Annotated in this window: 106 protein-coding genes and 1 pseudogene (1 of these 107 running past the window's edge); 49 read left to right on the top strand and 58 right to left on the bottom strand. The window is 72.2% G+C overall.

The window, feature by feature from the left end; genetic code table 11:
- Both BLW78_RS15080 and BLW78_RS15075 read left to right on the top strand, forming a co-directional pair.
- A protein-coding gene (locus BLW78_RS15080; RefSeq protein WP_091680538.1) for a 5-oxoprolinase subunit C family protein crosses the window boundary here: on the top strand, positions 1-901 show its 3' portion. The gene continues 116 nt to the left of window position 1, outside the view; the window shows 901 of its 1,017 coding nt (coding positions 117-1,017); its start codon lies beyond the left edge, outside the window; it ends in the stop codon at positions 899-901.
- A gap of 86 nt (positions 902-987) precedes the next feature.
- Complete coding sequence (locus tag BLW78_RS15075; protein WP_091680536.1) at positions 988-1,776, top strand: aldolase; 789 nt, start codon at positions 988-990, stop codon at positions 1,774-1,776.
- A 7-nt stretch (positions 1,777-1,783) separates the two neighbouring features.
- Here the strand turns inward: BLW78_RS15075 and BLW78_RS15070 are convergent, their stop codons facing one another.
- Positions 1,784-3,076: a lytic murein transglycosylase gene (locus tag BLW78_RS15070; protein ID WP_091680535.1), complete on the bottom strand. Its 1,293-nt coding sequence runs from the start codon at positions 3,074-3,076 to the stop codon at positions 1,784-1,786.
- Between the two features lie 154 nt (positions 3,077-3,230).
- On the opposite strand from BLW78_RS15070, the gene BLW78_RS15065 reads away from it, so the two are divergent.
- The 3 genes from BLW78_RS15065 to BLW78_RS15055 all read left to right on the top strand — a co-directional run bounded on the left by BLW78_RS15065 (position 3,231) and on the right by BLW78_RS15055 (position 5,513).
- Positions 3,231-3,725 carry an SRPBCC family protein gene (locus tag BLW78_RS15065; protein WP_091680533.1) on the top strand — a complete coding sequence of 165 codons (495 nt, stop codon included), beginning with the start codon at positions 3,231-3,233 and terminating at the stop codon, positions 3,723-3,725.
- Positions 3,726-3,876: 151 nt separating this feature from the next.
- Entirely contained in the window at positions 3,877-5,289 is a 1,413-nt protein-coding gene (gene pyk / locus BLW78_RS15060; protein WP_020093061.1) for a pyruvate kinase, read from the top strand.
- Positions 5,290-5,384: 95 nt separating this feature from the next.
- Complete coding sequence (locus BLW78_RS15055; RefSeq protein WP_012320301.1) at positions 5,385-5,513, top strand: hypothetical protein; 129 nt, start codon at positions 5,385-5,387, stop codon at positions 5,511-5,513.
- A 65-nt stretch (positions 5,514-5,578) separates the two neighbouring features.
- Here the strand turns inward: BLW78_RS15055 and BLW78_RS15050 are convergent, their stop codons facing one another.
- A complete protein-coding gene (locus tag BLW78_RS15050) occupies positions 5,579-6,766 on the bottom strand; it encodes a patatin-like phospholipase family protein (protein WP_170855161.1) in 1,188 nt (395 codons plus the stop codon).
- Positions 6,767-7,300: 534 nt separating this feature from the next.
- On the opposite strand from BLW78_RS15050, the gene BLW78_RS15045 reads away from it, so the two are divergent.
- Positions 7,301-7,834, top strand: coding sequence for a GcrA family cell cycle regulator (locus BLW78_RS15045; RefSeq protein WP_091680530.1), 534 nt, complete (start codon positions 7,301-7,303; stop codon positions 7,832-7,834).
- 12 nt (positions 7,835-7,846) lie between these two features.
- Here BLW78_RS15045 and BLW78_RS15040 read toward each other — a convergent pair whose 3' ends face one another.
- Positions 7,847-8,845: a TAXI family TRAP transporter solute-binding subunit gene (locus BLW78_RS15040; RefSeq protein WP_091680529.1), complete on the bottom strand. Its 999-nt coding sequence runs from the start codon at positions 8,843-8,845 to the stop codon at positions 7,847-7,849.
- A 230-nt stretch (positions 8,846-9,075) separates the two neighbouring features.
- On the opposite strand from BLW78_RS15040, the gene cysK reads away from it, so the two are divergent.
- From cysK to BLW78_RS31380, 5 genes are all read left to right on the top strand, one after another.
- Positions 9,076-10,050: a cysteine synthase A gene (cysK, locus tag BLW78_RS15035; protein WP_070999936.1), complete on the top strand. Its 975-nt coding sequence runs from the start codon at positions 9,076-9,078 to the stop codon at positions 10,048-10,050.
- Positions 10,051-10,371: 321 nt separating this feature from the next.
- Positions 10,372-10,875: a hypothetical protein gene (locus tag BLW78_RS15030; RefSeq protein ID WP_091680527.1), complete on the top strand. Its 504-nt coding sequence runs from the start codon at positions 10,372-10,374 to the stop codon at positions 10,873-10,875.
- Positions 10,876-10,956: 81 nt separating this feature from the next.
- Entirely contained in the window at positions 10,957-11,133 is a 177-nt protein-coding gene (locus tag BLW78_RS31385; protein ID WP_170855160.1) for a hypothetical protein, read from the top strand.
- Positions 11,133-11,447 (top strand): hypothetical protein, encoded by a 315-nt coding sequence (locus BLW78_RS15025; protein WP_091680525.1) that lies wholly within the window; start codon positions 11,133-11,135, stop codon positions 11,445-11,447. Before BLW78_RS31385 ends, BLW78_RS15025 begins: the two co-directional genes overlap by 1 nt.
- Complete coding sequence (locus BLW78_RS31380) at positions 11,444-11,602, top strand: hypothetical protein (RefSeq protein WP_170855159.1); 159 nt, start codon at positions 11,444-11,446, stop codon at positions 11,600-11,602. The genes BLW78_RS15025 and BLW78_RS31380 overlap by 4 nt, the downstream gene beginning before the upstream one ends.
- 33 nt (positions 11,603-11,635) lie before the next feature.
- Here BLW78_RS31380 and BLW78_RS15020 read toward each other — a convergent pair whose 3' ends face one another.
- Together BLW78_RS15020 and typA are read right to left on the bottom strand one after the other, a co-directional pair.
- Positions 11,636-11,869: an RAG2 PHD domain containing protein gene (locus BLW78_RS15020; RefSeq protein ID WP_082558088.1), complete on the bottom strand. Its 234-nt coding sequence runs from the start codon at positions 11,867-11,869 to the stop codon at positions 11,636-11,638.
- Positions 11,870-12,035: 166 nt separating this feature from the next.
- Positions 12,036-13,859, bottom strand: a complete 1,824-nt coding sequence (gene typA, locus BLW78_RS15015) for a translational GTPase TypA (RefSeq protein ID WP_020093051.1) — start codon at positions 13,857-13,859, stop codon at positions 12,036-12,038.
- 415 nt (positions 13,860-14,274) lie between these two features.
- On the opposite strand from typA, the gene BLW78_RS15010 reads away from it, so the two are divergent.
- Positions 14,275-16,935, top strand: a complete 2,661-nt coding sequence (locus tag BLW78_RS15010; protein WP_091680524.1) for an ABC transporter ATP-binding protein/permease — start codon at positions 14,275-14,277, stop codon at positions 16,933-16,935.
- Between the two features lie 77 nt (positions 16,936-17,012).
- The gene (locus BLW78_RS15005; RefSeq protein WP_091680522.1) at positions 17,013-18,449 is read left to right on the top strand and encodes a cytochrome P450; all 1,437 of its coding nucleotides are present in this window, start codon (positions 17,013-17,015) and stop codon (positions 18,447-18,449) included.
- On the opposite strand, the gene BLW78_RS15000 is transcribed toward BLW78_RS15005, so the two are convergent.
- The 5 genes from BLW78_RS15000 to minC (BLW78_RS14980) form a co-directional block, all read right to left on the bottom strand.
- The gene (locus tag BLW78_RS15000) at positions 18,439-19,323 is read right to left on the bottom strand and encodes an alpha/beta fold hydrolase (protein ID WP_091680520.1); all 885 of its coding nucleotides are present in this window, start codon (positions 19,321-19,323) and stop codon (positions 18,439-18,441) included. The two genes, BLW78_RS15005 and BLW78_RS15000, sit on opposite strands and share 11 nt — an antisense overlap.
- A gap of 163 nt (positions 19,324-19,486) precedes the next feature.
- A complete protein-coding gene (gene minE / locus BLW78_RS14995; protein ID WP_042672278.1) occupies positions 19,487-19,828 on the bottom strand; it encodes a cell division topological specificity factor MinE in 342 nt (113 codons plus the stop codon).
- Positions 19,825-20,640, bottom strand: a complete 816-nt coding sequence (minD, locus tag BLW78_RS14990) for a septum site-determining protein MinD (RefSeq protein ID WP_020093046.1) — start codon at positions 20,638-20,640, stop codon at positions 19,825-19,827. Before minD ends, minE begins: the two co-directional genes overlap by 4 nt.
- A 13-nt stretch (positions 20,641-20,653) precedes the next feature.
- Positions 20,654-21,382 (bottom strand): septum site-determining protein MinC, encoded by a 729-nt coding sequence (minC, locus tag BLW78_RS14985; protein ID WP_020093045.1) that lies wholly within the window; start codon positions 21,380-21,382, stop codon positions 20,654-20,656.
- 231 nt (positions 21,383-21,613) lie between these two features.
- A complete protein-coding gene (gene minC / locus BLW78_RS14980; RefSeq protein WP_056533382.1) occupies positions 21,614-22,282 on the bottom strand; it encodes a septum site-determining protein MinC in 669 nt (222 codons plus the stop codon).
- Between the two features lie 212 nt (positions 22,283-22,494).
- On the opposite strand from minC (BLW78_RS14980), the gene addA reads away from it, so the two are divergent.
- Together addA and trxA are read left to right on the top strand one after the other, a co-directional pair.
- Complete coding sequence (gene addA, locus BLW78_RS14975) at positions 22,495-25,986, top strand: double-strand break repair helicase AddA (RefSeq protein WP_091680518.1); 3,492 nt, start codon at positions 22,495-22,497, stop codon at positions 25,984-25,986.
- A gap of 222 nt (positions 25,987-26,208) precedes the next feature.
- Positions 26,209-26,532: a thioredoxin gene (gene trxA / locus BLW78_RS14970; protein ID WP_010682902.1), complete on the top strand. Its 324-nt coding sequence runs from the start codon at positions 26,209-26,211 to the stop codon at positions 26,530-26,532.
- Between the two features lie 123 nt (positions 26,533-26,655).
- Here the strand turns inward: trxA and BLW78_RS14965 are convergent, their stop codons facing one another.
- From BLW78_RS14965 to trpA, 4 genes are all read right to left on the bottom strand, one after another.
- Positions 26,656-27,555, bottom strand: coding sequence for an outer membrane protein (locus BLW78_RS14965; protein ID WP_091680517.1), 900 nt, complete (start codon positions 27,553-27,555; stop codon positions 26,656-26,658).
- 232 nt (positions 27,556-27,787) lie between these two features.
- A complete protein-coding gene (locus BLW78_RS14960; RefSeq protein WP_091680515.1) occupies positions 27,788-29,113 on the bottom strand; it encodes a bifunctional folylpolyglutamate synthase/dihydrofolate synthase in 1,326 nt (441 codons plus the stop codon).
- Positions 29,114-29,121: 8 nt separating this feature from the next.
- Entirely contained in the window at positions 29,122-30,018 is an 897-nt protein-coding gene (accD, locus tag BLW78_RS14955; protein WP_091680513.1) for an acetyl-CoA carboxylase, carboxyltransferase subunit beta, read from the bottom strand.
- Between the two features lie 80 nt (positions 30,019-30,098).
- Positions 30,099-30,938, bottom strand: a complete 840-nt coding sequence (trpA, locus tag BLW78_RS14950) for a tryptophan synthase subunit alpha (RefSeq protein WP_091680511.1) — start codon at positions 30,936-30,938, stop codon at positions 30,099-30,101.
- Positions 30,939-31,136: 198 nt separating this feature from the next.
- Here trpA and BLW78_RS14945 point away from each other — a divergent pair, with 198 nt between their 5' ends.
- The 3 genes from BLW78_RS14945 (at position 31,137) to BLW78_RS14935 (ending at position 35,466) form a co-directional block, all read left to right on the top strand.
- The gene (locus BLW78_RS14945; protein WP_091680510.1) at positions 31,137-31,802 is read left to right on the top strand and encodes an HAD-IA family hydrolase; all 666 of its coding nucleotides are present in this window, start codon (positions 31,137-31,139) and stop codon (positions 31,800-31,802) included.
- Between the two features lie 95 nt (positions 31,803-31,897).
- Entirely contained in the window at positions 31,898-32,680 is a 783-nt protein-coding gene (locus BLW78_RS14940) for a fumarylacetoacetate hydrolase family protein (RefSeq protein WP_091680508.1), read from the top strand.
- 113 nt (positions 32,681-32,793) lie between these two features.
- A complete protein-coding gene (locus BLW78_RS14935) occupies positions 32,794-35,466 on the top strand; it encodes an MGH1-like glycoside hydrolase domain-containing protein (RefSeq protein WP_091680507.1) in 2,673 nt (890 codons plus the stop codon).
- 41 nt (positions 35,467-35,507) lie between these two features.
- Here the strand turns inward: BLW78_RS14935 and BLW78_RS14930 are convergent, their stop codons facing one another.
- Positions 35,508-35,915, bottom strand: a complete 408-nt coding sequence (locus tag BLW78_RS14930; RefSeq protein ID WP_026604910.1) for a Ros/MucR family transcriptional regulator — start codon at positions 35,913-35,915, stop codon at positions 35,508-35,510.
- Positions 35,916-36,218: 303 nt separating this feature from the next.
- Here BLW78_RS14930 and BLW78_RS14925 point away from each other — a divergent pair, with 303 nt between their 5' ends.
- Positions 36,219-37,316, top strand: a complete 1,098-nt coding sequence (locus BLW78_RS14925) for an NAD(P)/FAD-dependent oxidoreductase (protein ID WP_091680505.1) — start codon at positions 36,219-36,221, stop codon at positions 37,314-37,316.
- Positions 37,317-37,336: 20 nt separating this feature from the next.
- Here BLW78_RS14925 and BLW78_RS14920 read toward each other — a convergent pair whose 3' ends face one another.
- From BLW78_RS14920 to BLW78_RS14890, 7 genes are all read right to left on the bottom strand, one after another.
- Positions 37,337-38,053 (bottom strand): LrgB family protein, encoded by a 717-nt coding sequence (locus BLW78_RS14920; protein WP_020093033.1) that lies wholly within the window; start codon positions 38,051-38,053, stop codon positions 37,337-37,339.
- Positions 38,054-38,056: 3 nt separating this feature from the next.
- Positions 38,057-38,461 carry a CidA/LrgA family protein gene (locus BLW78_RS14915; RefSeq protein ID WP_020093032.1) on the bottom strand — a complete coding sequence of 135 codons (405 nt, stop codon included), beginning with the start codon at positions 38,459-38,461 and terminating at the stop codon, positions 38,057-38,059.
- Positions 38,462-38,476: 15 nt separating this feature from the next.
- The gene (locus BLW78_RS14910; protein WP_020093031.1) at positions 38,477-38,938 is read right to left on the bottom strand and encodes a tellurite resistance TerB family protein; all 462 of its coding nucleotides are present in this window, start codon (positions 38,936-38,938) and stop codon (positions 38,477-38,479) included.
- 113 nt (positions 38,939-39,051) lie between these two features.
- Positions 39,052-39,843: a DJ-1/PfpI family protein gene (locus tag BLW78_RS14905; protein WP_170855158.1), complete on the bottom strand. Its 792-nt coding sequence runs from the start codon at positions 39,841-39,843 to the stop codon at positions 39,052-39,054.
- 16 nt (positions 39,844-39,859) lie between these two features.
- Positions 39,860-40,543, bottom strand: a complete 684-nt coding sequence (gene tenA / locus BLW78_RS14900; RefSeq protein ID WP_091680503.1) for a thiaminase II — start codon at positions 40,541-40,543, stop codon at positions 39,860-39,862.
- 3 nt (positions 40,544-40,546) lie between these two features.
- Positions 40,547-41,221 carry a response regulator gene (locus tag BLW78_RS14895; RefSeq protein ID WP_012320334.1) on the bottom strand — a complete coding sequence of 225 codons (675 nt, stop codon included), beginning with the start codon at positions 41,219-41,221 and terminating at the stop codon, positions 40,547-40,549.
- Positions 41,218-42,699, bottom strand: a complete 1,482-nt coding sequence (locus BLW78_RS14890; protein ID WP_091680502.1) for an ATP-binding protein — start codon at positions 42,697-42,699, stop codon at positions 41,218-41,220. The genes BLW78_RS14895 and BLW78_RS14890 overlap by 4 nt, the downstream gene beginning before the upstream one ends.
- Positions 42,700-42,987: 288 nt before the next feature.
- Between BLW78_RS14890 and BLW78_RS14885 the strand changes: the two genes are divergently transcribed.
- The gene (locus tag BLW78_RS14885) at positions 42,988-43,908 is read left to right on the top strand and encodes a hypothetical protein (protein WP_091680500.1); all 921 of its coding nucleotides are present in this window, start codon (positions 42,988-42,990) and stop codon (positions 43,906-43,908) included.
- 51 nt (positions 43,909-43,959) lie between these two features.
- On the opposite strand, the gene BLW78_RS14880 is transcribed toward BLW78_RS14885, so the two are convergent.
- Positions 43,960-45,711 carry a DEAD/DEAH box helicase gene (locus BLW78_RS14880; RefSeq protein ID WP_091680498.1) on the bottom strand — a complete coding sequence of 584 codons (1,752 nt, stop codon included), beginning with the start codon at positions 45,709-45,711 and terminating at the stop codon, positions 43,960-43,962.
- A gap of 303 nt (positions 45,712-46,014) precedes the next feature.
- Here BLW78_RS14880 and BLW78_RS14875 point away from each other — a divergent pair, with 303 nt between their 5' ends.
- Positions 46,015-47,112 carry a calcium:cation antiporter gene (locus BLW78_RS14875; protein ID WP_091680496.1) on the top strand — a complete coding sequence of 366 codons (1,098 nt, stop codon included), beginning with the start codon at positions 46,015-46,017 and terminating at the stop codon, positions 47,110-47,112.
- A gap of 172 nt (positions 47,113-47,284) precedes the next feature.
- Here the strand turns inward: BLW78_RS14875 and BLW78_RS14870 are convergent, their stop codons facing one another.
- Positions 47,285-48,016: an FAD-binding oxidoreductase gene (locus tag BLW78_RS14870; protein WP_170855157.1), complete on the bottom strand. Its 732-nt coding sequence runs from the start codon at positions 48,014-48,016 to the stop codon at positions 47,285-47,287.
- Positions 48,017-48,056: 40 nt separating this feature from the next.
- The gene (locus BLW78_RS14865; RefSeq protein ID WP_091680494.1) at positions 48,057-48,662 is read right to left on the bottom strand and encodes a sulfite oxidase-like oxidoreductase; all 606 of its coding nucleotides are present in this window, start codon (positions 48,660-48,662) and stop codon (positions 48,057-48,059) included.
- A 170-nt stretch (positions 48,663-48,832) separates the two neighbouring features.
- On the opposite strand from BLW78_RS14865, the gene BLW78_RS14860 reads away from it, so the two are divergent.
- Positions 48,833-49,135, top strand: coding sequence for a hypothetical protein (locus BLW78_RS14860; protein ID WP_012320341.1), 303 nt, complete (start codon positions 48,833-48,835; stop codon positions 49,133-49,135).
- Here BLW78_RS14860 and BLW78_RS14855 read toward each other — a convergent pair.
- From BLW78_RS14855 to BLW78_RS14845, 3 genes are all read right to left on the bottom strand, one after another.
- The gene (locus tag BLW78_RS14855; protein WP_020093022.1) at positions 49,105-50,073 is read right to left on the bottom strand and encodes a DMT family transporter; all 969 of its coding nucleotides are present in this window, start codon (positions 50,071-50,073) and stop codon (positions 49,105-49,107) included. The genes BLW78_RS14860 and BLW78_RS14855 overlap by 31 nt on opposite strands.
- Positions 50,070-50,345: a translation initiation factor IF-1 gene (gene infA, locus BLW78_RS14850; protein WP_012320343.1), complete on the bottom strand. Its 276-nt coding sequence runs from the start codon at positions 50,343-50,345 to the stop codon at positions 50,070-50,072. Before infA ends, BLW78_RS14855 begins: the two co-directional genes overlap by 4 nt.
- Positions 50,346-50,556: 211 nt before the next feature.
- Entirely contained in the window at positions 50,557-51,690 is a 1,134-nt protein-coding gene (locus BLW78_RS14845) for a branched-chain amino acid ABC transporter substrate-binding protein (RefSeq protein ID WP_091680493.1), read from the bottom strand.
- Between the two features lie 238 nt (positions 51,691-51,928).
- Here BLW78_RS14845 and BLW78_RS14840 point away from each other — a divergent pair, with 238 nt between their 5' ends.
- From BLW78_RS14840 to BLW78_RS14830, 3 genes are all read left to right on the top strand, one after another.
- The gene (locus BLW78_RS14840) at positions 51,929-53,134 is read left to right on the top strand and encodes an amino acid aminotransferase (RefSeq protein ID WP_020093019.1); all 1,206 of its coding nucleotides are present in this window, start codon (positions 51,929-51,931) and stop codon (positions 53,132-53,134) included.
- A gap of 5 nt (positions 53,135-53,139) precedes the next feature.
- A complete protein-coding gene (locus BLW78_RS14835) occupies positions 53,140-54,177 on the top strand; it encodes an NAD(P)-dependent oxidoreductase (protein WP_091680491.1) in 1,038 nt (345 codons plus the stop codon).
- Positions 54,178-54,662: 485 nt separating this feature from the next.
- On the top strand, positions 54,663-56,666 hold the full coding sequence (locus BLW78_RS14830) for a TonB-dependent siderophore receptor (protein WP_091680490.1): 2,004 nt from the start codon (positions 54,663-54,665) through the stop codon (positions 56,664-56,666).
- A 10-nt stretch (positions 56,667-56,676) separates the two neighbouring features.
- On the opposite strand, the gene BLW78_RS14825 is transcribed toward BLW78_RS14830, so the two are convergent.
- The 3 genes from BLW78_RS14825 to BLW78_RS14815 form a co-directional block, all read right to left on the bottom strand.
- A complete protein-coding gene (locus BLW78_RS14825) occupies positions 56,677-57,474 on the bottom strand; it encodes a hydroxypyruvate isomerase family protein (protein WP_091680488.1) in 798 nt (265 codons plus the stop codon).
- Between the two features lie 2 nt (positions 57,475-57,476).
- Positions 57,477-58,148, bottom strand: a complete 672-nt coding sequence (locus BLW78_RS14820) for an aspartate/glutamate racemase family protein (RefSeq protein ID WP_091680486.1) — start codon at positions 58,146-58,148, stop codon at positions 57,477-57,479.
- A 99-nt stretch (positions 58,149-58,247) separates the two neighbouring features.
- The gene (locus BLW78_RS14815; RefSeq protein WP_091680485.1) at positions 58,248-59,297 is read right to left on the bottom strand and encodes a LacI family DNA-binding transcriptional regulator; all 1,050 of its coding nucleotides are present in this window, start codon (positions 59,295-59,297) and stop codon (positions 58,248-58,250) included.
- A gap of 185 nt (positions 59,298-59,482) precedes the next feature.
- Here BLW78_RS14815 and BLW78_RS14810 point away from each other — a divergent pair, with 185 nt between their 5' ends.
- The 9 genes from BLW78_RS14810 (at position 59,483) to BLW78_RS14770 (ending at position 69,042) form a co-directional block, all read left to right on the top strand.
- Positions 59,483-60,790 (top strand): alpha-hydroxy acid oxidase, encoded by a 1,308-nt coding sequence (locus BLW78_RS14810; RefSeq protein WP_091680483.1) that lies wholly within the window; start codon positions 59,483-59,485, stop codon positions 60,788-60,790.
- Positions 60,791-60,967: 177 nt separating this feature from the next.
- Positions 60,968-62,023 carry a lactonase family protein gene (locus BLW78_RS14805; RefSeq protein WP_244526947.1) on the top strand — a complete coding sequence of 352 codons (1,056 nt, stop codon included), beginning with the start codon at positions 60,968-60,970 and terminating at the stop codon, positions 62,021-62,023.
- A gap of 161 nt (positions 62,024-62,184) precedes the next feature.
- Positions 62,185-63,480 carry an MFS transporter gene (locus tag BLW78_RS14800; protein WP_091680479.1) on the top strand — a complete coding sequence of 432 codons (1,296 nt, stop codon included), beginning with the start codon at positions 62,185-62,187 and terminating at the stop codon, positions 63,478-63,480.
- Positions 63,481-63,525: 45 nt separating this feature from the next.
- Positions 63,526-64,356 carry an NAD-dependent epimerase/dehydratase family protein gene (locus tag BLW78_RS14795; RefSeq protein WP_091680477.1) on the top strand — a complete coding sequence of 277 codons (831 nt, stop codon included), beginning with the start codon at positions 63,526-63,528 and terminating at the stop codon, positions 64,354-64,356.
- A gap of 62 nt (positions 64,357-64,418) precedes the next feature.
- The gene (locus BLW78_RS14790; RefSeq protein ID WP_091680475.1) at positions 64,419-65,120 is read left to right on the top strand and encodes a molybdate ABC transporter substrate-binding protein; all 702 of its coding nucleotides are present in this window, start codon (positions 64,419-64,421) and stop codon (positions 65,118-65,120) included.
- Between the two features lie 98 nt (positions 65,121-65,218).
- A complete protein-coding gene (locus BLW78_RS14785) occupies positions 65,219-65,470 on the top strand; it encodes a type II toxin-antitoxin system ParD family antitoxin (protein WP_210186886.1) in 252 nt (83 codons plus the stop codon).
- Positions 65,467-65,757: a type II toxin-antitoxin system RelE/ParE family toxin gene (locus BLW78_RS14780; protein ID WP_091680472.1), complete on the top strand. Its 291-nt coding sequence runs from the start codon at positions 65,467-65,469 to the stop codon at positions 65,755-65,757. The genes BLW78_RS14785 and BLW78_RS14780 overlap by 4 nt, the downstream gene beginning before the upstream one ends.
- Positions 65,758-65,908: 151 nt before the next feature.
- Positions 65,909-67,540, top strand: coding sequence for an ABC1 kinase family protein (locus BLW78_RS14775; protein WP_020093008.1), 1,632 nt, complete (start codon positions 65,909-65,911; stop codon positions 67,538-67,540).
- Positions 67,541-67,800: 260 nt separating this feature from the next.
- Entirely contained in the window at positions 67,801-69,042 is a 1,242-nt protein-coding gene (locus BLW78_RS14770) for a sensor histidine kinase (protein WP_091680470.1), read from the top strand.
- Positions 69,043-69,063: 21 nt separating this feature from the next.
- On the opposite strand, the gene BLW78_RS14765 is transcribed toward BLW78_RS14770, so the two are convergent.
- Positions 69,064-69,405, bottom strand: coding sequence for an Hpt domain-containing protein (locus BLW78_RS14765; protein WP_091680468.1), 342 nt, complete (start codon positions 69,403-69,405; stop codon positions 69,064-69,066).
- Positions 69,406-69,872: 467 nt separating this feature from the next.
- Here BLW78_RS14765 and BLW78_RS14760 point away from each other — a divergent pair, with 467 nt between their 5' ends.
- From BLW78_RS14760 to BLW78_RS14725, 8 genes are all read left to right on the top strand, one after another.
- Positions 69,873-71,660 carry an ABC transporter ATP-binding protein gene (locus BLW78_RS14760; RefSeq protein WP_091680467.1) on the top strand — a complete coding sequence of 596 codons (1,788 nt, stop codon included), beginning with the start codon at positions 69,873-69,875 and terminating at the stop codon, positions 71,658-71,660.
- A complete protein-coding gene (locus BLW78_RS14755) occupies positions 71,657-71,980 on the top strand; it encodes a low molecular weight protein tyrosine phosphatase family protein (protein ID WP_020093004.1) in 324 nt (107 codons plus the stop codon). The genes BLW78_RS14760 and BLW78_RS14755 overlap by 4 nt, the downstream gene beginning before the upstream one ends.
- A gap of 160 nt (positions 71,981-72,140) precedes the next feature.
- Complete coding sequence (locus tag BLW78_RS14750) at positions 72,141-72,926, top strand: YfdX family protein (protein ID WP_091680465.1); 786 nt, start codon at positions 72,141-72,143, stop codon at positions 72,924-72,926.
- Positions 72,927-72,998: 72 nt separating this feature from the next.
- Positions 72,999-73,352 (top strand): hypothetical protein, encoded by a 354-nt coding sequence (locus BLW78_RS14745; protein ID WP_056533079.1) that lies wholly within the window; start codon positions 72,999-73,001, stop codon positions 73,350-73,352.
- Positions 73,353-73,456: 104 nt separating this feature from the next.
- Complete coding sequence (locus BLW78_RS14740; RefSeq protein ID WP_020093001.1) at positions 73,457-73,660, top strand: hypothetical protein; 204 nt, start codon at positions 73,457-73,459, stop codon at positions 73,658-73,660.
- Positions 73,661-73,888: 228 nt separating this feature from the next.
- A complete protein-coding gene (locus tag BLW78_RS14735) occupies positions 73,889-75,352 on the top strand; it encodes a sensor histidine kinase (protein ID WP_091680464.1) in 1,464 nt (487 codons plus the stop codon).
- Entirely contained in the window at positions 75,337-76,737 is a 1,401-nt protein-coding gene (locus BLW78_RS14730) for a sigma-54-dependent transcriptional regulator (RefSeq protein ID WP_091680462.1), read from the top strand. The genes BLW78_RS14735 and BLW78_RS14730 overlap by 16 nt, the downstream gene beginning before the upstream one ends.
- A 148-nt stretch (positions 76,738-76,885) precedes the next feature.
- Complete coding sequence (locus BLW78_RS14725; protein ID WP_091680460.1) at positions 76,886-78,205, top strand: MFS transporter; 1,320 nt, start codon at positions 76,886-76,888, stop codon at positions 78,203-78,205.
- 28 nt (positions 78,206-78,233) lie between these two features.
- Here the strand turns inward: BLW78_RS14725 and BLW78_RS14720 are convergent, their stop codons facing one another.
- Positions 78,234-78,476 carry a hypothetical protein gene (locus tag BLW78_RS14720; protein ID WP_091680459.1) on the bottom strand — a complete coding sequence of 81 codons (243 nt, stop codon included), beginning with the start codon at positions 78,474-78,476 and terminating at the stop codon, positions 78,234-78,236.
- Positions 78,477-78,646: 170 nt separating this feature from the next.
- Between BLW78_RS14720 and BLW78_RS14715 the strand changes: the two genes are divergently transcribed.
- The 3 genes from BLW78_RS14715 to eda all read left to right on the top strand — a co-directional run bounded on the left by BLW78_RS14715 (position 78,647) and on the right by eda (position 82,615).
- Positions 78,647-79,768, top strand: a complete 1,122-nt coding sequence (locus tag BLW78_RS14715) for an asparaginase (protein WP_091680457.1) — start codon at positions 78,647-78,649, stop codon at positions 79,766-79,768.
- Positions 79,769-80,139: 371 nt separating this feature from the next.
- Positions 80,140-81,966 (top strand): phosphogluconate dehydratase, encoded by a 1,827-nt coding sequence (edd, locus tag BLW78_RS14710; protein WP_091680456.1) that lies wholly within the window; start codon positions 80,140-80,142, stop codon positions 81,964-81,966.
- A 31-nt stretch (positions 81,967-81,997) separates the two neighbouring features.
- Positions 81,998-82,615: a bifunctional 4-hydroxy-2-oxoglutarate aldolase/2-dehydro-3-deoxy-phosphogluconate aldolase gene (gene eda / locus BLW78_RS14705; protein ID WP_026604904.1), complete on the top strand. Its 618-nt coding sequence runs from the start codon at positions 81,998-82,000 to the stop codon at positions 82,613-82,615.
- Positions 82,616-82,770: 155 nt separating this feature from the next.
- Here the strand turns inward: eda and BLW78_RS14700 are convergent, their stop codons facing one another.
- Positions 82,771-84,882: an ABC transporter ATP-binding protein/permease gene (locus BLW78_RS14700; protein ID WP_091680454.1), complete on the bottom strand. Its 2,112-nt coding sequence runs from the start codon at positions 84,880-84,882 to the stop codon at positions 82,771-82,773.
- A gap of 148 nt (positions 84,883-85,030) precedes the next feature.
- On the bottom strand, positions 85,031-85,348 hold the full coding sequence (locus BLW78_RS14695) for a hypothetical protein (protein WP_026604902.1): 318 nt from the start codon (positions 85,346-85,348) through the stop codon (positions 85,031-85,033).
- 291 nt (positions 85,349-85,639) lie between these two features.
- Between BLW78_RS14695 and BLW78_RS14690 the strand changes: the two genes are divergently transcribed.
- Both BLW78_RS14690 and BLW78_RS14685 read left to right on the top strand, forming a co-directional pair.
- Entirely contained in the window at positions 85,640-86,272 is a 633-nt protein-coding gene (locus BLW78_RS14690) for a 2OG-Fe(II) oxygenase (protein WP_056533055.1), read from the top strand.
- A gap of 21 nt (positions 86,273-86,293) precedes the next feature.
- Complete coding sequence (locus tag BLW78_RS14685) at positions 86,294-86,971, top strand: peptidase inhibitor family I36 protein (RefSeq protein WP_091680453.1); 678 nt, start codon at positions 86,294-86,296, stop codon at positions 86,969-86,971.
- 9 nt (positions 86,972-86,980) lie between these two features.
- Here BLW78_RS14685 and lpxB read toward each other — a convergent pair whose 3' ends face one another.
- The 9 genes from lpxB to BLW78_RS14640 form a co-directional block, all read right to left on the bottom strand.
- Positions 86,981-88,159: a lipid-A-disaccharide synthase gene (gene lpxB, locus BLW78_RS14680; RefSeq protein WP_091680451.1), complete on the bottom strand. Its 1,179-nt coding sequence runs from the start codon at positions 88,157-88,159 to the stop codon at positions 86,981-86,983.
- Entirely contained in the window at positions 88,156-89,031 is an 876-nt protein-coding gene (lpxI, locus tag BLW78_RS14675) for an LpxI family protein (protein ID WP_091680449.1), read from the bottom strand. The genes lpxB and lpxI overlap by 4 nt, the downstream gene beginning before the upstream one ends.
- Before the next feature lie 11 nt (positions 89,032-89,042).
- Positions 89,043-89,861, bottom strand: coding sequence for an acyl-ACP--UDP-N-acetylglucosamine O-acyltransferase (gene lpxA, locus BLW78_RS14670; protein ID WP_056533043.1), 819 nt, complete (start codon positions 89,859-89,861; stop codon positions 89,043-89,045).
- A complete protein-coding gene (gene fabZ / locus BLW78_RS14665; RefSeq protein ID WP_020092987.1) occupies positions 89,858-90,334 on the bottom strand; it encodes a 3-hydroxyacyl-ACP dehydratase FabZ in 477 nt (158 codons plus the stop codon). Before fabZ ends, lpxA begins: the two co-directional genes overlap by 4 nt.
- Before the next feature lie 109 nt (positions 90,335-90,443).
- A complete protein-coding gene (lpxD, locus tag BLW78_RS14660) occupies positions 90,444-91,502 on the bottom strand; it encodes a UDP-3-O-(3-hydroxymyristoyl)glucosamine N-acyltransferase (RefSeq protein WP_020092986.1) in 1,059 nt (352 codons plus the stop codon).
- Positions 91,503-91,552: 50 nt separating this feature from the next.
- Positions 91,553-94,123 carry an outer membrane protein assembly factor BamA gene (gene bamA, locus BLW78_RS14655; protein WP_026604899.1) on the bottom strand — a complete coding sequence of 857 codons (2,571 nt, stop codon included), beginning with the start codon at positions 94,121-94,123 and terminating at the stop codon, positions 91,553-91,555.
- A 433-nt stretch (positions 94,124-94,556) separates the two neighbouring features.
- A complete protein-coding gene (locus BLW78_RS14650; protein ID WP_020092984.1) occupies positions 94,557-95,711 on the bottom strand; it encodes a M50 family metallopeptidase in 1,155 nt (384 codons plus the stop codon).
- Between the two features lie 180 nt (positions 95,712-95,891).
- Positions 95,892-97,478 carry a DHA2 family efflux MFS transporter permease subunit gene (locus BLW78_RS14645; RefSeq protein WP_091680447.1) on the bottom strand — a complete coding sequence of 529 codons (1,587 nt, stop codon included), beginning with the start codon at positions 97,476-97,478 and terminating at the stop codon, positions 95,892-95,894.
- Between the two features lie 8 nt (positions 97,479-97,486).
- A complete protein-coding gene (locus BLW78_RS14640; RefSeq protein ID WP_091680446.1) occupies positions 97,487-98,749 on the bottom strand; it encodes an HlyD family secretion protein in 1,263 nt (420 codons plus the stop codon).
- Positions 98,750-98,886: 137 nt separating this feature from the next.
- On the opposite strand from BLW78_RS14640, the gene BLW78_RS14635 reads away from it, so the two are divergent.
- A complete protein-coding gene (locus BLW78_RS14635; RefSeq protein ID WP_026604898.1) occupies positions 98,887-99,525 on the top strand; it encodes a TetR/AcrR family transcriptional regulator in 639 nt (212 codons plus the stop codon).
- A 113-nt stretch (positions 99,526-99,638) separates the two neighbouring features.
- Here the strand turns inward: BLW78_RS14635 and dxr are convergent, their stop codons facing one another.
- The 6 genes from dxr to BLW78_RS14605 form a co-directional block, all read right to left on the bottom strand.
- Positions 99,639-100,817 (bottom strand): 1-deoxy-D-xylulose-5-phosphate reductoisomerase, encoded by a 1,179-nt coding sequence (dxr, locus tag BLW78_RS14630; RefSeq protein ID WP_091680444.1) that lies wholly within the window; start codon positions 100,815-100,817, stop codon positions 99,639-99,641.
- 19 nt (positions 100,818-100,836) lie between these two features.
- Positions 100,837-101,694, bottom strand: a complete 858-nt coding sequence (locus BLW78_RS14625) for a phosphatidate cytidylyltransferase (protein ID WP_091680442.1) — start codon at positions 101,692-101,694, stop codon at positions 100,837-100,839.
- 19 nt (positions 101,695-101,713) lie between these two features.
- Positions 101,714-102,277 (bottom strand): ribosome recycling factor, encoded by a 564-nt coding sequence (frr, locus tag BLW78_RS14620; protein ID WP_020092978.1) that lies wholly within the window; start codon positions 102,275-102,277, stop codon positions 101,714-101,716.
- Between the two features lie 113 nt (positions 102,278-102,390).
- Positions 102,391-103,113: a UMP kinase gene (pyrH, locus tag BLW78_RS14615; RefSeq protein ID WP_026604897.1), complete on the bottom strand. Its 723-nt coding sequence runs from the start codon at positions 103,111-103,113 to the stop codon at positions 102,391-102,393.
- A 464-nt stretch (positions 103,114-103,577) separates the two neighbouring features.
- Complete coding sequence (gene tsf, locus BLW78_RS14610; RefSeq protein ID WP_042676079.1) at positions 103,578-104,504, bottom strand: translation elongation factor Ts; 927 nt, start codon at positions 104,502-104,504, stop codon at positions 103,578-103,580.
- A 118-nt stretch (positions 104,505-104,622) separates the two neighbouring features.
- Complete coding sequence (locus tag BLW78_RS14605; RefSeq protein WP_020092974.1) at positions 104,623-105,690, bottom strand: 30S ribosomal protein S2; 1,068 nt, start codon at positions 105,688-105,690, stop codon at positions 104,623-104,625.
- Between the two features lie 239 nt (positions 105,691-105,929).
- On the opposite strand from BLW78_RS14605, the pseudogene BLW78_RS14600 reads away from it, so the two are divergent.
- Positions 105,930-106,188, top strand: a pseudogene (locus BLW78_RS14600) (hypothetical protein).
- Between the two features lie 17 nt (positions 106,189-106,205).
- Here the strand turns inward: BLW78_RS14600 and BLW78_RS14595 are convergent.
- The 8 genes from BLW78_RS14595 to BLW78_RS14560 form a co-directional block, all read right to left on the bottom strand.
- Complete coding sequence (locus tag BLW78_RS14595) at positions 106,206-106,946, bottom strand: pseudouridine synthase (RefSeq protein ID WP_091680441.1); 741 nt, start codon at positions 106,944-106,946, stop codon at positions 106,206-106,208.
- Between the two features lie 13 nt (positions 106,947-106,959).
- A complete protein-coding gene (locus BLW78_RS14590) occupies positions 106,960-107,865 on the bottom strand; it encodes a class I SAM-dependent methyltransferase (protein WP_091680439.1) in 906 nt (301 codons plus the stop codon).
- A 148-nt stretch (positions 107,866-108,013) separates the two neighbouring features.
- Complete coding sequence (era, locus tag BLW78_RS14585; RefSeq protein WP_020092970.1) at positions 108,014-109,012, bottom strand: GTPase Era; 999 nt, start codon at positions 109,010-109,012, stop codon at positions 108,014-108,016.
- On the bottom strand, positions 109,009-109,773 hold the full coding sequence (gene rnc / locus BLW78_RS14580; RefSeq protein WP_020092969.1) for a ribonuclease III: 765 nt from the start codon (positions 109,771-109,773) through the stop codon (positions 109,009-109,011). The genes era and rnc overlap by 4 nt, the downstream gene beginning before the upstream one ends.
- 11 nt (positions 109,774-109,784) lie before the next feature.
- Positions 109,785-110,570 (bottom strand): signal peptidase I, encoded by a 786-nt coding sequence (gene lepB / locus BLW78_RS14575; RefSeq protein WP_020092968.1) that lies wholly within the window; start codon positions 110,568-110,570, stop codon positions 109,785-109,787.
- 188 nt (positions 110,571-110,758) lie between these two features.
- Positions 110,759-111,169 (bottom strand): holo-ACP synthase, encoded by a 411-nt coding sequence (gene acpS / locus BLW78_RS14570; protein ID WP_020092967.1) that lies wholly within the window; start codon positions 111,167-111,169, stop codon positions 110,759-110,761.
- Positions 111,166-111,915, bottom strand: a complete 750-nt coding sequence (locus tag BLW78_RS14565) for a pyridoxine 5'-phosphate synthase (RefSeq protein WP_091680639.1) — start codon at positions 111,913-111,915, stop codon at positions 111,166-111,168. The genes acpS and BLW78_RS14565 overlap by 4 nt, the downstream gene beginning before the upstream one ends.
- A gap of 158 nt (positions 111,916-112,073) precedes the next feature.
- On the bottom strand, positions 112,074-112,676 hold a 603-nt coding region (locus BLW78_RS14560), incomplete at its 5' end, for a transketolase C-terminal domain-containing protein (RefSeq protein WP_280142465.1).

Here is a 112,676-nt window from a genome sequence, read left to right as displayed (position 1 = left end):
CGCCGCCGCCAACCGCGCAGCGTCGAACCCCCTCGACGCCACCGCCATCGAGATCTCCACCGGCGGCGTCACCGTCTCGGCGGAGGACGGCGCCTCCGGGCTCGCCCTGCTGGCGCCGGGCTTCCGCGTCGCGCTGGACGGCGTGCCCCTGCCCGACACGGTCGCGCTCACCCTGGAGCCCGGCCAGACCCTCGTCGTGCGGGCCGGCGATGCCGGCGCCTGGGGCTACCTCGCGGTCGCCGGGCGGCTCGACGTGGCGCCGGTCCTCGGCTCGGCGGCGACCCACACCCGCTCGGGGCTCGGCGGCCTCGACGGGCGCGGCCTCGCCGCGGGCGACCGCCTCCCCGTCGCCGAGGGCGGGACGGCGGACGGGCCGCCGCAGCGGCTCGTCGCGCCCTGGCTCGCCCGCGACGGCCGGGAGATCCGGGTCGTGCTGGGCCCGCAGGACGACTACTTCGCGCCCGACCAGATCGAGGCGTTCCTGGCCGGTCCCTGGACGGTCTCGCCGCGGGGCGACCGGATGGCCTGCTTCGTCGACGGCACGCCGCTGAGGCACGCCAAGGGGCACGACATCGTCTCCGACGGCGTCGCCATGGGGGCGATCCAGGTCCCCGGCAACGGCCTGCCGATCATCCTGATGGCCGACCGGCAATCCACCGGCGGCTACCCGAAGATCGCCACGGTCATCGGGCCGGATCTCGGGCGGCTGGCGCAGGTCCGGGGCGGGGCGAGCCTGTCGTTCCGGCACGTCTCGGTGGCGGTGGCGGTCGCGGCGCGCCGCGCCGAGCGCGATCTCCTGCGCGAGGCGGTCCCGCGCGAGCCGGTCATCCGCACGGATTTCGCGTCGGACTTCCTGCTGGGCCTCAATCTCGTCGGCGGCGTCACGGACGGCCGCGCCTGAGCGCTTGGCGGCCGCGCGCGAGCGTCTAGAGTGCGGCCCCGGCCGGTCTGCCCGGCCCGAACCCCGACACAGGAAAGCCCGCACGCATGGCGCACGCCGTGACCGCCCCGGAGACCCCGCCGGCCCGCAGCAACGAGCCCCTGAACGCCGACAGCGTGCGCCGCGCCCGGGTCGACCTCGCCGCCTGCCTGCGCTGGGCCGCCCGCAACGGCCTCGAAGAGGGGATCTGCAACCACTTCTCGGCGGTGCTGCCGGAGCGGCCCGACCTGTTCCTGGTCAATCCCTACGGTCTCGCCTTCGCGGAGGTCACCGCGTCGAGCCTGCTGCTCTGCGACTTCCACGGCAACGTCCTCGAGGGCGACGGCCAACCGGAGGCGACCGCCTTCCACATCCACGCCGAGCTGCACCGGCTGAAGCCCCGCGCCCGGGCCGCGTTCCACACCCACATGCCCTATTCGACGGCTCTGGCCATGCTGGAGGGCGAGCCCCTGATATGGGCGGGCCAGACGGCGCTGCGCTTCTACGGCCGGATCGCGGTGGACGAGGCCTATAACGGTCTCGCGCTCGATTCGTCCGAGGGCCGGCGGATCGCCGAGAGCGCCGGCGAGGCGGACGTCGTGTTCCTGAAGAACCACGGCGTGATGGTGCTGGGCGAGACGATCGCGGAGGCCTGGGACGACCTCTACTACCTGGAGCGCGCCGCGCAGGCGCAGGTCCTGGCCATGAGCACGGGGCGCGCGCTCAAGCCCGTGCCCGAGGCGATCGTGCGGCGCGTGGCGGCCCAGGAGGCGGCCGGCCGCGCCGAGAGCGCCCGCCTCCACCTGGAGAGCGTCAAGCGGGTGCTCGCCCGGGACGAGCCCGCCTTCCTGGCGTGAGCGCCCGTCAGGGCGCGGCCCGGACCCGGTCCAGCAGCGCGGCGTCGGCGTAGCCGTCCGGCGGCAGGCCGACCGATCCCTGGAAGGCGCGCAGCGCCGCCCGCGTCTTCGGGCCGATCTTGCCGTCGATCCCGCCGGTGGCGAAGCCGCGCTCGGTCAGGCGGGTCTGCAGGTCGCGCCGCTCGTCGGCGGTGAGCGGTCGGTCGCCCCGTGGCCAGTCGTGCACCAGGCCCGGGTCGCCGCGCAGGCGGTCCGACAGGAGCGCGACGGTCAGCGCGTAGGCGAGCGCCGTGTTGTAGCGGAGGATCACCGCGAAGTTCGGCTGCAGCAGGAAGGCGGGGCCGCGGATCCCGGCGGGCAGGATCAGAGTCGCCTCGGCCGTGTCCGGCAGGGCGCGGTCGCGGGCGGGCCTCACGCCGAGCGCCCGCCACGCCGCGACGGTGCGGACCGTCGTCTCGTCGGCGAGCGCCGCGTCGAAGGTCTCGGGCAGAACCGCCTCGCTGCCCCATCCCGCGCCGGGCTTCCAGCCGTGGCTGCGCAGGTAGTTCGCCGTCGACGCGAGGGCGTCCGGCACCGAGGTCCAGATGTCGCGCCGGCCGTCGCCGTCGAAATCGACCGCCTCGCGCTGGTAGACGCTGGGCATGAACTGCGTGTGCCCCATGGCGCCGGCCCAGGACCCGGTCAGCCCCGCTTGCATCCGGTCCAGGGGCGCCTGGTTCCAGGCCAGGATCTGGAGCGCCGCCGCCAGCTCGTCGCGCCAGTAGGTCGCCCGGGCGGGATCGCTGCAGCCGAGCGTCGCGAGCGAGCGGACGACCGGCTTCACCACCGCCGCGTTGTCGAGCACCGCGCCGTAACTCGATTCGACGCCCCAGAACGCCACCAGGATGTGGCGGTCGACCCCGTACTTGGCCTCGATGGCCGCGAGCGTGTCGGCGTGCTCGGCGAGCTTGCGCAGACCGGCCTCGACGCGGGCCGGCGTGACGCTGGCCTCGATGTAGTCCCAGATCGGCCGGACGAACTCGCCCTGGCTCTGGGTCGCGGCGATCACGTCCGGGTCGGGGGCGAGCGCGGCGAGCTGCGCCTCGGCGAGGCCCTGCGGCACCGCGCGGGCCGTGACCCAGGCGATCAGGTCGGCCCGGCAGGCCTCGAAGGCCTGCTGCGCGGCCGGCGGCGACGGGTCCGGCCCCGCGGCGAGCGCCGGCACGGCCGCGCCCACGAGGAGTGCGGTGCCGGTCGCCAGGACCGCGCGCGCGGCGCCGTTCCGAGTCGCGGGCCGCTTCCGCGCAGCGCGATCGTCCATGGGTATCTCCGGTGATCCAGATCGGGACGGCGTAGCATAGCGGGCCGGCAGCGACACCTTCGAGACGCGGCCCGTCGCGGCCCGGGGCTCGCCGCAGCCCGGCGGCGCCCCAAGTCGCGTCACACCAGATCGACGGCCCGGAGACCGACCCGTGATGCATCCCGCTTCCCTGACGGCGATCGGCGCGGCCGTCCTGGCCGCCGGACCGGCCAGCGCCCTGGAGGTCACCCGCAGCCGCGACATCCCGGCCCCGCCCGCGGCGGTCTGGGCGCTGGTGGGCGATTTCTGCGCGATCCAGAACTGGCACCCGCAGGTCCAGCGCTGCATCCTGTCGGGCGAGGACGACGATGACGGCATCCGCGCGCAGATCCGCGGCCTCGTGGTGAAGGGCGGCCAGGGCACGATCGCGGAAGTCGAGACCGCGCGCGACGAGACCGGCATGAGCTACAGCTACAGCTTCATCCAGGGTCCCCTGCCGGTGCGCGCCTACAACGCGACGCTGGCGGTCCGTCCCAACGGCGCAGGGTCCACGGTGATCTGGAGCGCGACCTTCGACGCCGAGGGCATGAGCGACACCGACGCCGTCGCCGACATCACCGGCGTGTTCGACGCCGGGCTTGCGGGGATCGCCCGGGAAGCGGCCAGATAGCCGTCCGCCGGATCGGCCAGCCTGGCGAAAAATCGCCCGCCGGCCGCCGCGGGGCCTCGCCGCGGCGCCGTCGCGACCGATGTGAGCGCCGTCGGCGCGACCGAGCGCCCGGCTCGATTCCCAGAGGCAGCCTCAGGAGGCCGAGACCCGCATGCGCCGTCACCGCCACGCCAAGATCGTCGCCACCGTCGGTCCCGCCAGCTCCGCCCCGGACCAGCTCCGCGCCCTGTTCCTCGCCGGCGTCGACACGTTCCGGCTGAATTTCAGCCACGGCCTCCAAGCGGATCACGCCAAGGTCCACGCGGCCATCCGCGCCCTCGAGAAGGAGGTCGGCCGGCCGATCGGCATCCTGCAGGATCTCCAGGGCCCGAAGATCCGGATCGGCACGCTCCAGGGCGGACGGCTCGATCTCCAGGCCGGCGAGACGGTGCGCTTCGTCCTCGAGGGCGCCGACGGCGACAAGCAGGCGATCCCGCTGCACCACCCGGAGATCTTCGACGCCGTCGTGCCGGGCCAGGAACTCCTCATCGACGACGGGCGGGTGCGGGTGCGGGTCACCGGGCCCGAGCGGACCTCCATCACCGCCGAGGTCGTCACCGGCGGGCCGATCTCGAACCGCAAGGGCGTGAACCTGCCGGGCACGCTGCTGGACCTGTCGCCGCTGACCGAGAAGGACCGGGCGGACCTCGCCTTCGGGCTCGACCTCGGCGTCGACTGGGTCGCCCTGTCGTTCGTCCAGAAGCCGTCCGACGTCATCGAGGCGCGGGGGATCATCGGCGACCGCGCCGGCATCATGTCGAAGATCGAGAAGCCGCAGGCGCTGGAGCGGATCGACGACATCATCCGGCTCTCCGACGCCGTGATGGTCGCCCGCGGCGACCTCGGCGTCGAGATCCCGCACGAGGACGTGCCGGGGCGGCAGAAGGAGCTGATCCGGGCCTGCCGGCTCGCCGTGAAGCCCGTCGTGGTGGCGACCCAGATGCTCGACTCGATGGTCAACGCGCCCGCGCCCACCCGGGCCGAGGCGTCGGACGTCGCCACCGCCATCTACGACGGCGCCGACGCCGTGATGCTCTCGGCGGAATCCGCGACCGGCCGCTACCCGGTCGAGGCGGTGGCGATGATGGACCGGATCATCCGGAGCGTGGAGGGTCACAAGCTCTACCACTCCATCGTCGCGGCCTCGGAGCCGGGCGAGGAGGAGACGCCGCCCCACGCGGTGGCCACCGCCACGGCCGACCTCGCCGAGGCGGTGCGCGCCGCGGCCATCGTCGCCTACACGGCGAGCGGGACGACGGCCGCGCGGGTCGCGCGCAAGCGGCCCGCGGCCTCGATCCTGGCCCTGACCCCCAACGTTGCGACCTCGCGGCGGCTGAGCCTGCTCTGGGGGGCGCACAGCGTCCTGACGGAGGACGTCGACAGTTACGAGGAGATGACCTCGAAGGCCTGCCACCACGCCCAGGACGAGGGCTTCGCGCGGCCGAACGACGTCATCGTGGTCACCGCCGGCATCCCGTTCCACACGGCGGGCAACACCAACAACATCCGCCTGATGCAGGTCTGAGGCGCCCGATCGGGCGCCGGGCTGGAACGCGGCCCGCGCCTGACCCGTTGTTGGGGAAGCTGCGCCATTTGGGCGCGATACCGGAGGGCCGACCCATGAACCTGATCGGACGCATCGTCACCAAGATCCTCGGCAACGAGAACCGCCCCGTCGACCGGGACGACCGGAACGCCAGCACGGCGACGCCGCTCGGCCGCCTCGTGACGAAGATCCTGGGCAAGTAGGCGCGTCGTCCGCCCGCGCCATTCGCCGCGCGCCTGAGCCGGGCGCGCGGCGGACCGTTAGGCGGTCAGTTCGCGACGGCGCTGGCGGTCGCCTTGAGCACCGGCGCGGCGGGGATCGAGTGCTGCCAGAAGGTGCCGGTCCGGCCCTTCTCGTAACCGGCGTCGTACAGGGCCCGCATGTAGGCGGTGTCGAAGCCCTTCGCGGCCGACGCCTTGGGGCCGTTCTCGTCGATGTAGGTGAGATTGAAGCCGATGCCGTTGGTGCGGGCCAGCGCGTAGGTCGCCGTCAGCGTCGCGCGGGAGCGGGCGCGGCTCGCGGTGGTGAAGGAGCGCTCGACGATCGAGAGCGTGTTGTCCTTCGTGACCTCGAATTCCGGCTCCAGGCGGCCGTTGATCACCACGTAGATCTCGGCCTTGCCGCCGGTGCGGATCCGCCCGTCGCGCAGCAGCAGGGTCTGCGGCAGGGTGAAGACGGGGGTCACCACCGAGCCGTCGACATGCATCTCCTGGAAGCGCGCGTCGCCGGCCGAGACGTCGATGAACTGGGGCGGGAACACCGCCGGGATGCTGGCCGAGGCCGCCAGCACGTCGCGGAACAGCTGGCGGGCGTTGGGCACCCCGCTCGCCGCGATGGCGCCCATGTTCCAGATCACCGCGCGCTGGGAATCGAGGTTCGTCGTGACGACCAGCAGGCGCCGGCCCTTCGCGTGCTCCTCGGCCACGGCCTTGAGGAGATCGTCCGTGACGTAGCGGTCGATGAGGTTGCGCAGGCGCCCGTCGCCGAACAGGCCCGAGCCGAACAGCACGTTGGCCAGGTTCGGCGAGGCCACCAGCTCGCTGGCGACGCCGCTCGTATAGAACTCGGTCAGGTAGGGGTCGTAGGCCGGGCCCAGGAAGGCGAAGGGCGCGATCAGCGCGCCCGTCGAGACGCCGGAGACCAGGGTGAATTCGGGCCGCTTGCCGGACGCCGTCCAGCCGTTGAGCACGCCCGCCCCGTAGGCGCCGTCGCCGCCGCCGCCCGACAGGGCCAGGTAGGTGAAGCCCTTGAGGCGCCGCTCCGGATTGGCGGCGAGCGCCGCGATCGTGTCCACCGACGCGTCCGCGAAGACGCGCGCGCCGGGGATGCCCGGCACGGTGGCGAAGGCCGCCTGCTCGGCACTGTAGGGGGTCCGCGGAACGCTGCCGCAGGCCGCGACCTGACCCGCCAGCCCGAACGCCACCGCCATGCGCAGGCTGACCTGACGAACACCCATCGTCACTTCCTCGAACCGCGAAACGCGCCCACTCTGCCACACGGAACGAGCTTGGCCGTATCGCCTGTTCCGTCTTAGCCGGCTTCGGAGGAACGATAAGGCCGCGCTGTTGCGGTGGGGTCACGATCCCACGCGATCGGGGCGCAAGCGTGGCCGCTGCGGCCGGCGCCCCGGACGGTGCGGCGCCGTACCGGACACCGGCGGGACCGCGCCGGGACCGCGCCGGGACCGCGCCGGGGCCGCGCAGGATCGCGCCGGACCCGGCCGACCCGGGCCGGCCCGGGTCATTGCCGGTGGACAGGCGTCGCGGCGGCCGGTGACCGGCGACCGCCCGCCCTTGCAACGTTCGCGAGCGCCGCGCTAGGGTTCCCCCGTGGCCTGGCGAGACAGGGTGTCGCACGCGATGCGGCAGCCGGTGCGCGGGGGCGCGGTCTGCGCGGCGACACGGTCGGCCGGGATAACGGCTCCTGTCGGCCTGGAAAACGCGGACTGGCCTTCGGGAACGCGGCCGAGCCGCAGGGGGCGGAGGGGATGATGGAAGCGGGTCTCGGCTGGACGGACGATCGCGTGGCGCTGCTGCGCCGCCTGTGGGAAGACGGGCAGAGCGCCAGCAAGATCGCGGCGCAGCTCGGCGGCGTCACCCGCAACGCGGTGATCGGCAAGGTCCACCGCCTCGGTCTGGCCGGTCGCGCCCGCGGCGGCGAGGAAGCCGCCACCGCCGTCCCGCCGTCGAAGACGGTCGAGATCGAGACCGCCATCGCAGTGGTCGAGACGCAGGCGCCCGAGCCGGTCGCGATCCTGGCCCACCGTCCGGCCCCGGACTTCCCGGCGCCCGCGCCGGCCGCGGCGCCCGCGCCCGTGGCCCTCGCGATGTCGGAGCGCGTCACCATCATGGACCTCCGGGAATCCATGTGCCGCTGGCCCCTCGGCGACCCGACGACGCCGGAATTCCGCTTCTGCGGCGCCCGCTCCATCACCGGCCTGCCGTACTGCACCCACCACGCCGAGATCGCCTACCAGCCCGCCGCCGAGCGGAAGCGCGATCGCCGCGTCGCCTCGTTCCGCTGAGCCGCCGCGCCGTCAGCGCAGCGTGACGCCGGCTTCGCGCAGGACGCGGGCGGTGCCTGGATTGACCTGGTCCGCCGGGACGAGGCCGACGAGGTTCCTCGGCTGCGCTTCGGTGAGATCCGTCCGCGCCAGCGCCCGGACGATCCGGTAGGCCGTCTCCTCGTCGAGGCCGGGCCGCGCGATCACGAAGCTCCAGGACCCCACCGTCGCGATCGGCTCCGCCTGCCCGGCGAAGCTGCCGGCCGGAACCGTGAGGCGCCGCGTCGCCGCGCCGGGCTGCGCGAGGCGCGCGATGGCCGCCTCGGACGGTCCGAAGAAGCGGGCCCCGCCCGGATCCGCAGCCAGCGCGTGGAAACCCGGCCAATCGAGGCCTCCGCCCCAGAGCGCGTCGGCGCGGCCCTCCCGCACCAGGGCCGGGCCGTCGCCGGCCCGGTCGAGCAGGATCGGGCTGATGTCGCGCTCGGGATCCACGCCCGAGGCGCCGAGGACGCTGCGGCCCATGACGGTCAGCCCGGACTTGTGCGTGCCGAGCACGACCCTGCGCCCGCGCAGGTCCGCCACCGAGCGGATCGCGCTGGCCGCCGGCACCACGAACAGGCCCGGCGTCGGGTACATCGGCGCCAGGACGGTCAGGCCGCCGCCCTCGGCGAGGGCCGGGTAGGCGTACTCGCCCTGCACGAGGCCGAGATCGACTTGGCCGGCGCGGAGGAGGCCGACATTCTCGGACGACCCGCCGGTGGCGCGCCGCTCGACGGTCAGGGCCGGGTCCGCGGCCGCGACCGCGCCGGCGAAGGCCTCCCCGAAGGCCGGGAAGCCGCCGCCCGGCGTCGCGGTGGCGAGCACGACGCGGAGCGCCTCGGCGGCGCGCGCCGGCCGCGCCAGGACCAGCCCGAGGCCCGCCAGCAGAGCGGCCCGACGAGTCGGCCGAAGAGGGAGGCCCCGTCCGCCCGTCGGGCAGGATGGTCGGGCAGCGCCGGCCGCGGCCGGACGGGCTGGAGAATAGAATTCCATCAGGAACGGGCCGCTCAATAAAGGTCTTCCACCCCGCCGCGAAAGTTCGCCCAATTCCGGAAAGAACTTTCGGCAACGGCACTTAGCCCGATTGCTCCGGCCGCGGCAACGCGATATCGCAGCCTCCCGTCCGGGCCGGTCAAGCCTCCCCACGCGAGGGCGATCCCTTGGCGGGGCCTCTCCCGGATACGACATCTGTCCGATCCGTCACCACGAGCAGGAGTTCCGCGATGGCCGATACCCTCAACGCACCGGCGAAGGTCGGCCACGGCCGTGTCTACGGCTCGATCACCGAGACGATCGGCAACACCCCTCTGGTGCGCCTGAACCGGCTGCCCAAGGAGCACGGCGTCGACGCCGAGATCCTGCTGAAGCTCGAGTTCTTCAACCCGATCGCGAGCGTGAAGGACCGCATCGGCGTCAACATGATCGACGCCCTGGAGGCCTCCGGGAAGCTCCAGCCCGGCGGCACGCTGGTCGAGCCGACCTCGGGCAACACCGGCATCGCCCTCGCCTTCACGGCGGCGGCCCGCGGCTACCGGCTCATCCTGGTGATGCCCGAGACGATGTCGCTGGAGCGGCGCAAGATGCTCGCCTTCCTGGGTGCGGAGCTGGCGCTCACGCCGGGCGCGCAGGGCATGAAGGGCGCGATCGCCAAGGCCGAGGAACTCCTGAAGGAGATCCCGGGTTCGGTCATGCCGCAGCAATTCTCGAACCCGGCCAACCCGGAGATCCACCGGAAGACCACCGCCGAGGAGATCTGGAGCGACACGGGTGGCCAGCTCGACGCGTTCGTGGCCGGCGTCGGCACCGGCGGCACCGTGACGGGCGTCGGCGAGGTGCTGAAGCCGCGCCTGCCGAACCTGAAGGTCTTCGCGGTGGAGCCGGAGGACAGCCCGGTGATCTCCGGCGGCCAGCCCGGCCCGCACAAGATCCAGGGCATCGGCGCCGGGTTCATCCCCGACAACCTGCACACCAACATCCTCGACGGCGTCCTGAAGGTCACCAACCAGGCGGCGTTCGAGACCTCCCGGGCGCTCGCCCGGCTCGAGGGCATCCCCGGCGGCATCTCCACAGGCGGCAACGTCGCGGCGGCGCTGGAGCTGGCCAAGCGCCCCGAGTTCCAGGGCAAGCGGATCGTGACCGTCGCCTGCTCGTTCGCCGAGCGCTACATCTCCTCGGCGCTGTTCGACGGGATCGGCTGAACCGGCCATCGGAGCGGCCTTCGGGCCGCTCCCCTACGGAGCACCGATCGAATCGCACCGGCGCGGATCGCGGCGATGTGGATCCGTGCGCGCTTCCGGTCCGCCGGAGACGGACACGATCGTCGCGACCCACAAAATTTTTCATTTTATCACAGTCATACAATCATTTTTCTTTGATTAGTATCTATCTCTCTCAGAACTTATTCGCCGCATAATACTGAGTTTGGGCGAAAGTTTCGGATCAACACTGCGATCTGCCGTGCCTGGACGCCAGAAGAACTCTCCGCTAACGCCGGCCGGCGAACGGACAGTGACGATCTCATGCGCGGCCTCCTGCTTCTCGTGTTCGGCCTCTGGGCTCAGGCGGCGATGGCCCAGGGCTTCGCGGTCCACGACCTGACCGGCCTGGCCGAAGCCGCCCGATCGGCGCTCGGACCGGCGGCCACGGCGCGGGCGGAGGCCGGGCAGCTCGGCCTGCACTGCGCCGCCTGCGCGGGCGCCCCGACGATCGCGTTGCGGCTCGGGCGCCTGACGGACGGGACCGAGGCCCGGGTCCGCTCGGGCAGGACGACCCTCGCGGCGCTCGAGGCGCTCTGCGTGCGGCGCAATCCGGATTGCCGGCTCTCGGCACTGCCCGCCGGCCCGGCGATCGGCTGGTTGAGCGTGTACGCGCTGGACGGCGGCGCCGGGGCGACCGCGGTCATCCTCCGGGACGGCGATCTGCTGACGATCGAGGCGCGGGCATCGGATCGCGGAGCCGCGGAGGATGCGGCGCGGCGCCTCATGCAGGCCGTCCTGCCCCGGATCGTCGGTCCGGAGACCTGAACCGACGGCCTCCGGTCGCCCAGTCTGCGCAACCCTCCCCGGCCGCCTCCGTTGTCCCCCGAAGAGGCAGAGAGGCGAGCCATGACAGAACAGACCGGACGACCCGCGCGGGAGAGTGCCGAGGCCGCGGTGGCCAACGAGACCGTGCCGCGCGAGAAGCTCGGCCAGATGGAGGACAAGGCGCAGTCCGGCACCGATCTCGGCGAGGCGATCGACCGCGCCACTGCCGCCGTCGGCCAGGACGACGGGAAGCGCTGATGGTCAGGCCGACGAGCGAATCCGGGACCGTCACCCGCAAGCCCGACGACAAGGTCGGTTCGCGCGGGAGCCCGCCCGCCGGGGGCGGCCATCAGACGGCCGATCAGGCGGCGATCACCGACATGGGCTCCGGCGAGGCGCCGCGGACCGAACCGAAGGCGGAATGGGGCACGGCCGGAGAGCCGGGGCGCGCGCCGCCCGCGATCGGCGGCTCCTCGGGCGGCCATTCGGACCAGAAGGCCTCGCGGGGCCCGGCCGCCGACACGAAGGTCGCGGACGGCCACTACCGGGCGGAGCGGGAGAATCGGGAATGACCGAGCGTCGCGAGGCCGGCTCGAAGCCGGACAAGCCGAAGAACGTCGCCCCCGACGCGGTCAAGGACCCGAACGAGAAGACGGAGGGCAAGCCCGGCCAGGGGACGCCCGCCGGCGGAACGCAGAACGACGAGACCGATCCCGGGGGCAGCTGACGCGACCGGGCCGCTGGCGCGGCGGCGCGCGGCTCAGGAGAGGCGGAAGGGGATCGGCCCGGAAGCCAGCGGGACGTCGCCGGGACGGCAGCCGGTCTCGACGCAGGCGTAGCGGATCGCGTCCTGGCGGCTGCGGAAGATGCCTCCGGCACGCCCACCGGTCTCGACCGCGACCCAGTGACCCTCGCCGTCCTGGCCGACGAGGTATGAGGGCGGCGCGGCGGCGGCCTGCGCGAGCGACGGAAGCGGGTTCAGCGCGACGGGCATCGGTGTCACGGGGTTCACGCGGGCCTCTCGGGTCCGCCCCATCGAAGTATCGCCCCCGGCATAAGGGTTCGATGGGTCCGAGAGCGGCCAGGAATAAGGGCCACATCAGCAACCGGGCCTGAGCGCCCGGTTGCCGGTCGTTCACGATCGGTGACGGTCGCGCGCCTCAGGCGGCGTTCTCCTTCGACCGCTCGGCCCGCTTGCGGTCGTTCGGGTCGAGGATCGCCTTGCGCAGGCGGATCGACTTCGGCGTCACCTCGACGAGCTCGTCGTCCTGGATCCAGGCCAGCGAGCGCTCCAGGGTCATCCGGATCGGCGGGGTGAGGCGCACGGCCTCGTCCTTCGAGGTGGTGCGGATGTTGGTGAGCTTCTTGCCCTTGAGCACGTTCACCTCGAGGTCGTTCTCGCGGTTGTGCTCGCCGACGATCATGCCCTGGTACACCTTCCAGCCCGGCTCGATCATCATCGGGCCGCGGTCCTCCAGGTTCCACATGGCGTAGGCCACGGCCTCACCCTGGTCGTTGGAGATCAGCACGCCGTTGCGCCGGCCCGGCATCTCGCCCTTGTAGGGCTCGTACGCCTTGAACAGCCGGTTCATGATCGCGGTGCCGCGGGTGTCGGTGAGCAGCTCGCCCTGGTAGCCGATCAGGCCGCGGGTCGGGGCGTGGAACACGAGGCGCAGGCGGTTGCCGCCGGAGGGCCGCATCTCCAGCATCTCGGCCTTCCGCTCGGACATCTTCTGGACGACGACGCCGGAATGCTCCTCGTCGACGTCGATCACGACCTCCTCGATCGGCTCCAGCAGGCCGCCGGCCTCGTCGCGCTCGTACACGACCCGCGGCCGCGACACGGCGATCTCGAAGCCCTCGCGGCGCATGGTCTCGATCAGGATCGAGAGCTGCAGCTCGCCGCGGCCCGAGACGTAGAAGCTGTCCTTGTCGGCCGCCTCCTCGATCTTGAGCGTGACGTTGCCCTCGGCCTCCTTGAACAGGCGGTCGCGGATCATGCGGCTCGTGACCTTGTCGCCCTCGGTGCCGGCGAGCGGGCTGTCGTTGACGATGAACGACATCGTCACGGTCGGCGGATCGATCGGCTGCGCCTGGATCGGGGTCTCGACCTGCGGGTCGCAGAAGGTGTCGGCGACGGTGCCCTTGATCAGACCGGCGATCGACACGATGTCGCCCGCCTCGCCGATGTCGATCGGCGCGCGCTCCAGGCCGCGGAAGGCGAGGATCTTCGACACGCGGCCGGTCTCGACGACCTTGCCGTGACGGTCGAGCACCTTGATCTGCTGGTTCGGCTTCACCGAGCCCGCGGCGATCCGGCCGGTGATGATGCGGCCGAGGAACGGGTTGGCCTCGAGCAGGGTGCCGAGCATCCGGAACGGCCCCTCCTCGGTCCGGGCCGGCGGCACGTGCTTGAGCACGAGGTCGAACAGCGGCTCGAGGCCGACCGACGGGTCCGCGTCCGGGCTGTCGGCCATCCAGCCGTTGCGGCCCGACCCGTAGAGGATCGGGAAGTCGAGCTGCTCGTCGGTGGCGTCGAGGGCGGCGAACAGGTCGAACACCTCGTTCACGACCTCGTTGATCCGCGCATCCGGACGGTCGACCTTGTTGATCGCCACGATCGGGCGCAGGCCGATCTTGAGCGCCTTGCCGACCACGAACTTGGTCTGGGGCATCGGCCCCTCGGCGGCGTCCACCAGCACGATCACGCCGTCGACCATCGACAGGATGCGCTCGACCTCACCGCCGAAATCGGCGTGGCCGGGGGTGTCGACGATGTTGACGCGGGTGTCCTTCCAGACGACCGAGGTCGCCTTGGCGAGGATCGTGATGCCACGCTCCTTCTCGAGGTCGTTCGAGTCCATCGCCCGCTCCTCGACCCGCTGATTCTCGCGGAAGGTGCCGGACTGGGCCAGCAGCTTGTCGACGAGGGTCGTCTTGCCGTGGTCGACGTGAGCGATGATGGCGATGTTGCGCAGTTTCATGGCGGCCCGAAACGGGTTGTGCCGGCTCCCTGGCGGCCGCGCGGCGCGGCCGTCCGCGCCGGTTCAGGTACGGAGTCGTGGTGGTTGCGTCGCAATATAAGGACGCGCGCGCTTGGGCAAGGCCGCTGAGGTCATGGGGGCCTCGCGTGGCCGGGATTGCTGGGGGAAGACCGGCGGGGGAATCCGGCGCCGCATGCCTCCTGGCCGCAGGCGCAGGGCTGCTCCGCGCGCGCGCTTCGGCGCCGGTTGCCCTATATGACGGCGCGACGACACCGCGACCGGCGGAAAGCCGCGTTTATCGGGCTGTATTGGATGAAACCGGATCCCTCGGGTAGCGTATCGACCAGGATCAGGCGTCCGGCTGCGGCGATTCGGCCCTCGGGCCGCCAGGGCGGGCTTTCGTCGGAAGGACACGATGCGCGCGCTTGAGCCGCGGCTGTTCCCGTATATCTGGCGCTACTCCAAGGTCGCGCAGCTCCGGATCTGCGCCGTCGTGCTGGCGTCGCTCCCGTTCTATTTCGCCTCGCTCGACCTGCCGAAGCGCATCGTCAACGACGCGATCACGGGGAAGGCCTACGCGCACGGCGAGGCGACCGCGCCGTTCCTCGAGCTCACCGTCGAGTGGCCCGCCTTCCTGGGCGGCGGCAAGACGCACCTGTTCGAGGGGTTCCAGCTCGACCGGTTCGAGCTGCTGCTCAGCCTGTCGACGCTGTTCCTCAGCCTCGTCCTGATCAACGGCGCGTTCAAGTTCTGGATCAACCTCCAGAAGGGCATTCTCGGCGAGCGGATGCTGCGCCGCCTGCGGTTCCAGCTGTTCTCGCTGATGCTGCGCTTCTCCCCGGAGACGCAGCGGGAGGTGAAATCCTCCGAGACCGCGACGATCATCCGGGACGAGGTCGAGCCGATCGGCTCCTTCATCGGCGACGCGATCGTGGTGCCGGTGTTCCTGGGCACGCAGGCCGCGACGGCGCTGGCCTTCATCATGATGCAGAACATCTGGCTCGGCATCGCGGCCGGCGGCATGGTCGCCGTGCAGATGACCGTGATCCCGCGGCTGCGGCGGGAGATCATCCGTCTCAGCCGCCAGCGCCAGATCGCGTCCCGCGCCCTGGCCGGGCGCGTCGCCGAGGTGCTCGACGGCCTGCAGGCGGTGACGCTGAACGACACCGGCCGCTGGGAACGCGCGGAGATCGGCGGCCGCCTCTACCGGCTCTACGACCTCCGGCTGCGGATCTACCGCCGCAAGTTCGCGGTCAAATACCTCAACAACCTGCTCGCGCAGGTGACGCCGTTCCTGTTCTACGCGATCGGCGGCTACTTCGCCCTGAAGGGCCAGCTCGACATCGGCCAGCTCGTGGCGGTCCTGGCCGCCTACCGGGACCTGCCGCCGCCCCTCAAGGAGCTGATCGACTGGGATCAGCAGCGCCTCGACGTCGAGGTCAAGTACGAGACCGTGGCGGCGCATTTCGGCCCGCAGCGCCTCCTGCCGGCCGAGCACGAATCCGAGCGCGCGGCGCCCCGGCTCGGCGGGCCGCTGCGGCTCGAGGGCCTGCAGCTGCGCGATCCGCAGGGCGGCTCCCTGATCGAGGTCGGCGACGCGGAGGTGCGCCTCCCCGGGCAGGTCGCCCTGGTCCCGCCCGGGGCGATCGCGCAGGAATTCGTTCGCGTGCTCGCCGGGCTCCAGTCGCCGCCCGGGGGCACGGTCCGGATCGGCGAGCACGACCTCTCGACGCTGCCGCGCCGCGACCACGCGCGGCGCATCGCCTACGCGGGCGTCCAGCCCGTGCTGTTCCCCGGGACGCTGCGCGACAACGTCCTCTACGGGCTGCGCGTGCACCCGCTGCGCACCAAGAGCCTCGACCTCAGCAAGGCGCGGATCAACGAGGCGGTGAAGACCGGCAACCCCTGCGACAGCGTCGAGGACCCCTGGATCGACTTCAAGCGCCTCGGCGTCCGGGATGCCGACGAGCTCGACGAGCGCCTGCTCGACCTGCTCGGCCGGCTCGACCTCGGCGACGAGCTCTACCGGTTCGGGCTCGGCGCCCTGAGTTCGGTCGCCCACGACACGCCGGTGGGCCAGCGCATGATCGCGGCGCGGGAGCACCTGCGCGAGCATTTCGCCCAGAAGGGTCTCGCCGACCTCGTGATCCCCTTCGCCCGGGGCCACTACAACGAGCAGGCCACCGTCGGGGAGAACCTGCTGTTCGGCGTCCCCCGCGACCCGACGCTGACGGATCCGCGCCGCCTCGCCGGCGTCCCCCTGTTCCGCGACGCGCTGGAGAAGGTGAAGCTCCTCGACGAGCTCGACCGGATGGGCGTCGCCATCGCCAGCAACCTCAAGGACATCTTCGCCGACGTGCCGCCGGGCCACCCGCTGTTCCGGCGGTTCTCGCTGATCACCCCGGACGCGCTGCCCGACTACCTGCGCCGGCTCGCGCGCCTGCCCGAGGACGGGCGGCTGAGCGAGACCGACAGCGTGGCCTTCCTGGCGCTGGCCCTCGCCTATGTCGAGCCGCGGATGCGCTTCGGGCTGCTCGACGAGACCCTGGCCAAGCGCATGGTCGGCGCGCGGGCGGTCGTGCAGGGCTTCATGCACGGCGACGACGGCTGCGACGTCGAATCCTACGACCCCAACCGGATCAACCCGCGCAGCACCGTCCTCGACAACCTGCTGTTCGGCCGCATCGACACGGCGCGGATGCACGGCGAGGCGCTGATCCAGAAGGAGGCCCGCGCGGTGTTCCGGGAGTTCGACCTGGAGCGGCCGATCCAGCGGCGCGGCCTCGAGAAGGAGGTCGGCAACCGCGGGCAGGCGCTCGCCGAGCGCGTGCGGGTGCGGGTCGGCCTCGCGCGGGCGATCCTGCGCGAGCCGGAGATCCTCGTGGTCGACCGGGTGGACGAGCACTTGGAGCGGGGCGTCGACACGCTGCTCGACGTGACCGAGACCGCCCTGCCCCGGGCGAGCCTCGTGGCGAGCCTGTCGCCGGAATCCGACCCGGCCCGGTTCCCCGCGCGCCTGCCGATCCAGAGTGCCGACCGGAGTGCCGAAGCGCGCCTGCGCACGGCGGCGGAATGACGTAAGCGTGACCGGTCCGCGCGGGGCGCGGCCGGCGGTTTACAGGGCTGCCCGTCTCCGGCACAGGATGGCACCCCATGCCAACATTCTCGGACGCCACCGCGACCCCGGACCGGACGATCCCGAGCCTCGCCGGGACGCCGCGCGTGGTGCCGCCGCACCGCGCCCCGCCCGAGCGCGAGCTGCCGCTGCCCGCCTATCTGCGGTCGATCCGCGACAACGCGCTCGCGGGCTTCCCCCGGCGCGCCTTCGAGGAGCCGGTCACCCGCCGGGGCCTGCTCGGGCGGTCGAGCTTCGTGCTGAACGACCCCGAGGCGATCCGCCGGGTGCTCGTCGAGAATCAGGCGAACTACGCGCGCACCACCGGGACGACCCGCATCCTGCGCCCGATCCTCGGCGACGGTCTCCTGATCAGCGAGGGCTCGGCGTGGCGGCACCAGCGGCGCACCCTGGCGCCGGCCTTCACGCCGCGGGCGATCGACGGCCTCGTGCCCCACATCGCCGCGGCCGTGACCGACGGGATGGAGCGCATCGCCGCCGAGGCCGCGGCGGGGCCGGTCGACCTGTTCACGTCCTTCTACCGGCTCGCCCTCGAGATCGCCGGGCGCGCCATGTTCTCGGTGGGGATGGACCAGCACGGCGCCGAGCTGCGCCAGTTCATCGCCGAGTACGCCGAGCGGATGGGGCGGCCGCACCTCCTCGACATCGTCACCCCCCCGGGCTGGCCGGTGCCCCTCGACTGGTCGCGCCGCCGGTTCCGGCGCCGGTGGATCCCCTTCCTCGACCGGATCATCGCGGCGCGCCGGGCGGTCGAGGGGGACAGGTCCCGCTCGGGCGATTTGCTCGACCTGCTCGCGGCCGCGCGCAATCCCGATACCGGCGCCGCCTTCACGCCCGACGAGCTGCGCGACCAGGTCGCCACCATGATCCTGGCGGGCCACGAGACCACGGCCGGCACGCTGTTCTGGGCGGCCTACCTGCTGGCCCTCGCCCCGGAGGTGCAGGAGCGGGTCGCCGCCGAGGCGCGGGCCGCCGACCTCACCGACCCCACCGGCTGCCAGAGTGACGGGCGGCTGCCGCTCACCCGCGCGGTGATCGACGAGACCCTGCGCCTGTACCCGGCGGCCTTCGTGGTCGTCCGGCGGGCGCTGGGCCCGGACAACGTGGCGGGCCACGCCGTGAAGGCGAGCGACATCGTCATGGTGAGCCCCTGGGTGCTCCACCGCCACCGGTCGCTCTGGCCGGACCCGGACGCGTTCGATCCGGGCCGCTTCCTGCCCGGCGCCCCCGCCCCGCGGCGCTTCGCCTACCTGCCCTTCGGGGCCGGCCCGCGGGTCTGCATCGGCGCGCAGTTCGCCCTGAGCGAGGCCGTCCTCTCCCTGGCGCGGGTGCTCCAGCGGTTCCGGCTGGTACTCGACGAGCGCGAGCCGGTGCTGCCCCAGGCGGTCGTGACGACCCAGCCCGATCGCCCCGCGCGCTTCCGGCTGATTCCCCGCGCGCCGGTCAGCCCCTGATCCCGGTGATCGTCGCCGAGATCGCCCGCGGGTCGCGCATCGGCCAGCGGCCGCTCTCCACCTGCGCCAGGAAGTCGTCCAGCAGGCGGTTGTAGGCGTCGGGCTCCTCGACCGAGAGGGCGTGGCCGGTATTGGGCAGCATGGCGAGGGCGGCGGAGGGGATGACCCGCTTGAGCATCAGGCTCGGGGTGAGGCAGGGCCAGTCCTCGTCGCCGGCGACGATCAGGGTCGGGACGGTCATGCGCCCCAGCTCGTCCGTGAGATCGTAGAGCGACGGCCGCCCCTTCTGCACGCCGGCCTGGGTGTTGGCCGAGCCGAGGGCCGAATGCTCGGCGAGCATCCGCTTGAACTCGGCGTGGCCGCGCGGGTCCTTGGTCTCGAACTGCACCCGCGTCGGCCCGACGGCGTAGCGCTCCGCGAAGGCCGCCATGCCGTCGCGGAGCAGCATCGCGGCGGTCGCGTCCGCCTCGGCGCGGAACAGAGCCTGCCGCTCGGGCTCCGCGCCGTAGCCGCAGCCGCCGAGGCAGAGCGACAGCGCGCGGTCGGGATGCCGCAGGCCGAAATGCAGGGTCGCGAAGGCGCCCATCGAGATGCCGGCGACGTGGGCCTTCGGCGCGCCGAGATGGTCGAGGATGGCCAGGATGTCGTCGGCCGCGCGCGCCTGCGCGTAGGCCGAGACGGCCTCCGGCACGTCGGAGGGCGGGTAGCCCCGGGCGTTGAACGCGACCGCGCGGTAGCGGCGGCCGAAATGGCGCAGCTGCGCCTCGTAGCTGCGATGATCGCCGGCGAACTCGTGGACGAAGATCAGCGGCGTCCCTTGGCCGCTCTCCTCGTAGTGGAGCCGTATCCCGTCGTCCGTCGTGGCGCTCGGCATGGCGATCCTCTCATCGGCCTCCCCCGAGGTTTCCGAGATGGCGCGACGGGGCGCCCGGTCGAGAGTCGGGACCGGAGTTCGTGGAAGGAACGACGAAGCCGCACCCGGCGGACCGGGCGCGGCGCGTGGATCTCTGTGCCGGCGGGGACGCTCCCCGCCCGGCTCAAGCGGCCTTCTTGGAGGAGGCCGGCTTGGCGGCCCCCTTCTTGGCGGCGACCTCGGCGAGCTTCGCGGCCAGCTTGGCGTCGAGCTTGCCCGAGGCACCGAGCGGCAGCTCGATGTCGAGGCCGAGGGTCGAGACACCCTCGCCGCGCTCCAGGGTGACCTTCACCTTGTCGGGCTCCACCGCGACGTGGTTGGCGATCACCGCCAGGATCTCCTCCCGGAGCTGGATCACGAGGTCGGGGCGACCCGACTCCGCGCGCTCGTGGGCGAGGATCAGCTGCAGGCGGTCGCGGGCGACCGCGCCGGAGCTGCGCTTCTGGAACAGTCCCAGGATGCTCACGCCGCCCTCCGCATGAACAGCTTGTCGAGGAAGGACTTGCGCTCGACCGGCAGGCTCATCGGCACGGACTCGCCCTTGAGCCGGCGGGCCGCGTCGGCATAGGCCCGCGCCGGGGCGCAGAGCGGGTTGTTCAGCGTCACCGGGCAGCCGAGGTTCGAGGCGCGCAGCACCTCCTGGCTCTCCGGGATGATCGCGAGCAGCGGGATCGACAGGATGTCGAGCACGTCCTCGGTCTTGAGCATGTCGCCGCGGTCGGCCCGCATCGGGTCGTAGCGGGTGAGGATCAGGTGCTTCTCGATGTCCTCGCCCTTCTCCGCCTTGGCGGTCTTGGAATCGAGGAGGCCGATGATCCGGTCGGAGTCGCGCACCGAGGAGACCTCGGGGTTGGTCACGACCACCGCCACGTCAGCGTGATGCATGGCGAGCTGGGCGCCGCGCTCGATGCCGGCGGGGGAATCGCAGATCACCCAGTCGAACTTCGCGCGCAGCTCGTCCATCACCCGGGCCACGCCCTCATCGGTGAGCGCGTCCTTGTCGCGGGTCTGCGAGGCCGGCAGCAGGTGCAGGGTCTCGAGCCGCTTGTCCTTGATCAGCGCCTGCGGGAGCTTGGCGTCGCCGTTGACCACGTTGATGAGGTCGTAGACGACCCGGCGCTCGGCGCCCATGACGAGGTCGAGGTTGCGCAGGCCGACGTCGAAGTCGACGACGCACACGCTCTGCCCGCCCTGGGCCAGGGCCGCTCCGAGGGCCGCGGTCGTCGTCGTCTTGCCGACGCCGCCCTTGCCCGATGTGACGACGAGAACCTTTGCCACGCGTCGATCTCCCTTAATCCAGGCTTGCCATTCGGATGTTGCCGCCATCGAGCCAGACCTGGGCGGCCTTGCCGCGCAGGGCCGTGCCCATGTCCTCCGCCGTCCGCACGAGGCGGTCGATCCCCAGCAACTCGGGTTCGAATTTGCGGCAGTAGATTCGTGCGCGCGGGTTGCGCGCGGCTCCGGCGATCGCGCGACCGCGCAGGGCGCCGTAGACGTGGATCGAGCCGCCGGCCAGGATCTCGGCCCCGGAGGAGACGGACCCCATCACGGTCACGTCGCCGGTCGGGTTGATGACGCTCTGTCCGGAGCGGACCGAGCCCTCGACGGTGATCGAGGTGACCACCTGCGGCTCCGGCTCGGCCGGGACGCTCGGGATCTCGATCGTCTCGGACGGGTGCCCCTTGACCAGCAGCGGCGGCAGGCCGTCCACCACCGCGTCGGCCCCCTCGATGCCCAGGACCGCGATGCCGCGGGCCTTGAGCTCGTTCATGAGCGTCTCGAGCGCGTCCGGCTCGGGCTTGAGCTGGGCGCAGTCCAGGATGACGGCCCGGCCTTTCAGCAGGGTCGGCGAGCGCTTGAGCGCCGCGTCGAGGCCCGCGAGCCACTCGGGGAGCGGCGGCTCGGGGGAGAGGGCCAGGGCCTTGAAGGCCCGCCCGCGCAGGCTGAGCGGCCGGGGCGCGGAAGGAGCCGCCGCTGTGGCGGTCTCCGGGTCGATCGGCTCGGGGAGGGTGTCGCTCATGTCCGCCCGTTAAGAGTCCTTACCGGACCATTGACGGCGGGTATGGTTACCGAAGGGTTAAGTTTCTGATCCGGTCGGCAAATTCTGCCGGGATCCTTGTATCGGGGCAGCGGAGGATGGTCTCACGCCCTCGGGCGCGCGTCGCGGGGGGCTCGGCCCCGGTCTCCGTGGGTTCTGCGCGGGCGGAAAGGCCGTTAACCGACGGCCTGAACGCCGGAGCTGCGAAGCCTCTCAACCTCGCTCGAACAGGTTCAGCTTGATCGCGTCCTCCAGCAGCCGCACCTCCACGGCCTGCCCCCGGAAGGCCGGGTCGAGGTCGTCGGCGGCGCGGTAGAGACCGTCGATCGCGACCAGCTCCGGCTCGAACCGCCGGCACCAGATCCGCGCCGTCGGGTTGCCGGCGGCGCCGGCGATCGCGCGGCCGCGCAGGGCGCCGTAGACGTGGATCGAGCCGCCCGCGATGACCTCGGCGCCCGACGCCACGGCGCCCAGCACCGTGACGTCGCCCTCGAGGTGCAGGACGGTCTGGCCGGAGCGCACGGGCGCGTCGAGGATCAGCGAGCGGGCCGTCTCCCTGGCCTGCGGCTCGGCCGGCGCGGGCGCGTCCGCGGCCGACTCGTCCGGGGCGGCGATCTCCCCCGCGGGGCGCCCGCCCGACAGGGCCGGCGGGGTCGCGGAATCCAGGAGCGACGGCGCCGCGCCCTCGATCCCCAGGATCGGGATGTTGCGGGCGGCCAGCTCGGCGAGCAGACCGTCGAGATCCTCGCGGTTGAGCCGCAATCCGGACAGGTCGAGGATCACCGGCCGGCCGGCGAAGAAGTTCGGGGCACGGCGGTTGAGGGCGTCGAGGTCGCCGAACCAGTCGGCGACCGGGGGGATCGGCGCCAGGACGGTGGCCATGAAGGAGCGGCCGCGGAAGCGGATCGGCGGGCGCGCCGGCTCGGATGTCGGCTGGGTCACGGGCGTGTTCGGTGTGCGCGGAAGGGATCGTCTGCATCCATGGGACGGCGCCGCGCCCGGGGCAATCCCGCGAGGGCCGGTGTGACGCCTTGGCGGGTCCGCGGGCGCGTTTCTGTTGTAGAGAGAGCCGGCAGCCGAGCCGGACCGGACCGTTGAGCAGCGTCACCCCGCACGCCCCCTTCGTCGTCGACGACCTGACCCGCGCCAACCAGCGTCGGGCGGCCGACCCGCGCGCCTCGGCCTGGGTCTCGGCCAACGCCGGCGCGGGCAAGACCAAGGTCCTCACCGACCGGGTGGTCCGGCTGCTCCTCGACGAGGCGCCGCCCGGCCGGATCCTCTGCCTGACCTTCACCAAGGCCGCCGCGGCCAACATGGCGATCCGCGTCTTCCGGCTGCTCGGCCGCTGGGTCACGCTGGACGACGAGACCCTCGCCGCCGAACTCGCCCAGCTCACCGGCGAGCGCGCCGGGCCCGAGCGCCTGCGCCTGGCGCGGCGCCTCTTCGCCCGGGCGGTCGAGACGCCGGGCGGCCTCAAGATCGAGACGCTGCACGCCCTGTGCGAGCGGCTGCTCCACATGTTCCCCTTCGAGGCGAACGTGCCGGCCCGCTTCGTGGTGCTCGACGAGGCCAAGGCCCGGGAACTGTTCGACATCGAGATGGCCAACGTCCTGGCCGACGCCGTCGCGAACGGCGACACGCCGCTCAGCGCCGCCCTCGCGCGGGTCACGCCGGAAGCCACGGGCGACACCCTGCGGGCGGCGATCCGGGCGGCCATGCGGGCGCGGAGCTTCATCGGCGACGCCGCCGGCCTGGAGCGGGCCTTCGGGCGGCTGCACGGGGCGCTGGGACTGGCGGCCGAGGAAACCGCCGAGCGGATCGAGGCCGCGATCCTCGAGGGCGGTCCCGGGTGCCGCCCGGAGGAGCGCGCCGCGCTGGTCGCGGCGCTGCGCACCGGCAAGGCCAACGACGAGAAGCTCGCCGACGCGCTCGAAGCCGCCGAGGCCGAGCGGCTCCGCTCCGCGGACCTTCCCGACCGGGCCGAGGCGCTCGCCCTCTACCGCGCGGTCTTCTTCACCCAGAAGGACGAGCCCAAGGCCGACAGCAGCCTCGGGACCAAGGGCGTGCCGGCCGGCGCCAAGGCGGCGCTGCTCGCCGAGCGGGACCGGCTGGATCCGCTGTTCGACCGCCTGCGCGCCGCCCGGGCCCACGCCCGCACGCAGGCGCTGTTCCAGATCGCCGCCGAGATCCACCGCCGCGTCGAGGCGCAGAAGGCGCGCCTCGGCGCCCTCGACTTCGACGACCTGATCCACAAGGCGCTGGACCTGCTCGGCCGCGTCGGGGCCGGCTGGGTCCTGTACAAGCTCGACCGCGGCATCGACCACGTCCTCGTCGACGAGGCGCAGGACACGAACCCGGAGCAGTGGGCGATCCTGCGGGCGATCACGCAGGAATTCGCCGCCGGCGAGGGCGCGCGGTCCGGCAGCCGCACGCGCTTCGCGGTGGGCGACCCCAAGCAGTCGATCTACGGCTTCCAGGGCGCGGAGCCGCGGGAATTCGCCCTGACCCGCGCGTCCTGGATCGCGGAATCGCGCTCGGCCGGACTGACCTTCGAGGACGTGCCGCTCACCCTGTCGTTCCGCTCGACCGGCCTCGTCCTGCGCGCCGTCGACGCGGTCTTCGCCCTCGACGCCCACAACGAGGGCCTGTCGTTCGAGGACACGGTGCGCACGACCGTCCACGCCAGCGCCCGCCCGGGCGCGCCCGGCGCCGTCGAGCTGTGGCCGATCGCCGAGCCGGAGCCGGCCGCGGAGCCCGATGCCTGGACCGCCCCCGTGGACGCGCCCGAGACCAGCGCTCCCGCGATCGTCACCGCCCGCCGGGTGGCGCAGGCGGTGCGCGCCTGGACCACCGCGGGGGACGCGACCGGCCGGATCTGGCGCCCCGGGGACGTGCTGATCCTGGTCCGGAAGCGCGGGCCCGCCTTCGAGGAGGTGATCCGCGCCCTGAAGGGGCTCGGCGTCCCGGTCGCCGGGCAGGACCGGCTCGAGGTCTCCGCCCACATCGCGGTGGCCGACCTGGTCGCCGCCGGCCGGGCGGGCCTCCTGCCGGCCGACGACCTGACCCTCGCCACCGCCCTCAAGACGCCGCTCGTCGGCCTCACCGACGACGACCTCGTGCGGATCGCCGCCCGCCGCGACCTCGCCGAGACCCTGGAGGATGCCCTGCACCGCCACGCCGCGGCGGGCGACGCGGCCGCGCGGCGCGGGCTCGAGGCGCTGTCGGGCTGGATCGCCCTGGCGGGGCTCCACGGCCCGTTCGGCTTCTACGCCCGGCTCCTCGGGCCGCAGGGCGGCCGGGCCAAGCTGGTCGCCCGCCTCGGCGGCGAGGCCGGGGACGCGATCGACGTGTTCCTCGCCGCCGCCGCCCAGGCCGAGACCGGCGAGGACGCCCCGTCGCTGGGCGGCTTCCTCGCCCGCTACGTCGGGGCCGAGGCCGGCCACACGGTCAAGCGCGACCTCGAATCGGGCCGCGACGAGGTCCGGGTCATGACGGTCCACGGCGCCAAGGGCCTGGAGGCGCCGGTCGTGGTGATCCTCGACGGGTGCGAGCCCCTCGGCCGCAACGACCCGCCCCTCCTGCCGCTCCCGGCGACGGAGATCGCCCTGCCGCCGGTCTGGTCGGGCGGGCGGACGCAGGACTGTGCCGCCACCGACGCGGCGCGGGCGGCCCTGCTCGCCAAGGCCCGGCAGGAGCACAACCGCCTGCTCTACGTCGCCATGACCCGCGCGGCCGACCGGCTGATCGTGGCGCCCTTCCGCGGCCACGAGCGCGAGACCGAGGCGGCGTGGTGCCGGATGATCCAGGCCGGCCTGGAGGCGGCACTCGGCGCCGGCCGGGCGCTGGAACTCCCCTACGGGCCCGCGACCCTCTGGCAGGACGGCGCCCCGCCGGATCCCGCCCCCGCCGCGGGTGCCGCGTCGGCCAGAGCGGAGGCCGGGCCGGAGCCCGACTGGCTGCGCGGCCCGGTGCCGCCGGAACCGACCTCCGAGGCCCTGAACCCGTCCGGCGCCCTGCAGGCGGCGGACGGAACGCGCGTGCCGCCGCCGCGCCTCGCCGACGCGCAGGCCCGGCGCCGCGGGATCCTCACCCACGCCCTGCTGCAGCACCTGCCTCGGGTCGAGCCGGACCGCCGGGAGACGGCCGGGCGCGCCTTCGTGCAGGCCCGGGCGCCCGGTCTGCCGCGCGCGGCCGCCCCCGCGATCGTCCGGTCGGTCCTCCGGATCATCGACGCCCCCGACCTCGCGCCGCTCTTCGCCCGGGACGCCCGCGCGGAGGTGGCGCTGTCGGGGCGTGTCCGTGCCGGCGGGGCAGAGAGGGTGGTCCAGGGGCGCGTCGACCGCCTCGCCGTGACGGCGGACACGGTGCACCTCGCCGACTTCAAGACCGGGCGCCCGCCCGAGCCCGGCGCGCCGCTGCCCGCCGCGGAGGCCGGCCAGATCGCCCTCTACGCGCGCCTCCTCGCGCAGATCTACCCGGGCCGGACGATCCGGCCGATTCTCGTCTGGACCTCGGGGCCGGTGATCCGCGCCCTCGATTCCGACGACGTCGCGACGGCCCTGGACCGGATCGGGATCGAGGCGTGACCCTTGCCCCGGGGCGCGTGCCCGGAAGCGGTCCGCATGCGCCAGCGCACGTCGCGGCGCGGCGATTCACCGAGAGAGCCGTGCGTCCCGGGCACCCCCGCCCTCCCCCGGCGACCGGACTTCTTGACCGGGCGCCGGGCCGTCGCCAATTCTGACCGGACCGCGCGGGCCTCTGCCCGTTCGACGCCGCCCGACGGGCGGCGGATTCCGAAAGGTGACGTTATGGCGACGGTGAAAGTAACCGACGCGAGCTTCGAGCAGGACGTTCTCAAGTCCGCCGAGCCCGTCGTGGTGGATTTCTGGGCGGAGTGGTGCGGCCCCTGCCGTCAGATCGGCCCGGCCCTCGAGGAGATCGCGACCGACCTGCAGGGCAAGGTGAAGATCGCCAAGGTCAACGTCGACGAGAATCCGCAGATCGCCGCCCAGTACGGCATCCGCTCGATCCCGACGCTGCTGCTCTTCAAGAACGGCGAGCGCGTGGACCAGAAGGTCGGCGCCGCCCCGAAGGGCGACCTGTCGCGCTGGATCGGCGCCCAGACCGCCTGAACCGGCCACACGGTTCCGAACGACAAAAAGAAAGCCCGGCCGCGAGGCCGGGCTTTCTCGGTTTCGAGCCCAAGTTTTTTATTTCGGGATCCCGGTGGTTGGCCCGGGATCCCGTATTCCGTCTCAGTACGAGCCGAACTTGTAGTTCAGGCCGGCGCGGACGACGGCGAAGGCGTTCTCGTTCCGGCTGGCGCCGGCGAGCGAGTACACCGGCACGAGGCCGACCGGGGAGATCGCAGCACCAACCAGCGGCGCCTGGGCGCGGCCGTTGTTGTTGTCGAGGTTCACGTACAGACCTTCGACCTTCAGCGTGACGGCCGAAGAGCGGAAGAAGTTCAGGAACGAGTCGGTGGGCAGGGCGTACTCGACACCGCCGCCGACCGTCCAGCCGGTCTTGAAGTCGTTCCGGCGGCCGGCGAAGTTCTGCAGGCCGACGCGAGCGCCGTCATCCGTGCCGGTGGCGTAGGCGAAACCGCCGGTGGCGTACACGAGGGTCCGGTCGAAGGCCCAGCCGAGACGGCCGCGGACGGTGCCGAAGAAGTCGATGGTGTTGAGCGTGCCGTTGACCGGGATGAAGCCCGGGTTGATCGCCACGGCGTTGGTGGCGAAGCGGGCGCGACGGCCGAAGTCGAGGTACTGGGCGTCAGCCTCGAAGCCGATCACGGCGCCGGAGCCCGGGGTCAGCTGCCAGTTGTAGCCGACCTGGCCACCGCCCGAGAAACCCTCACGGCTGTCGTTGCTGTAGACCAGCGACGAGCCGTTCGGCAGCAGGGCCTGGTAGGGGACGAGACCGCCCGGAACCAGAGCGACCGGGTTGCCGGGCGTCTGGACGAAGCCGCGGGTGGAGTTGCTGCTGGCGTCGAACGCGTAGCCGGCGTTGATACCGAAGTAGGCGCCGGTCCAGGTGAACACCGGAACGGGGGTGAACACCGGCGGCGGCGCGGCGCGGCGCGGCAGGTCGGCGGCCGAAGCGGCGGCCGTGAGCGCGGTGAACGCCGCGAGAGAGGTGAGAAGCTTCTTCATTACTGTGATCCCCAGCATAAGCCCGATCGCCGGTGAAACTATGCGATCGGGCCCCGCGAGGATGTAGCTTAGCTGCCACAGCGGGAGGAAAGCGTGGCCGTGGACGGGTGTCCGTCCGGGCGATTGCGGCGATTCGACGGATTTTCGAATGCAGAATCCGGATTTCACAGGTCTCCGGTTTCCGGCCACTTGATACAGCGGCCGCGCGCGGCGCTCCCAGACTGGAGACGACTCAGACCGGCGGCGTGTCGTTGGCGGCGAGAACCATGCCGGCCAAGTAGAGCGATCCGCAGATCAGGATTCGCGGCGGGCGCTCGAAGGCGATGTCCCGCACGAGGGCGAGGGCCGCCTCGATGCTCGGCGCCGCGTAGGTCTTGAGGCCGACATCCTCGCCGATCCGGGCCACCTCCTCGGCCGGGCGCGCGGCCATGGTCCCGGTGATCGGGACGGCCACCAGGGCCCGGGCCAGGCCCACGAAGTTGCGCAGGAACCCGTCGGCGTCCTTCGTGCCGAGCAGGCCGACCACGAGGACGAGCGGCACGTCGCTCTTCTCGCCGAGATCCGCCATGGCGGCCGCGAGGATCCGGCCGCCGTCGATGTTGTGACCGCCGTCGAGCCACAGCTCGGTGCCGGGATCGAGCTGGGCGGCCAGCCGGCCCCGGCCGAGGCGCTGCAGCCGGCCCGGCCACTCGACCTCGGTCAGGCCCCGCTCCAGGGCCGCGATCCCGATGTCGCCGAACCCGGCGGCGCGCAGCGCGGTGATCGCGGTTCCGGCGTTGACCAGCTGGTGACGCCCGGCGAGGCGCGGCCGCGGGAGGTCGAACAGGTCGGTCTCGTCCTGGTAGACGAGCCGGCCGCGCTCCTCGTGCACGGAGAAGTCCTGGTTGCCCACCAGCACGGGCCCGGCCCCGAGGGCTTCCGCGCGCCGGCAGAGGACGGCGTCGGCCTCGGCGTAGTCCTGGGCGGCGATCACCGCCGGGCAGCCGCGCTTGAAGATCCCGGCCTTCTCGGTCGCGACCGACTCGACCGTGTCGCCGAGATACTCGGCATGGTCGCGGCCGATCGGCGTCACCACCGCGCAGGCCGGCCGGTCGATGACGTTGGTGGCGTCGAGCCGGCCCCCGAGGCCGACCTCCAGGAGCAGCACGTCGGCCGGGCTCTCCGAGAAGAGCAGGAACGCCGCGGCCGTGGTGATCTCGAACATCGTGATCGGCTCGCCGGCATTGGCGCTCTCGCAGCGCGCGAAGGCGTCGGCCAGCCGGTCCTCGTCCACGAAATGCCCGCCGCCGATCCCGCCGATGCGGATCCGCTCGTGGAAGCGGACGAGGTGCGGGGAGGTGTAGACGTGGGCGGCCAGGCCCCCGGCCTCCAGGATCGACCGCATGAACGCGATGGTCGAGCCCTTGCCGTTGGTGCCGGCCACGTGGATCACGGGCGGCAGGCGGCGCTCGGGATGGTTGAGCCGCGCGAGCAGCCGCTCGATGCGGCCGAGCGACAGGTCGATGGTGCGGGGGTGGAGCGCCAGGAAGCGCGCCATCAGGGCGTCGGACGAGGCCATCGCCGGGCTCAGGCCGCCTCGGAGGCCGCGGCCGGCGCGCCGGCCTGGGCCGCGTTGGTCAGGAGGCTGCAGAGACGCGTGATCGTCTCCTTGAGCTGGTGCCGGTGGACCACCTGATCGACCATGCCGTGCTCGCGCAGGTACTCCGCCCGCTGGAAGCCGTCGGGCAGCTTCTCGCGGATCGTCTGCTCGATCACCCGCGGTCCCGCGAAGCAGATCAGCGCGCCGGGCTCGGCGAGGTGGACGTCGCCCAACATCGCGTAGGAGGCGGTGACGCCGCCCGTGGTCGGGTTCGTCAGCACCACGATGTAGGGGAGCCGGGCCGCGTTGAGCCGGCGCACCGCCACGGTGGTCCGCGGCATCTGCATCAGCGACAGGATCCCCTCCTGCATGCGCGCGCCGCCGGAGGCCGCGAACAGCACGTAGGGCGTGCGCTTCTCCAGCGCCGTCTCGGCGCCGCGCACGAAGGCCTCGCCCGCCGCCATGCCGAGCGACCCGGCCATGAAGCCGAATTCCTGCGCGGCCAGCGTCATCGGCAGGCCGCCGACCCGGCCGAAGCCGATCTTGAACGCGTCCTGCAGGCCGGTCTTGGCCCGGGCCTCCTTGAGCCGGTCGACGTAGCGCTTCTCGTCGCGGAACTTCAGCGGGTCGGGCGTGACCTCGGGCAGGGCCACGTCGATCCACGTGCCCTCGTCGAACATCATCTTCAGGCGCGCCTGGGCGCCCATCTTCAGGTGATGCTCGGAACCGGGAATGACCCAGTGATTGGCCTCCACCTCCTTGTGGAACACCATCTGACCCGTGTCCGGGCACTTGACCCAGAGATTCTCGGGCGTCTCGCGCTTGAACAAGGTCTTGATCCGGGGGCGCACCACCTCCGAGATCCAGTTCATCGGTTCGACCATCGACTTGCGTCCGTCCGCTTCAAGCCCGCGCAGATATCAGGTGCGGCGCGCTCCGCCGCCAGGGGTGCCCGGTCCGCCCGTCAGGCGGCCCGCCCGACGCCCGCCGACCGCACGCCCGCGGCGAGTTCTCGCACCAGCTCCGTCACGGCCTCGACGCTTCCGCCCTGCGCCCGGCCCTCGCCGTCGAGGGAGCGCACCAGGGCGTCCACGAGCGCGGAGCCGACCACGACGCCGTCGGCGCCCTCGGCGATCGCCGCCGCGTGGGCGCCGGTCTTGACGCCGAACCCCACGACGACGGGCAGCTCGGTGTGGCGGCGGATGCGGGCGACCGCCTCGGAGACCTTGCCGAAATCCGGGGTCGCCGTCCCGGTGATGCCGGTGATCGACACGTAGTAGACGAAGCCCGCCGTGTTCGCGAGGACGGCCGGGAGGCGCCGCTCGTCGGTGGTCGGGGTGGCGAGGCGGATGAAGGCGAGGCCCTTGCCGAGGGCCGGCAGGCACAGCTCGGAATCCTCCTCGGGCGGGAGATCGACGACGATCAGCCCGTCGACGCCGGCCGCCAGCGCGTCGTCGAGGAAGCGGTCGACGCCGTAGGTGTGGATCGGGTTGTAGTACCCCATCAGCACGATTGGCGTGGTGTCGTTGCCGGCGCGGAAGCGGCGCACGAGGTCGAGGGTGCCCGACACCGTCTGGCCCGCCTTGAGCGCCCGCAGGCCGGCCGCCTGGATCGCCGGGCCGTCCGCCATCGGGTCGGTGAACGGCAGGCCGAATTCCAGGATGTCGGCGCCGGCGCCCGGCAGCGCCTTCAGGACCTCGAGCGAGGTCGCGGGATCGGGATCGCCGGACATCACGTAGGTGACGAGGACGGACCGGTTCTCCGCGCGGGCGCGGGCGAAGGTGGCGTCGATGCGGCTCGGCATGGTCGGTCGATATTCGCTTCTGCAGGGCCGCCGACGGCCCGGGATTGCCCCCGCGCTACACCAAAGGCACCGGCCCGTGAAGCGGGCGGGCCCGCGGCGACCGCGGGCGAAGGCGTCCCGGAGGCCCGGCCACGCGCGAGACGCGGCCATGCGCGCGGGCCGGTTGCCGAGACGGCGGCGCCGGCCTAGCCCTCGCCCATGCCCGAGTCAGCCCTCCCGTCGCGCCCCCTGGCGGCGCTCCTGTTCGACATGGACGGGACGATCATCAGCTCGATCGCCTCCGCGGAGCGGATCTGGTCGCGCTGGGCCGAGGCGCACGGCCTCGACGCGGCGTCCTTCCTGCCGACGATCCACGGCGTGCAATCGGTCGAGACCATCCGGCGGCTGAACCTGCCGGGCGTCGATCCCGTGGCCGAGGCGGCCGCGATCACCGAGGCCGAGATGGCGGATGTCGACGACATCGTGGCGATCCCGGGGGCGCGGGCCTTCCTGGAGGCGCTGCCGCGCCACCGCTGGGCGATCGTCACCTCGGCGCCCCGGCGGCTGGCGGAGCGCCGCCTCGCGGCGGCCGGAATGCCGGTCCCCGACCTTCTGGTGGCCGCCGAGGACGTGGCGCGGGGCAAGCCCGCGCCGGACTGCTTCCTCCTGGCGGCCGGGCGCCTCGGCGTCGCGGCGCCGGACTGCCTCGTGTTCGAGGACGCCCCGGCCGGCATCCGGGCGGCCGAGGCCGCGGATGCGGCCGTCGTGGTCGTCACCGCGACCCATCACGAGCCGGTGAGGACCAATCATCCCACCATCGCCGACTACACCAGGCTGCGCGTCGCGGCGGCCCCGGACGGGATCCGGGTGACACGGACCGCCTGAGCCTCTCCATCCCGGCCGCGGATCCGCTGGCGGCCGGCCCCGCCCGGTCGTATCGCCCGCTTGCGCCGCGCGGATCGCGGTGAAGGGACACGGCCATGGTGACGATCAGTCGACGCCGCGCGCTCGGGGCGGTCGCCGCCGGGGCCGCCGCGGGCCTCGGCCCCGCCGCGGCCGCCGAGGCGCAGCCGGCCCCGCTGTTCCCGCTGCCGCAGGCCATCATCCCGATCCTGGGCGAGGCGCAGGTCTTCCCGGTCCGCCGGATCTACTGCATCGGCCGGAACTACGCGGCCCACGCCCGCGAGATGGGCTCCGACCCGTCGCGCGAGCCGCCCTTCTTCTTCCAGAAGCCGGCGGATGCCGTACAGGTCGTCGCGGGCGGCGTCGCCGACCATCCCTACCCGTCGCTGACCCAGAACTACCACCACGAGATCGAACTCGTCGCCGTGCTGAAGTCGGGCGGTCGCGACATCCCGGCCGCGCAGGCGCTCGACCACGTCTACGGCTACGCCACCGGCCTCGACATGACCCGCCGGGACCTCCAGCGCGGCATGGGCAACCAGAAGAAGCCCTGGGAGATCGGCAAGAGCTTCGACCAGTCCGCGCCGATCACGCCGATCCTGCCGGTCGCCCGGGTCGGGCATCCAGCGCGCGGCCGCATCCGGCTCGCCGTGAACGGCACCGTGCGGCAGGACGCCGACCTGTCGGACATGATCTGGTCGGTCGCCGAGCAGATCGCCGAGCTGTCGCGGGCCTTCGAGCTGAAGGCGGGCGACATCGTCTTCTCGGGAACGCCCGAGAATGTCGGGGCGGTCGTCCGCGGGGACGTGCTCGCCGGCTCGATCGAAGGCCTGCCGGACCTGTCGATCCGCATCGTGTGATCGCGCGTCGCGCGATCCCCCGCGGCGATCCGGTCGCGGCGGGGCGTTGACTTTCCCTGCCGGCGTCGCGGCTTTATCCGGTACGGATCCGCGGGGGCAGGAGCAGCGCGCGTATGACCAAGCCCGACGGCGTGCCGCCGCACCTCTTCGAGACCGCCGAGGGCCGCCGTCTCGTGGAGGCCCGCTCCGATCCGGCGTGGCGCCGCTGGGGGCCCTACCTCAGCGACCGGCAATGGGGCACGGTGCGGGAGGATTACAGCCCGAAGGGCGACGCCTGGGACTACCTGCCCCACGACCACGCCCGGTCCCGCGCCTATCGCTGGGGCGAGGACGGGATCGGCGGCTTCGGCGACCGCCACCTGAACTGGTGCCTGTCCCTGGCGCTGTGGAACGGGCGCGACCCGATCCTGAAGGAGCGGCTGTTCGGCCTGACCAACCAGGAGGGCAACCACGGCGAGGACGTCAAGGAACTCTACTACTACCTCGACGGGATCCCGACCCACGCCTTCATGCGGATGCTCTACAAGTACCCGCAGGCCGCCTTCCCGTACGGGCGCCTGGTCGAGGAGAACGCGCGGCGCGGCCTCGACGACCCGGAATTCGAGCTCCTCGACACGGGCCTGTTCGACGAGGGCCGCTACTTCGACGTCGAGATCGCCTACGCCAAGGCCGCCCCCGACGACATCCTGATGCGGGTGACCGCGACCAACCGCGGCCCGGACCCGGCCGCCCTGACGCTGCTGCCGCAGCTCTGGGCCCGCAACACGTGGTCGTGGAAGCAGGGCACGCCGAAGCCGGAGCTGATGGCCGGGTCGGAGGGCTCGGTCTGGGCGCGCCACCCCGAGATGCCGACCTTCCGGTTCTTCGCCGAGGGCGCGGGCGACCTGCTGTTCACTGAGAACGAGACCAACACGCACCGGCTGTTCGGCAGCGGCCCCGCCGAGGGCTTCTACAAGGACGGGATCGACCGGTGCGTCGTGGGCGGCGACCGGGCCGCCGTCAACGCCCTGTCCGGCACCAAGTGCGCCGCCCGCTACGACCTGCATCTCGGCCCCGGCGAGACTCGGACCGTGCGCCTGCGCCTGCGCGCCGAGACCGCGCCGGGCGCGCCCTTCGCGGATTTCGACGCCGTCTTCGCCGCCCGCGAGGGGGAGGCCGACGACTTCTACGGGGCGCTCCAGGCGCCGATCGCCGATCTTGAGATGCGGCTCGTGCAGCGGCAGGCGCTCGCCGGCATGCTCTGGTCGAAGCAGCTCTACCATTACGACGTGCGCGAGTGGCTCGCCGGCGACCCGGCCCAGCCCGCGCCGGCGCCGGAGCGGCGGCACGGCCGCAACAGCGACTGGTCGCACCTGCGCGCCAACGACATCATCTCGATGCCGGATGCCTGGGAGTATCCCTGGTTCGCCTCCTGGGACCTCGCCCTGCAGGCGATCGTGTTCGGGCTCATCGACCCGGACTTCGCCAAGAACCAGCTCCTGCTGCTGGTCGACGAAGCCTACACCCACCCGAACGCCGCGCTGCCGGCCTACGAGTGGGGCTTCGGGGACGCCAACCCGCCGGTCCACGCGCTGGCCGCCTGGCGGGTGTTCGAGCTGGACCGGGCGCTCACCGGCCAGCCGGACCACGCCTTCCTCAAGCGGATCTTCAACAAGCTCACCCTGAACTTCACGTGGTGGGTGAACCGGAAGGATTCCGACGACCGCAATCTGTTCCAGGGCGGCTTCCTCGGCCTCGACAATATCGGGATCTTCGACCGGTCGAAGCCGGTCGGCGACGGCGCCACGCTGACCCAGTCCGACGCGACGGCCTGGATGGCGACCTACGCGCTGAACCTGATGCGGATCGCCATCGAGCTGGCGCTCGACGACCCGACCTTCGAGGACATGGCGGAGAAGTTCTTCGAGCACTTCCTCCTCATCGCCGGAGCCACGGGAGCGGGCGTGTGGGACGAGCCGGACGGCTTCTTCTACGACGTCATCGAGACGCGCGACGGGCAGCGCCTCCCGATCCGCGCCCGGACCATGGTCGGCCTGATCCCGATCTTCGCGGTGGCGGTGATCAACGAGTGCGACCTCGCGCGGCTGCCGTCCCTGCGCAGCCGGATGGTGTTCTTCCTCAAGAACCGCCCGGACCTCGCGACCCTGGTCTCGCGCTGGAACGAGCCCGGCGAGGGCCAGACGGCGCTGCTGTCGCTGCTGCGCGGGCACCGGCTGAAGGCCCTGCTCCACCGCGCCCTCGACCCGAACGAGTTCCTCTCGGATTACGGGCTGCGTGCCGTGTCCCGCGTCTACGCGGACGAGCCGTTCTGCTTCGCCTGGGACGGGCGGGACCTGGGGCTCGCCTACGAGCCGGCCGAGTCGCGCTCGCGGCTGTTCGGCGGCAACTCGAACTGGCGGGGACCGGTGTGGATGCCGGTCAACTACCTGCTCATCGCCGGGCTGAACCGCTTCCACGACTATTACGGCCCGGATTTCCGGGTCGAAGCGCCGACCGGGTCGGGCCGGACCTACGCGCTCCGGGAGATCGCCGCCCACCTGTCACGGCGGCTGATCAGCCTCTCGACCCGCCGCCCGGACGGGCGCAGGCCGGTCTACGGCGACAGCCGGATCGAGCAGGAGGATCCGCATTTCCGCGACCACGTCCTGTTCTACGAGTACTACCACGGTGACAGCGGCCGCGGGGTCGGCGCGTCGCACCAGACCGGATGGTCCGGGCTCGTGGCCCTGCTGATCCAAGAAGTGGCGACCGCCGCCGCCGAGGCGCAGAACCCGGGCTGGCCGTGAGGACCGGTCGCCGGGCTCGCGCGCCGGCGACCGACGCCCATTTACTCCGCGGCCTGCTGCATCCGCAGGCGCTGGCCCTCGCCGATCTGGCGGGAGATCGTCGAGCGGCGGGCGCTGTAGACCGCCGAGACCAGCGGGTAATCGACGGGCAAGCCCCACTTGGCCTTGTAGGCCTCGGGCGTGAGGCCGCGCATCGTCAGGTGACGCCGCAGGGCCTTGTAGGGTTTGCCGTCCTCGAAGCTGATGAGCGTGTCCGGCCGGATCGAGGCCCGGATCTGCGCCTCGGTCGGCCGCCGGACCTGCGGCTCCGCGGGCTGGTCCAGGGCGGTGATCGAGCGGTGTACCTCGGAGAGCAGGTCCGGCAGCGTTCCCGCCGGGACACTGTTGCGCGTGACGTAGGCGCTCAGGATCTTTGCGGCGAGTTCGACGCTCGGCGATGTCATCTGCATGGTCGTCACCTCGATTCTACGTGTTTCGGATGTGGCTCTCGTCGGTTTCCGTCGGGCTCTTCGCCGCCGACGGCCGGTGCATGTCCCTGAGACGTTCTCGGCCTCGGCCGGAGGCGGCGGATGGCCTCATTATGGGCCAGTCCGCCGCCGCTACAACCGAGCCGCGCATTTATCGCGCCGATATTTCTACTTAGGATTGAGATTTAGGGTCAACGACGAATCAACGGGCGCGTCGTTGTTCCGGCTCAAGTGCGGTATTGAGGACTCACCTGCCCAACCGGGCGCGTTGGAGAACGCGAAGACATGGAGGCCCTGGTCGTCGGAGCCGGCGTCGTCGGACTCGCCATCGGGCGGGCACTCGCGCTGCGCGGGCATGCCGTCATCGTGGCGGAAGCCGAGGACGCCTTCGGAACGGGGGTCTCCTCCCGCAGCTCGGAAGTGATCCACGCCGGCATGTACTACCCGAGTGGATCCGAGCGCTCGCATCACTGCGTCGAGGGCGCCCGCCAATTATACAACTTTTGCGCGAGTCATGGCGTCCCGCATCGCGCGTGCGGCAAGCTGATCGTCGCGTCCGACGACGCGGAGGCCGAGAAGATCGCGGCGATCCGACGCCAGGGCGAGGCCAACGGCGTCCCGGGCCTCGAACTCCTCGACGGACGCGCCGCCCGGCAGCTGGAGCCGAATCTCGCCTGCACGGTGGCGCTGCACTCGCCACGCACCGGCGTCGTCGACAGCCACGCGCTGATGCTCGCCCTGCTCGGGGCGATCGAGGATCACGGCGGCGCGCTCGCCCTGCGCACCCCGGTCGAGGGCCTGACGCGGCGGGACGGGCAGTGGCGGGCCGCGTTCGGCGGCGCCGAGCCCGGCACGATGGCCTTCGACGCGGTGGTCAACGCCGCGAGCTTCGGCGCCCCGGCCCTGGCCGCCGGCACGGAGGGCTACCCGGCCGAGCGCGTCCCGACGCTGCGCCTCGCCCGCGGCAACTACTTCGGCTGCACCGGCAAGCCGGCCTTCTCGCGGCTGATCTACCCGGCGCCGCGGATCGACGGCGGCCTCGGCATCCATCTCACCCTCGACCTCGCCGGCCGCACCCGCTTCGGGCCCGACGTGGAGTGGGTCGACGGGTTCGACTACCGGGTCGATCCCGCGCGCGCCGAGGCCTTCTACGGCGCGATCCGGCGCTACTGGCCCGGCCTGCCCGACGGGGCGCTGTACCCGGACTACGCGGGCCTGCGGCCGAAGCTGACCGGGCCCGGCGAGGCGGCGGCCGACTTCCGGATCGACGGGCCGGCCGAGCACGGCCTGCCGGGGATCGTGCACCTGTTCGGGATCGAGAGCCCCGGCCTGACCTCCAGCCTGTCGCTCGCCGAGGCGGTGGCCGACCGGCTGGACGCCTGAGGCCACAGAACAGCAGGTGCTCAGAACAGCAGGTGCAGCGCCAGGGGCGCGAGGATCGCCGTCAGGAAGGCGTTGAGCCCCATGGCGATGCCCGCGAAGGTGCCGGCGACCTCGCTGACCTGGAAGGCGCGGGCCGTCCCGATGCCGTGGGCCGCGAGCCCTGCGGCGAAGCCGCGGGCGCGCATGTCGCGGATCCGCAGGAGGTTCATCATCGGCGTCACGAGGATCGCCCCGATGATGCCGGTGAGGATCACCAGGATCGCCGTGAGCGTCGGGTCGCCGCCGAGCGCCTCCGCGATGCCCATCGCGACGCCCGAGGTCACGGATTTCGGGGCCAGCGAGACGAGGATCGGCTGCGGGATGTCGAGGAGGCGCGCGAGGCCGATCACCACGGCGAGGGTGGTGGCCGAGCCGGCGGCGAGGGCCGCCAGCATCGGCGCGAGGGCGCGCAGGACGGTCGCCCGCCGCTCGTAGAGCGGCATCGCCAGCACCACGGTGGCGGGCCCGAGCAGGAAGTGGACGAACTGCGCGCCCTCGAAATAGGCCCCGTAGGGCGTGCCGGTGACGGCCAGGACCGCCCCCACCAGGACGACGGTGATGAGGACGGGGTTGGCGATCGGGTGCCGACCGGTCACGGCGGCGATCCGGTCCGCCAGGACGTAGGCGGTCAGCGTCACCGTCAGCCACAGGAGCGGCGTCTTGGCGAGGTAGACCCAGAGCGAGAAGTCGCCGGCCACCCGTCAGGGCTCCCCGTCGGTCCCGCGCCGCTCGACCAGGGCGGCGACGGCGCGGAACACCAGGACGGTGACCAGCAGCGACAGGGCGGTCGAGACGACCAGCACGAGGGCCAGTTTGGCGCCCTGTGCCCGCAGCAGGTCGAGGCGGCCGACGACGCCGACGCCCGCGGGGACGAACAGGAGCGACAGGTTCATCAGCAGCCCGCGCGCGGTCGTCTCGAGCGTCCCGTCGGTCAGCGGCTTCGGCAGCACGCGCGGCAGGCCGAGGCGGGCATTGTCGCGCAGCAGCAGGAACGCGAACATCAGGCCCATGCCGATCACCGGCCCCGGGATCGGGACGCCCGCGCCGCGCGCGAGGGCTTCGCCCAGCAGCTGCGCGAGCAGGATCAGGGCCAGACTGGCGATCATCGCGGGCGGCCGGGACTACGCGGCCGCGACGCCCTGCTGTCCGCTGCGGCGGGCCGCCGCGATGGCGGCCTCGTCGAAGCCGAGCAGGCGGCCGAGGCGCTCGACCAGCGCCTCCTCGAACTCGTCGACGTTGCCGTCCGCCGCCGCCACCGACCACGCCATGGTCAGCAGCTCCTCGCGCTCGGACCGATCGGCCTCGTGCGGGATCATCTCCACGAGGCTCGCCACGTCGCGCACCTCCGAATCCATGGCGGCGGCGCGCTCGATCAGCGCCCGCGCGGCGTCCGGACCGTCGGCGTAGTGGCCCTGCACGAGGCGCGAGAGGCGCTCGCTCTCGGCCGGCGCCAGGATGCCGTCGACGCGGGCGACGTGGACGAGGAGCGCGGTGGCCGCGAGATGCGTCTCGTCCACGGTCTCCTGCGTGCCGACGCCGAGAGCCTCGGCCGCGTAGGCGCGCAGGCGTGCGATCAGGGACATGGCGGCTCCGGGGGATCGTGCACCGCAACAGTTCGGGCCCCGGCGGCGCGCCGTCAAGCACGCCGCCGCACGTCGCGCCGGACCGTGGCCCGGTTGCATCGCCGGCGCGGCGCTCACCGGCGCGCTGCGGCCTCCGCCCCCGTCACCAGCGGCGCGAGGATCGCCTCGGCCGCCCGGACGGTCGCGGACCCGGCCTCGGCGGGCGTGCCGGCGCGGAAGGGCGGCGCCGGGGCGTACTCGGCGACGAGCTGCGCGGTGCGGGCGTAGGAATCCCCGCGCAGGCGCGCGGCGAGCGCCAGCCCGAGATCGAGCCCCGCCGAGACCCCGGCCGCGGTGACGCGGTCGCGGTCGAAGACGACGCGCTCGGCCACCGGCCGGGCGCCCAGGAGCGGCAGCACCGCGTCGCGCACGCTCCAGTGCGACGTCGCGCGGTAGCCGCGCAGCAGGCCCGCCGCGCCGAGGATCAGCGATCCGGTGCAGACGCTGGCGATCCAGCCGGCCCGGGCAGCGCGGTCGCGCAGGAAGGCGAGGAGCGCCGCGTTGCCCATCTGGGCGGGGGTGCCGTCGCCCCCGGGGACGAACAGGACGTCGAGATCCGCCGGGCAGGTCGCGAAGCCGTGGGTCGCCACCAGGACGAGGCCGGTGTCGCTCGTCACCGGCCCGGGCTCCGCGCCGACGAGGTGGAGGTTGCCGGGCGCGAGGCCGGCGAGGAAGGTCTGCGGCCCCACGAGATCGAGCGCGGTCAGGCCCGGATAGACCAGCATGGCGATCCGGACGGGACGATCCGGCGGGATCGGCGCCGGATCGCCGGCGGCGGCGGCCAGGGCCGGACGGAGCGGCGCGACCAGGGCGGCGGCGAGCGCGGCGGCGACGAGATCGCGGCGGCTGGCGTCCGGCGCGGTCACGGGCGCGCCGGGCGGGTCACAGGGCCCAGGCCGCGTCGCGGTAGGCGCTGTCCCAAAACTGCCACTCGAGCCGGGTGGCCTGCGTGAACGCCCGGTGCATCCGCGCGCGCTCGGCCTCCGACGCGCCCCGCACCGCGCAGTCCGTGGCGGCGATCATGGCCGCGACCGCCGCGGCGAAATCGTCGCCCGCGTAGGTGTCGATCCAGGCGCGATACGGGTTGTCGGGCGCCGCGCGGGCGAAGATGTCGTCGCCGACCGCCTTGTAGATCCAGAAGCAGGGCAGCAGGGCCGCGCAGACCACCGCGTAGGGCTCGGCGTAGGCGGTGGCCGTGAGGTAGCTGACGTAGTGGTCGCAGGCCGGCGTCAGGGGCGTGGCCGCGAAGGTGTCCGGCCCGATGCCGTAGTCGCGGAAGAAGCCGCCGTGGAGGGCGCGCTCGACCACGATCGCCTCCTGCGCAGCGCGGGAGAACTGCACGATCGTGTCCGGATCCGGCGCCTTCGCGGCGGCGAGGCTCAGCGCCCGGCCGAAGCCGATCAGGTAGTGCGCGTCCTGCACGATGTAGTGCCGGAACCGGTCTTGCGGCAGCGTGCCGGCGGCGAGCTCGGCGTTGAACGGCATCGACCGGATGGTCTCGTAGGCGGCGGCGTTGCGCGCCCAGGCCTCCCGGGAGAAGGCGTCGTCAGGTCCGGGGGATGCCACGGCTTAGCCCTGCCGCTGCGCGTGGGTGACGGCGACGTGGATCAGCTCGGCGAGGGTGCGCACGCCGAGCTTCTGGCGCATCTGCGAGCAGGCGTTCGTCACGGTCTTGTAGCTCACCGACAGGTCGGCCGCGATGGCTCCGTAGGAGCGGCCCTGCGCGAGGCGCGCCAGGATCTGCTGCTCGCGGGGGGTCAGCTGCGATTCCGGCGCGCGGCGGGCGTCGGCGCGCAGCATCGCCACCTCGGTGGCGAGGCGCCGATCGAGGTAGACCTCGCCGACGCGGACCTTGGCGAAGGCCTCGAACAGCTCGGCCGAGGCGTGGTCCTTGAGGACGTAGCCCAGGGCCCCCGCCTCGAGGGCGCGGGCGACGATCACCGGGTCGTTGTGCATACTGAAGACCAGGATGCGCGTCTCGGGCGCGACCGCCCGGATCCGCCGGATCAGGCCGAGCCCGGCCATGCCGCTGCCCTGGAAGGTCAGGTCGCAGATCACGACCGGCGGGCGGAGCCGGTGGAAGATCCGGTAGCCGCCGACGACGGTCGTCGCCTCCGCGATGGTCTCGACGCCGGAATCCTCCAGCACGCGTCGACAGCCCTGCAGGACGATGGGGTGATCATCGATGACGAGAACCGGCAGGCGCGTGGCGGCGGCGTCGATCTGGGATGCGATGGCGTTCATGCGCTCGGCGCGGTGTTGTTCTCGTCGCCCCGGTCGGGCGGAACGGGGATCGTGATCCGGACGATCGCCCCGGGGCCGGCATTGTCAAGGGCGAAGGTGCCGTCGAGGGCCTCCACGCGCTCGCGCATTCCCGACAGACCGAGCCCGGTACCGTGTTCCGGCGGGATTCCGGTGCCGTTGTCGCGGATGGTGAGGTCGATCCGGCCGCCGGTCTCGGCCGCCTCGGCCTCCACCCGGGTCGCGGCGCCGTGCCGCACGGCGTTGGTGGCGCTCTCCTGAACGCAGCGGAACACCGTGAGGTCCACGAGGTCGCCGTAGCCCCGGGCCAGCCCGTCGAAGCGGCCCGCGAAGGTGATGCCGGGATGGCGCTGCCCGAAGCCGCGCAGGAGCAGGTCGAGGCAGGTCGCCAGGGGCGCCTGCCCGAGGCCGTGCGGCCGCAGGCGGTTCAGGAGTTCCCGGTTGACGGTCTGGACCTGCCCGACGATCGCGCTGATCTCGGCCGCCCGGGCGGCGAGCTTCTCGCGGCTCGGCTCGGCCGCGCCGGAGGCGATGCGGCCGATCGAGGCGGCGTTGGCCTCCAGGGCGAACAGGCACGGGCCGAACTCGTCGTGCAGCTCCAGGGCCGTCCGGCGGCGCTCGTCGTCCTGCGCGGTCAGGAGCTGGCGGTTGAGGCGGCCGTTGGCGGCCCGGACCTCGCCCAGGGCCTCGGCGACCTTGTTGAACCGCTCGGCGATCACGGCCAGCTCCCGGGCGCCGGGCGGCTCCAGGCGGGCGGTGTAGTCGTGGTGCTCCAGCTGGGTCAGGCCGGCGCCGAGCCGCCGCAGCGGAGCGAGGATCCGGCCCAGCGCGATGTAGAGCGCGATCAGCATCGCGGCGTTGATCGCCAGGGTGGTCAGCGAGAGCGCCCGGGCGTAGCCCCAGATCTCGTCGATCTCGTCCATCGGCTGCGTGGTGATCTGCGCCGTGCCGAGCCGCCGCCCGTTGACGACGATCGGAAGGGCGTGGCGCTCGATCGGCGGCATGATCAGGTCGGCGAACCAGCGCGGCGCCTCCCGGTCGGCGCGCGGCGGCGGCAGCGGCCGGCCGACCTCGTCGCCGTCCGCGTCGAGCACCGCGACCCGGACGTGCCGGAGGACCTTGAAGCGCAGGTCGAGGGTCTGGAGCAGCGTGTCGGGCGCGGCGGTGTCGGACAGGCGGATCGTGTCGGCCACCAGCGACTCGACGGTCGCGAGCGACGCGCGGGTCTCGACGCGCACGGCCGACCGGGCGTTCAGGACGATGACCGCGCATGAGATCACGGCCGCGAAGGCGTCGATGAGCAGGACCACCGCGACGAGCCGCGCGCGGGTGGACCACGCCGACCAGGGCCAGCGGCGGAGCCGGGGAGCGTCCGGCGCTTCGGCCGTCTCGGTACGCGGGGACAGGTTCGGGCGGGTATCCACGCGCTGACGCATAGCGACCGCGCCGGCGAAGTCCATGGCGCCCGCCGCGGGCGGCCGGCGGAGTGGCGACCCGGACGTGCTCAGGCCGCCCCGCCCCCAGTGCAGCGGACGGGGCGAACACCGATTCTTAAGCGGCGTGGCGTAATCTTGTGGATAGCCGCGCCAGGACTGGCTGGGCAGGCAATTCGGACCGACATCATTGCGCCGTATTGCAGCTCCTCTATCGCCACCAGAGTCGAACCACCTTCGAATCCTCGGAGTGTGGCGGCCGGTGAAGGGGAGCCCGGTCGCGCGCGGCGTGTATCGTGTCAGAGACCCCGGCCTATGATCGATCTCAACCTCGACCCGTCCGAGACCCGGCCTGACCGGACGCCGTCGGCCAAGCCCGGGCCGTCGCTGAACCTCAAGGTCGCGCTGTTCAGCGTGGCCGGCGCGAGCGCGCTGGTCGGCTTCGGCGTCGCCGCCTCGACGGTGATGGCCGGCCTGGCGGCGCCGACCCCCGTGAAGATCGTCGCGTCTCGGCAGGCCGCGGACTGGCCGGAGCTGAAGGACGGGCTGCCCGCCATCAAGGGCTCCGTCCAGGCGGCGGCTGCCCCGGCGCAGCCCGCCAAGCCGGAGACACCGGCGCTCAGGATGGTGTCGCTGCCGGAGGCGTTCGCGGCGATCACGCCGACGCCGCCCGCGCCCGACGCCCCGCGGCCGGCGGCCCCGCAGCCCGCGAAGGTCGCCGCCGCCCCCGTCGCGCCGACGCAGCGCATCCCGGTTCCGACGCCCGTCACGCCGGTCGCGGCCGCGCGGGAAGTCGCGCCGCTGGCGCCGGTCCGCACGGCCGCGCTTCAGACGCCCCGCGCCTCCGAGACGGTCCGGGCCCGCGAGCTCGTCGAGCCGGCCGCGCCGAAGCCGGTGGCGGAGAGCACGGAGCGCGCGGAGAAGGCCGAGCGTCCCGAGAAGAAGGAGCGGGCCGAGAAGACGGAGCGCTCCGGGAAATCGGAGAGGACGGAGCGCGCCGAGAAGATCGAGCGCCCCGAGAAGCCCGCGCCCAAGGCGGCGACCCGCCAAACGCCCGCGCCGACGCGGACCGCCGACAAGGCGAAGGGCGCCGCCGCGACCGTTGCCCAGGCGGAGCCCGCCGAGGCTGAGGACACCGAGGTGCTCGGCATCAAGCTCCCGTCCCTGGCGCCGGCCGGGCGGAAGCTGAAGGAGAGCGTCGACGCCCTCGGCGACGCCGTCAAGAACGTCTTCTGATCCGCTGCGGCGGCCCCGATAGCGGGGCCGCACGGTTATCGGGCTCGGCGCTCAGGCCCGGCCCGTCTGGCGCCCGGCCTTGTCGCCCTTCGGCCCGGTGCGCTCGGCCTTGCGCTGGTGCTTGCCGGCCCGCGGGCTCGCGAATCCCTTCGGCCCGGCGGGCGGGCCCCTGCGCTCGGCCGGCGCCCCGTCGCCCGCGAGCGCCTCGACCTGGATCTCCGGCGAGCCGTTGCGGGCGAAAGCCTCGGCGAAGCGCGCGGCCGCGTTGCCCCGCACCTCGAACTTGGTCTCGCGGTCGAAGATCCGGATGGCGCCGATCTCCTGGCGCCCGATCCCGCCCCGACGGGTCAGCATCGGCAGCAGCCGGCGCGGATCGGCGTTGTCGCGGCGGCCGAGGTTCAGCCGGAACCAGACCGCCGGGCCCATGGCGGCGATCCGCTCCGGGTCCATCGGGTCGTAGGGCGGACGCTCGCCGCGGGGGGCGCGGCCCTCGCCCGGATCGCTGACCTCCTCCGGGGCCGGCAGGCGGGTGCGGTACACGCGGGCCAGGAGCGCGGCGAGCTCCTCCGGGCTCTTGCCGGCGAGCAGCGTCTCGGCCAGCGCGACGTCCTCCTCGGCCGGCGGCTCGGCGAAGAGCGGGTCGGAGAGCATGCGCTCGCCGTCGAGCCGGCGGATCTCGTCGGCCGAGGGCGGCCCCGACCATTCGGGGCTCACCTTGGCGATGGCGAACATCTGCTCGGCCCGGCGCCGCCGGGAATTGGGGATCAGCAGCACCGAGGTGCCCTTGCGGCCGGCACGGCCGGTGCGGCCGCTGCGGTGCTGCATGACCTCGGCGTCGTGCGGGAGATCCGCGTGGATGACGAGGCTGAGCGACGGCAGGTCGATGCCGCGGGCGGCCACGTCGGTGGCGACGCAGACGCGGGCGCGGCCGTCGCGCAGGGCCTGGAGGGCGGCGTTGCGCTCACCCTGCCCCAGTTCGCCCGAGAGCGCCACCACCGAGAAGCCCCGCTCGGTCAGGCTTGCCTGGAGGTGCCGGACGGCGTTGCGGGTGTTGCAGAAGACGATCGCGGTCTTGGCGTCCGCCTCGCGCAGAAGGTTGAGCACCACGTGCTCGGTCTCTCGCGGCATGATCCGCACCGCGCGGTAGGCGATGTCGGCGTGGCCCTTGGTCTCGCCCTTGATCGCGAGCCGGAGGGCCCCGCGCTGGTAGCGCTCGGCCAGCGTCTCGATCGCCTTCGGCAGGGTCGCGGAGAACAGGTAGGTGGCCCGCTCCGCGGGCGTCGCCGAGAGGATGAACTCGATGTCCTCGCGGAAGCCGAGATCGAGCATCTCGTCCGCCTCGTCGAGGACCACGGCGCGCAGCGCCGTCGGGTCGAGGTTGCGGCGCTCGAGGTGATCGCGCAGGCGGCCCGGCGTCCCGACCACGATGTGGGTGCCGTCCGCGAGCATCCGGCTCTCCCGGCGCGGATCCATGCCGCCGACGCAGGCCGCGACACGGCCTCCGGCCGGCCCATAGAGCCAGGACAGCTCCCGCTGGACCTGCAGGGCGAGTTCCCGGGTCGGGGCGATCACGAGGGCGAGGGGCGCCGCCGGGGGCGGCAGATGCTCGGCCTCCCCGATCAGCATGCTGGCCATGGCGAGGCCGTAGGCCACGGTCTTGCCGGACCCGGTCTGGGCCGAGACGAGGAGGTCGCGGGAGCCGGCGGCGGCTTCCAGCACGGCGGCCTGGACCGGCGTCGGGTCGGCGTAGCCGCGGTCGCTCAGGGCCCGCGCGAGGGGGGCGGGCAGGGTCGGGAAAGGCAAGCTTCGGGAACTCTCAACGGCCGTGCCGCGCCCGGCAGCGCGCCATCGCGCGGCGGGGGAATCAGGCGCCGGACTTTATTCGGGTGCCTGGAAGGTAACGCCAACCGGGCCGACTGACCACTCCCGTCGCAGCATGGGGCGGTTGCGCGCGCTCGATCCGGGATCCGGCACGCCTCATCGGCGCGCGAATGGACCCGCGGCCGATCGGCCGTCGACGCCGACACTCGTCCGACGACCTGCTAAGGCTCCCGTGAATCGCGCACGTCGAGGCCCGACGCGAACCGAGCGGAGTACACGTTCATCATGATGGCAGCCCTGCGGGTGGCGGTAGCCTGGGCGACGGTTCTCGCCTTCACGTGGTTCGGCAAGGACTGGCTCGGGGACCTGTCTCAGCCCCTGTTCGCGGGGGGCCTGTTCGCGTGGCTGCTCGCCGTGATCGTCTGGGCCGCCTTCGGCGTGGTGCACGAGGCCGAGGAACTGGCACACCGCCTCGGCGAGCCCCTCGGGACGCTGGTCCTGACGCTGGCGATCGTCATCATCGAGGTGGCGCTGATCTCCGCCGTGATGCTGTCGGCCAAGGACGCGCCGACCCTCGGTCGCGACACGATGTTCGCGGTGCTGATGATCGTGCTGAACGGCGTGGTCGGGCTGGGTCTCCTGGTCGGCGGCCTGCGCCACCACCAGCAGCGCTACAACCTCCAGGGCGCCTCGGCCTTCATGGCGGTGATCATCCCGCTCACCACCATCGCGCTGATCATCCCCAACTTCACCAGCTCCACCAGCGACGGGACCCTGACGACGCTTCAGGCGGTCACGTTCTCGGTGTTCACCCTCGCCCTCTACGGCGTGTTCCTGCTGATCCAGACCGGGCGCCACAGCGAGTTCTTCATCGACGCGGAGATACCCGAGGCGACGGAGCCGCCGCACGGCGCGGATCCGGTCTCGGGCGGCAGCGTCGCCAAGCATGTCTGCCTGCTGCTCGCCAACGTCCTGCCGATCGTGATCCTGGCCAAGAGCCTCGCGGTGATCCTCGACCACGGCATCGCGGCGCTCGGCGCGCCGACGGCGCTGGGCGGCGTGCTGATCGCCGCCATCGTGTTCACGCCGGAGGGGATCTCGGCGCTCAAGGCGGTGGCCCGCAACGAGCTCCAGCGGGCGATCAACCTGTGCCTGGGGGCGGCCACCTCCACGGTCGGCCTCACCGTGCCGGCGATCCTGACCATCGGGCTGCTCACCGGCCAGACCGTGGTGCTCGGCCTCAAGCCGACCGAGATGACCCTGCTGGCCGTGACGCTGATCCTCAGCGCCCAGACCTTCTCGGGCTCGCGCACCACCGTGCTGGAGGGCGCGGTGCACCTCGTGCTGTTCTTCGTCTACCTCGTGCTGATCTTCAGCCCCTGATTCGGCTTCCGGCGGAACGCTTCGGTCGGTGCAACCCGCTCCGTCGTCGCGAGCGCAGCGAAGCGACCCGGGGCGGCGCGACGTTGGAGAACGTGGCGCACTCCGGATTGCGTCGCTCCGCTCGCAACGACGACAGAGCCGAGATCCTCGACCGGAAAGCGCCTGGCCTCGTTCAGGCGCCGAAGCGCTCGGTGCGGATCAGGCCCGGCGCGACGCCCTGCGCCAGGATCAGGTCCGAGGCCGCGGCCACGAACCGGTTCGAGCCGCAGAGGAAAACCTTCCCGGGCGCCCCGATCCGCGCCAGCGCGTCGGCGACGAGGTGCGCGTCGATCCGCTTGCCGCCGGGCTCGCGCGTCGTGGCGAGATGCAGGGAGAAGTTGGGATCCGTCTCGGCGAGCCGCTCCAGCTCGGCGACCGCGATCGCCTCCGCGCGGGTGCGGGCCGAGTAGATCAGCGCCGCCGGGATCGCCCGCCAGTGCTGCGCCCGCCGCCGCAGCATCGCCAGGAGCGGCACCACGCCGGACCCGCCGCCGCCGAGGAGCAGCGGCCCGCCGTCGGTCCCGTCCCAGGAGAACGAGCCGCCGATTGGCCCGCGCAGCTCGACCCGGTCGCCGACCTCGGCGCAGTGCGAGAACCAGCCCGAGACCTCGCCGTCCGGCAGGGCCTCGATCATCAGCTCCAGGGTGCCGCTGCCGTCCTGCGCCGAGGCGATGGAATAGCTCCGCTGCGCCTGGTAGCCGTCCTCTGCGGTGAGCCGGACATCGACGTGCTGTCCGGCCCGGTAGGACTCGGCGAGGCCGCAGCGAAGGCGGACGCTCCTCACGTGCGGCGTGACCGGCGCGATCGCGGTGATCTCCGCCTCGTGCCAGCGGAAGACGATGGGCTCGAACGCCGGGTCAGTCACTGTGTCCGTCACTGCGCCAGTCACCACCTCAGGAACCGCCTCAGTCACCGATGTAGCGCTGCTCACGCCAGGGATCCCCGTACATGTGGTAGCCGCGCAGCTCCCAGAAGCCGGCCGTGTCGGTCTGGGTGAACCGGAGGCCCTTCACCCACTTGGCGCTCTTCCAGAAGTAGAGATGCGGCACGAACAGCCGCGCCGGGCCGCCGTGATCCGGATGGATCGGCTGGCCCTCGTAGCGCGTCGCCACCAGGGCGCGGCCGCCCACGAGGTCGGCCACCGGCACGTTCGTGGTGTAGTCGTCGTGGGATTCCGCCAGAAGGTAGCCGGTCGGCGCCGCGATCCCGGCATCGGCCAGGATGTCGTCGAAGCTGACGCCCTCCCAGGTCGTGTCGAACTTCGACCACTTGGTGACGCAGTGGATGTCGCCGCGCCAAGTCGTGCGGGGCAGCGCCTCGAACTCCGCCCAGTTCCACGCCTTGATCGGCCGGGACCCCTCGCGCAGCGTGAAGCGCCACGTCGACATGTCGACGGTCGGGTTGGGGCCGATCTGGAGGATCGGGAAATCGTCGGTCAGGTACTGACCCGGCGGCAAGCGCGCGCCGGTCTCGGGCGGCTGCCTGCGTCCGACGAAGCCCCGTGTCACCATGACGGTCGCCGCTCCTCTCGCTCGCCCTCCGGCTCGCCCCCGGGTTTGGTGCGGCGGAGCACCTCACGTCAAGCCGGCACGTGCGGCCGAACAAACGCCCCAAAGCTCGGGTGTGCTAGCAGCTCTGTGCCGATCGATCGGCACGAATCGCCTGCTTTCAGGGGGATGTCATGAAGTACCTTCTCGCGACGAGCCTTGTCGTCGGGAGCCTCGCCACGCTCGCGCCGGCCGCCCAGGCCCGCGACGGCATCGGCGCCGGCGGCGCCGCGGCCCTCGGCGTGCTCGGCGGCCTGGCCGTCGGCGGCGCCATCGCGTCGGCCAACAACGGCTACTACCCGGGCCGCCCGGTCTACCGCGCCCCGCCGCCGGTCTACGTCGAGGAGGATTACGGCCCGGTCTGCCACTTCGAGCGCCGCCGGACCTACGACGCCTACGGCGACGTCTACATCCGCCGCGTCCGCGTCTGCGAGTAGGCGGCTTCCGGAGTGGCCTCTGCGGCGGGCGCCGGTTTCAGGCGCTCGGCGCAGGCGATCCCGGCCAGCACCAGGGCCAGGGCGACCCCTTCCGTCGCGCCGAACGGCTCGCCGACCAGCAGGACGGCGAGGATCGCGCCGAAGATCGGCACGAGGTTGACGAACAGGCCGGCGCGGTTCGGGCCGATGATCTCGACGCCGCGCATGAAGAAGAGCTGCGCCAGCAGCGACGGCCCGAGGCCCACGAAGGCGACCATCAGCCAGCCCTCGCGGTTGGGCCAGACGGCGTGGCCCGTCGCCCACTCGACGGCGAGCGGCGGCAGCGAGGTGACGAAGGCCGCGACCGCCATCGCGGCGAAGAACACCAGGGCCGGCACCTTCGGGCGCGTCGGCAGGAAGATCGTGTAGCCCGCGTAGAGCAGGCAGGCGCCGAAGACGAGCACGTCGCCGCGGTTGAACGCGAGGGTCGTGAGCACCGACAGGTCGCCGTGCGTGGCGGCGAGGCCGGCGCCGACCAGGGTCAGCGCCACGCCCAGGACCTGCCCCGGCGTGACCGGCACCCGGTAGGCGAGCCGGTTCAGGACGATCACCAGCACGGGGATCGCCCCCTGGAACAGGGCGAGGTTGATCGCGCCGGTATGCACGCCGGCCGCGTAGAACAGGCAGTTGAAGGCCGTGTAGCCGAGGCCGCCCATCAGCAGGATGCGGAGCCAGTGCGGCCGCAGGAGCGGCCACGCGGCGGCGAGCCGGCGCGCGGCGAAGGGCATGAGCACCAGGCAGGCGACCGCCCATCGGAGCGTCGTGATGACCTGGGGTGACACGTGACCGGGCGCCCAACGGCTGGTGACGGCGTTGCCGGCCCAGAGCAGCGCCGTGACGGTCAAGAGCAGGTAGGCGGGCGCGGCCGGGGAAGCCCGGCGCGCGCGCCCGGTCGTCAACGGCGGCGGAACTGACCGCCGCGCACCGGCGGGCGGGGTCCGGACGAGCGCTCGTCCTTGTGGCGGAACACGAGGCGTCCCTTCTCGAGGTCGTAGGGCGACATCTCGACCGTCACCCGGTCGCCCGCCAGCGTCTTGATGCGGTTCTTCTTCATCTTGCCGGCCGTGTAGGCCACGATCTCGTGGCCCTGGTCGAGCTGCACGCGGTAGCGCGCATCCGGCAGGATCTCGATCACGAGACCATCGAACTGCATCAATTCTTCTTTCGCCATGCACCTTCTCCAGTCGGACCGTCCGGCAGCAGGCGTTCCGGCAATGCGTGTTCGGCTGTCATCGAGCTCGGGAAACGCCGCAGGGCGCGGATCCGATCCGGGGGACCGCCCGCGCCAGCTCAGCAGCACCGCCCGCATGTAGTCCCCGCGGGAACCGGCCGCAAGTCACGGACACCGAACACGTTCCGTCATCGACACGATTTGCCGGCTCTCAGGGCTCGGCGTCGTTGCCGGCGTAGTCGAGGCGACCGTCCGGCGTCCGGCGCCAGATCCGCAGGGCGATCGGTGCTGCGGCGCGGTCGCCCCGCGCGTCGAAGGCCACCGATCCGAGCAGCGTCCGGGACGGCCCCGTCCGCACGGCCTCGGCCACCTTGTGGCCGTCCGCGATGCGGCCGGTCCTCGGGTCGGCGGCGCGGGTGCGCTCGGTCGCCTGCGCCAGGAGCTCCACGGCCACGTAGGCGTTGGCCGCGACGCTCTCCGCCTCGGGCGAGCGCGGCACCGGGCGAGCGCCGCGGATCTCGGGCAGGCGCGGCGGATCGGGAACCAGGGTCATGACCGTCCCCTCCCCGTCGCCGTCGACCGCGGCGAAGGCGGGGTCGAGGATGCCGTCGCTCGCCACCAGGGTCGCGCCGAGGCCGGCCTCGCGCATGGCGCGGAGCAGGGTCACGGCCTCGGGCGCGAGGCCGCCGAAATACACCGCGTCGAGGCGCGCCGCCTTCAGCCGCGCGACGAGGTCCGCGAGGTCGCGGTTGCCCCGGGGGAAGCCGTCGAACATCACCTCCGGCATGCCGGCCTCCTTCAGCCGCGCCGCCACCGCGTCGGCGAGGCCGCGGCCGAAGGTCGAGCGGTCGCTGAGGATCCCGACCCGGCGTCCCGCGAAGGCCTTCGCCAGGTAGGCCCCGGCCGCCCGACCCTGCTGGGCGTCGCTCGGTCCGAGGCGGAACAGGTTCCACAGGCCCCGCCCGGTCAGCGGCCCGTAGGCCGCCGCGGGCGCGACCATGACCGCGCCCGCCTCCTCGTACACGGGCGCCGCGGCCGCGACCGCCCCGGATTCGAGCGGCCCGACGACGAGGCGCACGCCGTCGGCGGCGAACTTCTTCGCGACGGCGACGGCCTGCCGCGCGTCGCCGCCGTCGTCGGCCGGGACGAGGACCCAGCGCGGGCGGCCGCCCGCGACGCGGTTGAGATCGGCCACCGCCTGCTCGGCGCCCTGCCGGAGCCCCTGGCCGAAGGCGGAATCCGGACCGGTCAGCGGCGCCGACAGGCCGATCCGCACCGGTGCCTGCGCGACGGCCGGGGCGGCGGCGAGGAGAAGGGCGAGGAACGGGACGAGGCGACGGATCATGGCGGCACTCTAGGACCGTCGGCGCCCCGACCGGAAGGGCACCGGACAGGGATCGCCCGGCCTATCGTCGGGCGCAGCGTCGCGCAGATCGTTGAGCGGATCGGGATGCTGATGCGCGCGGAAGCGCTGGCGGGCGGGCGCGATGTGCGGAATAAGGGCGTCGGCCCGGCCCGTCGCCGGGCGTGCCGGCGCCCCTCCGCACGTCGCCGGCCGAGACCCTCTGGGACGATTGACGATCATGACCTCGCTGTTCGCCGGCATCCAGGACGCGCCGCTCGACCCGATCATGCGCCTGTTCGAGGCCTTCAACGCCGACCCGAGCCCCAAGAAGCTCAACCTCGTGGTCGGCGTGTACACGGACGCGGACGGCAAGGTGCCGCGCCTGCGCGCCGTGCAGACCGCCGAGAAGCGCTGGATCGAGAAGGGCCTGCCGAAGACCTACCGGCCGATCGAGGGCACCAAGCCGTTCCGCGACGCGGTCCAGGAGCTCCTGTTCGGCAAGGGCGCGCCGATCCTGTCCCAGAACCGGGCCGCGACGCTCCAGAGCATCGGCGGCACCGGCGCGCTGAAGACCGGCGCCGACCTGCTCGCCAAGCTCTACCCGAACGCCACCGTGGCGGTGAGCAACCCGAGCTGGGAGAACCACAAGGCGCTGTTCAGCCAGGCCGGCTTCACCGTGGTCGACTATCCCTACTTCTCGGCCGAGACCGGCGGCGCCGACTACCCGGCCATGAAGGCCTATCTCCAGGATCTGCCGAAGGGCTCGATCGTGGTGCTGCACGCCTGCTGCCACAACCCGACCGGCGCCGATCTCGGCCTCGACGAGTGGCGCGACCTCGTGCCCCTGATGGCCGAGCGCGGCCTGATCCCGTTCCTCGACATCGCCTACCAGGGCTTCGGCAACGGGCTCGACGCCGACGCCGAGCCGGTTCGCCTGTTCGCCGAGTCGGGCCAGGAATTCCTGGTCGCCTCCTCGTTCTCGAAGTCGTTCTCGCTCTACGGCGAGCGCGTCGGCGCGCTCACCATCGTGGCCGAGAACCCGGCCGCGAAGGCCAAGGTCGAGGCCTTCGCCAAGCGGCTGGTGCGGGCGAGCTACTCCAACCCGCACACCCACGGCGCGGCGATCGTCGAGATCGTGCTCACCGACCCGGAGCTGCGCGCCGACTGGGAGCGGGAACTCGGCGAGATGCGGGACCGGATCCGCGCCATGCGCGAGCGGATGGCCGACAGCCTGCAGCAGCGTCACCCGGAGCGCGGCTTCGACGCCATCAAGGCGCAGAAGGGCATGTTCTCCTACACGGGCCTGAGCCCCGCCGAGGCCACCCGCCTGCGCGAGGACCACGAGGTCTACGCCCTGGAGACGGGCCGGATCTGCGTCGCCGCCGTCAACACCCACAACATCGACCACGTCATCGACGCGATCGACGCGGTGGTGAAGGGCTGAACCGGGTGTCGGCCCCCAAGCGCGTCTGCCGATTCAACGTCTGGATCAATCCGGTCTTCGACGCGCGCCTGGAGGCCGAGCCCGACATCGACCTGCAGGTTGGCGACCTGCAGGGACCGGAGGACGCGCTCGCGGCGCTGCTGGCGCGGGTCCACGTCCTCCACGTCTCGCCGGCGCGGGACGAGCTGCCGCGCCGCTGGCACGTGACCGACGCGCTGCTGGCCGAATGCCCGAACCTGCTCGCGGTCTCGTCGGCCGGCGCGGGCTTCGACACGGTGGACGCCGCCGCCTGCACCCGGGCCGGCGTGGCGGTGGTGAACCAAGTGGGCGGCAATGCCCGCTCGGTGGCGGAACTGGCGATCGGCCTGATGCTCGCCGTCTCGCGCAAGATCTGCGTCTCCGACCGCCTGCTCCGGACCGCGCGCGGCTTCACCCGCGAATCGCTGATGGGCCACGAGATCGGCGGCGCGACCCTGGGCCTGATCGGGATCGGTCATACCGGCCGGGAGGTCGCCAAGCTGGCCCGCGGCTTCGACATGCGGGTTCTCGCCCACGATCCCCTGCTCTCGGACGCGGAAATCCGGGCCCGCGGCGCGGAGCCGGTGGACCGGGCGCGGCTGCTCGCCGAGTCCGACATCGTGTCCCTGCACTGCCCCCTCGACGACACCACCCGGGGCAGCTTCGACGCCGCGTCCTTCGCGGCGATGAAGCCGGGGGCGCTGTTCATCACCACCGCGCGGGGCGGGGTCCACGACGAGGCGGCGCTCGCCGCCGCGCTCGCCGCCGGCCATCTCGCCGGGGCTGGCCTCGATGTCTGGTCGCCGGAACCGCCGTCCCTCGACGCGGCCCTGCTGCAGCTCGACACCGTGGTGGCGACCTACCACACCGCCGGCGTCACCCACGAGGCGCGGCGCAACGTGGCCGCCTGGGGGGCCGAGCAGATCGTCGGCCTGCTCCGGGGCGAGACGCCGCCGCGGCTGGTCAATCCTGAGGTCTGGCCCATGGTCCTCGAGCGCCGGGCACGGCTGCTCGGCGGCGCCTGAGCGGGAACAGGTCCCGCTCCGCCCTGTCTGGGCGGCGCGCGAACCGGTCAGGATCGCTCGGACGACGCGAGAGGCGTCGTCTGTGCAGATGCCCCGCGACCCGGCGTGTTGAGAGCCCGTGCGCCGGAGCGACCTCCCCTTCCCTCACCGCTCGAACCGGCGACGACGGCGTCTTCGCGCGCTTCGTGCGGGCGCACCGTCGATCCCCATCAGATTGTAGTTATTCAAAATCTAGCCTGGAGGCTCCGCCGGAGATCAAGCTTGACCGTGAATGTTTCCGCACCGTATCTGGCGCCACTCGAAACAGAATGGTCGACATCGTGGTACGGCGTAACTGTGCAAGGTCTTGCACACGGGCTTCGCGCGGTGTTTCCGGGCGCGCAGCCAGAATCTCCCTCTTCCTCGCTCCGGTATTGCTCCCGTCTCCAGGCTGGGCTCAACTTGCCGTTGACAGTTCCCAGGAAATCCAGCTGGAGGAGCTGTCGGTGGCGGGGACCGGCGACGGGACGTCCCGCGTCGACGGTTACCGGGCCACGCGGGCGGTGAGCGCCACGCGGACCGACACGCCCGTCCGCGAGGTGCCGCAGACCATCGTGGCGGTGCCGCAGGAGGTGCTGGAGGACGCGGCGGCGACGCGGATCGACAGCGCCCTCGACCTCGCGGGCGTCGGCCGCGGCAACAATTTCGGCGGTCTCGGCCTGACCGAGTTCACGATCCGCGGCGTGGCGACCGGCGAGTATTACCGCAACGGGTTCCCGATCAACCGCGGCTACCCCAACAGCCCCGACATCGTCTCCATCGAACGCATCGAGGTCCTCAAGGGCCCCTCGGCCTTCCTGTACGGCCGCGGCGATCCCGGCGGCACCTTCAACATCGTGACCAAGCAGCCGCTGGCGGCGCGCTCCCTCACGGTCGGCACGCAGTACGGCAGCTTCGGCGCCAAGCGGAGCACCTTCGACGCCACGGGCGCCCTCGACGAGAGCGGCCAGGTGCTGGCCCGCGTCACCGGCGCCGTCGAGGACAACGGCAGCTTCCGGGACTTCGTCACCAGCGACCGCTACGCCCTCGCCCCGGTCATCGCCTGGAAGCCGACGACGGACACGACCGTCACCCTGGAGGGCGACTTCGTCAGCACGGCGCAGACCTTCGACCGCGGCATCGTCCCACTGGGGGGCAACGTGCGCGCCCTGCCGCGCAGCCGCTTCATCGGCGAGCCGGGCCTGCCGCCGGCCCATGTCGACAACGCCCTCGGCCAGCTGCGCGTCGAGCACCGGTTCGACCAGGACTGGGTGCTGAACGTCGGTGCCCAGGTTCTCGGCGGGAACCTGTCGGGCTACGGGGTCGGCGCCATCGGCCTGCTGCCGGATGGCCGGACCCAGCGGCGGACCCTGGAATGGCGGGACCTGACGTGGTCCGACCTCGACCTGCAGGCGAATCTCGCGGGCAAGTTCGAGACCGGCCCGTTCCGCCACACGCTCCTGCTCGGGCTGGAATACGACAGCTACCGCTACCGGGAGGTGTTCAACCGCTCGAACGTGGCGACGAACCCGTTCCTCCTCGACCTGCTGGCGCCGCGCTACGGCCAGCCGCTGCCGCCGATCACCGCGCGGGTCACGAACTTCCTGCAGAAGACCGAGAGCTACGCCGGCTACGTGCAGGACCAGATCGACCTCACGCCCCGCCTCCACGCCCTCCTGGGCGTCCGGGTCGAGGACCTCGGGCTGGTCTCGACGAACAACCTCACGAAGAGCACCACCAGCCTGCAGGGTCTGGTGGCGACGCCGCGCTTCGGCCTGCTCTACGACCTGACCGACACGGTCGCGCTCTACGGCAACTACGCGCGCTCGTTCCGGCCCAATATCGGCACGGATCGCAGCGGCCGGCCCTTCGCGTTCGAGGAGGGCGAGGGCTACGAGGCCGGCGCGAAGGTCAGCCTCCTCGACGGGCGCCTCGACGCCACCGCCGCCCTGTTCGAGATCCGGCGCTCCAACGTCCTGAGCACCGATCCGGTCGACCCGAACTTCAGCGTGGCCACCGGCACGGTCCGCAGCCGCGGCTTCGACCTGACCGCCGCCGGATACCTGGCCCCGGGCTGGCGCGTGATCGGGACCTACACGCGCGTCGACGCGGCCGTCGCCCGCGACAACACCCTGCCGGTCGGCACGCGCATCGCCAACGTGCCCGCCAACAGCCTCGCGTTCCAGACCGTCTACGAGTTCCAGAGCGGCGACCTGAAGGGGCTCGGCCTGGGCGGCGGCCTCGACTTCGTCGGCCGGCGCGCCGCGGGGACGGCGCTCGCGTCCTTCAACCTGCCGCAATACACGCTGGTCAACCTGATCTCGTACTACCAGATCGCGCCCGGCGTGCGGATCTACCTCAACGTCGACAACGTGTTCGACGCGACGTTCTACGACCGCGCGTTCCAGAACCGCTACGCGACGCCGGGGCAGCCCCGCACGATCATCGGCGGCGTCGCCGCCCGGTTCTGAGGCCCCGGCGCTACGCCGCTGCCGCCCGCATCCAGCCGAGCCCCGCCTCGGTGCCGGCCGCGGGATGGTACTCGCAGCCGACGAAGCCGGAATAGCCGACCTCCTCCAGGGCGGAGAAGATCGGGTCGAAGGCGATCGTGCCGGTCCCCGGCTCGTGCCGCCCGGGATCGTCGGCGATCTGGACATGGGCGATGAGCGGCGCGTGCGCGCGGATCAGCGCCGCCGGGTCATGGCCGAGGCACACGCAGTGATAGGCGTCGAACAGCAGCTTGACGTTGTCGCGGCCGATCGCCCGGATCGCCTCGACCGCCAGCAGCGGGTCGTCGATCGCGTAGTCGGCGATCGAACCGGGACCGATCGGCTCGACGATCACCGTCATGCCGCGCGCGCCGGCGGCGTCGGCCGCGAAGGCGAGGTTGTCGAGATAGGTGTCCCAGAGCCGCGCCCGCTCGACTCCCGCGGGCCGGACGCCCGCCATCGGGTGGACCATCCGGCAGCCGAGCTGCGCGACGTAGTCCAGGGTCGGCTCGATCGTGGAGCGGAAGTAATCGATCCGGTCGGGCAGCGCCGCGAAGCCCTTCTCGCCCTTGGCGGCGTCCCCCGCCGGGAAGCCGGTCTGGACCAGCGGCACGCCCGCCCGCTCCAGCCAGCCCGCGACCTCCCGGGCCGGCGTCGCGAACAGGTTCGGATGCTCGACCGCGCGGAACCCGGCACGGGCCGCGGCCGCGAAGCGCTCGGCCAGCGGCAGCTCCGTGAACAGGAAGCCGCAATGGCCGCTGAGACGATCCTTGTAGGCACCGAGCTTCATGGTCAGGCGCTCCCACCGGTCTCGATCATCGCCCGCATCCGGTCCACCGCCGCGTGGGGCGCGGTCAGAACCGGGACGTCGACGGCCTTCCGCACGGCCTCGGCCGCGCGCGAGGTGGAGAAATGCGCGAGCATGATCGCGTCGCAGTCGCGCAGGTCCGGCGCCCGCTCGGCGATCAGCCGGTTGTGGGTCTCGGCGTCGCCGGCGCGCAGCCGCGCCATCGCGTCGTCCACCAGGACCGTCCGCAGACTCGCCGGGCGCCCGGACTCGGCGACGAACTCCTCGAACTCGTCCGTCATCGTGCCGACCGAGGGGCCGAAGGTCGCCAGCATGCCGATGCGCGCGCCCTGCGCGATCGCCGCGCGGAACATCGCCTCGTTGGGCTTGAGCACCGGCACCGGCACGGTCTCGATCAGCCGGTCGATGGCCGGACCGAAGGCCGAGCAGGTGATCAGGATGCCGTCGGCGCCCATGTCGTGGCCGTAGCGGCCGAACCGCACGAAGCGCTCGATCATCCCCTCCGAGATCGCGCCCGGCTCCCTGGCCCGGTCGAGGGACAGGCCGTCGTCGAGCAGGTTGACGGTCTCCGCCTCCGGCCAGCGCTCGGCGAAGGCGGCCTGGATCGGCGCCATGGCGACCGGTGTCGCGTGCAGGAGAACGATGCGGGGCGCCATGCTGTGTTCCCGAGAGGCAGCGGACCCGGCCGGGCGCCGGTCCATATCTGGTCAGCGATTGTTGTAAGCGATTTCAAACAGGTGGCAAGATAGCGCAGGTCAGGGTCCGGCACGCCGCGGCGGAGCCGTGCTGGCGCGCAGGATCAGCTCGGCGTCGATCTCGGTGAGGCGGACCATCGGCCGCCCCTGGATCCGGGCGATCAGGTGGTCGCCGGCAGCGTGGCCGATCTCGGCGGAGTGGATGCGGATCGTCGTCAGCGCCGGGTCGAGGAAGGGCGCGAAGTCGGAATCGTTGTGGCCGATCACCGACAGGTCGCCGGGAATGGAGAGCCCCCTTGCCCGCGCCTCGATCATCGCCCCGAAGGCGATCTGGTCGGTGCCGCAGATGATCGCGGTCGGCGGCGGGCCGCCGGCCAGCATCTGGCGGAACCCGTCGCGGCCGCCGCCGATCCCGTAGGAGATCTCAATGTCGTGCTCCGGGGCGAGCCGCAGGCCGCGGGCCGCGAGCGCCGCCGCGATGCCCGTCACCCGGGCGCCGCCGCGGTCGTTGTCCTTGCGCAGGCCCGAGATCACCCCGATCCGGCGATGGCCGAGATCCATCAGGTAGTTGGCCGCCCGGGCCGCCGAGGCAGCGTTGTCGAAGCCCACGCAGGGGCGCTCGCGGGACAGGCTGAAGGTCTGCACCATCGGGATGCCGGCGCGGGCGATCCGGGCGTGGAGGTCCGGGTGGTGGATGTCGCCGACCAGCATCAGCCCGTCGACGCCGCGCTCCAGCAGGAAGGTCGCCTCGCGGAGCTCGTCCTCCAGGTCGTAGCCGGCATTGGCCGCCACCAGGGTGTAGCCCGCCTGCCGCAGCCGGTCCTGGAAGCTCGACAGGACGCGCACGAAGGCCTCGTTCTCGATGTTGGGCACGACGGCGCCGACGGCCATGAAGCGGCGCGTCGAGAGCGCCCGGGCCGCCCCGTTGGCGACGAAGCCGAGATCATGCGCGGCCCGCATCACCGCCGCGCGCTTGTCGGCCCGGACCCCGGCGGAGCCGTTCAGCACCCGGGACACCGTCGCGGTCGAGACGCCGGCGCGGCGGGCGACGTCCCGGGCAACCGGGCTGCGCGTCGTCGGCTCGAGGATCTCCTCCGGCAGGTCCAGCACTGAGATCGATCCCCCACCCCGAACGGCCCCGCGGGGCAGCGCATCGGCCCCGGATACGCGACGCGGCGATGCCCGGCCAGCAGAAGCGGGCCGAACCGGCAGTATATTGACACCTAACCCGACCACTGGCTATCTGAAAGCGCTTTCAAGAGGCTGCTCGATCGGGCGGCCCACAGGAGGATCCGATGGCGACGCTCGACCGGCCGGCCTCCGGACTGGGAGCCCCAGAGCGCGCCGCGCCGACCGTCGGCGGCGCGGACGCTGCGGCGCCGGGCATCGCGGCCCCGCAGGCCATCGTCACCAGCCTGAAGCGCAGCGACGCGGTCACGCCCTACCGGTTCCGCGACCTGCTGGCCCTCGACGATTTCGAGCGGCACGCCCGCAAGCTCCTGCCGCCGATGATCTTCCAGTACGTGGCCGGCGGGGTCGAGACCGGCTCGGCCCTGGCGCAGAGCCGCGGCGCCTACGCCGACTACGCCCTCGTCCCCCGCCTGATGCGGGACACCTCGGCGCGGGACACCGCCACCACGCTGTTCGGCCAGACCTACGCGGCGCCGTTCGGGATCGGGCCGCTGGGCGGGGCCGCCTTCATCGCCTACCGGGGCGACCTCGTGCTCGCCGAGGCGGCCCGGCGGATGAACCTGCCGATGTGCCTGAGCGCCTCCTCGCTGATCAGGCTGGAGGACGTCCACGCCCAGAACCCGCAGGCCTGGTTCCAGGGCTACCTGCCGGGCGACCAGACCCGGATCGACCGCCTCCTCGACCGGGTCGAGGCCACCGGCTACCGGACCTTCGTGGTGACCGCCGACACGCCGACCCTCGGCAACCGCGAGCACAACATCCGCAGCGGCTTCTCCATGCCGATCAAGGTCACGCCGAAGGTGGCGTGGCAGAGCGCCACCCACCCGCGCTGGCTGCTCGGAACCGTCGCCCGGACCTTCCTCAAGCACGGGGCCCCGCACTTCGAGAACACCGAGGCCGAGCGCGGGCCGCCGATGATGTCCCAGGGCGCGGTGCGCAACACCATCGCCCGCGACCAGCTCTCGTGGAAGAACCTGGAGGCGATCCGCAAGCGCTGGTCCGGCAACCTGCTGGTGAAGGGCCTGCTGGCGCCGGAGGACGTCGACATCGCGCGGGATTGCGGCGCCGACGGCGTGATCCTCTCGACCCACGGCGGCCGCCAGCTCGACTACGCCGTCGCCCCCCTCGACGTGCTGCCGGAGATCGCCGCCCGGAAGGGCGGGCTGAAGATCATCGTCGACAGCGGCATCCGCCGGGGCACCGACGTGATGAAGGCGCTGGCGCTGGGCGCCGACTTCGTCCTGCTCGGCCGGCCCTTCATGTTCGCCGCGGCGCTCGGGGGCGCCGCGGGGGTCGAGCACGCGATGCGGATCCTCAAGGAGGAACTCAACCGCGACATGGCGCTGATCGGGGTGAATCGCCTGTCCGAACTCAATCCCGACTTCCTGCGCCGCACCCCGCGGCGGGCCTGAGCCGATGGCGGGAGGATCGACCTTGCTCGGCTTCCCGGACACGCGCGGCGCGCCGGCGAGCGGCAGCGGGACAGCCGCCCGGGGCGCCGGGGCCGCCGCGCCCGGGCGCCCGGCATCCCCGCACCGTCGATCCCGCCGGCTGCCCCCGCAGCCCCGTCCCCGATCCGGATGCTCCGCATGACCGACCCCGCCCCCCGCGGCCTCGCCTTCGTGGGCTGCTTCACCACCGAGCGGCGCCGGGCGCGCGGCCGGGGCATCGACATCTACCGGACCGGTCGCGACCTCGGCGACTGGACGCATCTCGGCCGGGTCGAGAACCTGACGAACCCGTCCTTCCTGGTGACCGACCCGGCGCGCGCGATCCTCTACACGGTCCAGGGCGACGGCGAGGCGGCGAGCGCCTTCGCGCTGGAGCCCGACGGCACCCTGCGTGGCCTCGGCAGCGCCGCCACCGGCGGCACCAACAGCGTGCACCAGGCCCTCGACCCCGGGGGTCGGTTCCTGATCGTGGCCAACTACGCCAGCGGATCGGTCGCCCTCATGCCGGTGCGCGCCGATGGCGGCCTGGAGCCCGCGTGCCAAGTGCTGCCGCTCCCGGGCGAGCCGGGCCCGCACCGAACCGAGCAGGCCTGCGCCCACCCGCACCACGTGGTCCTGTCACCCGACGGTCGCCACGTCATCGTCCCCGACAAGGGCCTCGACCGCGTCTTCGTCCTGAAGCTCGCGGGTGAGCGGCTCGCCATCGCCTCGGAAACCGCGATGCGTCCCGGCGCCGGCCCGCGCCACATCGCGTTCCACCCGCACGAGCCCCTCGCCTTCCTAGTGAACGAGCTCGACTCGAGCGTCGCCACCTGCCGGTGGGACGCGGACGCCGGAGCGCTGACGCCCCTGCACCTCGTCTCGACCCTGCCGCCGGACTTCTTCGGCGCGAGCACCGCCGCGGCCATCGCGGTCACGCCCGACGGACGATTCGTCTACGCGTCGAACCGCGGACAGGACGGGATCGCGCGTTTTCGGGCGGACCCGGCCGGGCGCCTCGAACCCGCGGGCTGGACGTCCTCCGGCGGCCGCGACCCGCGCTTCATGGTCCTGGCACCGGACGGAGGCCACCTGCTCGTCGCCAACGAGCAGGGCGACTGCCTCGGCGCCTTCGCCATCGATCCCGAGAGCGGAGACCTCACTCGGACCGGTTCGCGCCCGAGCCTCAGTCCCTGCACGATCGCGTTCCTGTAGGAGGCGCCGACGCGTTCAGGCCCGCGCCGCGCGCGGGCCCGACCATGCCCCTCGAAGGGGCAAGAGAGGCGGAACCGGCGGCGGTCGAGCCGTGACCTCTGACCGCCGGGCCGCACCAAGCAAACAAGAAAAGAAAATCATAAATATTCTGGAGGATGCCCATGTTCGCCAAGCGTTACAGGTTCCTGATCGCGTTCCTGCTGTTCATCGCCGGTATCATCAACTACATGGACCGAGCGGCGCTCGGCGTCGCCGCGCCCTTCGTCAAGCAGGACCTGAACCTGTCGCCCTCGGAGCTGGGGGTGATCTTCAGCACGTTCTTCTTCGGCTACGCGCTGTTCGCCTTCGTGGGCGGACAGCTCGCCGACCGTTACGGGCCGCGCAGCGTCTACAGCTGGGCGGCGGCCTCCTGGTCGGTCCTGTGCATGCTCACAGGGGCGGTGACCGGCTTCGCCCAGATGTTCATCGTCCGCGCCCTGTTCGGCTTCGCCGAGGGGCCGATGAACTCCACCACGAACCGCACCATCACCACGTGGTTCCCCCGCGAGGAGACCGCCCGGACCATCGGCTTCACCTTCTCGGGCCAGACGGTGGGCAGCGCCATCGCGGCGCCGGTCGTCGGCCTGCTGGCGATCCAGTACGGCTGGCGCGTGGCGTTCGTGGCCATCGGCGCCGTCGGCCTGCTGTGGGTCGTGGCGTGGCGGATGCTCATGACCGACCGGCCGCAGGACAATCCGCGGGTCCATCCGGAGGAGATCGCCCTCGTGGAGCGCAGCCGGGCGGTCACGCACCTCGCGCCCTCCGACCATGCCCGCTCGCTGAAGGAGTACCTGTTCCTGCCGAGCACCCTGTCGCTCGGGCTCGGCATGTTCGCGGTGAATTACACCCTCTACATCTTCCTCTCGTGGCTCCCGAGCTACCTCACCGACGCGCTGCACATGCCGGTGAAGGAGATGGCGCTGGTCGCGTCGATCCCCTGGGCCTGCGGCTTCGTCGGCTATGTCGGCGGGGGCGTGGTGGCGGACTTCGTCTACACGCGCATGGGCGACAAGCTCGCCGCGCGGAAGATCACCACGATCGTGCCGCTCGCCATCGCGGGGGTGGCCCTGATCATGGTCAACGCCGCGACCAGCACCGCCATGGCGGTCGCGCTGATCGCGCTCGCCGTGCTGATGCTGACCAGCTCGGTGCAATCCTGCTGGGCGACGATCCACGAGCTGGTGCCCGAGGCCCGGGTCGGCGGCGTCAGCGGCTTCATCCACCTCCTGAGCAACATCTCGGGCATCATCGGGCCGACTGCCACGGGACTGGCCGTGCAGTATCTCGGGGGCTACGCCAGCGCCTTCGTGATCGCCGCCCTGATCGCGGCGGCCGGCGTCGTCGCGATGGCGATCTTCGTGCGGCGGCCGCGCAACCCGGCGGAAGCCGGCCCCCTCGCCGCGGCCAAGCCCGTCTGACCGAGGCTGTCCGATCAAGTCCGCCGGAATCTGGAGCAGCGTCCCATGAGCCCCGAGACCGTCCCGCCCAAACCCGTCCTCCTGACCGGAGCCTCCGGCGCCCTCGGGCGCGTCCTGACCCGCGGGCTCGGCGCGCAGGGCTGGACGCTCCGGCTCACGGACCGCGTCCCCTTCCCCGACCCGTTGCCGGAGGGGGCGCGCTTCCAGGTCGCCGACCTGGAGGACGGGCCGGCGATCCTCCGGCTGGCGGAGGGCTGCGGCACGATCCTCCACTTCGGGGGGATCTCGGTGGAGCACCCGTTCGAGACCGTGATCGGCCCGAACATCCGCGGCCTCTACCACGCCTACGAGGCGGCCCGGCGCGAGGGCGCCCGGATGATCTTCGCCTCGTCGAACCACGCGATCGGCTTCCACCCGCGGTCCGAGGTGCTGGACGACGATTGCGGCCTCGCGCCCGACGGCTATTACGGCCTGTCCAAGGCCTACGGCGAGCTGATGGGCGGCCTCTACCGCGACAAGCACGGGGTCGAGAGCGTTTTCCTGCGGATCGGCTCGTGCTTCCCGGAGCCGACCGACGCGCGGATGCTGGCCACGTGGCTGTCCTACGCCGACCTGACCCGGCTGATCACCCGCGCCACCCTGGCCCCGGACCTCGGCCCGACGGGCTCGGTGGTGATCTGGGGCGCCTCGAACAACAGCCGCATGACCTGGTGGCGGAAGGACGGCCGCGCCGTCATCGGCTGGACGCCGCAGGACAGCGCCGATGCCCACGCGGCGGCGCTGGAGGGGAAGACCAGCGGCAACCCGGTGGTGGAGCGCTACCAGGGCGGCGGGTTCACGGCGATCGACTATTCCCGCGCCGCGCCGCCGCGGTGACGGACCGCTTCTTCGGCGCGGCCACCCGACCGCTCCTCCCGAGACGAGAGACTGGACACACCATGCCGAGCGCGCGACCCGAGACACGCCTCAAATGCGCCCTGGTGGTGCGCGGCGCCTTCGACGCCCACGTCGTCCCGGCCTTCGAGGCCGCGGGGGGCCGGACGGCGATCCACTGGGCGCCGACCACGGTCATCATGAAGACCCTCGCCGAGGGCGAGACCGCCGACGCGGTGCTCGTCCTGTCGGACGCCATGGATCGGCTCGTCGCCGAAGACCGCGTCGAGCCCGAGAGCCGGGTCGACGTGGTGCGCTCGCGCTACGGCATCGCCGTCAAGGCCGGGGCTCCGCATCCGGACATCGCGACCGTCGAGGCGCTGAAGCGCACCCTGGTGGAGGCGCGGTCGGTGGCCTACTCGCGGACCGGCGCCAGCGGGATCTACTTCGCCGGCCTGCTGCCGCGGCTCGGCCTCGCCGACGCGGTGAACGCCCGGGCGACGATCATCCCGCAGGGCTTCACGGCCGAGAAGCTGGTCTCCGGGGAGGCCGACATCGCCGTCCAGCAGATCAGCGAGCTGATGGTCGTGCCCGGCATCGAGGTGGTCGGCCCCCTCCCCGACCCGGTGCAGGAGATGACGACCTTCGCGGCGGCGATCCTGCGCGGCGCGGCGGACCGGGACGGCGCGGCCCGGTTCCTCGCCGGGCTGACGACGCCGCAGGCGGCCGAGGCCTACCGGACCAGCGGGCTGGAGCCGGCCTACTGACGGCCCAGTCGTCTGGCCGTACCGTCGCGCTTGCAAGGAGCCCGCCGATCTTCGACAATCTCTGCCAAAGATCGTCATCCAGCGGGCGGAAGTGTCCCGTGGCCAGCATGAACGTCTCGCTGCCCGAAGCCATGAAGGCCTGGGTCGAGGCGCAGGCCGATACCGGCCGCTACGCCAATGCCAGCGACTACGTGCGCGACCTGATCCGGCGCGACCAGGAGCGCTTGGCCAAGCTCGGCGATCTGCAGCGGCTGATCGACGAGGGGCTGGCGAGCGGCGTCAGCGACCGGTCGGAGCAGGATATCCGCCAGCTCGGGCGGACGCGATTGGCGACCCGTCCGGAGCCATGACCTTCCGGACGACGCCCCGGGCCGATGAGGACATCGCCGAGGCCTGTGTGACGGGGGCGCTGCGCTTCGGCGTGACCCAGGCCGAGCGTTGCCAGGACGGCCTGTTCGACGCCTTCCGCATGCTGGCCGCAACGCCGCAGATGGCGCGCGAGCGGCGCGGATTCACGCCACCCGTGCCGCTACATCCCTATCGAGCCCACGTGATCGTCTACGTCGTGGACGGGTCCGCCGTCCTCATCCTGCGCGTGCTGCACGGGCGACAGGACTGGGAACGGGCACTGACGTAGGAGTCGAGCCCGCCTCGATACTGGTGGCCGAACGGCTCTGCGGCGGTCTTGTTGCCATCGCCTCCGCGAAACCGGGGTTCGCGACCGCAAAAAAGTCCTTATGCTCGTGCTGTCCGGACGCCCAATCCCGTCCGACCGGATCGCTCCATTCATGCTGAAGACAGCCTTCGTTGCCGCCCGCGACCGCCAGCGGCTGTCGGAGATCGCGACGATCCTCATCGGCTTCGGCGTCACCCGCGTCGTGGACCGGCTCGGCCTGCGCTACCTGCCGCTCCTGCCGCGCCGCCAGCCCCGGGTCGACGTCACGCGCCTGTCCGAGCCGGAGCGGCTGCGCCGGGCGATCGAGGCGCTCGGGCCGACCTTCATCAAGTTCGGGCAGGTGCTGGCGAGCCGGCCGGACCTCCTGTCGCCGGCCTGGACCGAGGAGTTGCAGAAGCTCCACAGCCAGGTCGTGCCGGTGACGTGGGAGCAGATCGGCCCGCAGCTCGAGCTCGATCTCGGCGCCTCGCCCATGGAGGTGTTCGCCGAGTTCGACACCAACCCGATCGCCTCGGCGTCGATCGCCCAGGTCTACCGGGCGCGGCTGCACTCGGGCGAGGACGTCATCGTCAAGGTGCTGCGGCCGAACCTGCGCAAGATCATCGAGGCGGATCTGCGCCTCATGGCCCACGGCGCCCGCATCGTCGAGAACGAGTGGCCCGACATGGCCCGCTACCAGCCGCGGGAGCAGATGCGCCACCTCGCGGAGGGCCTCAACGGCGAGCTCGACCTGCTCAACGAGGCGCGCAACTGCGAGCTGCTGGCCCAGATCTTCGAGGACCGCGACGACATCGTCTTCCCGAAAATCCACTGGGAGTACTGCTCCGAGCGGGTGCTGGTGCAGGACTTCATCCACGGCATCCCGCCCAACGACGAGGCGGCCCTGCGCGCGGCGGGCATCGACAAGAAGCTGCTCGCCCAGAAGGGAACCGACGCGTTCCTGCAGATGGCGCTGATCGAGGGCGTGTTCCACGCCGACCCGCATCCCGGCAACATGCTGGCCCTGCCCGGCAACAAGATCGGCTTCATCGATTTCGGCATCATCGGGCGGCTGTCGCAGCGGCGGCGCTCACAGCTGCTCGTGCTGATCGGCGCCATGCTCAAGCAGGACGCCGACGGCCTCATGGCCGTGCTCCTCGACTGGACCGGCACCAGCAACCCGGACCTCACCCGCCTCCAGGTCTCGGCCCAGTCCTTCGTGGAGAGCCACTCGTCGATCCCGCTGAATCTCGGACTGGTGCTGACCGACTTCATGAACATGGCCCGCGAGAACGACCTCGCGATGCCGACCGACCTGGCCATCCTGTTCAAGGGACTGGTCACCGCCGACGGCGTGATGCGCCACCTCGACCCGAATTTCGACCTGTTCGCCGCCGCCGGTCCTACGGTCCGGGCGAGCATGCAGACGCAGTTCTCGCTCTCCGCCCTCAAGCAGAAGGCCGAGGCCCTGGGCGTCGGCCTCTACGGCGCCGCCTCGGAGCTGCCGACCCTGATCCACCTGATGCTGGTGCGGCTGAAGCAGGGCCGCGTCACCGTCGAGATCGAGGTGAAGGGCCTCGACAAGGTCACCCGCGGCATCGAGCGCGCGGCCGCGCGGGTCGCCGTGGCCCTGGTGGTGGCGGCCTTCGCCACGCAGCTCGCACCCCGCCTCATCGATCTCGGCACGCCCGTCTTCGTCTCGATCGGATTGATAATTTTTATCCTCGGGATCGGCTGGCTCGTGCTGCTGATGCGAAACAAGTAACCGTCTTCGCACCCGCACAGGGCTCCAACATAAGTTTTCATCTGCAGGCGAATACCGAGCTGATTTGATTATCTTGCGCGCCATGCTAGCGTGAGACATCCAACGATTCGCTCGGCTGCGGGCGGGGAACCGGCACCAGAAGCGGTCTGAACCGCCGGTGCGGCCCTGCCATCGACATCCGTTGCCGCACCGCGCGGTCGGGGAGCTCCGACGGCGCGCCGCGCACGGCCGCCCCGTCGGGATGACGAGGGGGGCGGGCGATGGAAGTGGACATCGTACGGCCGCGGATCGACGGGGCGGAGCGCCGCGTCGAGACGCTCGAGGCGGAGAACATCCGCCTGCGCAGCCTGCTCAGCCAGGCGACCGCCCAGGCTGACTGGGAGCGGCAGCGGAGCCGCCGGCTCGGCCGAATCATCGAGACGGCGAGCCGCGTCGAGGCCGGTCGCATGGCGGCCGAGCGGGTCGAGGCGCCCCGCGGGCCGTCGCCCCGCGAACCGGCCGGCCTCGGGCTCGAGGCGAGGCCGCGCCCCTCCGGCCGCGCGCGCGCGATCGGCCTGCCGCAGGCCCCGAACGATTACCTGGAACTGCTGGACCGCGACGGGCGCCTGATCACCGCCAGCGAGGACGGTCCGGCCCTGTCCGCCGCCGGGGACGAGGCGGACGCCATCGGCCGGCCCTGGATCGACGCCTGGACGCGCCCCGAGGACCGGGAGGCGGTGGCCGAGGCGCTCGATCGGGCCCGGATCGGCCGCCCGAGCCGGTTCCAGGCCCAGTCGGAATCCGGCGGCGCGCTCCGCTGGTGGGACGTGGCCGTCACGCCGATCGGCGCGGCGCCGGACCGGCCCGAGCGGATCCTGGCGGTGTCGCGCGACATCACCGACCAGAAGCTGTCCGAGGCGCGCCAGACGCTGCTGATGCAGGAACTCGCCCATCGGATGAAGAACACCATGGCCATGGTCCAGGCCGTCGCGACGCAGACCATGCGCAACGCGCCGTCGCTGGAGGCGGCCGGCGAGGCGCTGGCAGCGCGGCTCCTGGCGCTCGCGAAGGCGCACGACGTGCTGCTCCAGGGCTCCTTCACCCGGGCCTCCCTGAGTGGCCTGGTCGAGGGCGCCGTGTCGCTCCACGGGGACGGCGTCGCGGGCCGGTTCCGCATCGCCGGTCCCGAGCTGACGCTCGGACCGCGCCACGGCATGACCCTGGCGCTGATGCTGCACGAGCTCGGAACCAACGCGGCCAAGTACGGCGCGCTGTCGGTGGCCGCCGGCTGGGTCTGCATCACGTGGAACGTGGCCGAGGCAGAGGGCGGCCAGACCCTCCGGTTCCGCTGGGAGGAGAGCGGCGGACCACCGGTCACGCCGCCGACCCGCACGGGGTTCGGCACGCGGCTCATCGCCCGCAGCCTCGCCCACAGCTTCGGCGGGACCGCCCACATGAGCTACCCGCGCGAGGGCGCGGTGCTGACCTTCGAGGCGCCCCTCGACGCGGTGATGGTCGCCTGATCGCGATGCGGCCGCGCGGCCCTAGGCGCTCAGCCGGGTCTCCGCCTGCAGGTCCCGCAGGGCCGCGACGGTCCGGTCGCGCAGGGTCCTGAGATCGACCAGCGATCGGGTCAGATCGTCGCCCGCCATGGCCGATTCCTCGAGGCCGCGGCAGGCCCGGGACAGTTCGGCGCAGCCGAGCATGCCGGACATCGAGACCAGCGTGTGCGCCTCGCGGCCGTAATCGTCGCTCGCGCGATCCAGTCCCTCGAAGGCGGTGGTCAGGCTGACGACGAACCGATCGAGGATGCGGACGAGCTTTTCCGTGCCGATCACGGCCGTGAGTTCCTCGAGCGCGTCCCGGTTCACCAGGGAGTGCGACACCGTCGGTCTCCAAGTACGGACCCGCGACAGCGATCCGAGAGAGGCGCGCAACCGAGGCGCCGCACAACGGCCCAGTTTGCAGCGAAGTGTTTACACCGCGTTGCGTCAGCTTTTCAACGAAGCGTGACCGTTCCCCAGGCTCCGCAGGGTTGACCCGGGTGCATGGATCGGCCGTCGCGACTGGCCGAAGCTTCGCGATGGACGTTGCGAATCAGTTCGGGCTCTCCTAGCCTCGTGCTCCTGTCGCGCTCGCACCAGGGAGGGAGCTGCATGATCGCTGTGTTTGCCACCCTCCGAGCAGGATTCCTCGGCGCCCCCGCGCGGGTCGGCTAGCCGCTTCCCGCTCTCGCCCGGCCCTGCCGCCCGGCGCCTCTGAACCCGATCCTGCCTGATCTCGCCGGCGCGCATCGTTCGCGATGGGATGCGGCGTCACCCGGAGCCGACGCTCGCCCGCGTCGGGCACTCGCATGTCTCTGTCGTCTCCCCGGAAGGCGGACGCGGTCCGTCGCGTCCTGGCCTTCGTCGTCCGCAGCTGGCGCAGGCGCTGGCCCCTCGTCGCCGGTCTCACCGGCGCGATCACGCTCGCCACCCTGGCGGAGGTGTTGCTGCCGCTCTTCGCGGGCCGCTTGGTCGACGCGCTCTCCGGGAGCGACCGACGCGCGGCGCTGGACGCGGCCTGGCCGGCCTTCCTGGCGATGACCGGGCTCGGACTCGCCACCGCGCTGCTGCGGCACGTCGCCTGGAGCCTCGTGGTGCCGCTCTCCCTGCGCACCATGAGCGACATCGTCGGCAACGGCTTCGCCCGGGTCCAGCGCTTCTCGACCGAGTGGCACGCCAACACCTTCTCGGGCTCCACCGTCCGGAAGATCTCCCGCGGCATGTGGGCGATCGACGGGCTCAACGACACGCTGCTGCTGTCGCTCCTGCCCGCGCTCGTCGTCCTCGTGGGCACGGCCCTGGTCCTCGGCCTGCACTGGCCGGCCCTCGGCGCGACGGTCGCGATCGGCGCGGGCGCCTATGTCGGCGCGACCGCGCTGCTCGCGACCCGCGTCATCGCGCCCGCGGCCGCGCTCTCGAACGCCCTCGACACCCGCCTCGGCGGCGCGCTGAGCGACGCGATCGGCAACAACGCCGTCGTCAAGGCCTTCGGCGCCGAGGCGCGGGAGGAGGCGCGGCTCGGCCGGCTGCTGGCGAAGTGGCAGCGGCGGACCCGGCGCACGTGGATGATCGTCACCTGGGGCGGCACCGGCCAGCTCGGGCTGCTGCTCGTCCTGCGCACCGCCATCGTCGCCATCGCCCTGTGGCTGTGGTGGCGGGAGCGGGCGAGCCCGGGCGACGTCGCCTACGTCCTGACCGCGACCTTCGTGGTGCACGGCTACCTCCGCGACATCGGCGGCCACATCAACCACCTGCAGCGGGCCATCAACGAGATGGAGGAGCTGGTCGCCCTGGAGGCCGAACCCGTCGGCGTCGCCGACCGGCCCGGCGCGGTCCCGCTCGCGGTCGCGGGCGGGGCGATCCGGTTCGAGACCGTGCGCTTCCACTACGGCGACCACACGCGGCCCCTCTACGACGGGCTGACCGTGACGATTCCGGCCGGCCAGCGCGTCGGGCTGGTCGGGCGCTCGGGCTCCGGCAAGACGACCTTCGTCAAGCTGATCCAGCGGCTCTACGACGTGTCGGGCGGGCGCGTGACCATCGACGGACAGGACGTGGCGTCGGCGAGCCAGGCGAGCCTGCGCGCGCAGGTCGCCATCGTGCCCCAGGAGCCGGTGCTGTTCCACCGCTCCCTGGCCGAGGACATCGCCTACGCCCGGCCCGGCGCCTCGGCGCAGGAGATCGAGCGGGCGGCGCGCCTCGCCAACGCGCACGACTTCATCGCGCGGCTGCCGAAGGGCTACGCGACGCTGGTGGGCGAGCGCGGGGTCAAGCTGTCGGGCGGCGAGCGCCAGCGGGTGGCGCTCGCGCGCGCCTTCCTGGCGGACGCGCCGATCCTGATCCTCGACGAGGCGACCTCGAGCCTGGATTCCGAGTCGGAAGCTCTGGTGCAGGAGGCCATGGCGCGGCTGATGCGCGGGCGAACCGCCCTAGTCATCGCCCACCGCCTGTCCACGGTGCGGGCCCTCGACCGGATCCTCGTCTTCGACCACGGTCGCATCGTCGAGGACGGGCCTCACGCCGCCCTGCTGCGCCGCCCGAACGGGGCGTACCGCGCCCTGTTCGAGCGGCAAGCCGACCTCGCGGAGAGCGCGTGAGGATCCTGTTCGTCTGCGGCCGGGCGCGCGCCCGCAGCCCGACCGCGGAACAGATCTTCGCGCGGCTGCCCGGCATCGAGACCGCCAGCGCGGGGGTGTCGCCCGACGCCGACGAGCCGGTGGACGCCGATCATCTCGCCTGGGCGGAGATCGTCGTCGTCATGGAGCGCGCGCACCGGCGCAAGCTGATGCGCCGCTTCGGGGCCGCCCTGCGCGGGACCCGCCTCGTCTGCCTCGACATCCCCGACGTGCACGACTTCATGGCGCCGGCGCTGGTGGCGCTGCTCGACGCGCGCGCCGGCCGCTTCCTGCCGCGCTGAACCCCGCCGCGCTGAGACCCGCCACGCCCGGCGGCGCATTGCCGTTCTTTAATCTTCCGGTCATGCGACCAAATGGCGGCCGGTCTATTATCTGAACACGGAATGAATGAGGCCAATGCAGATGAAGGCCTTATCTCCGGCACTAGAGGGAGATATTACTATGTCCTATCGCAAATCTATGGCTGCGGCTCTCGTGCTCACCACAATCCTCGGTGGAACTGCCTACGCGGCGGAGCAGGCCGTCCAGACCAACGGCACGCAGATCAGCGCGAGCCAGGCGGCGGTCGACAAGGATGTCGGCAAGCTCTCGAAGGACGGCGCACAGGGCTTCAGAGATCTCCAGCTCACCCGCCTCGCGATCTTCGAGGCCAATCCCGGCCAGGCCAAGGACATGATCGCCAAGGCGCAGGCCGCCTTCGCCAAGGCCAAGACCGACGACGCGGTCTTCACCAAGGCCGAGGCCGACCTCAAGTCGCCGGCCGACATGGCCGCCCACAAGGCGACTGCGCCGAGCGCCAAGGCCGATACCAAGACGGCCTCCAAGGAGCAGGTGGCCTGGGTCCCGGTCGACGCGCAGCTGACTCTCGGCGACGACTTCGTGGCCACGCCCGCCAAGGCCTCCGCGGTGACCGAGGCGAACAAGAACCTCGCTCAGGGCGACCAGAAGGGGGCCCTGGAGAAGCTCAAGCTCGCCCATGTCGACGTCAACTTCACCATGGCCGTCCTGCCCCTGAACAAGACCATCGCCGACGTCGATCAGGCCGCGACGCTGATCAACCAGGGCAAGTATTACGAGGCCAACGCCGCCCTGAAGACGGCCCAGGACAACATGCGCTTCGACGTGATCGACGCGATCGCGGTGCCCCAGAAGGCGGCCGCCGCCACGGCCGACAAGGGCGCGCCGCAGGCCACCGGCACGACGGCGGGTGCCAAGACCAGCAAGTGACCGAACGCCGACGACGGCCGCGCCTGACGGATCTCGGGCGCGGCCCGGTCGGCGCACAGGAGGGAGGGTCGCGTGCGGCGATTCTGGATCTCGACCATCCTGGGACTCGAACTGCTCCTCGGCGGGACCCTGGCGGCCTCCGCCCGGACGGCGGGGGTTCCGGACTTCAACATCCGGGCGATCTGCGCGCCGGAGCACCGGGCGGGATCGACCGCCGTCGACCGGGCGAGCTACCGCGGCTGCCTGTCCGACGAGGCCGCCGCCCGGCGCACCCTGATCAAGCGCTGGGCGACGTTCGACGTGGCCGAGCGCCGGACCTGCGCGACGGAGAGCCAGATCGGCGGCACCCCGTCCTACGTGGCGATGCTGACCTGCGTGCAGCTCGGAAGCGACGCCCTGCCGATCAACCCGTCGGGCCAGCCCTGAGACAAGACCATCCGCGCGACGGATCGCACGCCCGTGATCCGCGCATGAGGAACCGGCGGCATCGCCAAGACGTCCTGCAATGTCGATTGAGTGGAGGAGGCATCATGTTCAAGACTACGGCGCGCGCTGCTCTTTGCCTGGCCTGTCTCTGGTCGGTCACGCCGGCCCTGGCGGCCCCGAAAGAGATGCCCCAGGGCAAGCGTGACGAGATGTCGATGAAGGACACCAAGCACGAAGTGGTGATGCAGCGGAAGGAGAATAAGGAAGCCAACAAGAACGTCGACAGCCTCATCACGAACCGCAAGTGAGCGCGCGCGCCGACGACTGATCGATCGTACGTCCGAGAGGGGTGCCGGACGCGGCGCCCCTCTCCCGGCGGTCCCGGGCCCGGCCCGGGGCCGTAAGCGCGCGTCGCGTCGGCACCGTGGGACCCGCGCAGTCTCCGCGTGGTCGGTGACCGGGCAATGGCTTAGGAACGGGGTCCGGGCGCGCGACGCCGCCGCAGGAGCCAGCGCCATGCCGGGTCGAACACCGCCGTGACGGCCTACAGCCTGCGCGCCCGGCTGCTCGCGCTCTGGGTCCTGCTGGTCGCCTCCGCGGCCGCCACCGCCTACCTGATGCTCGGCGTCTACGACCAGTCGACGGGCGTCCAGGTGGCGCAGGCCGATCTCGCGGTCGGGCGGGCCTGCCGCGACATCATCGACCGGTACGCCGCCCTCGTGCGTGCGCGCGGGAGGGGCGTCGGGGAGGCCGACCTCGTCGGCACCGTCTCGGCCGCTTTGGCGCGCTTCCCGGGCCTCGAGGGCGGAATCTGGAGCGCCGCGCGCGGGTCGGTGGCCTACGCCTATCCGACCTACGAGGGATCCGGGCCGAAGACCGACTTTCCGGCGGCCGAGCGCGACGCCATCGCGGCGCTGAACGCGCAGGCCCTGCGGGTCGACCACGCGGCCTCGGAGCGGCGGCCGAGCCGGACCCAGGTTCTCATGCTCCAGGCCTGCCCGCTGCACGGGCCGGAGGCCGGCCTGACCGCGTGGTCGATGACGCGCGCGCACGTGAATGACGGCCCCACCTACACGCGCTTCCTCGCGGGCCTGGGCTTCCTCGCCGCCACGGTACTCGGATCGGCCGCGTTCCTGAGCTGGTTCCTGTACGGGTTCTCGGGGCGGATCGCCCGGCTCGAGGCCGCGCTCGCCGCGCCGCGTCCGGACGGCCAGGACCTGCCCCAACTCGACCGCACCGGCGAGCGCGAGCTCGACCGGCTGGTCGACGCCCTCAACGCCGCCGGCGGGCGGCTGCGGGAGGCCCAGGCCCGGATCGTGGCGACCGAGCGCCTCGCCGCCGTCGGCCGTCTGGCGGCGAGCATCGCCCACGAGATCCGCAATCCCATCGCGGCGATGCGGCTGAAGGCCGAGAACGCCCTCGTCAGCGGTGATCCGCAGCGCGCCGCCGTCGCCCTCGAGACCGTTCTCGGCCAGATCGCCCGGGTCGACACGCTGCTGCGCGACCTCCTCAACCTGACGCAGGCGCGGCCGCTCAACCGGATGCCCACACCCGTGGCACCGCTCCTGGCCGAGTGCGCGGGCCTGCACGAGGATCTGGCGCGCGCGCGCTCTGTCCGGATCGCGGTCGAGGCCGACGGGCTGCCCGCCGCGGACCACCCGCATCTCGACCGGGCGCAGGTCGCCCGCGCCGTCGACAACCTGCTGCTGAACGCCCTGCAGCACGCGCCGCCGGGCGGGCGGGTCCGCCTCGGCGCCGAGCGGGTGACGGTCGACGGCGCGCTGCGGCTGCGCCTCTGCGTCGCCGACACCGGCGCCGGGGTCGACCCGGCGATCCGCGCCAGCCTGTTCGAGCCCTTCGTCACCGGCCGGCCCGACGGGACCGGTCTGGGGCTCGCGATCGTGCGCGAGATCGCCCTGGCGCATCGCGGCGAGGCGAGGCTGGTCGAGGGCGCGCCGGAGACCACCTTTGTCCTGGATCTGCCATGGCAACCATCCTGATCGTCGACGACGACAGAGCCCTGCGCGACGGGCTCGCCGAGACGGTGACCGATCTCGGGCACACCGCGCTCCCGGTCGCCTCCGGGTCGGAGGCGCTGGCGCGGCTGGGCGAGGGTCCGGTGGCGGCGGTGCTCCTCGACCTGCGCATGCCCGGAGACCTCGACGGCATGGCCACGCTGGAACGGATCCGGGCCCTGCCGGAGCCGCCGCCCGTGACGGTCCTGACGGCCTTCGCGAGCCCGGCCAACACGATCGAGGCGATGCGCCTCGGGGCGCACGACCACCTGACCAAGCCGATCGGCCGGGCCGACCTCGCCGCCGTCCTCGACGCGATGCTGCGCGACGCCCGCTCCGATCCCGTCGGCGCCGCCCCGCCGCCGGACCACCCGGTCCTGATCGGGTCGAGCGCGGGCATGCGGAAGGTCCAGAAGACCATCGGTCTCGTCGCCGACAACGCGTCCACGATCCTGGTCCACGGCGAGACCGGCACCGGCAAGGAGGAGGTCGCCCGGGCCCTGCACGCCTTCTCGCGGCGGCGCGCGCGGCCGTTCGTCCCGGTCAACTGCGCGGCGATCCCGGCCGAGGCTCTGGAGAGCGAGCTGTTCGGCCATGTCCGGGGCGCCTTCGCGGCCGCGACCGCCGACCGCGCGGGCGCCTTCCACGAGGCCCAGGGCGGCACCCTGTTCCTGGACGAGATCGGCGACATGCCGGCGGCGATGCAGGCGAAGATCCTGCGGGTGATCCAGGACGGCGTCGTGACCCCGCTGGGGGGCCGCCCTGCCCGGGTCGATGTCCGCCTCGTGGCGGCGACGCATCGTGACCTGCCGGCGCTCGTCGCCGCCGGCGGGTTCCGCGCCGACCTGTACTACCGGCTGAACGTCGTTCCGATCACCCTGCCGCCCCTGCGCGAGCGCCTGGCCGACATCGTGCCGCTCGCCGAGCACTTCCTGGTCCCTTCGGGCAAGCGCCTGAGCGGCGGGGCCGCCTCGCGCCTGCTCGCCTACGAGTGGCCCGGCAATGTCCGCGAGCTGCGCAACGTCGTGGAGCGCGCCGCCATGCTGGTGCGCGGCGGCGTGATCGCGGCCGAGGCCATCGATCTGCCGGCCGCGCGACCCGACCGCCGCGGCGAGGACGGCGCGGCCGACTGGCTCGCCGGCGACCTGCCCGGGGCCGTGGCCCGCCTGGAGCGAACCATGATCGCGGCCGCGCTCCGCGAGGCCGACGGCAACCGCGCCCGGGCCGCCCGCCGGCTCGGCATCCAGCGGCAGCTCCTCTACGCCAAGATCGAGCGCTACGGCCTCGGCGCGCCGGGCACCGATCTGTCGGAAGAGACGACAGACACTGTCGGGAATCCCGACGCTTCGGCCGACACCGACACGGCCTGAGGCCCGTGCGGGCCGGAGAACCGTTCACATCCCGCGTGAGGCCCGCGCCGCGCGGGAACCGATGGCGCGCGCGGGCGTCGAGCCCCGCGTGCGACGGCGCGGCCCGGATCGGGGCCGCGCCGTCCGTCGGTCGGGGGATCGCGGCAGGATGAACAGCATCGAGACGGGCGCCCGCGGCGCCGGCGGCCGGACACCCTCGGCCAAGGCTCTGCGCGGCCTCGACGCGCTCAACTTCTTCCTCGCCGACGTGCGCGACGGCCTCGGCCCCTACCTCGCCATCTACCTGATCGCCGTGCGCGGCCCCGACCAGGGCTGGAACGAGGCCACGACCGGCCTCGTGATGACCATCGCGGGCATCCTCGGCCTCGTGGCGCAGACGCCCGCCGGCGCGCTGATCGACGCCACCAACCACAAGCGCGCGGTGGTGATCGGCGGCGCCATCGCGGTGACGGCCAGCTGCCTCGTCCTGCCGTTCATCACGAACTTCTACCTCGTCACCGCCACCCAATCGATCGCCCACGTCGCCGGGACGATCTTCCCGCCGGCTCTGGCCGCGATCACGCTCGGCCTCGTCGGGCCGAAGATGTTCGCCAAGCGGATCGGCCGGAACGAGGGCTTCAACCACGCCGGCAACGCGGTCTCCGCCGCCCTGGCGGGCGGGCTCGCCTACTTCTTCGGGCCGGTGGTCGTGTTCTGGCTGATGGGCATCCTGGCGGCGCTGTCCATCGGCGCCATGCTGATGGTGCCGGCCGACGCCATCGACAACGACCTCGCCCGCGGCATGACCGAGGCGGAGGAGCAGGCGCAGGAGAAGCCCTCCGGCCTCGCCACCCTGCTGCAGAACCGGGCGCTGCTGATCTTCGCGGTGCTCTGCGCGATCTTCCACCTCGCCAACGCGGCGATGCTGACCTCGGTGGGCCAGCTCCTGACGCACATCTCGGGCAAGGACCACGCGACCTCGCTGATCGCGGTCTGCATCGTGGCGGCGCAGTGCGTGATGGTGCCGGTAGCGATTTTCGTGGGCGCGAAGGCCGACGTGATCGGCCGCAAGCCGATCTTCCTCACCGCCTTCGGCATCCTGGCGCTGCGCGGCGTCCTCTACACGCTGTCGGACAACCCGTTCTGGCTGGTGGGCGTCCAGCTCCTCGACGGCATCGGGGCCGGCGTCTACGGCGCGCTGTTCCCGATCGTGGTCGCCGACCTGACCCGCGGCGGCGGCCGGTTCAACGCGGCGCAGGGCGCCGTGGCGACGGCCCAGGGCATCGGCGCCTCCCTGAGCGCGACGCTGGCGGGCGTGATCATCGTGTCGGCGGGTTACTCCACCGCCTTCCTGGCGCTGGCGGCCATCGCGGCGCTCGGCTTCGTCCTCTACTTCGCGCTGATGCCCGAGACCCGCGAGGCGGTGCGCGCGGGCAGCGAGCCCGAGAGCGGCGCCGGCATGCCGCCGGCCGTGCCGGCGAGCGCCTGAGCGCCGCGATCGGATCCGGAGGCCGGGCTCAGGACGCCGCGGCCAGCTCCGGCGCGGCCTGGCTCGCCACGGATTCGCCCGGCCCGAGTTGGCCCGGCACGGTCGCCTCCGGCGGGGCCTTGCGCGAGACGTAGTAGATGTCGACGGCGCGCCAGAACGCGCCCTGCTCTTCCGTCGAGCGGCGCGCGAGGGAGGTCTCGAGGATCGACATCGCGGCCCGCGCGGGCTCGCTCCGCTCGAGTTCCTCGAGCAGGCCGGCGAGATGCAGCATGGGATCTATCTCCGAGCGGACAGCAACCCCCATCAACGCCCGAGCTTGCGTAACGATCCGTCGCGCCCTGCACGTCGGCGCCCTGCATGATCCTTGCCTCGGGCCGGGGCGCGGCTACCATCCCCGCGTCGAGTCCGACTCGCTCTCCCGTCAACCGTCGAGGATCTCCGATGTTCTCCTGCCGAAGCGGCGCGGCTCTTCCCCTGCGCGGAGCGGTCTTCGCCCTGGCCCTGGCCAGCGGATTCGGGGCGGCGCCCCTCGTCGCGCGCGAGATGCCCGAGGCCGGCACGGCCGCCGCGGCGAAGAAGCCGAACGTCGTGATCCTCGCCACCGGCGGGACGATCGCGGGCGCCGGCGCCGACGCCGCCAACAGCGCCACCTACACGGCCGCCAAGGTGCCGGTCGACAAGCTGATCGCCGCCGTGCCGCAGGTGAACACCATCGCCAACGTCCGCGGCGAGCAGGTCTTCCAGATCGCCTCCGAGAGCTTCACCGACGCCCAGCTGGTCCAGCTCGGCAAGCGCGTGTCCCAGCTCCTGAAGCAGGACGACGTCGACGGAATCGTCGTCACGCACGGGACCGACACGCTGGAGGAGACCGCGTTCTTCCTCGACCTGGTGGTGAAGAGCGACAAGCCGATCGTGGTGGTCGGCTCGATGCGGCCGGGCACGGCGATCTCGGCCGACGGCGCCCTCAACCTGCTCGACGCCGTCACGGTCGCCGCCAGCAAGGAGGCGATCGGCCAGGGCGTCACCGTGACGATGAACGACTACATCCAGTGCGGCCGCGACGTGAACAAGCGGACCAACATCGTGCCCAGCGCCTTCTACAGCCAGTGGGGACCGCTCGGCATGGTGGTCGAGGGCAAGACCTACTTCTTCCGCTCGCTGACGAAGCGGCACAACATGAGCTCCGAGTTCGACATCGACCAGATCGACAGCCTGCCGCTGGTCGGCATCGTCTACGGCTCGGGCAACATGATCCCGGGCGTCTACGACGCCGAGTTCCAGGCCGGCGCCAAGGCGATCGTCAATGCCGGCACCGGCAACGGCTCGGTCCCCGGCTACCTCGTCGACAAGCTCAAGGACATCCGCTCCAAGGGCGCCATCGTGATCCGCTCGTCGCGCGTGCCGGACGGCTTCGTCCTGCGCAACGCCGAGCAGCCCGACGACAAGTACGACTGGGTGGTCGCCCACGACCTCAATCCCGCCAAGGCCAAGATCCTCGCCGCCGTGGCGCTCACCAAGACCAGCGACACCAAGGAGCTGCAGCGCATCTTCTGGGAGTATTGAGGCCAGGGAAGTGCTGGGTCTCTGAGGTTCGACCTCGTCCTGAGGCATGCCGACGCCGGGCGTACGGGCAGAGGCATGAGCGCACCGTCTTCGCGAGCGCAGCGAAGCAATCCAGGGTCGCGCTGCCCTGGGTCACTTCGCTTCGCTCGTGATGACGATGTGAGTGGCATCGATCGAGAGCGTGAGCGTTCGCTGCCCTGGACGCGGGTTTCCTGAGCCGGCGGGCAGCCGTCGTGGCGTCGCCGGCGCCCGCCCCGGGTTACATCCCGCGGCGCACCCCTTAGATACCGGCCACCGACGCGGGCGCGCGGCCGATCCCGACTCGCGGCCTCGGCCGCGCGCCCGTCGGCACCGAGCCTGGAGGAACGAGCATGACCGAGCTTCATCCCGAGGTCGCGGCGGTCACCGAGCGCGTCGTGGCGCGCTCCCGCGAGACCCGGCGCGCCTATCTCGACCTGATCGCCCGCGAGCGCGAGGCGGGGGTCCGGCGCGGGAAGCTCGCCTGCGGCAACCTCGCCCACGGCTTCGCGGCCTCCGGCGAGGACAAGGCGGCGATCCGCGACGAGCGGACGGTGATGAACATCGGCATCGTCACCGCCTACAACGACATGCTCTCGGCCCATCAGCCGTACGGGCGCTACCCGGAGCAGATCAAGCTGTTCGCCCGGGAGCGCGGCGCCACCGCGCAGGTCGCGGGCGGCACGCCGGCCATGTGCGACGGCGTCACGCAGGGGCAGAGCGGCATGGAGCTGTCGCTGTTCTCCCGGGACACGATCGCGCTCTCGACCGCGGTCGCGCTGAGCCACGGCATGTTCGACGGCGCGGCTTTGCTCGGCATCTGCGACAAGATCGTGCCGGGCCTGCTGATCGGGGCGCTCCGCTTCGGCCACCTGCCGACGATCCTGATCCCGGCCGGGCCCATGCCGTCGGGTCTCGCCAACAAGGAGAAGCAGCGGATCCGCCAGCTCTACGCAGAGGGCAAGGTCGGCCGGGCGGAGCTGCTCGAATCCGAGTCCGCCTCCTACCACGCGGCCGGGACCTGCACGTTCTACGGCACGGCCAACTCCAACCAGATGATGATGGACATGATGGGCCTGCACATGCCGGGCGCGTCCTTCATCAATCCCGGCACCAAGCTGCGCCAGGCCGTGACCCGAGCGGCGATCCACCGGCTCACCGAGATCGGCGGCGCCGGCAACGACTACCGGCCGCTGGGCCTCTGCGTCGACGAGAAGGCGATCGTCAACGCCGCGGTCGGCCTGCTCGCAACGGGCGGATCCACCAACCACGCGATCCACCTGCCGGCCATCGCGCGCGCGGCCGGCATCGTCATCGACTGGGAGGATATCGACCGCCTGTCCAGCGCCGTGCCGCTGATCGCCCGCGTCTACCCGAACGGCGCCGGCGACGTGAACCACTTCCACGCCGCGGGCGGCATGAGCTTCGTGATGGCGGCCCTGCTCGACGCGGGCCTCCTGCACGACGACATCCTGACCGTGTCGGGCCAGACGCTGCGCGACCACGCCCGCGACCCGAAGCTCGACGGCGAGGAGCTGGTCTTCGAGGACGCCGTGCCGGAGAGCCTCGACGACACGATGCTGCGCCGGCCCGGCAACCCGTTCCAGCCCGACGGCGGCATGCGGCTCGTGAAGGGCAATCTCGGCCGGGCGACGTTCAAGACCAGCGCCGTCGAGGAGCATCGCCGCACCATCGAGGCCCCGGCCCGGGTCTTCTCCGACCAGGACGAGGTGCTGAAGGCGTTCAAGGCCGGTGAGCTGGAGCGCGACGTCGTGGTCGTGGTCCGGTTCCAGGGCCCGAAGGCGAACGGCATGCCGGAGCTCCACAAGCTCACGCCGCCGCTCGGCGTGCTGCAGGACCGCGGCCACAAGGTCGCTCTGGTGACGGACGGGCGGATGTCGGGCGCGTCCGGCAAGGTGCCGGCCGCCATCCACCTGAGCCCCGAGGCGCTCGGCGGCGGCCCGATCGGGCGGATCCGCGACGGCGACATCGTCCGCCTCAGCGCGGCCGACGGGCTGCTGGAGGTGCTGGTCGACGAGGCAGAGCTTGCCACCCGCCCCGAGGCCGAGGCGCCGGAGCCCGCGCAGGGCACCGGGCGGGAGCTGTTCGCGTTCATGCGCCAGGGGGCCGACACGGCGGAGCGGGGCGCCTCCGCGATGCTCGCCGCCGCCGGCCTCTGAAACCGAGAGGGAGTTGCCGACCATGAACGATCTGACCAGCATCGACGCGCTGATGCGCTCCGTGCCCGTCATTCCGGTCCTGGTGATCGACGACGCGGCGCAGGCGCGGCCCATCGCCGAGGCCCTGGTGAAGGGCGGCCTGACCGCCCTGGAGGTCACCCTGCGGACCCCGGCCGCCCTCGACGTCATCCGGGAGATGACCCGGGTCGAGGGCGCGGTGGTGGGCGCCGGGACGGTGCTCAACCCGCGCGATCTCGAGAAGGCCCTGGCGGCGGGGGCCGAGTTCATCGTCTCGCCGGGCCTCACCGAGCCGCTGACCGACGCCGCCAAGGCCAACGGCGTGCCCTACCTGCCCGGCGTCGCGACGGCGGCCGACATCATGCGCGGCCTCGACCACGGGCTCGACCGGTTCAAGTTCTTCCCGGCGGAGGCCGCGGGCGGGATCAAGGCGCTGAAGGCGCACGCGGCGGTGTTCGGCGCGGTGCGGTTCTGCCCGACGGGCGGGATCACCGAGCTGAGCGCCCCGGACTGGCTGTCGATCCCGTCCGTGCTCTGCGTCGGCGGCAGCTGGGTGGTGAAGCCCGGCACGCCGGATCCGGCGGCGATCGAGCGGGCGGCCCGGGCCGCCGCGGGGTTGCGCAAGGCGTAAGCCCCGCAACCGACGTCCTTGCGAGCGAAGCGAAGCAATCCAGGGTCGCGCCACATCTCTAGGATGTCGCGCTGCCCTGGGTCACTTCGCTGCGCTCGTGATGACGGAGAGGGCGCGGCCCCGCCCCGCAGAGCGGTGGGAGCTGTTGCAGCCCCTCACTCCGCCGGTAGCGGCTGCCTCTGCACCCGCGGGACGAAGACACCGCTCTCCGGCTCGAGCGCGATGCGCCGGTCGTGGAAGGCGTCCAGCGTCGAGCGATGGCCGATCGACACGATCGTCGTGCCGGGGAGCTGCTCGCGCAGCATCCGGTAGAGGGCGGCCTCGGAGGGCTCGTCGAGGGAGGCCGTCGCCTCGTCGAGGAACAGCCATTCGGGCTTGGCCAGCAGCGCGCGGGCGATGGCGAGCCGCTGCTGCTCGCCACCCGACAGCCGCCGCTCCCAGGTGTCGCTCTCGTCGAGATGGTCGACGAGGTGGGGGAGCTGGGCGGCCGTCAGGGCGTCCCGGATCGCCGCGTCCGAGAACTGGTCGGTGGTGTTGGGGTAGACAACGGCGCCGCGCAGGGTCCCCTGCGGAATGTAGGGCCGCTGCGGCAGCAGCAGGGCCGACTGCCCGGCGGGCACGTCGACCCGGCCCTTGCCGAACGGCCAGATCCCCGCGATCGCCCGGAACAGGGTCGACTTGCCCGAGCCGGACGGGCCCGTGACCAGGGTCGCGCCGCCGCGCGGCAGGGTCAGCGCGTCGGCGGTGACGATCGGCTTCCCGTTCGGCAGGGCGAGGACGAGGCCGCGCGCGGTGACGTCGCCGGTGCTCTCGTTCCCCTGGACGAGGCCGTAGCCCGCCGCCTCCAGCGCCTCGGCCTTCGTCATGGCCCTTCGGAACGAGCCGAGACGGATGGTATTGGCCTTGTAGGCCGCGAGCGTCGTGTACGAGTCCACGAAGAACGAGAGCGAGCTCTGCACCTGGCTGAAGGCCTGGGACGTCTGCTGGAGCGCGCCCAGCGTGATCTTCTTGGCGAAGAAGGACGGGGCCGCCAGCACCATCGGGAAGATGACGCTCGCCTGCCGGTAGCTGAACGTGAAGGCGATGAGCTTGATGCGGCGGAAGATGATCCCGACGTAGTTGTCGATCACGCTGTGGAACAGGCTCGAGAGCCGCGAGGCCTCCGCCCGCTCGCCGCGCAGCAGGGCGATCTGCTCGGAGTAGATGCGGTTCCGGGCCAGCGCGAAGCGGAAATTGGCCTCGACCTGCTCCTGCCGGAAGTCCAGCCCGATGAGCGGCCGGCCAATCAGGTGGGTGAGCCACGTGCCGACCACCGCGTAGGCGATCACCAGCCAGACCAGGAAGCCCGGGATCACCGTGTCGGTGAACGGCACGACGAAGTCGCGCGACAGGGTCCAGAGGATCACGATGAACGAGACGAGTTGCGCGGCCTGGCTGAGGAGCCGGATCGACAGCGTCGTGGTCTGCACGATGAAGCTGTTGACGTCGGCCTGGATGCGCTGGTCCGGGTTGTCCGCTTCCTCGTCGGTGAACGGGATCCGGTAATGCGTGCCGTTGCCGAGCCAGCGCTCGTACAGGCTGTGGGTCAGCCACGTGCGCCAGCGGATGAGCAGCGAGGAATCGACGAACAGGTCGAACATGCCGATGGCGATGTTCAGCGTGGCCAGCGGCACGAACACCCAGAGCAGCTGGTACCAGAACGCGTTCGCGTCGTATTCCTGGAGCGAGTTGTAGATGTCGCGGTAGAAGAAGTTGAACCGCAGGGTCAGCGCAACGTCGGCGAAGTTCACGAAGATCGACAGCGCCACGAGGTTGCGGCCGATCCGGCCCTCGGTGGTGCCGAACCAGCGGAACAGGCCGATCTCCTTGGTCGGCTTGTCGCGATTGGCGAAGTACGGGTCGGCGATGTTGGTGATCGCGCGGATCGGCTCGAGATGCGAGATGCCGAGCACGATGGCGGCGAAGACCACCGCGCCGGTGGCAGCGAAGGCCGGCGGGAGCAGCGCGGCGATCACCGGCGGCAGCAGCCCCATGGCGGCGATCGTCTTCGATCCGGCGAGCAGCAGGTAGCCGACGCCGTAGACCGAGACGAAGACCTTCAGGTAGGCCGAGATGCCGTTCGAGGCGATCAGGATGCCCGCCATGGCGAAGCCGGCGAGGGAGACGTAGAGCGGCGGGCTCGGGATTCCGGGAAACGCCAGCAGGATCAGCGCGGCCAGGGCCGTGAGCACGGCCTGGATGCCCAGTCCGGTCCTGAGTGCTGCCACCGTCGATCCCCCATCCGTGCGCGCCCGCCCGGGGCGCCGCCGGCGGCCTTGGCCCCGGCAGATGGCCAGATAGTGGCACTCGGCCCGCGCTGTCGCGTGAAACTTTGGTCACGTTCCGGCGGTGCGGCGATTTACGCGGGCGCCGCGGCTACCAGTTCCACTCCTCGAAGCCGGGCTCGCGGCAATGGTAGCCGATCGGGCATTGCGGGTTGTCGCGCGTCGGGGCGAAGCGCAGCTCGGCGATCTCCGCGCCGCTGCACTGGCCGGGATTGCTGACGAACCGCTCCGGCGCCGCTCCGGCGGCGATGATCACGTCGCCCTCGTTCTTCACCAGGGCCATCGCCTCGGAGCAGGTCATGCGGGCCGTCATCGAGCCGCGCGGCGGCCGCGACTGCGCACGGGCCTCAACCCCGGCCGCGACGGCGGCGAGGTGGGCGAACAGCAGAGCGAGGGCCAACGGCCTCATCGGGCACGGGTTCCGGTACGCACCCGGGAAGAAAGCCCGCGGGTCTGGCGCCATCCTGCACAAGCGGGCCGCCCGAGACTGTCACCGGAATGCGCCACCGGGCCGCTTTCGCCGTCGGACCGCCGCAATCGGCGGATTAGGAGATTCCGGGATCGCCGGAAGCAGCTGTAGATTTGTGGTCGTGGACGCCTGCGCGGGCGACCCCGGCACGACGGCTGGACCGGCCCCCCGGCACGCGTCTCCGGCGCCCCGCGTGCCGGCCGACCGGCGCCGGAGCCAAGGGACCCAGCGATGTCCGCTCTCTCGATCCTCGACATCTCCGCCGTGCGCGCCGCGCCCGTCTCCCGCGAGCCCTACGCCTACACGCTCGGCAGCAACGTCCTGAATCCCGACGCGATCGACGACATCCGGCGCGACTTCCCGGACATCGCCAAGCCCGGCTACCTCACGGTCGACGAGGTCACCCTGAAGGGCCGGTTCAAGGCGCTGATCGACGAGCTGGAGAGCGACGCCTTCTCGAAGATCCTCGGCGAGAAGTTCGGCATCGACCTCGTCTCCTGCCCGCGCCTGACGACCATCATGCGCCGCAGCCAGCTGAAATACGGCTCGATCCACACCGACGGCCCGTCGAAGGTGCTCACCCTGCTCGTCTACATGAACGACGCCTGGGACGCCCCGGCGGCCGGCCGCCTGCGGGTGCTCTACGACGGCCGCAACTACGAGCCCTTCGCGGTGGAGGTCCCGCCGACCATGGGCACGATGTTCGCGTTCCTGCGGGCGGACAATTCCTGGCACGGCCACGAGCCCTTCGAGGGCGAGCGGCGCGTGGTCCAAGTGGCGTGGCTCAGGGACGCGTCGGAGCTGGAGCGCAAGCGCAAGCGCAACCGCACGGCGCAGTTCCTGAAGGGCATCTTCGGCCGCTGAGCGGACGAGAGGGGGCGGACCATGGGGGCGGTCGTTCTGGCGGAACCGGGCGACGGGGCGCGTTCCGGCTCCTGGCGTCGCTTCGCCTTGCCGACCCTCCTCATCCTCGGCTGGGTGGGCCTGTTCGCCTACAGCGCCGCCTACCTCATCGAGGACCTGCCGTTCCGCCCGTCCCCGCCGGAAGCGAGCCCGTCCGCGGCGGGGTCCGCCGCGCCGCGCCCCGCGCGCCGCGTCGTGATGCTCGACGAGCCCGACCCGCTCACCGCCCCGGCCGAGCCGCCCGGCCAGACCGCCATGGCGGCCTCTCCGGCGCCGGCGGCCCCGCAGAGTGCCGCCGCGCCGCCCGCGACCACGGCGAATGCCCGCCCGGCCCCGGGCACCGCTCCGGCCGCCGCCGTGCCCGCCGCCGAGTATGTCGGTGTCTGGGGCCCGACGCCCGAGGCCTGCGGAGCGCGCTCGCGCCGCCGCGGCTACATCCCGGCCACGATCACGCAGGACCGCGCCCGCGCGGGCCGCACGCTGTGCCTGTTCCACGACGTGCGGCGGAGCGGCGGCGCCTGGGTCACGGCCGCCGAGTGCAGCGATCGCGGCCGCCACTGGTCGTCGCAGGTCCGCCTGCAGGTCGACGGCGAGCACCTGACCTGGTCGAGCAGCCGCGGGACCTCGACCTATATCCGCTGCGGCCGCCGCGCCGGCTGAGCGGCGCCGTCACGCCGCCGGATCCGCTCCCTGCCCCCCGGCCGCGCGCAGGACGATCCGCGCCGCGGCCCGGCTCGGCGTATCCGCCGCGGCGAGCCGCATCCGCCCGTCGATGCGGCCGAGGGCGGCGAGCTGGACGTCGCGCTCGTGACCGCCGGCCAGGAGCGGCCGCAGGGCGCCCGCGAGGCGCTCCGGGGTGCAGTCGGCCTGGACGAATTCCGGCATCGCGTTCTCGGCGAGGATCAGGTTCGGCAACACGATGCTCGGGACCTGGATCAGCCGGCGGGCGATGAACTCCTCCGCCCGCGACACCTTGTAGGCGACGACCATCGGGACGCCCGCGAGCGCCAGCTCCAGCGTGACCGTGCCGGAGGCGGCGAGCGCCGCCCGGGCCTCCCGGAAGGCCGCGTATTTCGGCGCCTCGCCGGTGACGATGCGGACCGGCACCGGCCACCCGGCCGACAGCCGCTCGATCAGGGCCCGGTGCCGGGTCACGGCGGGCAGCACCGCCTCGACCGCCAGGCCCTCGGCGACGCGGGCCAGCGCCGCGCCGAAGACCGGCATCAGCCGCTCGATCTCGGACCGCCGGGAGCCCGGCAGGACCGCGAGGCTGTAGGGCACGGCCTCGCGCCGCCCCCGCTCGGCCGCACCGGGCCGCAGTTCCGGGAGGCGCTCGATCAGCGGGTGCCCGACATAGGTGCAGGGCGGGCCGCCGAGCCGCAGATGCGCGTCGGGCTCGAACGGGAGCAGGGCCAGCACGTGGTCGATGAACGGCCGCATGCCCTTCGCCCGCCACGGCCGCCACGCCCAGACGCTCGGGGACACGTAGTCGATGATCGGGATGCCGGGGGCCGCCCTGCGCACGCGCCGCGCCACCGCGTGGGTGAAGCCCGGGCTGTCGATGATCACCAGCACGTCGGGCCGCGCGCGAATCGTCGCCTCGACGGTCTCGCGGATGCGGCGGAGCAGGGTCCGGGCCCGGGCGAGGACCGGCAGGTAGCCCATCACCGCCACGTCATCGAGGGGGAACAGGGACGCGAACCCCGCCTCCACCATGGCCTCGCCACCGACGCCGCCGAAGACGGTGTCGGGCGCGGCCTCGCGCAGGGCGCGCATCAGCTTGGCGCCGAGCTGGTCGCCGGAATCCTCGCCGGCCACGAGCCAGATCGTGCGGGGCCGGCCGGTCACGGCGCGCCCCCGTACCCGACCACGAACAGGCCGAGGCGGTCGGCCTCCGCGGCCGTCGCCGCCCGGTCGATGACCAGGGTCCCGCCGGCCTCCAGGGCGAGCCCGGCGCAGCCCGCTCGGGCCGCGTTGCGCACGGTGCGGGCGCCGACGGCCGGGAGATCGATGCGGCGGTCCTGGCCGACCTTCGGGGCCTTCACCAGCACGGTCGCGGGCATCGCCCGGCCGAACCCGAAGGGGCGCCGCCCCAGGGTCCGGGCCCGGGCCAGCATGCGGTCCGTGCCCTCCGGCCCCTCCACGGCGAGGATCCGGTCGCCGGCCAGGACGACCGCCTGCCCCAGGTCGTAGGGCGAGAGGGCGTCGAGGACGCCGCGCCCGGTGCGGATCGAGGCGGCCGCCTCCGCGTCCGGGGCCCGGCGCCCGAGGGGGCCGTCCGGGCAGAGCAGGTCCGGCGCGGCCTCGTGGACGCCGACGACCCGGTGGCCCGCCTCCTCGACCAGCGTGACCGCCGCCCGCAGCAGGCGGTCGTCCCCGCCGCCGGCGATCGCCCGCAGGGCCTCGCGGTTGCGCAGGGCGGCGCCCGCGTTGAGGATCGCGGCCGGGCTCGGGCGGGAGACGCCGCCCGCCGGCACCACGGTCGCCGGCCCCCAGAGCCGCAGCAGCTTCAGGGTGGCCGCGAGATCGAGGAGATCGACCGTGGCGTCGGCGCCGGCGCGCAGGGCCGGTCCGGTGAAGCCGCGCAGCGCGATCACCCGGAAGGGCCGGCGCGCCCGGCGGAGCGACTCGGCGACGAGCTCCGGCAGGCGCCCCGCCCCCGCGATCAGGACCAGGGCCCCCTCTGGGGCGGGGGCGGGGGCGGGATCGGCCTCGGTCACGGCCCGGCCGCTCAGGCGGCGCTGATCGGGGTCGGAACCTCGCGCGGCGTGCAGATCGAGCGCTTGCCGCCGAGGCGGATGAAGTCGAGGATCTCGGCGACCGCCGCGTGGGACTCGAAGGTCGCGGCCACGTCCTCCACCCGCTCCATCAGCGTGCCCTCGGGGGCGAAGAGCAGGCGGTAGGCGCGCCGCAGCGCGTGGATGTCCTCGCGGGCGAAGCCGCGGCGCTGCAGCCCGATGATGTTGAGCCCCGACAGGTAGGCCCGGTTGCCGAGCACCATGCCGTAGGGGATGCAGTCGTTCTCCAGGCCCGACAGGCCGCCCACGAAGGCGTGCGCGCCGACCCGCGCGAACTGGATCACGGCGGCGCCGCCGCCCAGGATCGCGTAGTCGCCGACGCTGCAATGGCCCGCCAGCATGACGTTGTTGGAGAAGATCACGTGGGCGCCGACCCGGCAATCGTGGCCGACATGCGAGTTGGCCAGGAAGGTGCAGTGGTCGCCGACCACGGTCTCCAGGCCGCCGCCGCTGGTGCCCGGGTTCATGGTGACGCCCTCGCGGATCAGGCAGTCGGCGCCGATCGTCAGGGTCGAGGCCTCGCCCCGGTATTTCAGGTCCTGCGGCTGGTGGCCGATCGACGCGAAGGGGAAGATCCGGGTGCGGGGGCCGATCGCGGTGCGGCCCGCCAGGACCACGTGGCTGATGAGTTCGCAGTCCGCGCCGAGCACGACCTCGGGCCCGACATGGCAGAAGGGGCCGATCCGCGCCCCGTCGCCGATGCGGGCGCCGGACTCGATCACGGCGCTCGGGTGGATGACGGGGGCGGTCACTCCGTCACCAGCATGGCGCTGATCTCGGCCTCCGCGACCAGCGTGCCGTCGACCCGGGCCTCGCCGCGGAACCACCACATGGTCCGGCGTTGGTTCAGCTTCGTCATGTGGAAGCGCACCTGGTCGCCGGGGGTGACGGGTTTGCGGAACTTGCACTTGTCGATGGTCATGAAGAACACCTGCTTGGTGTTCCGCCCGTCCGCCCGGATGTGGCGGCAGCAGATCGCCCCCGCCGTCTGCGCCATGCCCTCGATCAGGAGTACGCCCGGGAAGACCGGCATGTCGGGGAAGTGGCCCATGAACTGCGGCTCGTTGGCCGTGACGTTCTTGATGCCGACGCAGGATTCGTCCCGGTCGATCTCGACGATGCGGTCGACCATCAGGAACGGGTAGCGGTGCGGCAGCAGCTCCAGCAGCGTCTGGATATCGGCTATGCCCAGCTCGCTGCCGGTCTCGCGCGCCGCCTCACTCATCGAAATCCGCACCTCGACTTGCCGCCATCGGCGGCCCGCAATCCGGCCGCCACCGGGGCGCCGACCGCCCTATTCGGAAGAAATCGCCGGAAGCGCAAGGCCTTCCCGGTCAGGCGTCGTCTCCGGCGGGCTCCTTGCCCGAGCGTTCCGCGAGCCGCGCGAGCGTCGTCAGCTCGCGGAACCAAGCCCGCACCGGCTTGGCGGGCGTCCCGCCCCAGCGGCTGCCCGGCGGCACGTCGCGGTTGACGTTGGACGAGCCGGCGATCTGCGCGCCGCGACCGATGCGCAGGTGGCCGACGACGCCGACCTGCCCGCCGAGGACGACGTAATCCTCCAGCGTGGTCGAGCCCGAGATGCCGACCCCCGACACGATGACGCAGTGGCGCCCGATCACGACGTTGTGGGCGATCTGAACGAGGTTGTCGATCTTGGTGCCCTCCCCGATCACCGTGTCGCGCGAGGCGCCCCGGTCGACCGTGGTGTTGGCACCGATCTCGACGTCGTCCTGCACGATGACCCGCCCGACTTGCGGCACCTTGAGGTGGGTGGCGCCCATGGCGAAGCCGAACCCGTCCTGTCCGAGCCGGGCCCCCGGATGCAGGATCACCCGGTTGCCGAGGAGGGCGTGGCTGAGGGTCGTGCCCGCGCCGATCGCGCAGTCGCGCCCGATCCGGACGCCCGGCCCGATGACGGCGTTCGGCCCGATCACCGTGCCGGCGCCGATCTCGGCTCCCGGCCCGATCACCGCGCCGGGATCGACCGTGACCCCGTCCTCGAGCCGGGCCTCGGGATGGACGTGGGCGCCGGAGGCGACGCCGCGGACCGCGAACTGGGAACCGGGACGCAGCGCGTCCGGGTGCAGGCGGCCGAGCAGGGCCGCGTAGGCGCGGTAGGGATCGCGGCTGACGAGGGCGACGGTTCCGGCGGGGCAGCGCGCCGCGAAGCGGGGCGAGATGAGGCACACGCCCGCACGCGTCGCCGCGAGGGCGTCGCCGTAGCGGGCATTGTCCATGTAGGCGAGGTGGTCCGGACCGGCACTCTCCAGGGAGGCCGCGCCGCTGAACCGGCGATCCGGATCCGCTCCCTCGGGGAGGCCGAGGCCGGCGGCGGCCGCGATCTCGGCCAGGGTGAGGCCGGTGGCGGCGGTGAAGAAGACGGGATCTGTCATGTCCGACAACGCGCCGGCCGGGAGAATCCGGCCGGCGCGCGTGTTTTTTATCAGAAGCGCGAGCCGCCGGAGAAGCGGAAGGCCTGGACCTGATCCGCGCCGATATGGCCGAACTTGCCGAGGATCGGGACGAACACCTTCTGACCCTCGTCCTTGGACAGAGCGTAGGCGTAGTCGAACCGGATCGGGCCGAGCGGCGAGTTCCACAGGATGGACGCGCCGATCGAGGAGCGGATCGCCGCCGTGTCGCGGACGTTCACGCATTCCGGCTCCACGCCGATCGTGAAGGCGTTGAAGTTGCACTTCCCGGTCGTCGGCGAGATGCCGTTGATGAAGGCGTCGCCGTTCACGTTGAAGTTCCGCTGGCCGTGATAGCCGAACAGCGTGCCGGCATCGGCGAAGAGCGCGCCCTTCAGGCCCAGATCCCGCGGAACGAGGGGCAGCGGGAACTGCACTTCGAGGGTGCCGCCGACGTAGGTCGAGCCGCCGATGGCGTTCGAGCGGGCGTCGGCGATGCCGACGTCGCGCGGACCGATGCCGTTCGGCGCGAAGCCGCGGACCAGCGACGGGCCGAGGAAGAACTGGTCGGTCACCCGCAGCGGGTCGTTGTTGAGCGACGAGATGTGGCCGCCCTGGAAGCGGATGAAGCCGACCACGTCCTCGAAGATCTCCTTGTAGTACCGCGCGTCGGCGGTCACGCGGAAGAACTTGGAGTCGCCGCCCAGGCCCGCGACGTCGGGCTTCAGCTCGGCGTAGAGACCGTTGCGGGGCGCGCCGATCACGTCGAGGGTCGAGTAGGCGAGCGTCAGGCCGGCCAGCGAGGTCAGCGTGTTGCCTTGCGAGCCCTTGATGGCGATCGAGGCCTCGCCGTCATACGCGCAGTTCGGGTAGATCGACTGGCCGCCGATGTTGCGGCCGGTGTTCGGGTCGATCGTGCCCGCCGCGTAGGTGGCGGTGTAGCCGGGGATCGGGATCGAGCAGTCGTTGTACGGCCGCTTGAGGGTGTTCGGCACCTTCAGCTCGGTGTTGTACAGCGAGTAGCGCAGCGTGATGCCGAACTCCTCGGTGATCGGCAGGCCGAGGCGCAGCTGACCGCCGTACACCGTGGTCTCGTAGCGCGAGTACCGGGTCAGGTCGGAGTACTTGTAGAAGGCATCGAAGCCCGCCGCGAGGCGGTAGCCGAGGAAGTACGGCTCGGTGAACGAGAAGTCGACGCCGCGCGAGTACTGGCCGCCCGTACCGGCGAGGCGGACGTACTGGCCGCGACCGAGGAAGTTCGACTCGGAGACCGAGACCTCGCCGATGATGCCGTCCTGGGTGGAGTAGCCGCCCGCCACCGAGAACGAACCCGTGGGCTGATCCTCGACGTCGATGTTGATGACCACGCGGTCCGGGGCCGAGCCCGGCTCGTTCGAGAAGCGGACCTTCTTGAAGAAGCCCAGGCCGTTCAGGCGCCGCTCGGCGCGGTCGGTCAGCACGCGGTTGTAGGCATCGCCCTCCGCGATATCGAGCTCGCGGCGGATGACGTAGTCGCGGGTGCGGGTGTTGCCGCGGATGTTGATGCGCTCGACGTAGACGTGCGGGCCGTCCTCGACCACGAAGCCCAGGGAGACCTGGTGGCTCGCCGGGTCGCGCTGGCCGGTCGGGCGGACCTGCGCGAACGGGTAGCCGGCGCGGTTGACCTGGCGGGTGACGTTGTTGAGCGTCTTCTCGACGTCGTCGGCGTTGTAGACGTCGCCCACGGAGGTGGCGATGTCGCTGTCGAGCTTCGCGGTGTCGAGGCCCGGCAGGCGGGAATCCACCTGGACGGCGCCGACCCGGTACTGCTCGCCCTCGCTCACCGTGATGGTGATGACGTAGCCGGACTTGTCGCCCTCGACGTAGCGCGCGTCGGCGCTGACCACCTGGAAGTCGGCGTAGCCGTTCTTCAGATAGTAGCGACGGACCTGGTCGAGGTCGTTGGTGATGCGGTCGGGATCGTAGACGTCGGAGGTCTTGATGAACGACAGGAAGTTCATCTCCGAGGAGCTCATCAGCCCCTTCAGCGTCCGCTCCGAGTAGGCGTTGTTGCCGACGAAGTTGATCGAGAGGATGCCGGTCTTGTCGCCCTCGTCGATCTGGTAGATCACGTCGACGCGGCCGTTGGGCAGGTCGACCGTCCGGTAGGTCACCTTGGCGGTGCCGCGGCCGAAGCGCTTGTAGACGTCGCGGATGCGCGCGAGGTCGGCGTTGATGATCGCCTCGCTGTAGGGCCCGCGGGACTTGGCCTCGACCACCCCTTCCAGGGTGGCCTTCTCGATCTTCTTGTTGCCCTCGAAGACCACGCGGTTGATCAGGTTGTTCTCGCGGACGGTCACCACCGTGCGGCCGCCCGACTGGGCGACCTTCACGTCGGAGAACATCCCGCTAGCGAGCAGGTTGCGGCGGGCCTCCTCGGCGGAGCCGGACGCCGTCCCGGTCACGTAGGACCGGATCGTGTCGGCATCGACGCGCTGGTTGCCCTGGACGACGATCTGCTGCGCCTGGGCAGCCCCGCTCAGGACGACACCCAGACCGGCAGTGACTAGGACGATGGTTTTCCGCACCGACTTACGTCGGGGCTTCCCCGTCAACGACATCATGCAATCGCCCGTTTCTGTTCTGGTCGCGGGGGTTAGCCCGTCACGGGCGACCGTTGATCGGCCGTCCCGTCACCTGGTCCAAGCGTGGCTTCGGTCCAAGCGTAGCTCTTAGCGGGATTCCCCTGCCAAGCAAACGCGCGGGAGGCCATCGTCAGGGGATTTTGGGGGGTCGTGGCCTTCGCGCCACTTAACGGTGCGGTCAGCTTACGGGCAAACCGCGGATCATGGTGAACACGCCGTAAACGCCTGAGCGACCGGCCCTTTTCCGCGCCGCTCGCGGTCGCGTGAACGTCCCGTTAACCCTATTTCGACGCGCCGGCGCGGCGCCATCCGGGCGGTGTCCGGGCGAGATCGCGGCGGGATTGGGGCAGCGTTTCCGGTGGAGATCCGGCGGCGGTCCGGCGGCGATCCTCGGATCCCCGCCGGCCCCGGATCAGGTGTTCCGCCAGGAGGCGCCGAGGTTGAGGATGTCGTTCCAGGCGGCGAACAGCATCAGCATCAGCACGAGGGCGAGGCCGATGCGGAAGCCGATCTCCTGGGCCCGCTCGCTCAGCGGGCGGCCGCGCACCACCTCGAAGGCGTAGAACAGCAGGTGGCCGCCATCGAGCAGCGGCACCGGGAACAGGTTGAGCAGGCCGATCGAGACGGAGAGCAGGGCGATCAGCCCGACCAGGCCGCCGACGCCGCCGGTCTTGGCGACCTCGCCGGAGACGCGGGCGATGCCGATCGGACCCGAGAGCTGGTCGGCGGATTCCCGGCCCGTCACGAGCTTGCCGAGATACGAGAAGGTGCGCTCGACGACGAAGTAGGTCTCCTTCACGCCGAGATTGAGCGAGTCGAGCGCCCCGTACTGCACCAGTCGCGCCTCGGAGCCCGCGGGCGAGCGGATACCGAGCCGGCCGATCCGGTGGCGGCCGAACGGCGTCTTCTCCTCGAAGGTCGCGGGTGTCGCCTGGATCGTGATCGGCTGGTCGTTGCGCTCGACCGTGAAGGTCAGCGGCGTGCCGGCGCTGCCCGTCACCGTGCGGTACATGGCGTTGAAGTCGCCGATCTTCTCGCCGTCGATCGCGGTGATCACGTCGCCGGGCTGGAAGCCGGCCTGGGCGGCGACGCTGTTCGGCTCCACCGACGAGACCCGGGCGGGCAGCTCGTAGCGGCCGCCGAGCCAGATGGCGCCCGCGAAGAGCAGGATCGCCAGGATGAAGTTGGCCACCGGGCCCGCGGCGACGATCGCGGCGCGCTTGGACACGGGCTGGGTCGGGAAGCTGATCGCCCGCTCGTGCGGGCTCATCCGGGCGACGGCCTCGGGATCGGGCATGCTGGCGCCGTTCACGTCGCCGTGGAACTTCACGTAGCCGCCGAGCGGGATCGCGCAGACCTTCCAGCGGGTGCCGCGCCGGTCGTTGAACCCGAACAGCTCGGGGCCGAAGCCGAGCGAGAAGGCGTGCACGCCGACCCCGCACCAGCGCCCGACCAGGAAGTGGCCCATCTCGTGCACGAACACCACGACGGTGAGCACGAACAGGAACGGGATCACGGCGCCGAAGAAACCGCCGGCGGTTCCGCCCATCGCGTTGAGGAAGTCCATAAGCCGTATCCTGGCCGTCTCGGCGCCGGCTTCTCGGGCCGGCCATCCGCCCTGTCTAGCAGATCGGCGGTGCCGACCGCCAACGCAATCCTGCGGCCCGGCCGCGGAAGGTCGCACGCGCCGTCCGATTCCGCACCGGACGATCGCGCGGGGGCGGTCCCGCCCGTCGGGGACCGCCCGTCAGTGGCCGCCGCCCCCGCCCGCGCCGGCCTTCGGCCGCCGGATCATGGGGACCGCGCAGGCCATCGCGAGGAACAGGACGGTGAGGGACAGGAACACGTCCTCGAAGGCCATGACGAGGCCCTGGATCCGCACCGTGTTGGTCATCGCCTTCAGCGCCATGTCGGAGGCGGCGCTGCCGTAGGCGTCGAAGCCGCGCTGCATCGCGTCGAGCCGCTCCAACGCGGCCGTGTTCGCCCAGGTGAAGCGCTCGTGCAGCCGGGCGAGGTGCAGGTCCCAGCGGTCGTTGAGGATCGTGTTGATCAGCGCGAGCCCGACCGCACCGCCGAGGTTGCGGGTCAGGTTGAACAGCCCCGACGCGTTCTTCATCCGCGCCGGCGGCAGCGTGCCCAGCGCGATGTTGTTGATCGGGATCATGCAGAGCATCAGCGAGCAGCCGCGCAGGATCTGCGGCACGAGCAGCTCGTAGAAGTCCCAGTCCTTGGTGAGGCCCGTGACGATCCACGTGCCGCAGGCGAAGCCGACGAAGCCGATCCCCATCATGATCCGGGGATCGACCTTGCCCGAGAGCCGGCCGGCGATCGGCGCGGTGGCGAACATGCACAGGCCGGAGACGAACATCGTCTCGCCGATCATCAGCGCCGAGTAGCCGCGCACCCGGGCGAGGTAGACCGGATAGATGTAGGTCAGCCCGTAGAGGCCGATGCCCAGCACGAAGCTCGCCACGCAGCCGCTGGCGAAGTTCCGGTCCGAGAAGGCCCTGAGATCGACGATCGGCTGCTTCGCCGTGAAGACCCGCCAGAAGAACAGCAGCGCCGACGTCCCGCAGACGATTGCGCAGGCGAAGACCGCCTCGTCCTGCAGCCAGTCGTGGTTGGGCCCCTCCTCCAGCACGTATTCGAGGCAGCCGAGGAAGCCGGCCATGAAGGCGAGTCCGGCCCAGTCGAACGACCGGATCAGGCCGTAATTGGGCTCGTCGAAATCGACCAGGATCCAGGTCGAGACCGTCACGAAGATGCCCGGCACGACGTTGATCAGGAACAGCCAGTGCCAGGACATCAGGTCGGTCAGGTAGCCGCCCACCGTCGGCCCGATCGTCGGCGCCAGCGTCGCCACGAGGCCGATCATCGGCGAGACGATGGTCCGCTTCGAGGGCGGGAAGATCGTGAAGGCCGCGGCGAAGACGGTCGGGATCATGCCGCCGCCGATGAAGCCCTGGAGCGCCCGCCAGACGATCATCTCGCCGATCGACGAGGAGGTGGCGCACATCAGGCTCATCAGGGTGAAGCCGCCCGCCGAGATGGCGAACATCCAGCGCGTCGAGAGCACCCGCGACAGGGTGCCGGAGAGCGGGATCGAGATGACCTCGGCGATCAGGTAGCTGGTCTGGACCCAGGGGATCTCGTCGCCGGAGGCCGAGAGGCCGGCCTGGATCTCGTTCAGGGAGGCCGAGACGATCTGGATGTCCAGGATCGCCATGAACATGCCGAAGACCATGCAGACGAACGCCACCATGCGGCGGCGGTCGAGGGGCGGCTCGGCGGCGCGGATCGGCGCGCCGGGCGCGAGGGCGGCACTGGCGGCCATCGCCGGTCTCAGCGGCTCGCGGTGCTGACCGGCCGCGGCGCGGAGGCGCGGTCGAGGACGGAGCGGTCCGCGCCGGTGCGGGTATCGACCCGGACCACCGCCGACAGGCCCGGCCGCAGCAGGCCCTCGCGGGCGACCTCCTCGGGCACGCGCACCCGCACGGGCAGGCGCTGGACGATCTTGGTGAAGTTGCCGGTGGCGTTGTCGGGCGGCAGCAGGCTGAACACCGAGCCGGAGGCCGGCGAGAACGATTCCACCACGGCGTGGATCTCGCGGTCCGGATAGGCGTCGACCGTCACGGTCACCGGCTGGCCGGGACGCATGCGCTCGACCTGGGTCTCCTTGAAGTTCGCGTCGATCCGGACGCTCTGGAGCGGGACCAGCGCGGCGATCCGCGTGCCGGGCCCGACATAGGCGCCGGCCTCGACGGCCTTGTTGCCGACCACCCCGTCGAAGGGCGCGCGGATCGCCGTGAAGTCGAGGTCGCGCCGGGCCCGGTCGACGGCGGTGCGGAGTTCCGCCGCGAGGCTCTCCGCCTCGAGCTTCTGCGCCTGAAGCACGTCCACGTTGGCGCGGGCCGCGAGGAGGCCGGCCTCCATGGCCTTCACGGAGGCCTCGGTGCGGTCGCGGTCGGCGCGGGTCTGGTCGATGCGCGACTTGGCGACGTAATCCGCCTGCATCTGCGTCGACCGGGCGAAGTCGGCCTGGGCGCGGACGGCGTCGGCGCGGGTCGCGTCGAGCTGCGCGGCGGCCTGGGCGACCTGGGCCTGCGCCGCCTCGGCCTGCCGGCCGATCCGCGCGATCGTGCTCTCCTGGGTGGCGAGCTTGTCCTGCGCCGCCTGCAGCGCGAGGCGGTAGTCGCCGTCGTCGAGCTTGGCGATGACGTCGCCCTTCTTCACGGCGAGGCCGTTCACGACCGGCACCGACTGGAGATAGCCCGGGATCTTGGCCGCCAGGACCGAGATGTCGGCCTGGACGTAGGCGTCGTCGGTCGAGACGAAGAACCGCCCGACGGTCCACCACTGCCATCCCTGATACGCGCCGCCGCCCAGGGCGGCCGTCAGCAGTCCGAGCAGGACGAGCCGCTTCACGGAGCGCTTGCGGGCGGGCGGCGCCTCGACAGGCACGGGCGTCGGCAGGGACGTCGCGGCGGGAGCCGGCGCGGCCGGCGCCGTGCGCTCGGCGCGCGCCTCGTCTCCGGCCTCGATTCGGGCCTCAATAGCGGCATCGAGACCGGAATTCGGCCGATCGGCGTCCTCGCGAAGGGACATATCAGCGCCTCGACATCAATGACCGAACCGTTCGGTCAATAACGAGGCACGGCTTGACGCGCCCCCGAAGAAGCCGCAGGTTATTTTGACCGAACGGTTCGGTCAAGCGTGACGGTGTCACGGTGCGGAGCGGGATCATGGCTCAGGGTGCGGCGTTGGAGCGGGGTCAGGCCCAGCACGAGGGCGACAAGCGGCAGCAGATCCTCGAGGGCGCGCGGACGGTGTTCCTGGCGGCGGGGTTCGACGGCGCCAGCATGGGCGAGATCGCGCGGGCGGCCGGGGTCTCGAAGGGCACGCTCTACGTCTACTTCGAGAACAAGGAGGACCTGTTCGAGGCGCTGACCATCCAGGAGAAGGCCAGCCTCGCCGAGGCCCTGTTCACCCTGGACGCGGACGATCCCGACGTGCCGGGCGTCCTGACCCGGCTCGGAAGCAGCTTCCTGACCGAGATGTGCCGGCCGGCGCACGTCTCGCTGGTCCGCATGGTCATCGGCGCGAGCGAGAAGTTTCCGCGCTTCGGGCAGGTCTACTACCAGGCCGGTCCGGCCTGCGGCGTCGAGCGCCTCTCGCGCTACCTCGACGCGCAGGTCCAGGCGGGACGCCTGACGATCGCCGACACCGAGCTCGCGGCCCGGCACTTCCTGCATCTCTGCCAGGCGGGTCTGCTGACCCGCCTGCTGTTCGCGGCGGGCGGCATCGCCGGCGAGGCCGAGATGCGCCATCAGGTCGACGAGGCGGTGCGGGTGTTCCTGGCCGGGTACGGCCCCGCGCGCTGAGGCGCGGCTCAGGCGGGAAACGTCGTTGCGAGCGCAGCGAAGCAGTCCAGCGACGCCACGCTCGCAGAATGTTGCGCCGCCCTGGGTTGCTTCGCTGCGCTCGCAATGACGGCTCAGCCGGCGGCGCGCAGCTCCGGCAGGGCCTCGGCGCTCCAGATCCGCACGTGGGCGTCGATGGCGAGCGCCTCGTCGACGTCGGCGGGCGCGGCCCGGTACTGGCCGGCGAAGTGGGTGCAGGCGCGCTCGACCAGATCGCTGATCCCGTAGAAGCCGATCCGGCCGGCGATGAAGGCCGCCACCGCGATCTCGTTGGCGGCGTTCATCACGGTGGGCGCCGCGCCGCCGGCGGCCAGGGCCGCGCGGGCGATCCGCAGGCACGGGAAACGCGCCTCGTCCGCGGCCTCGAAGGTCAGCGAGCCGAGCTTCACGAGGTCGAGGGGCCGGCCCCGCTCGATCGTCAGCCGGTCGCCGAGGCCGAGGCAGTGCGAGATCGGCACGCGCATGTCGGGCAGCGCCAGCTCGGCGGTCACCGCCCCGTCGAGCCAGTAGACCATGCCGTGGATCACCGATTGCGGGTGCACGACCACGTCGAGGCGCTCGGGCTCGATGCCGAACAGGTGGTGCGCCTCGATCAGCTCGAGCCCCTTGTTCATCAGGCTCGCCGAATCGATGTTGATCTTCATGCCCATCGACCAGGTCGGATGGGCGGCGGCCTCGGCCGCGGAGGCGGCGGCGATCCGCTCGCGGGTCCAGGTCCGGAACGGGCCGCCCGAGGCCGTGATCATCATGGTGCGGACGTCGGCGAGCGGCCGGCCGGCCAGCGCCTGGCTCAGCGCGTCGTGCTCGGAATCCATCGGCAGGATCGTGGCGCCGTAGCGGGCGGCGTCGCGCATGAAGGCGTCGCCGGCGCAGACCAGGCTCTCCTTGTTGGCGAGCGCGACCTTGCGGCCGAGCCGGAGGGCGGCGTGGGTCGATTTCAGCCCGGCCGCCCCGCTCACGGCGGCGACGACGATGTCGGCGTCGCGGGCGGCGGCCTCCATGACGGCCGCCTCCCCAGCCCCGCTCGGGATGCCGGAGCCCGACAGGGCCTCGGCCAGTGCCGGGCCGGCGGCCTCGTCGGCGAGCGCCGCGAAGGAGGCGTTGAGCTCGCGGGCGACCTTGGCCAGGGCGACGGGATCCTTGCCGCCGACCAGGGCGCCGACGCGGAACCGGTCGGCGTGCTGCGCCAGGAGGTCGGCGGTGGAGCGGCCGATCGAGCCGGTGGCGCCGAAGACGGTGACGACCTGGGTCACGGGTTCAACTCCCTCATCGTCACGTGATCAGACCGCCGCCGCGCAGGGCGAGATAGACGGCCGCCAGCACGGCGACCGCGAAGAATCCGTCGAGCCGGTCCATGACGCCGCCATGGCCGGGGATGATCTTGCCCGAATCCTTGACGCCGTAATGGCGCTTCAGGCCGGATTCGATCAGGTCGCCGGCCTGACTCAGCACCGAGGCGAGCGCGCTCACGCCCGCCACGACCGGGAGAGAGGCGGCGCTGGGCAGGGTCATCCCGGCGAGGTCGGCGACCACCGGGACCAGCGTCCCGGCGGCGACCGCGCCGACGAGGCCGCCGAGGGCGCCCGACCACGTCTTGTTGGGCGAGACCCGGGGCATCAGCTTGGGGCCGCCGATCTTCCGGCCGGCGAAGTAGGCCGCGATGTCGGTGGACCAGACCACCGCGAACATCCAGGCCGGCCCGACGAGGCCGATGGCGGGGTCGTCGCGCAGGGCCACCGGCACCGCCGCGATCGCCGCCGCGCCGAGCACGCCGAGGAAGGCACGGAGCCGGCCCCGTCCGGTCCGCGCCACCGTGGCGCAGGCCGCGGCGCCGAGCAGCAGGACCGCGAGGCAGGCCGGCGTCGGGGCACCGCCGCGCTGGCAGAGCAGCAGGGCGCCGAGCGTCGCCGCGCCCAGCGCGATCAGCACCTCGCGGGGCTCGGTGCGGCTCATCACCATCCACTCGGCGAAGCCGACGATGCCGGCGGCGAGCCAGATCCCCGCGAAGGGCCAGCCGCCATAGACCAGAGCGGCCAGCACGCCGGTGCCGAGCACGAGGCCCGAGGCGACGCGCAGCCACAGCTCGCGCCGTCCCGAGGGACGCGCGGCCGGTGCGGCGGCGGAGGTCACGCGCGTCCTGCCCTTCGCCTCAGACCTGCATGATCTCCTTCTCCTTGGACGCCAGCACGCCGTCGATCTCGGCGATGTACTGGTCGGTCGCCTTCTGCACGTCGGTGGCCTGACGCTTCTCGTCATCCTCCGAGATGGCGCTGTCCTTCAGGAGCTTCTTGAGATGGTCGAGGCCGTCCCGGCGCACGTGGCGCACGGCGACGCGGGCCTCCTCGGTGTACTTGTGGGCGACCTTGACCATCTCCTTGCGGCGCTGCTCGTTCATCTCGGGGATGCGGAGCCGGATGGTCTGCCCCTCGGTCTGCGGGTTGAGGCCGAGATCGGATTCGCGGATCGCCTTCTCGACGGCCGTGACCATGCTGCGGTCCCAGACCGAGATCGACAGGAGCCGCGGCTCCGGCACGCTGACGGTGGCGACCTGGGCCATCGGCATCATCGAGCCGTAGGCGTCGACCTGGATCGGGTCGAGGAGCGACGGCGTGGCGCGCCCGGTGCGCAGCGAGCCGAGATCCTTCGAGAGCGAGGACACAGCGCCCTGCATGCGGCGCTTGATGTCGTTGAGATCGAATTCCGGTGTGGCCATGAGGGTCGTCCCGAGACGTCTGACGTGGTCTTGAGCCCGGCGCGGGCAGTCGCGGCCTCAATGGACGAATTTTTTCAGGGCCGCAAACGGTCGCGGCCCGGTCGTGCCGCGCGTCAGGGCGCCACGAGGGTCGAGGGCGCGTCGCCTGACAGGATCGCGGCGATCGAGCTCGGCGGGTGGAGCGAGCCGACCACGATCGACAGGCGGCTCTCCCGGGCCAGCGCGAAGGCGGCGGTGTCCATCACCTTCAGGTCGCGGGCGATCGCCTCGTCGTGGGTGATGCGGTCGTAGCGCGTGGCGCTCGGATCCTTCTTCGGATCCGCCGAGTAGACGCCGTCCACCTGCGTCGCCTTGAGGACCGCGTCGCAGCGCAGCTCGGCGGCGCGCAGCACCGCGGCGGTGTCGGTGGTGAAGAACGGGTTGCCGGTGCCGCCGGCGAGGACGACGACCTGGCCCTTGTCCAGGTGGTGCAGGGCCGGCTGGCGGGCGTAGGTCTCGCAGATGGTCGGCATCGACACCGCCGACATGGTCCGCGCCTGCACGCCCGCGGCGTTGAGCGCCGTCTCGATCGCCAGCGAGTTCATCACCGTGGCCATCATGCCGAGCGAATCCCCGGTCGCCCGGTCGATCCAGCCGGCCGCGGAGATCCGCGCGCCGCGGATCATGTTGCCGCCGCCCACCACGATGGCGATCTCGGCGCCCGACTCGATCGTGCGGGCGATGTCCTCGGCGAGCGCCGCCAGCGTCGGCGGATGCAACCAGTAGCCGTCGGGAGCGGCGAGCGCCTCCCCCGACAGCTTCACGAGGATACGGCGAAACGGCGTCGTCTCCGGCATCTGGGCCCCCGGCTCCATCCCGCATCGCGTGAGCGGGGAGGCTTCTACGTCAGCCGCCCGAGCGCCGTCGAGGGGCCCGGCCCGGATCCGGCGGGGATCGTGGGCCGAAATGCTACCGACGCGCGAGCGACGTGCGAGAGACGTGCGCCCGGGGAGGACGTCTGCGCCGCCGCCGCGGTCCGGGTCCGGAGCGCAGGCGCTCGTTCTCAGCTGCCGGCGAGGATGCCGACGGCGCCGAAGACGGTCATGGCGAGGCCGGAGGCGAACACGCCGATCATGAGGTAGGAGAAAGGCTTCAGAGGCATGCCCGGAACTTAGCGCGGCGCCGCATAGCGGGGTGTGCGGCGCAACACGACCCGGCGTGGATTGATCCGGTGACCTCGAAAACGGGAAGCCCCGCCCGGCGCGTGCCGGACGGGGCTGATCTCACGACGGCCCGGCAAGCCGGGCGTTCGCGGTCGGTGTCAGGCGCGGCCGGCCTGCTGGGCGACCTCGGTGGCGAAGTCCGGGCCCTCTTCCTTCTCGATGCCGTCGCCCAGCGCGTAGCGGACGAAGCCCGTCAGGGTCACGGGGCCGCCGACCTTGGAGCCGGCCTCCTTGAGGACCTGGCTCACCGTCTTGGAGCCGTCGTGCACGAAGGGCTGCTCCAGGAGGGTGACCTCCTTGTAGTAGCTCTTCAGGCCGCTCTCGACGATCTTGGCCATCACGTGGTCCGGCTTGCCGGCGTTCTTCTCGCGCAGGATGTTCGACTCGCGCTCCACCGTGGCGGCGTCGACGCCCGAGGCGTCCAGTGCCACCGGGTTGGTCGCCGCGATGTGCATGGCGATCTGGCGACCCAGCGCCGAGAGCGCGTCGACGTCGCCCTCGGACTCGAGCGCCACGAGCACGCCGATCTTGCCGAGGCCCTCGGAGATCTGGTTGTGCACGTAGGAGGCGATGACGCCTTTCTTGACCTCGAGCTTGGTGACCCGGCGCAGGTTCATGTTCTCGCCGATGGTGGCGATCAGGGCCTGCAGCTTCTCCGAGACGGTCTCGGTGGCGCCCGGGAAATGAGCGGCCTGGAGGCCCTCGAGCGTGCCGTCGGTGTTGAGCGCGATCTTGGCGGCCTCGCGGGCGAAGGCCTGGAAGGCGTCGTTGCGGGCGACGAAGTCGGTCTCGGAGTTCACCTCGACCACGGCGGCGTGGCGGCCGGCGGACTCGACGGCGACGAGGCCCTCGGCGGCGACGCGGCCGGCCTTCTTGGCGGCCTTGGCGAGACCCTTCTTGCGCAGCCAGTCGACGGCGGCCTCGATGTCGCCCTGCGTCTCGTTGAGCGCGCCCTTGCAGTCCATCATGCCGGCGCCGGTCTTCTCCCGGAGCTCCTTCACCATCGCGGCGGTGATGTTGGCCATGGCGGTCCCTTTCGTGTGGTCTGGATGCGAGAGGCCCGGCGCGCGGGTGAGCGGCCGGGCCCGGTATGCCTGGATCCGCGACGGCCCGATGACGGTGCCGCCGCGAAGCCCCGTTGGATCAGGCCGCGGCGGCGGCCTCGACGAAGCCGCGGGCCTGCGAGACCCACGAGTCGCGGTCGATGCGGCCGTTGAGCTTCAGGTCGGCATCGACCTTGGCGACGTCCTCGGGGGTCATCGCGGCGAGCTGCCAGTAGTGGTAGATGCCGGCGTCGTTGAGCTTCTGCACGATCTGCGGGCCGGCGCCGTTGAGCTTGGTCAGGTCGTCCGGCGCGCCGCGCGGGGCAGCGAGCAGCTCGAAGTGCTCGGTCGACTCGGCGAGCATCGCCACGTCGGCCGGGTCGAGGGCATCGGACTCGACCGTGACGGCCGCGTCGTCGTTCGCCGGCAGCTCCTCGGCCATCGGCTCCTCGGAGGCGCCGATATCCATGCCCGACGAGCCCTGGGCGCGCGAGATGCCGTCGATGGCGGCCTTGGCGATCAGGTCGCAGTACAGCGCGATCGCGCGGCCGGCGTCGTCGTTGGCCGGGACGATGTAGCTGATGCCGTCCGGGTTGCAGTTGGTGTCGACGATGGCGGCCACCGGGATGCCGAGGCGGTTCGCCTCCTTGATCGCCAGCTGCTCCTTGTTGGTGTCGATCACGAACAGCAGGTCCGGCACGCCGCCCATGTCCTTGATGCCGCCGAGCGCCTTCTCGAGCTTCTCCTTCTCACGGGAGAGCATCAGGCGCTCCTTCTTGGTCAGGCCCGGGCCGCCGGTCTCCAGCGTCTCGGTGACCTTGCGCAGGCGCGAGATCGAGCCCGAGATGGTCTTCCAGTTGGTGAGCATGCCGCCCAGCCAGCGGGAGTTGACGTAGTACTGGGCCGAGCGCTTGGCCGCCTCGGCGATCGTGTCGGCCGCCTGGCGCTTGGTGCCGACGAACAGCACGCGGCCGCCCTTGGCGACGGTGTCACTCACCGCCTGCAGCGCCTGGTGCAGCGCCGGCACGGTCTGGGCGAGGTCGATGATGTGGATGTTGTTGCGGGTGCCGAAGATGTACGGCTGCATCTTCGGGTTCCAGCGGTGGGACTGGTGACCGAAATGGGCGCCCGCTTCGAGGAGCTGACGCATAGAGAAATCGACGGCCATGTCTTTTGTGCTCTCCGGTTATATCCGCCGCGGAGGGATGCGGTCGGCCGAGAGTTCGGACGACCACCGGAAACGCCTCATTCAGGCATGAGGCCGGCTCCGCGTGTGGGATGGGCGGGCGCTTAGCAGAGGGCGGGTCCGAAGGCAAGAAGCGGCGGGGCGGCGCGGGCCAGCCCTCAATCACAGCCTGTGTTCAGACCGCTTGCAACACGCGGGCTCGCCTCGCGAGAGTTCGGACCATGGCGGCGGTCGCATTCGACACCCTGAAATTCGCCCGGACCCTCCGGGAGAAGGCCAAGCTCTCCCCGGAACAGGCGGAGGGCCATGGCCGATGCCATGGCGGAAGCGTTGCAGGGCGATCTCGTCACGAAGGCGGATCTGCGCGCCGAGCTCGCGGATACGCGGTCCGAAATCGTGCGCTGGGTGGCGGGCCTGATCGGCTTCCAGACACTCGCTGTGATCGGCGCGGTCGTCGCCCTCGCCCGGGCGCCGCACTGACAGGCGCGCAGCCCGGATCACCCGCCCGCGAACACCGCCGCCACGTCGTCGGCCGTCATCACCCGGTACGCCCCCGCCGGCAGGTCCGCCGGCAGAGCGAGACCGCCGACCCGGTCCCGGTGCAGCGCCGCGACGTGGTTGCCGACGGCGGCGAACATCCGGCGGACCTGGTGGTAGCGGCCCTCCGTCAGCGTCACCGCGCAGCGCGTGGCATCCTCGACGTCGAGCCGCACCGGCAGGAGCGGGCGCTCCTCGCCCTCCAGCACGAGCGTCCCCGCGGCGAACACCTCCGCCTCGCGGCCGGTCAGCGGCCGGTCGAGGGTCACGCGGTAGCGCTTCGCCACCTGGGCCTTCGGGCTGATGATCCGGTGCAGGAGCGCCCCGTCGTCGGTCAGCAGCAGCAGGCCCGAGGTCTCCTTGTCGAGGCGCCCGACCGTGGAGAGCGGCGGGTCGCGGCGGCGCCAGCGCTCGGGGAGCAGCCCGTAGACCAGCGGGCCCGCCTCCTTGTGCGAGCAGGTAACGCCCAGCGGCTTGTGCAGCATCAGGCACAGGCCGGGGAGCGGGTCCAGGGCCTCGCCGTCGATCGTGAGGCGCTCCGGCAGGTCCGGCGCGAGGGCGATCCGGTCGCCGGCCTCCGCGAACTCCGCGCCGTCGAGGCGGATCGCGCCGGCGCGGGCGAGCGCCTGGATCTCGCGGCGCGAGCCGTAGCCGAGATTGGCGAGGAGCTTGTCCAGGCGGACGGATCTCGCCGCGCTCATGGAAGCGGCGCGCTCACCGGCGGGCCTCGTAGACCCGGTAGCCGTTCGCCTGGACGGCCACCGCGACGTGCCGGAACGCCTCGCGCAGGCTCGCCTCGTAGGGCAGGTGCGCGTTGGCCACGAGCCACAGCGCGCCCCCGGGGCGCAGGGCCTCGGCGGCCCGCGCAATGAACGCCCGGCCGAGCGCCTGATCCTCGCTCCCGCCCTCGTGGAACGGCGGGTTCGTGACGACGAAATCGAGGTGATCCGGCACGGCGCCGGACGCCCGGATATCCGCCCAGAGGATCGTCGCCCGCGGGTCGGCGACGTTGCGGCGCGCCATCTCGACGGCGCGCCGGTCGATCTCCAGCAGGGTCAGGGCGGTCACGGCCTCGGAGCCCAGGACGGCCCGCGAGAGGATCCCGAGCCCGCAGCCGAAATCGGCGCCGCGGCCCTTGAGGGCCGGGAGGTTCGCGAGCAGCAGCGCCGTGCCCGGATCGAGCCGGTCCCACGAGAAGATGCCGGGCTGCGTGCAGAGGGCGAGGTTGTCGACGTGGCGCGGGCCGCCCTCGTCGATCGCCTCGGCGAGGCCGGCCGGCGCCGTCGGCCGCTCCGCCGTGCAGATCCTGTGGTGCCGGCGCGGCTGGTCCGCGGCCGCGCAGCCGAAGGTCGTCAGCTCCTTGGCGAGGCGTGTGCCGCCGCGATCCTTGGGCGCCAGGGCAACCATGCGGCCGCCCGGCCCGAGGGCGCGCAGCACCTGGGCCAGCACGTAGCGCCGCTCGACCGTCCCGGGCGGCGCCAGCACGGTGGCCGAGTCGAGGCTGTTCTCGGACAGATCCTCGAGCCGCGCGGCGCCGGGGATCAACGGGGAGAGCTGGACGGCGTCGCCCGGGACCTCGGCGAGGTCCACCGGCGGCAGGCCGTAGACGGCGTGGCGCATAGACGATTCGGGATTTGGAGTGCCGAAACCGGAACGCGAATCCGCGGCGGAGCGGGGTAAACCCGCGCCCGACTCGATTCATCCGGGGGAACACCGCGTTTATACCGGAACCGGCCGCGAAGCCCAGCCTCCCGCGCGGCCCGGCGCGTCAGCCCCGCGGAAATTCCAGGCCCATCTCGCGGTAGCGGGCCGGGTCGTCGGCCCAGTTCTCCCGCACCTTCACGTGCAGGAACAGGTGGACCTTGGCGTCGGCCGCCTCGGCGATCTCGATCCGGGCCGCCTGCCCGATCGACCGGATGGTCTGGCCGCCCTTGCCGAGCACGATCGAGCGCTGGCTCTCCCGCTCGACGAAGATCGTCTGCTCGATCCGCACCGAGCCGTCGGGCCGGATCTGCCACTGGTCGGTCTCCACCGTGGAGCGGTAGGGCAGCTCCTCGTGCAGCCGGTCGTAGATCTTCTCCCGGGTGATCTCGGCGGCGAGCATGCGCAGGGGCGCGTCCGAGACCTGATCCTCCGGATACAGCCACGGGCCCGCCGGCATGCGGGCGGCCAGCGCCCGGCGCAGGTCGGCGACGCCGTCGCCGTTGAGCGCCGAGATCATGAAGGTCTCGGCGAAGGGCGCGGCGGCGTTGAGCTTGGCGGCGAGATCGAGCAGCCGCTCGCGCGGGATCAGGTCGATCTTGTTGAGGATCAGCAGTTTCTCGCGCTTCACCTCGCCGAGCCGGCCGAGCACCGCCTCGACTTCCGCGTCGACACCCTTGCGCGCGTCGACCAGCAGGCAGACGGCGTCGGCGTCGGCGGCGCCGCTCCAGGCCGAGTGGACCATCGCGCGGTCGAGGCGGCGCTTGGGCGCGAAGATGCCGGGGGTGTCGACCAGCACGACCTGGGCCGAGCCCTCGATGAGGATGCCCCGCACCAGGGCCCGGGTCGTCTGCACCTTGCGGGAGACGATCGAGACCTTGGTGCCGACGAGGTTGTTGAGCAGGGTCGACTTGCCGGCATTCGGCACGCCGATCAGCGCGACGAAGCCGGCCCGGGCGTCGGCGGGCGTGCCGGGAAGGGTGGACGGGTCGCGCGCGGGGTCCCGGGCCGGCGCGATGCCGGGTCCGTCCTGCGCGTCGTGATCGTCCTGCTCGTGCGCGCTCATGCTGTCTCCGTCGGTTCCGCGTCCGCGGAGGCCCCGATTCCCTCCCGCTCCATCAGCGCCCGCGCGGCGGCCTGCTCGGCGATCCGCTTCGACGTGCCGTCGCCGAGACCGGGCTCCAGGCCCTCGACCTGCACGGCGATGCGGAACCGGGGCGCGTGGTCGGGACCGGTGCGCTCCACCACCTCATAGGTGGGGATCGGCAGGCTGCGACCCATGGCCCATTCCTGCAGGGCGGATTTGGCGTCGCGGCCCCGCGCCGCCGCGGTCGGCTCGCCGGGATGGAAATGCGCCTCGACCACCGCCCGGGCGGCGTCGAACCCGGCATCGAGGTAGATCGCACCCAGGATCGCCTCGCAGACGTCGGCCAGGATCGTCTGGTTGCGCCGGCCGCCGCCCATGACCTCGCCCTGGCCGAGGATCAGGTGCGGGCCGACCTCCCAGGAGGCGGCCACGGCCGCGCAGGTCTCGCGCCGGACCAGGGCGGCCAGGCGCCGGGAGAGGTCGCCCTCGTCGGCCTCCGGGAAGGCGCCGTAGAGGCGGTCGGCGACCGCGAGCCCGAGCACGCGGTCGCCGAGGAATTCCAGGCGCTGGTAGCTGCCGCCCCGGCCGCTCGCCTTGCTGGTGTGGGTCAGCGCGCGGGTGAGCAGGTCCTGATCGCCGAAGCTGTGGCCGATCCGCTCCTCGAGCGCGGTCAGCGGCGGGCGCGGCTTGTGGGCCCGCCGGGATCGGGCGTTGGCCCGGGGCTGCGCGGCGTCGTCCAAGTCCGGGCCGGTCAATGGATCGTCGTGAACAGGCGCGACCAGCGCACGTGGGCCGGCCAGTTCCAGACCTGCCAGGCCGGCGTACCCTCGTCGATCGAGAAGAAGATCATCTCGGCGCGCCCGACCAGGTTGGCGAACGGCACGTAGCCGACATTGGCGAGATCGCGCGAATCGGTGGAGTTGTCGCGGTTGTCGCCCATCATGAAAAAGTGACCGGGCGGGACCGTGTACAGCTCGGTCTTGTCCCAGAAGCCGTTGTCGCCGTCGCGCTCGATCACCCGGTGGACCACGCCGTTGGGCAGGGTCTCCAGGTACTGGGGCACCTTGGTCGGCTGGCCGTAGGGATCGGTGGTCTCGTAGTCGGCGATCCGCTCGCGCTTGACCGCCTTGCCGTTGATGTTCAGCACGCCGTCGATCATCTGGATCTTGTCGCCCGGCAGGCCGATCACGCGCTTGATGTAGTCGGTCGAGTTGTCCTTGGGCAGCTTGAACACCGCGATGTCGCCGCGCTTCGGGTCCGCGCCCCAGATCCGGCCGTCGGCCTGAATCGGGATGTACTCCGAGAGCGGCAGCGAGTACTTGGAATAGCCGTAAGAATATTTTGACACGAACAGATAGTCGCCGATCAGCAGGGTCGGCACCAGCGAGCCCGACGGGATGTTGAACGGCTGGAACAGCAGGGTCCGCACCACGAGGGCGATCAGCAGCGCCTGGATGCCGACCTTCAGCGTCTCGCGGATGCTGGCCCAGGTGCCGGTGTCGGCAGGTTTCCTGAGCGGCTTGCCGTCGTAATCCACGCGCGCGTTCCGTCTTCGATTGAGGTGCGACGCCCGCGATCCGCGGGGCGCGGCCCCGCCGCGCGCGGCCTGATGTGCGGTTGTCCCGAGGAATGCGCCGCAATCGTGTCCGCCGTGTCCGGCGGTCTAGACCATGCGCGAGCCCCCCGCAACGCGCGACCGCCGCTGGCTAATCCGCGACGGCGGCCTCAACCGGCGACAGGGACCGGCAAGGCCTCGATGATCACGAAGGCTTGCGCCATCGGCGGATCGTCCGTGAGGCTCACGTGGAGCCGCGCCGCGTGCCCCGCCGGCAGGAGTTCCGCGAGCCGCTCGGCCGCGCCGCCCGCGAGACGCAGGGTCGGCTGCCCGGAGGGCAGGTTCACCACCTCCATGTCGCGCCAGAACACGCCGGCGCTGAGGCCGGTGCCGAGCGCTTTGGCGCAGGCCTCCTTGGCGGCGAAGCGGCGGGCGTAGCCCTCGGCGCGGGCGGCCCGGCGGTCGCAGCGGGCCCGCTCGCCGTCGGTGAAGACCCGGTGGGTGAAGCGCTCGCCGTGCCGCTCCAGGGTCCGGGCGATCCGGCGGATGTCGCAGAGATCCGAGCCGATCCCGACGATCATGGGTGCCGCGCCCGGTCCATGGCGGCCCGCATGTCGCGCACCGCCCGGTCGAGCCCCACGAAGATCGCGTCGGCGATCAGGGAATGGCCGATATTCAGCTCCCGGATCTGCGGCAGCGCCGCCACCGGCCCGACGCTGCCGAGGGTGAGCCCGTGGCCCGCGTGGATCTCGAGGCCGAGGCCGGCCCCGTGCTCCGCCGCGCGCCGGATGCGGGCGAGCTCGTGCGCGGTCCGGGTGTCGTCGTCCTCCAGCGCCGCCTCGCAGTAGCTGCCGGTGTGCAGCTCGACGACGGGCGCCCCGAGGGCGCGGGCGGCGTCCATGACGGCGGGCTCGGGCTCGACGAAGAGCGAGACGCGGATGCCGGCCTCCGCGAGGGCGCGGATGCGCGGCGCGAGGTGCGCGCGGCCGCCGACGATGTCGAGGCCGCCCTCGGTGGTGCGCTCCTCGCGCTTCTCCGGGACGAGGCAGGCGGCGTGCGGGCGGGTGTCGAGCGCGATCGCCACCATCTCGTCGGTGGCGGCCATCTCGAAGTTGAGCGGCACGGACAGGCCGCGCTTGAGCGCCGCGATGTCGGTGTCGCGGATGTGGCGCCGGTCCTCGCGGAGATGCGCGGTGATCCCGTCGGCACCCGCCTCGACGGCGAGCAGGGCCGCCCGCACCGGGTCCGGATAGTCGCCGCCGCGGGCGTTGCGGACGGTCGCGACGTGATCGATGTTGACGCCCAGGCGCAGTTTCTCGGAGGTCATCCGCTCGTTCGTCCCCGTGTCGGCGCGGTGCGACAGGCTCACCGGGGGGTCGGAAGGCGCCGCGCGCCCTCACCCCGTGCCGGCGATATGCGGAGGATCGCGCGCGCCGGCAAGACGGTCGGGGTTCGGGGGCGGGCTCCGGCGGCCGGCCCACCCGCTCAGGCGAGCCGCAGGCGCGACCGGCTGTCCTTCCGCTCGGGCAGTGTGTCGAGGGCGGTCCTGACGATGGCCGTGGCGTCGAGGCCCGCCTCGGCGTACATCTTCTCCGGGCTGTCGTGGTCCTGGTAGGCGTCCGGCAGCGTCATCGTCCGCACCCGCACCCCGCCCGCGTCCAGCGCGCCCCGCTCCGCCAGCAGGTGCAGCACCATCGCGCCGAACCCGCCCCGCGAGCCCTCCTCGATCGTGATCAGAACCTCGTGGTCGCGCGCCAGATCCAGGATCAGCGCCTCGTCCAGCGGCTTGGCGAACCGCGCGTCCGCCACCGTCACCGCCACGCCCTGCTCGGCCAGCGTGTCGGCCGCCTTCAGGGCCTCCGACAGGCGCGTGCCGAGCGACAGCAGCGCCACACGCGCCTCCGCGTCGCGCCGCACCACCCGGCCCTTGCCGATCGCCAGCGCCTCGCCCCGCTCCGGAAGCTCGACGCCCACACCCTCGCCGCGCGGGTAGCGCAGCGCGATCGGGCCCGTGTCGTGCGCGTGGGCGGTCGCCACCATGTGCACCAGCTCGGCCTCGTCGGAGGCCGCCATCACGGTCATGTTCGG

This window comes from Methylobacterium sp. 275MFSha3.1 (assembly GCF_900108435.1).
GTDB lineage: Bacteria > Pseudomonadota > Alphaproteobacteria > Rhizobiales > Beijerinckiaceae > Methylobacterium.
This window is presented reverse-complemented; position numbering and strand designations above follow the sequence as displayed.

Excerpts from the sequence above, each read along its gene's own strand:
- BLW78_RS15075 (WP_091680536.1), top strand. The coding sequence starts at position 988 with ATGGCGCACGCCGTGACCGCCCCGGAGACCCCGCCGGCCCGCAGCAAC.
- BLW78_RS15070 (WP_091680535.1), bottom strand. The coding sequence starts at position 3,076 with ATGGACGATCGCGCTGCGCGGAAGCGGCCCGCGACTCGGAACGGCGCC.
- BLW78_RS15065 (WP_091680533.1), top strand. The coding sequence starts at position 3,231 with ATGCATCCCGCTTCCCTGACGGCGATCGGCGCGGCCGTCCTGGCCGCC.
- pyk (WP_020093061.1), top strand. The coding sequence starts at position 3,877 with ATGCGCCGTCACCGCCACGCCAAGATCGTCGCCACCGTCGGTCCCGCC.
- BLW78_RS15055 (WP_012320301.1), top strand. The coding sequence starts at position 5,385 with ATGAACCTGATCGGACGCATCGTCACCAAGATCCTCGGCAACGAGAAC.
- BLW78_RS15050 (WP_170855161.1), bottom strand. The coding sequence starts at position 6,766 with ATGGGTGTTCGTCAGGTCAGCCTGCGCATGGCGGTGGCGTTCGGGCTG.
- BLW78_RS15045 (WP_091680530.1), top strand. The coding sequence starts at position 7,301 with ATGGAAGCGGGTCTCGGCTGGACGGACGATCGCGTGGCGCTGCTGCGC.
- BLW78_RS15040 (WP_091680529.1), bottom strand. The coding sequence starts at position 8,845 with ATGGAATTCTATTCTCCAGCCCGTCCGGCCGCGGCCGGCGCTGCCCGA.
- cysK (WP_070999936.1), top strand. The coding sequence starts at position 9,076 with ATGGCCGATACCCTCAACGCACCGGCGAAGGTCGGCCACGGCCGTGTC.
- BLW78_RS15030 (WP_091680527.1), top strand. The coding sequence starts at position 10,372 with ATGCGCGGCCTCCTGCTTCTCGTGTTCGGCCTCTGGGCTCAGGCGGCG.
- BLW78_RS31385 (WP_170855160.1), top strand. The coding sequence starts at position 10,957 with ATGACAGAACAGACCGGACGACCCGCGCGGGAGAGTGCCGAGGCCGCG.
- BLW78_RS15025 (WP_091680525.1), top strand. The coding sequence starts at position 11,133 with ATGGTCAGGCCGACGAGCGAATCCGGGACCGTCACCCGCAAGCCCGAC.
- BLW78_RS31380 (WP_170855159.1), top strand. The coding sequence starts at position 11,444 with ATGACCGAGCGTCGCGAGGCCGGCTCGAAGCCGGACAAGCCGAAGAAC.
- BLW78_RS15020 (WP_082558088.1), bottom strand. The coding sequence starts at position 11,869 with ATGCCCGTCGCGCTGAACCCGCTTCCGTCGCTCGCGCAGGCCGCCGCC.
- typA (WP_020093051.1), bottom strand. The coding sequence starts at position 13,859 with ATGAAACTGCGCAACATCGCCATCATCGCTCACGTCGACCACGGCAAG.
- BLW78_RS15010 (WP_091680524.1), top strand. The coding sequence starts at position 14,275 with ATGCGCGCGCTTGAGCCGCGGCTGTTCCCGTATATCTGGCGCTACTCC.
- BLW78_RS15005 (WP_091680522.1), top strand. The coding sequence starts at position 17,013 with ATGCCAACATTCTCGGACGCCACCGCGACCCCGGACCGGACGATCCCG.
- BLW78_RS15000 (WP_091680520.1), bottom strand. The coding sequence starts at position 19,323 with ATGCCGAGCGCCACGACGGACGACGGGATACGGCTCCACTACGAGGAG.
- minC (WP_020093045.1), bottom strand. The coding sequence starts at position 21,382 with ATGAGCGACACCCTCCCCGAGCCGATCGACCCGGAGACCGCCACAGCG.
- minC (WP_056533382.1), bottom strand. The coding sequence starts at position 22,282 with ATGGCCACCGTCCTGGCGCCGATCCCCCCGGTCGCCGACTGGTTCGGC.
- trxA (WP_010682902.1), top strand. The coding sequence starts at position 26,209 with ATGGCGACGGTGAAAGTAACCGACGCGAGCTTCGAGCAGGACGTTCTC.
- BLW78_RS14965 (WP_091680517.1), bottom strand. The coding sequence starts at position 27,555 with ATGAAGAAGCTTCTCACCTCTCTCGCGGCGTTCACCGCGCTCACGGCC.
- BLW78_RS14960 (WP_091680515.1), bottom strand. The coding sequence starts at position 29,113 with ATGGCCTCGTCCGACGCCCTGATGGCGCGCTTCCTGGCGCTCCACCCC.
- accD (WP_091680513.1), bottom strand. The coding sequence starts at position 30,018 with ATGGTCGAACCGATGAACTGGATCTCGGAGGTGGTGCGCCCCCGGATC.
- trpA (WP_091680511.1), bottom strand. The coding sequence starts at position 30,938 with ATGCCGAGCCGCATCGACGCCACCTTCGCCCGCGCCCGCGCGGAGAAC.
- BLW78_RS14945 (WP_091680510.1), top strand. The coding sequence starts at position 31,137 with ATGCCCGAGTCAGCCCTCCCGTCGCGCCCCCTGGCGGCGCTCCTGTTC.
- BLW78_RS14940 (WP_091680508.1), top strand. The coding sequence starts at position 31,898 with ATGGTGACGATCAGTCGACGCCGCGCGCTCGGGGCGGTCGCCGCCGGG.
- BLW78_RS14935 (WP_091680507.1), top strand. The coding sequence starts at position 32,794 with ATGACCAAGCCCGACGGCGTGCCGCCGCACCTCTTCGAGACCGCCGAG.
- BLW78_RS14930 (WP_026604910.1), bottom strand. The coding sequence starts at position 35,915 with ATGCAGATGACATCGCCGAGCGTCGAACTCGCCGCAAAGATCCTGAGC.
- BLW78_RS14925 (WP_091680505.1), top strand. The coding sequence starts at position 36,219 with ATGGAGGCCCTGGTCGTCGGAGCCGGCGTCGTCGGACTCGCCATCGGG.
- BLW78_RS14915 (WP_020093032.1), bottom strand. The coding sequence starts at position 38,461 with ATGATCGCCAGTCTGGCCCTGATCCTGCTCGCGCAGCTGCTGGGCGAA.
- BLW78_RS14910 (WP_020093031.1), bottom strand. The coding sequence starts at position 38,938 with ATGTCCCTGATCGCACGCCTGCGCGCCTACGCGGCCGAGGCTCTCGGC.
- BLW78_RS14895 (WP_012320334.1), bottom strand. The coding sequence starts at position 41,221 with ATGAACGCCATCGCATCCCAGATCGACGCCGCCGCCACGCGCCTGCCG.
- BLW78_RS14890 (WP_091680502.1), bottom strand. The coding sequence starts at position 42,699 with ATGGACTTCGCCGGCGCGGTCGCTATGCGTCAGCGCGTGGATACCCGC.
- BLW78_RS14885 (WP_091680500.1), top strand. The coding sequence starts at position 42,988 with ATGATCGATCTCAACCTCGACCCGTCCGAGACCCGGCCTGACCGGACG.
- BLW78_RS14875 (WP_091680496.1), top strand. The coding sequence starts at position 46,015 with ATGATGGCAGCCCTGCGGGTGGCGGTAGCCTGGGCGACGGTTCTCGCC.
- BLW78_RS14865 (WP_091680494.1), bottom strand. The coding sequence starts at position 48,662 with ATGGTGACACGGGGCTTCGTCGGACGCAGGCAGCCGCCCGAGACCGGC.
- BLW78_RS14860 (WP_012320341.1), top strand. The coding sequence starts at position 48,833 with ATGAAGTACCTTCTCGCGACGAGCCTTGTCGTCGGGAGCCTCGCCACG.
- infA (WP_012320343.1), bottom strand. The coding sequence starts at position 50,345 with ATGGCGAAAGAAGAATTGATGCAGTTCGATGGTCTCGTGATCGAGATC.
- BLW78_RS14845 (WP_091680493.1), bottom strand. The coding sequence starts at position 51,690 with ATGATCCGTCGCCTCGTCCCGTTCCTCGCCCTTCTCCTCGCCGCCGCC.
- BLW78_RS14840 (WP_020093019.1), top strand. The coding sequence starts at position 51,929 with ATGACCTCGCTGTTCGCCGGCATCCAGGACGCGCCGCTCGACCCGATC.
- BLW78_RS14825 (WP_091680488.1), bottom strand. The coding sequence starts at position 57,474 with ATGAAGCTCGGTGCCTACAAGGATCGTCTCAGCGGCCATTGCGGCTTC.
- BLW78_RS14820 (WP_091680486.1), bottom strand. The coding sequence starts at position 58,148 with ATGGCGCCCCGCATCGTTCTCCTGCACGCGACACCGGTCGCCATGGCG.
- BLW78_RS14810 (WP_091680483.1), top strand. The coding sequence starts at position 59,483 with ATGGCGACGCTCGACCGGCCGGCCTCCGGACTGGGAGCCCCAGAGCGC.
- BLW78_RS14805 (WP_244526947.1), top strand. The coding sequence starts at position 60,968 with ATGACCGACCCCGCCCCCCGCGGCCTCGCCTTCGTGGGCTGCTTCACC.
- BLW78_RS14800 (WP_091680479.1), top strand. The coding sequence starts at position 62,185 with ATGTTCGCCAAGCGTTACAGGTTCCTGATCGCGTTCCTGCTGTTCATC.
- BLW78_RS14795 (WP_091680477.1), top strand. The coding sequence starts at position 63,526 with ATGAGCCCCGAGACCGTCCCGCCCAAACCCGTCCTCCTGACCGGAGCC.
- BLW78_RS14790 (WP_091680475.1), top strand. The coding sequence starts at position 64,419 with ATGCCGAGCGCGCGACCCGAGACACGCCTCAAATGCGCCCTGGTGGTG.
- BLW78_RS14780 (WP_091680472.1), top strand. The coding sequence starts at position 65,467 with ATGACCTTCCGGACGACGCCCCGGGCCGATGAGGACATCGCCGAGGCC.
- BLW78_RS14775 (WP_020093008.1), top strand. The coding sequence starts at position 65,909 with ATGCTGAAGACAGCCTTCGTTGCCGCCCGCGACCGCCAGCGGCTGTCG.
- BLW78_RS14770 (WP_091680470.1), top strand. The coding sequence starts at position 67,801 with ATGGAAGTGGACATCGTACGGCCGCGGATCGACGGGGCGGAGCGCCGC.
- BLW78_RS14760 (WP_091680467.1), top strand. The coding sequence starts at position 69,873 with ATGTCTCTGTCGTCTCCCCGGAAGGCGGACGCGGTCCGTCGCGTCCTG.
- BLW78_RS14750 (WP_091680465.1), top strand. The coding sequence starts at position 72,141 with ATGTCCTATCGCAAATCTATGGCTGCGGCTCTCGTGCTCACCACAATC.
- BLW78_RS14740 (WP_020093001.1), top strand. The coding sequence starts at position 73,457 with ATGTTCAAGACTACGGCGCGCGCTGCTCTTTGCCTGGCCTGTCTCTGG.
- BLW78_RS14730 (WP_091680462.1), top strand. The coding sequence starts at position 75,337 with ATGGCAACCATCCTGATCGTCGACGACGACAGAGCCCTGCGCGACGGG.
- BLW78_RS14725 (WP_091680460.1), top strand. The coding sequence starts at position 76,886 with ATGAACAGCATCGAGACGGGCGCCCGCGGCGCCGGCGGCCGGACACCC.
- BLW78_RS14720 (WP_091680459.1), bottom strand. The coding sequence starts at position 78,476 with ATGCTGCATCTCGCCGGCCTGCTCGAGGAACTCGAGCGGAGCGAGCCC.
- BLW78_RS14715 (WP_091680457.1), top strand. The coding sequence starts at position 78,647 with ATGTTCTCCTGCCGAAGCGGCGCGGCTCTTCCCCTGCGCGGAGCGGTC.
- edd (WP_091680456.1), top strand. The coding sequence starts at position 80,140 with ATGACCGAGCTTCATCCCGAGGTCGCGGCGGTCACCGAGCGCGTCGTG.
- BLW78_RS14695 (WP_026604902.1), bottom strand. The coding sequence starts at position 85,348 with ATGAGGCCGTTGGCCCTCGCTCTGCTGTTCGCCCACCTCGCCGCCGTC.
- BLW78_RS14690 (WP_056533055.1), top strand. The coding sequence starts at position 85,640 with ATGTCCGCTCTCTCGATCCTCGACATCTCCGCCGTGCGCGCCGCGCCC.
- BLW78_RS14685 (WP_091680453.1), top strand. The coding sequence starts at position 86,294 with ATGGGGGCGGTCGTTCTGGCGGAACCGGGCGACGGGGCGCGTTCCGGC.
- fabZ (WP_020092987.1), bottom strand. The coding sequence starts at position 90,334 with ATGAGTGAGGCGGCGCGCGAGACCGGCAGCGAGCTGGGCATAGCCGAT.
- lpxD (WP_020092986.1), bottom strand. The coding sequence starts at position 91,502 with ATGACAGATCCCGTCTTCTTCACCGCCGCCACCGGCCTCACCCTGGCC.
- bamA (WP_026604899.1), bottom strand. The coding sequence starts at position 94,123 with ATGATGTCGTTGACGGGGAAGCCCCGACGTAAGTCGGTGCGGAAAACC.
- BLW78_RS14650 (WP_020092984.1), bottom strand. The coding sequence starts at position 95,711 with ATGGACTTCCTCAACGCGATGGGCGGAACCGCCGGCGGTTTCTTCGGC.
- BLW78_RS14645 (WP_091680447.1), bottom strand. The coding sequence starts at position 97,478 with ATGGCCGCCAGTGCCGCCCTCGCGCCCGGCGCGCCGATCCGCGCCGCC.
- BLW78_RS14640 (WP_091680446.1), bottom strand. The coding sequence starts at position 98,749 with ATGTCCCTTCGCGAGGACGCCGATCGGCCGAATTCCGGTCTCGATGCC.
- BLW78_RS14635 (WP_026604898.1), top strand. The coding sequence starts at position 98,887 with ATGGCTCAGGGTGCGGCGTTGGAGCGGGGTCAGGCCCAGCACGAGGGC.
- frr (WP_020092978.1), bottom strand. The coding sequence starts at position 102,277 with ATGGCCACACCGGAATTCGATCTCAACGACATCAAGCGCCGCATGCAG.
- pyrH (WP_026604897.1), bottom strand. The coding sequence starts at position 103,113 with ATGCCGGAGACGACGCCGTTTCGCCGTATCCTCGTGAAGCTGTCGGGG.
- tsf (WP_042676079.1), bottom strand. The coding sequence starts at position 104,504 with ATGGCCAACATCACCGCCGCGATGGTGAAGGAGCTCCGGGAGAAGACC.
- BLW78_RS14605 (WP_020092974.1), bottom strand. The coding sequence starts at position 105,690 with ATGGCCGTCGATTTCTCTATGCGTCAGCTCCTCGAAGCGGGCGCCCAT.
- BLW78_RS14595 (WP_091680441.1), bottom strand. The coding sequence starts at position 106,946 with ATGAGCGCGGCGAGATCCGTCCGCCTGGACAAGCTCCTCGCCAATCTC.
- BLW78_RS14590 (WP_091680439.1), bottom strand. The coding sequence starts at position 107,865 with ATGCGCCACGCCGTCTACGGCCTGCCGCCGGTGGACCTCGCCGAGGTC.
- era (WP_020092970.1), bottom strand. The coding sequence starts at position 109,012 with ATGAGCGCGCACGAGCAGGACGATCACGACGCGCAGGACGGACCCGGC.
- acpS (WP_020092967.1), bottom strand. The coding sequence starts at position 111,169 with ATGATCGTCGGGATCGGCTCGGATCTCTGCGACATCCGCCGGATCGCC.
- BLW78_RS14565 (WP_091680639.1), bottom strand. The coding sequence starts at position 111,915 with ATGACCTCCGAGAAACTGCGCCTGGGCGTCAACATCGATCACGTCGCG.